We start from the raw sequence: 84985 nt of genomic DNA, 5'->3' as shown, positions 1-84985 counted from the left end.
GGGCTCTTTTCTTTTATATTCTCCGTTGGGGGGGATGAGAACCCCCGACCGGGGTTCGACAACTGGCGCAGCCAGTTGGACAGACCGCGAACGCAGTAAGCGGGCTGCCCCGCAGGGGCGAGCGAAGCGAGTCAATCCCCCCCTCACCGCCATATTCGAGATGAGAGCTCGTACGAAAGTACGGGCTTTTTTTCGCATGTGGCACCGCCGCCCTTCCCGGGGTCGGCATAAATGCCTCGCCCGGGCTACCCATCCCAAAGGCCGCACCACCAGCCAGTAGCCCGGCCAAGCGCAGCGCCGCCGGGAATCCCACAGCCGCACCACCAGTAGCCCGTCCAGGCGCAGCGTCGCCGGGAATCCCGCAGGCCGCACCACCAGTAGCCAGACCAGGCGCAGCGTCGCCGGGAATCCCGCAGGCCCCGCCACCAGTAGCCCGTCCAGGCGCAGCGCCGTCGGGAATCCCACAGGCCGCACCACCAGTAGCCCGTCCAGGCGCAGCGCCGCCGGGGAAAAGAGTCTAAGCTAATCCTCTTCCATGCGCTGATACTCTTCGCTGAGATAATCCACCAACGCTCTGACGGAAGGTAATAAACCGCGCCGCGAGGCAAACACCGCGTGAATGACTTCCCGTCGCGGTTGCCACTCATCAAGCACGATTTCAAGCTCCCCTGATGCCAGCTGATCGCGCACCATTAATAAAGGAAGCTGTACCACGCCAACGCCCGCCATAGCCGCCTCGCGCAGCGCCAGCATATCGCTGGTCACCATTCGCGGGGTGAAATAAACCTCGGCTCGCGCCCCCTCCGGGCCGGTCAATTGCCATTTATGCTGATGTTTTCCGGCGCCAATACTTAGCCCCGGCCAGGTACTCAATTCCGCCGGCGCCTGTGGGCGCCCAAGCCTAGCGATCAGCGCCGGACTCGCCACCAGGCGATGGCCGCGATCGGCCAACACCCGCATGACCAGGTCGCTATCTTCAAATGGCCTTGGCCGCACGCGGATGGCCACATCAACCCCCTCGCCCACCACGTCCACCCGCCGGTTAGTGGCTTCAAGATGTAGCGTCACCCCTGGGTATCGCACCATAAAGCGCGCCAGCATCGGGCCAACATGGGCATGCAACAGGGTTACCGGACAGGTGAGCTTAACGCTGCCGCGCGGTTCAGACTGCAGCGTTTCTACCGCCTGATGCGCCGCTTCGGCTTCTATCAACATCGCCTTGCAGTGTTGATAGAAGGTTTGGCCGACTTCCGTTACGGCGAACTGTCGGGTGGTTCGTTGAATCAGGCGCACGCCCAGGCGTTCTTCCAGTTGCGCAATGCGGCGGCTGAGTTTGGATTTAGGCTGGTCGAGCGCCCGACCGGCAGCGGCAAAACCGCCATGGTCTACCACCTGAACAAACCAGGCCAGATCGTTGAGGTCATGCATCCTTCTCTCCATCGTTCCATTTTTAGAACAGTATAGGTCATTTTCGCTATCTACCGGAATATTAGCTCCAGATATAAGCTTATTCACATCAGATACAGACATGCAGGAGATAACCATGAAACAGATTACTGGCGTTTACACCGCCCCTTCGCAGCACTGGGTGGGCGACGGTTTCCCGGTTCGCTCAATGTTTTCTTACCAGACCCACGGCGAACAACTGAGCCCGTTCTTACTGCTCGACTACGCCGGCCCGCACACTTTTCCGGCGGGAAACGGTAAACGCGGCGTCGGCGAGCATCCGCATCGCGGATTCGAAACCGTCACCATTGTCTACTCCGGCGAAGTAGAGCATCGCGACTCAACCGGCAGAGGCGGCGTTATCGGCCCAGGCGACGTGCAGTGGATGACGGCTGGCGCCGGGATACTGCATGAAGAGTTCCACTCCGAAGCGTTCACCCGCTCCGGCGGTGAACTGAAAATGATGCAGCTGTGGGTCAATCTGCCGGCGAAAGACAAAATGACGACTCCGGGCTATCAGAGCATTACCGCAGACGTCATTCCGCAAGCGACGCTGGAAGACGATGCCGGGACCGTCAGAGTGATTGCCGGGCGTTACGGCGATGTTGCCGGCCCAGCGCACACATTCTCACCGTTAAACGTGTGGGATATGCAGCTCAAACAAAGTCACGATGTGACATTGCGTCAGCCGGAAGGCTGGAGCACCGCGTTGGTCGTACTGGAAGGTGAAGTCACCGTTAACGGTACGGAAAACGCCCGGGAAGGACAGCTGGTGGTGCTGAGCCAGAAAGGCGAAGCCTTCCATCTGGAAGCGGGCTCCGACGCGAAAGTTCTGCTGATGGCCGGCGAGCCGCTGCAGGAGCCGATCGTGGGCTACGGCCCGTTTGTGATGAATACCAAAACGCAAATTGCCGAGGCAATTCGCGATTTTAACAGCGGCCGTTTTGGCCAAATCTAACAAAATTGAGGTGAAGAATATGTCTACTCCAGCTAACTTTAACGGTTCTCGTCCGGTGATTGATGTTAACGATACCGCGATGCTGTTGATTGACCACCAAAGCGGCCTGTTCCAGACCGTTGGCGATATGCCGATGCCAGAACTGCGCGCTCGCGCCGCCGCGCTGGCGAAAATGGCATCCCTTGCCGGGATCCCGGTGATCACCACCGCTTCCGTACCGCAAGGCCCGAACGGCCCGTTGATTCCGGAAATTCATGAGAACGCGCCGCATGCGAAATATATTGCGCGTAAAGGTGAAATCAACGCCTGGGACAACCCGGAGTTTGTCGCCGCGGTGGGAGCGACCGGGCGCAAAACCTTAATCATCGCCGGTACCATTACCAGCGTCTGCATGGCTTTCCCGGCGATTGCCGCCGTCGCCGACGGTTATAAGGTGTTTGCCGTTATCGACGCCTCGGGTACCTATAGCAAAATGGCGCAGGAGATCACCCTGGCCCGCGTAGTCCAGGCCGGTGTAGTGCCAATGGATACCGCCGCGGTAGCCTCTGAACTGCAGCGCACCTGGAACCGTCCGGATGCCGCCGAGTGGGCTGAGGTGTATACCAAAGTCTTCCCGGCGTACCAGTTGCTGATTGAAAGCTACAGCAAGGCGCAGGATGTCGTGAAGAACAACGAAAAGCTGGATTCCCAGCGTTAAAATAGCTGCCCCGTCGATGAATAGACGGGGCAGTGTTCATTGCTTAACCGAACGGTAAAGAAAGAAAAAAATATGCTTGACCGTTTTAGCGCAACTCCCTATAGTAGCGCCCCGTTGCCCACCCAAGGTGAGCAGCAAGACAATATGGTGAGGTGTCCGAGTGGCTGAAGGAGCACGCCTGGAAAGTGTGTATACGGCAACGTATCGGGGGTTCGAATCCCCCCCTCACCGCCATATTCGAGATGAGAGCTCGTACGAAAGTATGGGCTCTTTTCTTTTATATTCTCCGTTGGGGGGGATGAGAACCCCCGACCGGGGTTCGACAACTGGCGCAGCCAGTTGGACAGACCGCGAACGCAGTAAGCGGGCTGCCCCGCAGGGGCGAGCAAAGCGAGTCAATCCCCCCCTCACCGCCATATTCGAGATGAGAGCTCGTACGAAAGTACGGGCTCTTTTCTTTTATATTCTCCGTTGGGGGGGGACGAGAACCCCCGACCGGGGTTCGACAACTGGCGCAGCCAGTTGGACAGACCGCGCACGCAGTAAGCGGGCTGCCCCGCAGGGGCGAGCGAAGCGAGTCAATCCCCCCCTCACCGCCATATTCGAGATGAGAGCTCGTACGAAAGTACGGGCTCTTTTTTCGCATGTGGCACCGCCGCCCTTCCCGGGGTCGGCATAAATGCCTCGCCCGGGCTACCCATCCCACAGGCCGCACCACCAACCAGTAGCCCGGCCAAGCGCAGCGCCGCCGGGAATCCCACAGGCCCCACCATCAGTAGCCCGTCCAGGCGCAGCGCCGCCGGGAAACCCCACAGCCCGCACCACCAGTAGCCCGGCCAGGCGCAGCACCGCCGGGAATCCCGAAGGCCGCACCATCAGTAGCCAGTCCAGGCGCAGCGCCGCCGGGAAATCCCACAGGCCCCACCACAGTAGCCCGTCCAGGCGCAGCGCCGCCGGGAAACCCCACAGCCCGCACCACCAGTAGCCCGGCCAGGCGCAGCGCCGCCGGGAATCCCGAAGGCCGCACCATCAGTAGCCAGTCCAGGCGCAGCGCCGCCGGGAAAATGCTGCAAAAACAACAAAGCCCGGGATATCCCGGGCTTTGCACACTCACTAGCGTTTAGTAATAGGCTTTCAACGTTCGCTGGCAAAGCGTTGAACGCACGCAGTCATCGGTGGTAAAGCGCACAATGCCAATCATCTCGTCTTCTTCAAAACGCGACAATGCATCGCTCAGACCCGATTTTACGCCAGAGGGCAAATCACACTGGGTAATATCGCCGTTGACGATCACAGTGACGTTCTCCCCGAGGCGGGTTAAAAACATCTTCATTTGCGCCGCGGTCACGTTCTGGGCCTCGTCCAGAATCACCACCGCGTTTTCAAAGGTGCGTCCGCGCATATAGGCGAACGGTGCGATTTCTACCTTGCCGATTTCCGGGCGCAGGCAATATTGCATAAAGGAAGCGCCCAACCTCTTCACCAGCACGTCATATACCGGTCGGAAATAGGGAGCGAATTTTTCGGCGATATCTCCCGGTAAGAAGCCGAGATCTTCGTCGGCCTGCAGAACGGGACGGGTAACAATAATTCTGTCCACATCCTTATGGATCAGGGCTTCAGCTGCTTTAGCCGCGCTGATCCAGGTCTTCCCGCACCCGGCTTCGCCGGTGGCGAAAATCAGCTGTTTATTGTCGATGGCATTCAAATAATGCGCCTGAGCTTCATTACGCGCCTCAATCGGTGAAAGATCGCGGCTATCCCGCGCCATCCCGATTGCTTCTACGCCACTCATTTGCACAAGCGATGTGACCGATTCTTCTTCACGTTGTTTATGGCTACGCGAATCCCGTCTCAGCACACGTTTTGCCTCACGACGAGCTTTGATCACTGCTTTTTGTCTTCCCATGGATAGCACCTTGCGTTGTTGGTTTACATCACGCGCGTCAAGAGCAACGCGATTATGCGCACGAACGATTGAGGTTTGGCTTCCTTGTAAGCCATTGCTTGCCGGTTGAATGGACAACGAGTCGCGGCTACGCGCACCGCGTACCCTGCCAGAGTTAGCCTGATTAGTAGTGGAAGAAATTGGGGTTACAGAGTGAAAATCGCTGCCGGAAGCTGGGCCCCCGTGCTGGAAAGTACGGTATGTGGTTTTACGTTGTCCGCTACAGGACCTTACCATTCGCGATCTCCATAGTGAGCGACATCACTGCCGGGAACTACCGCGTATGTAATAAGTACATCAAAAATTATTCTTAATGCAACTTATTTTTTACATTGACGCAACAATGATTTCTAAAATCATTGTAGAAAACTATCCGTCATTTGTATTACAGAAATATAACACATGGCAGGAAATATATTGAATCCGAGAAAAACAGCAGAAAACGCCCTGCCTTCGCCGGCAGGACGCCTATCAGGCTTGTAACAGCGATTGTCCAAGATAATGCTGGTCATTCATCACGCCGGGCAACACAAAGAAGTATCCGCCGCCAATAGGTTTAACGTACTCCTCCAGGGCCTCGCCGTTCAGCCGTTTCTGCACCGTCAGGAATCCCTTTTCCAAATCGTGCTGATAGCAGACAAACAATAACCCCATATCCAGTTGCCCTGAGTTGGTGACGCCTAACGAATAGCTGTAACCGCGGCGCATCATCAGGCTGGACTGAGTTTCCGGCGTACGCGGGTTCGCAAGACGAATATGGCTATCAAGGGCAATCACTTCACCGTTCGGATCGCGACTGTAGTCCGGAACATCATGTTCATGCTTCATCCCCAACGGCGCGCCAGAATGTTTATCGCGGCCAAAAATCGTCTGCTGCTCTTTCAGCGGCGTACGATCCCAGAACTCAACGTGGAACTGAATGATACGCGCAGCCTGATAACTACCGCCGATCGCCCAGGCCGGTTCGCCCTGGTCGGCAGTAACCCACACCACGTTATCCATTAGCGCTTTATCCTGGCTCGACGGATTAGCGGTACCGTCTTTAAAGCCCAGCAGGTTAATTGGCGTCTCTTTGCCTTTGCTACGGGCCGCGCTATCAGAGATAAACCCTTCCCGCTTCCAGCGCACGCTCAGTAGATCGGGCGTGTGTTTGATAATGTCACGTAGCGCGTGAATGACCGTATCCTGGGTATTGGCGCAAATCTGCAGTAGTAAATCGCCATGGCACAGTGCGGCATCCAGCGAATCATTCGGGAAACGCGTCATTGCCTGCAGTTTTTTTGGCGCTTTATCCGCTAAGCCAAAGCGCTCATCGAACAGCGAATGGCCGACGGAGACGGTGATAGTCAGGTTATCCGGCGCAATCCACGGCCCTAAAATCCCGGAATCCATCGGCGGCAATCGGGGATTCGGGGTATCCGGCGCCGGACCGCCTGCGGTTAAAAAGGCGATCCGCTGGGTCAGCAAGCGGAACAGGCGTTCGAGGTCGGCTTTATCCGCCGCCAGTACATCAAACGCCACCAGCATCATCGAGGCCTGCTGCGGCGTCAGTATGCCCGCCTGATGCGGGCCATAAAATGGCTGTTTTTCCTGACGCGCATCGGGTGCGAGCGTGCCGGGGGAGCTTTCCGCTTTCGCCGCCTGCGCCATCGGGCAACCGCCGCTGATGGCCAGCGCGCCGCCAAGCGCGCCGATCCCCTTCAGTAAGCGGCGACGTGACGGTTCATTCACGTCGCGTGGTTTCTGTTGTGTCATCGAATTAATCCAGGCCCAAAATTCCACGCAGTTGAGCCAGATCTTCTGCCAGCGTCGTGATCGGCCCTTTCAGCGCATTACGGTCAGCGGTGGTGAGCTTGTCATAGGTCTCGAAACCGTCTTTCGTGCGGTATTTAGCAAGGATGGCATCAACTTTTTTGAAGTTGGCGTCAACTTTGGCCAGCAGCGCGCTATTATCCTTTTGCAGCTGCGGGCGCAGCAGGTCGACGATTTTCTGTGCGCCGTCGATATTGGCCTGGAAGTCCCACAGGTCGGTATGGCTGTAACGATCTTCTTCGCCGCTAATTTTGCTGGCCGCCACTTCTTCAATCAGCCCCGCCGCGCCGCCTACCACTTTCGACGGTGGGAAGGCCAGCTCGCTAATGCGTTTTTGCAGTTCCAGCACATCGCTGTTCAACTGTTCGGCATAGTTTTCCATTCCCTTCACGCTGTTATCGCCAAACAGCGCTTTTTCCAGACGGTGGAAGCCGGTAAATTTCGGGTCTTCGGCTTTTTTCTCGAAATCATCTTCACGGGCGTCAATGCTGCCGTCGAGGTCGGAGAACAGTTCGGCAATCGGTTCGATGCGCTCGTAGTGCTGACGGGTCGGGGCATACAGCGCCTTCGCTTTCTCGATATCACCGGCTTTTACGGCATCGGTAAAGGCTTTAGTGCCGCTAACCAGCTGCGCGGTCTCCGCGGTAACGTAGGCTTTATAGGCAGTAATCGCCTCGCCAAGACTCAGCACCGCATCGGCTTTCGCCGCATCTTTGCTGGTTTCACCGGTGACAATCAGCTTACCTTTCGGGTTAGTCAGCAGGCCACAGGTCATATCGTATTCGCCCGGCTGCAGGTTAGCCGTCAATTTTTGCGTGAATCCTGGCGCGATGTTTTCCCGCTCCTCGACCACCATTACCCCTTTCAGGATCTCCCACTCCAGCGCTTTCTGGCTGTGGTTCTGAATGATGAACTGGGTTTTACCCGCCTTCACCGTTACCTGCATCGGCTCGCACTGCTTGTCGTTGACGGTGACCTTCACCTGCGGGATATCCGCAGCCTGAGCGTAAAAGGCGGAACTAAACAGCGCGGCGACGGTTAACTGCAGCGCAGTACGGCGAAAATGAATTATCATGACCATCCCTTTCGAAAAGTATGTTGTAACTATATTAATCAGCGGCGCCTGAATTACGCGGCTCGCGATGCTGTCGTTTTGCTGCCCGGCGGCAAGGCAAAGCACACCAGCGCCGGGATCAAATAGAGGAGATAAACCGCCACTTCACTGACGGTGGGCGTCTCCTGATAACCAAAGATGCCTTCCAGCAGCGTGCCGAACAGCGTATGCGTCGATACCACGTTGCTAAGGTCAAAGGCGACATTCTGGAAGTAATTCCACAATCCCGCCTCGTGGAAGGCGCGAATCGCCCCGGCGGCCAGACCAGCCGCCACCAGCAGGATAAACAGACTGGTCCATTTGAAGAACACGCCGAGATTAAGACGGATACCGCCCCAGTAAAGCAGGAAACCTAATACTACCGCCGTCGCCAGCCCGAGCATCGCCCCCAGCGGCGGCCAGATGCCCACATCCTGCTGGAATGCTGCCAGCAGGAAAAAGACCGACTCCAGGCCTTCGCGGGCAACCGCAAAAAACACCATCATCACCAGCGCCCAGCCGTGGTTATTCCCGCGCTGCAGCGCGTTATCCACCGCCTGCTCCAGCTGTTGTTTGACGTTGCGCGACACTTTACGCATCCAGAACACCATCCAGGTGAGGATAAATACCGCTATCACCGCCACGATGCCTTCAAACAGTTCCTGCTCGCGCTGCGGAAATTCTCCGGTGGTCTCGTTGATAAAAATCCCCAACCCGAGACAGAGCGCCGCCGCGAGGAATACGCCAATCCACATGACGCCGATCCAGCTGCCGCGCTGGGTTCGTTTTAAATAGCTGGCAATCAGGCTGACAATCAGCGCGGCTTCCAGCCCTTCGCGTAACATGATGAGAAATGGAACAAACATGCCGAAACCCTTAAATGTGAACCGCCGTCAACGGATGCAAAGATAGGTAAATATTTATGATAGTGATTATCATTACAACAATGAGAAACACAAGCGAAATGTTCAGGGAATGATGACAAGCTGTAAATTAATCGCTACAAAATAGTCACTTACGAAAATATCTCACCAGCTAAGCATTAAAATGGCAAATAGCATGATTTTTTATGTCGCATATTTACCGGACCGTAGCGCTGTGGCTAAATGGCGGTCCTGATTTATCTGCGAAATAAATAACATGACTCAAATTTTGCACTTCCTGCTGGCGCTGGCGGTTATTCTCGCCCTCGCCTGGCTTGCCAGCTATGACCGTCAAAAAATCCGCATTCGCTACATTCTGCAGTTAATTATTATTGAAATCGCCCTGGCTTTCTTTTTCCTTCACGCCGAAAGCGGGTTATGGGTAGTGAAAAATATTTCAGGCTTTTTTGCTTCGTTACTCGGGTTCGCCGCTGAAGGGACCAACTTCGTATTTGGCGGGATGGGTGAAAAAGGGCTGGCCTTTATTTTCCTCGGCGTACTGTGTCCAATCGTCTTTATTTCCGCGCTGATAGGTATTCTGCAACACTGGCGTATTCTGCCGATCTTTATTCGTCTGATCGGCACCCTGCTGTCGAAGGTGAACGGCATGGGCAAGCTGGAATCATTCAATGCCGTCAGCTCGCTGATCCTCGGCCAGTCGGAAAACTTTATTGCTTACAAAGGCGTACTCGGGGACCTCTCTCCGCGTCGCCTGTTCACGATGGCGGCGACCGCCATGTCAACGGTATCGCTGTCGATCGTCGGCGCCTATATGACCATGCTTGATGCGAAATACGTGGTGGCGGCGTTGATTCTTAATATGTTCAGCACCTTTATTGTGCTGTCGATTATTAACCCTACGCGCCCCGGCAGCGAAGCTGAAATAAAGCTTGAAAAGATGCATGAATCGCAGAGTTTCTTTGAAATGCTGGGCGAATATATCCTGGCGGGCTTTAAGGTGGCGATGATTATTCTGGCGATGCTAATCGGCTTTATCGCCCTGATTAGCGCCGTTAATGCGTTATTTGCGACCGTTTTCGGCCTAAGCTTCCAGCAAATCCTCGGTTACGTCTTTTATCCGCTGGCGTGGCTGGTGGGTATTCCATTAAGCGACGCGCTAAATGCCGGGAGTATTATGGCCACCAAGCTGGTCGCTAACGAATTCGTGGCGATGATCGAGCTGCAGAAAATTGCCGCCAGCATGACGCCGCGCGGGCTAGGGATCCTTTCCGTGTTTCTCGTCTCGTTCGCCAACTTCGCCTCCATTGGCATCATTGCCGGGGCGATTAAAGGGCTTAACGAGCAACAGGGCAACACCGTTTCCCGCTTCGGCCTGCGTCTGGTCTATGGCGCGACGCTGGTTAGCCTGCTGTCCGCCAGTTTTGCCGGGCTGGTGCTGTAACTCGTCGGGCGGGGGCTCTCCCCGCCCTGTTCGTCAGAAATGTACGCACACCGGCTGATCAACGCGCATAACGGACTCCTGGGCGAATCGCGTCTTATACGTATTACGCAGCGCTTCAATCCCCTGCTCACTTTTCGCATCATTGCTGTGAATCAGCATCAGCGCCTTGCTGGACTCGCGGGCCACTGCGCCATTGTTACCTAACCACTGGCCGCGGGCATCAAAAACCGTCAAGCCATCGCGAAAACGCGGCGTCACATCGCGGTCGACAAACTGCTGCCACTCCTGGGCGGTAATATCTTTCCCCGCTGGCCGGCTAAGGCCGAAATAAAGGGTGGTTTGCACCATCGCGTTGTCCGCCGGACAGGCGTTATTATCAACGCGCACGGCGCTTTTCTCGGATGGCGCCACGCATCCTGTCAACAGTGCGGCAACGATCAGCGCCGCGGCGGCCTGGGGTAATTTCATTTGCTATCCTCATTGTTTTTTGTACCCAGATATCAGCGTATTTTCAGTGAATTAGCAAGAGAGGCGCGAACATTACTCTCTGGCGATACGGCGTATTTTCTTTTGTTCTACACTGATAAACACAGTCTGGGCGAAATTCTTTTTTAAATTATTTCCTGCGTTTTTTATTTCAAAGACTTCTCTATAGTTGAGCGTTTTTAACTGGCCTGGCGGCCGCGTAAAATAACAACTGGAATAATTCATGATAGAAAATAATGAGTTAGCTAATATTGAGAAAAGAATTGTCACCCGCTTTCTCGATATGTTTATTAAGTTCGGCTTGATACTGGCGCTGGCCTCCTTCTGCTTTACCGTCTTCTCGCCGTTCCTGAACATGATGCTATGGGCGCTGATCCTGGCCGTCACCCTCTACCCTTTACATCAACACATCGCGCGACGTATCGGCGGGCGACAGGGGCTGGCATCAACCATATTGGTATTATTCGGCCTGCTGATTATCGTCATCCCGACCATTTTCATGGTGACCTCGCTTGGCGAAAGCGCCGGTAGCCTGATTGATAAGGTCAGCGGCAGCGATCTAACGCTGCCGCCCCCTTCGGCCAACGTCGCCTCTATTCCCCTCGTCGGCGGTAAGCTGTATGCGTTCTGGCTGAAGGCCTCGGCGGACCTGCCGGCGGTACTGAGCAGTTATCACACGCAAATTGGCGAGGCGGCGAAACTGGTGCTCGGCGTGCTGGCAAGTATGGGCGGCGGGCTGCTGGGCTTTGTCCTCTCCTTTATTGTCGCCGGCGCCATCATGACCTGGGGTGCGGCAGGCGCCAACAGCGCTAAACGTATCGCCGTTCGTATCACCGACGAAACTAAAGGTGTTGCCCTGAGCCGCCTGTGCACCGGCACCATCCGCGCCGTCGCGCAGGGGGTGATCGGCGTGGCGCTGATTCAGGCCTTGCTGACGGGAATTATCATTGCATTGGCGGGGATCCCGGCCGCCGGTATCTTCTTCGTGCTGGCGCTGGTGCTCGGTATCGCGCAAATCCCGGTGATACTGGTCACCGCCCCGGCGATTGCCATTATGTGGATGACCGGCGACCACGGCACCGCGGTGAATATCGTGTTTACCGTCCTGCTGATTGTCGCCGGGATGGTCGATAACGTCCTCAAACCGCTAATGCTGGGGCGCGGCGTAGACGCGCCGATGCCGATCGTTCTGCTCGGCGCGTTGGGCGGCATGGCCACCGATGGCATTCTCGGGATGTTTATTGGCGCCACTCTGCTCTCCATCGGGTATCTGATCTTCATGAACTGGGTAAACGAAGGCGCGGCGAAGTAACCGCCTGACCGCCAGCAGCTTTCCGCCGGGCCGTACAGGCGGCAAAAAAAACGGCTCCCTGATGGGAGCCGTTGCGGTTTCTGGTGCTCGCTACTTTTATTCAGCGGTAGCGCGTACCGGCGGCGCAGAATGGTAATGCGCGTCCGCTTCGGCAAAACGCTGCTGCATGGCCGCCGATGGCGCTTTGCCCAGCAGGCTGAAGACCACAATCCCGATACTGCCGAACAGGAAGCCAGGGATGATTTCATACAGTCCCAACCAGCCGAACTGTTTCCAGACGATAACCGTAACCGCGCCAATAATCATCCCGGCCAGCGCGCCGTTACGAGTCATACGCGACCACATCACCGAGAACAGCACCACCGGGCCAAATGCGGCGCCGAAGCCTGCCCATGCGTAGCTGACCAGACCCAGTACGCGGTTTTCCGGGTTAGCGGCCAGCGCAATCGCAATCAGCGCTACCACCAGCACCATGAAGCGGCCGATCCAGACCAACTCTTTCTGACCGGCGTTTTTACGCAGGAAGGCTTTATACAGATCTTCGGTAATCGCGCTGGAGCAGACCAGCAGCTGGCAGCTCAGGGTCGACATGACCGCCGCCAGAATGGCCGACAGCAGGATCCCGGCAATCCACGGGTTAAACAGGATTTGCGCCAGTTCGATAAATACCCGTTCGGCGTTCTGATTAACCGCGCCCGCCAGGCTCGGGTTGTTATTAAAGTAGGCGATACCGAAGAAACCGACCGATACCGCGCCCGCCAGACAGAGGATCATCCAGGTCATACTAATACGACGCGCATGAACAATGCTGTGGTGAGAATCCGCCGCCATAAAGCGCGCCAGAATATGCGGCTGGCCGAAATAACCGAGACCCCAACCCATCAGCGAAATAATCGCCACGAAGTTCAGTCCCTTGAGCATGTCGATATTTTCGATGCTTTTTTGCTTAATCACTTCCAGCGAATCGCCGAAACCGCCGACCGAGATAATCACCATCACCGGCGTCAAAATCAGCGCGAAGATCATCAGGCTGGCCTGCACGGTATCGGTCCAGCTTACCGCCAGGAAACCGCCCACGAAGGTATAGATGATTGTCGCGGCGGCACCGGCCCACAGCGCGGTTTCATAGCTCATACCGAAGGTGCTTTCGAACAGACGCGCGCCGGCAACAATCCCGGAAGCACAATAAATAGTGAAGAACAGTAAGATAACCAGCGCGGAGATAATACGCAGCACGCGGCTTTTATCTTCGAAGCGGCCGGTAAAATAGTCCGGCAGAGTCAGGGCGTTGTTGTTGACTTCGGTATGCACGCGCAGGCGCCCGGCCACCAGTTTCCAGTTAATCCACGCCCCCAGGGTCAGGCCGATGGCGATCCAGCTTTCGGAAATTCCGGAGAGAAAAATCGCCCCCGGTAACCCCATCAGCAGCCAGCCGCTCATATCTGATGCACCGGCAGAGAGCGCGGTCACAAATGGGCCAAGACTGCGGCCGCCGAGAATATAATCGTCAAAGTTCTTGGTTGAGCGCCAGGCAATAAAACCTATCAGTACCATGCCAAAAATATAAACAATAAACGTCACCAACATGGGTGTGCTAATAGCCATGCAAATCTCCAGAATTTATTTCGACAACGTCCAACTTTGTCGTTTTATCCACTACCGGAACGGGGTAATGGCGTATTGGTTGTATTGGGCGAGCGTATCCTGACGGATGCGTCGGTATTTCACAAACGATTTAACACAGCATTTACACGAAAGTTGTCTCAGGAAAAATAGCAATTTTCTATAGGTTGCACTCCCTCACGTTTTTACGGGTTGCACCTGAAAAAACTGTTAAGCAACGCAGATAAATACGTTATTTGAATGAGGCTATTTATTGGAAAATCTTATCAAGGCTATTAACAATTCATTCATTTCTCAGCTTGCTAGCCAGGTCACAATTAACAAGGTTGCACAAAGTTGCAACATGGGTGATATTTCTACGCAACCAATAAAAGGGCATTACATAGCTAACAGGAGTTCCCGCAATGGGCACCACCACCATGGGTGTAAAACTTGACGACGCCACGCGCGAACGCATTAAGTCCGCCGCGAGCCGTATTGACCGCACGCCGCACTGGCTGATTAAGCAAGCCATCTTCAACTATCTGGAAAAGCTGGAAAACGACGAGACGCTACCGGAACTGCCGGCGCTCCTTTCCGGCGCCGCCAATGAAAGCGATGAAGCAGGCACTCCGGCGGACGAGCCGTATCAGCCGTTCCTTGAGTTCGCCGAACAAATTCTGCCGCAATCGGTCAGCCGCGCGGCGATCACTGCGGCCTGGCGACGCCCGGAAACCGATGCGGTACCGATGTTGCTGGAGCAGGCCCGTCTGCCGCAGCCGTTAGGCGAACAGGCGCACAAGCTGGCCTACCAGCTGGCGGAAAAGCTGCGCAACCAGAAAACCGCCAGCGGCCGCGCCGGCATGGTGCAGAGCCTGCTGCAGGAGTTCTCGCTTTCCTCGCAGGAAGGCGTGGCGCTGATGTGCCTGGCCGAAGCGCTGCTGCGCATTCCAGATAAAGCCACCCGCGATGCGCTAATCCGCGACAAAATCAGCAACGGCAACTGGCAATCGCATATCGGCCGCAGCCCGTCGCTGTTCGTTAACGCCGCCACCTGGGGGCTGTTGTTTACCGGGAAACTGGTGTCGACGCATAATGAGACCAGCCTCTCCCGCTCGCTGAACCGCATTATTGGCAAGAGCGGCGAACCGCTGATCCGCAAAGGCGTGGATATGGCGATGCGCCTGATGGGCGAGCAGTTCGTCACTGGCGAAACCATCGCCGAAGCGCTGGCCAACGCCCGCAAGCTGGAAGAGAAAGGGTTCCGTTACTCCTACGATATGCTCGGCGAAGCCGCGCTGACCGCCGCCGATGCGCAGGCCTATATGGTCTCTTATCAGCAGGCGATCCACGCCATCGGTAAAGCTTCCAACGGCCGCGGCATTTATGAAGGGCCGGGGATCTCAATTAAACTTTCCGCGCTGCACCCGCGCTACAGCCGCGCGCAGTATGACCGGGTCATGGAAGAGCTCTATCCGCGCCTTAAATCGCTGACGCTGCTGGCGCGCCAGTACGACATCGGCATTAACATCGATGCCGAAGAGGCCGACCGCCTGGAGATCTCCCTCGACCTGCTGGAAAAACTATGCTTCGAACCGGAGCTGGCCGGCTGGAACGGTATCGGCTTTGTTATTCAGGCCTATCAGAAACGCTGCCCGTTTGTGATTGATTCGCTGATCGACATGGCGACCCGCAGCCGCCGTCGCCTGATGATTCGCCTGGTGAAAGGCGCCTATTGGGATAGCGAAATCAAACGCGCGCAGATGGAAGGCCTCGAAGGCTATCCGGTTTATACCCGTAAGGTCTACACCGACGTTTCGTATCTCGCCTGCGCCAAGAAGCTGCTGGCGGTACCGAACCTGATTTATCCGCAGTTTGCCACCCATAACGCCCATACGCTGGCGGCTATCTACCAGTTGGCGGGGCAAAACTACTATCCTGGCCAGTACGAGTTCCAGTGCCTGCACGGCATGGGCGAACCGCTGTATGAGCAGGTCGTGGGCAAAGTCGCCGACGGCAAACTAAACCGTCCGTGTCGTATCTACGCGCCGGTCGGTACCCATGAAACGCTGCTGGCGTATCTGGTGCGTCGTTTGTTGGAAAACGGCGCCAATACCTCCTTCGTTAACCGTATCGCGGATAATACCCTGCCGCTGGACGAACTGGTGGCCGATCCGGTCAGCGCGGTCGAAAAACTGGCGCAGCAGGAAGGCCAGGCCGGCCTGCCGCATCCGAAAATTCCGCTGCCGCGCGATCTCTACGGTAACGGCCGCAGCAACTCCGCCGGTCTGGATCTGGCTAACGAACACCGACTGGCCTCCCTCTCCTCTTCGTTGCTTAACAGCGCGCTGCATAAATGGCAGGCGCTACCGATGCTGGACCAGCCGGTGGTAGAAGGCGAGATGCAGCCGGTCATTAACCCGGCGGAACCGAAAGATATCGTCGGCTACGTCCGCGAAGCCAGCGATGCCGAAGTGCAGCAGGCGCTGACCAGCGCTATCAATAACGCGCCAATTTGGTTCGCCACTCCGCCGCAGGAACGCGCCGCCATTCTTGAGCGCGCTGCCGTACTGATGGAAAGCCAGATGCCGACCCTGATGGGGATCCTGGTGCGCGAAGCTGGCAAAACCTTCAGCAACGCCATTGCTGAAGTGCGCGAAGCGGTCGACTTCCTTCACTATTATGCCGGTCAGGTGCGTGACGATTTCGATAATGAAACCCACCGCCCGTTGGGCCCGGTCGTCTGTATCAGCCCGTGGAACTTCCCGCTGGCGATCTTCACCGGCCAGATTGCCGCGGCGCTGGCGGCAGGCAACAGCGTGCTGGCCAAACCGGCCGAACAGACGCCGCTTATCGCCGCGCAAGGCGTAGCGATTCTGCTGGAAGCCGGCGTACCGCCGGGCGTGATTCAACTGCTGCCGGGCCGCGGGGAAACCGTCGGCGCCGCGCTAACCTCAGACGAACGCGTTCGCGGCGTAATGTTTACCGGTTCGACCGAAGTAGCGACGCTGCTGCAGCGCAACATCGCTAACCGCCTTGATGCGCAGGGCCGTCCGACACCGCTTATCGCGGAAACCGGCGGCATGAACGCGATGATCGTCGACTCGTCGGCGCTCACCGAGCAGGTGGTGATCGACGTACTGGCCTCGGCTTTCGACAGCGCCGGCCAGCGCTGTTCCGCCCTGCGCGTGCTTTGCCTGCAGGAAGAAGTCGCCGACCATACGTTAACCATGCTGCGCGGCGCGATGAGCGAATGCCGGATGGGTAATCCGGGTCGCCTGACCACCGATATCGGCCCGGTAATCGACGCGGAAGCCAAAGAGAATATCGAACGCCATATTCAGGCGCTGCGCGCGAAAGGCCGCAATGTCTTCCAGGCGGTACGTGAAAATAGCGAAGATGCCCGCGAGTGGAATCATGGTACTTTCGTGGCGCCGACGCTTATCGAACTCGAGAGCTTCGACGAACTGAAAAAAGAGGTCTTCGGCCCGGTTCTGCACGTGGTGCGCTATAACCGTAACGAACTGGATAAGCTGGTTGAGCAGATTAACGCCTCCGGCTACGGCTTGACCCTCGGCGTGCATACCCGTATCGACGAGACCATTGCGCAGGTCACCGGCAGCGCGAAAGTCGGTAACCTGTACGTCAACCGCAATATGGTTGGCGCGGTGGTCGGCGTACAGCCGTTCGGCGGCGAAGGGTTATCGGGCACCGGCCCGAAAGCCGGCGGCCCGCTGTACCTGTATCGTCTGCTGTCCAGTCGCCCGCAGGGCGCGGTCGGCGTCACTTTCGCCCGCCAGGATGCGGAGCGTCCGCTGGACGCCCAGTTGAAAACGCTGCTGGAAAAACCGCTGCAGGCGCTGCAGCAGTGGGCGGCTGGCCGTCCTGAACTGCAGGCGCTGTGTCAGCAATACAGCGATCTGGCGCAAAGCGGCACCCAACGCCTGCTGCCAGGACCAACCGGCGAGCGCAATACCCTGACGCTGATGCCGCGCGAGCGCGTATTGTGCGTGGCGGATAACGAGCAGGACGCGCTGATTCAGCTGGCGGCGGCGATGGCGGTTGGTTGTGAAGTGCTGTGGCCGGATAGCGCCCTGCAGCGCGAACTGGCGAAGAAACTGCCGCGTGAGGTCAGCGAGCGGATTCATTTTGCGAAAGCGGATCAGTTGACCAGTCAGGCCTTCGACGCGGTCATTTATCATGGTGATTCCGATCAGCTGCGCGAGCTGTGTGAGCAGGTGGCGGCGCGCGACGGGGCAATTGTATCGGTGCAGGGCTTTGCGCGCGGCGAAACCAATCTGCTGCTGGAGCGCCTGTATATCGAGCGTTCATTGAGCGTCAACACCGCCGCAGCAGGCGGTAACGCCAGCCTGATGACCATCGGCTAAAACGGGCTCCCCGGTGGCGCTACGCTTACCGGGGCTACATAACACTGCCAGAGGATTGCCCGGATAAGGCGCTATGCGCCGCCATCCGGGAAATCTAGGGCGTGTTCAACTAATGACAGCCGACGTTAGCTGTGCTTAATTAAGGCTCCCGGACGGGAGCTTTTTTTATGGGAGTAGAACGATGAAACGCACTTTAATTGCCGTGGCTGCCCTATTAGCCAGCGGCGCGGCGTGGGCGGATGACTGCAGCAACGCCAACACGCAAACCGAAATGAACCAGTGCGCCGCGGCACAATATCAGGCGGCCGATAAAAAGCTGAATGAGACCTGGGAGCAGGCGCTGAAACGCGCCTCCGGCAAACAGCTTGAATTGCTGAAAAAAGCCCAGCAGGCGTGGATTTCCCTGCGTGACGCCGACTGCGCGTTTCTCGCTTCCGGCGCGGAAGGCGGCAGTATGCAACCGATGCTGATAAGCCAGTGCATGACCGATAAGAGCGTCGAGCGCGAAGCCTTCCTCGCCTCGCTGCTTCAGTGCGAAGACGGCGACCAAAACTGCCCGCTGCCGCCAGCTAATTAACGTACGCGGATCCCTTCGATAATCATCCGCTGCACGTTATCCACGGTTTGCTGGAAAAACTGCTCATCCTGCAGCGTTGCGCCGGTTACCGCCTCCACCTGAGTGGCGAAATCGGCGTAATGCTGCGTCGTCGCCCAGATCATAAAGATAAGGTGCTGCGGATCGACCGCCGCCAGCTTGCCGCTATCAATCCATGACGAGATTATCGCCGACTTTTCATCTATCAACGCCTTCAGATCGCCGGTCAGTTCGCCCATGAGCAGCGGCGCCCCCTGTAGCATCTCCAGACAGAACAGTCTGGAGGCCTGAGGATGATCGCGCGATACTTCAAGCTTGAGGCGAATATACTCGCGGATCGCCACCAGCGGGCTGATATCTTCGCGAAATGCCCGCAGCGGCGCCAGCCAGATGGCGAGGATCCGCTGCAGCACGGCAACGTACAGCGCCTCTTTTGACGGGTAGTAATAGAGTAAATTGGTTTTCGATACCCCGGCCAGTTCAGCGACCTGCTCCAGCCGCGTACCGTGAATGCCGAACTGCGAGAAGGTCTCCAGCGCAGCGGCCAGAATGGCCTCTTTTTTGGCGCTCACCGCCTGTGAACGCTTGCCGGTTTTTTTCACGGCGCCCTGTGCCATACGTCTTCTCCTTCAGTAGTCGTCTTCAGCATAGCAAAAGCCCCTCGCCGACACGACCCTGCGCACTCCGATCGCGCATGACTGCCGTTTTTTCGTGCACTGATTTTGACCATTCGGTCCACATTTTCATCATCAAATCCGGCAACCATTACACAACACATTAATAACAAAACCTTTTTTAAAACTGGCATTACCTTTGCTTTATTTCCACTGCGAGGTGGTTCGGGGAGAGGCAGGATGCCGCACCGCGCGATTTCATCTTCCAAGACGACAGAGAGGTAGTTATGAAAATCGGTGTTTTCGTTCCCATTGGTAATAACGGCTGGTTAATTTCCACGCATGCGCCGCAGTATATGCCGTCCTTCGAACTGAATAAGGCGATTGTGCAGAAGGCCGAGCGCTACCATTTCGACTTCGCGCTCTCCATGATCAAACTGCGCGGCTTTGGAGGAAAAACGGAATTCTGGGATCATAACCTGGAATCGTTCACCCTGATGGCCGGTCTGGCGGCGGTGACGTCGAAGATAGAGATTTATGCCACCGCCGCGACGCTGACGCTCCCTCCGGCCATCGTCGCCCGCATGGCGTCCACTATCGACTCTATCTCCGGCGGACGTTTTGGCGTGAATCTGGTGACCGGCTGGCAAAAACCGGAATATGACCAGATGGGGATCTGGCCCGGCGATGAATACTTCGCCAGTCGCTATGACTACCTGACTGAATACGTTACGGTTCTGCGCGACCTGTGGGGCACCGGGCGCAGCGATTTTAAAGGTGATTACTTCACCATGAACGACTGCCGGGTCAGCCCGCGGCCCTCGCAGCCGATGAAGGTTATCTGCGCCGGGCAAAGCGACGCCGGCATGGCGTTCTCCGCCCAACACGCCGACTACAACTTTTGCTTTGGCAAAGGGGTTAATACCCCCGCCGCCTTCGCGCCCACCGCCGCACGGATGATGCAGGCGGCGGAAAAAACCGGCCGCGACGTTGGCTCCTACGTGCTGTTTATGGTGATCGCCGACGAAACTGACGAAGCGGCCCGCGCTAAATGGGAACACTACAAGGCCGGCGCGGATGAAGAGGCGCTGGCTTGGCTGACCGAACAGAGCCAGAAAGATACCCGCTCCGGCAGCGATACCAACGTCCGCCAGATGGCCGACCCCACCTCCGCGGTCAACATCAATATGGGCACCCTCGTCGGCTCTTATGCCAACGTCGCCCGTATGCTCGATGAGGTGGCGGCGGTCCCCGGTACCGACGGCGTACTGCTGACCTTCGATGATTTCCTGCAGGGCATTGACGCCTTCGGCGAACGTATTCAGCCGTTGATGCGCTGCCGTGACCATATTGCTCCCATTACCCGCGAGGTGGCCTGATGATTACCCTTCCCGCTCGCCCGGAATCGCTGACCTTCGCGCCCCAGCACAGCGCGCTGATCGTGGTCGATATGCAAAACGCCTATGCAAGCCAGGGCGGATATCTGGATCTCGCCGGTTTTGACGTCTCCGCCACCCGGCCGGTTATCGATAATATTAATCTCGCGGTGGCCGCCGCCCGCGCCGCAGGCATGTTAATTATCTGGTTCCAGAATGGCTGGGACGAACAGTATGTGGAAGCCGGCGGCCCCGGCTCGCCGAATTACCATAAATCCAACGCGCTGAAGACCATGCGCCAACGCCCGGAACTGCAGGGCAAGCTGCTGGCAAAAGGCGGTTGGGATTATCAACTGGTTGACGAATTGCGGCCGCAGGAGGGCGATATCGTCCTGCCGAAACCGCGCTACAGCGGTTTCTTCAATACCCCGCTCGACAGCATTTTACGCAGCCGCGGTATTCGCCACCTGGTGTTCACCGGCATCGCCACCAACGTCTGCGTCGAATCGACGCTGCGCGATGGCTTCTTCCTCGAATACTTCGGCGTGGTGCTGGAGGATGCCACCCATCAGGCAGGCCCCGCCTTCGCGCAACAGGCGGCGTTGTTCAACATTGAAACCTTTTTCGGCTGGGTCAGCGATGTCGGCAGCTTCTGTCGCGCCATAGAACCCGCCGCCCCGCTCGCTTTTTGCGAGGAGAAACGCTATGCCTAAACAGGTGATTATTCCCCCCGGCACCGCTACGCCGATTGCCCCCTTTGTTCCTGGGACGCTCGCCGACGGGGTGGTGTATGTCTCCGGCACTCTGCCGTTTGATAAGCAAAACGATGTGCTCTACCCCGGCGACCCAAAGGCGCAAACCCGTCACGTGCTGGAGACCATCAAATGCGTTATCGAAACGGCGGGGGGCAGTATGGCGGATGTGACCTTCAACAGTATCTTTATTACCGACTGGCAAAATTACGCCGCGATTAACGAGGTCTACGCCGAGTTTTTCCCCGGTGATAAACCGGCGCGTTTCTGTATTCAGTGCGGGCTGGTGAAACCCGATGCGCTGGTGGAAATTGCCAGCGTCGCCCATATCGGTACTCCAACATGATGAGGCTCAATATTGCCCCGCCGCCGTGGCCCGGCGCGCCGGTGGTGGTGCTGAGCGCCGGGCTTGGCGGCGCTGGCGCGTACTGGCTGGCGCAGCGGGCGGCGCTGGAACAGCATTATCAACTGGTGCTCTATGACCATAACGGTACCGGGGAGAATCGCGGCCCGTTGGCGGAAAATTACAGTATGGCGACCATGGCGCAGGAGCTTTTCCTCGCTCTGCAAGCGGCCGGTCTCACGCGCTTCGCGCTGGTGGGCCACGCGCTAGGGGCGCTGATTGGCCTGCAGCTGGCGCTCGACTATCCACGCGCGGTCAGCGCCCTGGTGCTGGTCAACGGCTGGCTGACGCTGTCGCCGCATACCCGCCGCTGCTTTCAGGTCCGCGAACGCCTGCTGCATGCCGGCGGCGTTCAGGCGTGGGTCGAGGCTCAACCGCTGTTTCTCTATCCGGCAGAGTGGATGGCAGCCCGCCTGCCGCGTCTCGAAGCGGAAGACGCGTTGGCCATTAGCCATTTCCAGGGCAAGGAGAATCTATTGAAACGGCTGCAGGCCCTGAAACAGGCGGATTTTTCGCGCCGCGCGGCGGCTATCGCCTGCCCGACGCTCATCATCAGCGCCGCCGACGACCTGCTGGTCCCCGCCTCCTGCTCGCGAATGCTGCAGGCGGCGATACCCGGTAGCCGACTCGTGGAAATGGCCTGGGGCGGCCATGCCTGTAACGTTACCGACAGCGACACTTTTAACCCTATCTTACGCGACGGTCTGGCGGCCCTGCTGCCGGTCGCCGAGGAGAATATATGAGCGAAGCAATCAACCAAAAGGCTTGCGAAACCCTTTTCACCCGTGCCCGGACCTACAATGGCTGGCGAGATCTCGCGGTTAGTGACCAGCAACTGCGGGCAATTTACGACCTGATGAAAATGGGGCCGACCTCGGCCAACTGTTCACCGGCGCGAATCGTTTTTGTGCGCAGCGCCGAGGGCAAAGCGAAACTCCGCCCAACGCTCTCCAGCGGCAATGTGGAAAAAACCATGCAGGCGCCGGTCACCGCCATCGTGGCCTGGGATAGCGCGTTTTACGACCGCCTGCCCGCGCTGTTTCCCCACGGCGACGCCCGGAGCTGGTTTACTTCCAGCCCGCAGCTGGCTGAGGAAACCGCCTTTCGCAACAGCTCGCTGCAGGCGGCGTATCTGATTTTCGCCTGCCGCTCGCTGGGCCTCGACACCGGCCCGATGTCGGGGTTCGAGCGCGAGAAAGTCGATGCGGCGTTTTTCGCCGACAGCGGCTGGAAAAGCAATCTGCTGGTGAATATCGGCTATGGCGACCCCGGCAAACTGTACGACCGACTGCCGCGCCTGACCTTTGATGAAGCCTGCCTGCTGGTATAAGGAGACGATAATGAACCTAGCGGATCGACACAGTTTTCGCGACGCCATGGCCCACGTCGGCGCGGCGGTGAACATTATCACCACCGAAGGACCTGCCGGGCGCGCCGGTTTTACCGCCAGCGCGGTCTGCAGCGTAACGGACACCCCGCCTACGCTGCTGGTGTGCCTCAACCGTTCGGCCTCGGTCTGGCCGATATTCAGCGAGCATCAGACCCTTTGCGTCAATACCCTCGCGGCAGGGCAGGAGGAATTATCGACTATCTTTGGCGGCAAAACCCCGATGGCGGAACGTTTCGCCGCCGCCGTCTGGCAAACCGGCGCGACCGGCTGCCCGCGGCTGAAAGAGGCGCTGGTCAGTTTCGACTGCCGCATCGACCAGCGGCTGCAGGTCGGCACCCATGACATTCTGTTTTGCCAGGTCGTGGCTATCACACGCCAACAGGAACCGCGCGGTCTGATGTGGTTTGACCGCGGCTACCACACGCTTATGCGGCCCGTTTGTTAACCTCTCACCCGGGATATCATCATGGCACTCTTCAGTTTTCCTCGCTGGCAGTTAACCTCCCCCGCCGCGGATGCCGGCGTTGTCGCCCCGGATGAACGTTTATCCGCCGCACAAACGCTGATCATGGGCGTGCAGCACGCCGTGGCGATGTTTGGCGCGACCGTATTAATGCCTTTATTGATGGGGCTTGATCCAAACCTGGCTATCCTGATGTCGGGAGTGGGCACTCTGCTGTTCTTCGTCGTCACCGGCGGTCGGGTACCGAGCTATCTTGGATCCAGCGCCGCCTTCGTCGGCGTGGTCATCACCGTTACCGGCTTTACCGGTCAGGGGTTGAATCCTCATCTCAGCGTCGCCCTCGGCGGCATCATCGCCTGCGGGCTGCTCTATACCCTGATTGGGCTGGTGGTGATGAAAATCGGCACCGGCTGGATAGAGCGTCTGATGCCGCCCGCGGTAACCGGCGCGGTGGTGATGGCGATCGGTCTTAACCTGGCGCCGATTTCCGTGCACAGCGTTTCCGCCAACGCCTTCGACAGCTGGATGGCGATGCTGACGGTGCTTTGTATCGGCGCCGTCGCGGTATTTACCCGAGGACTGCTGCAGCGTCTGCTGATCCTGGTGGGGCTCATTATCGCCTGTGCGCTCTATGCGCTGCTGGCCAATGGATTCGGTCTTGGCAAACCGCTGGATTTTGCCCCTGTCGCTCAGGCGGCATGGTTTGGGGTTCCGCACTTTACTTCGCCCACCTTTGACAGCCAGGCGATGCTGCTGATAGCGCCAGTGGCCATCATTCTGGTGGCGGAAAACCTGGGGCATTTGAAGGCCGTCGCGGGAATGACTGGACGCAATCTGGATCCCTGGATGGGGCGCGCGTTTGTCGGCGACGGGCTAGCGACCCTGCTTTCCGGCGCCTGCGGCGGTAGCGGCGTCACCACCTATGCGGAGAACATCGGCGTTATGGCGGTGACCAAAGTCTATTCAACGCTGGTGTTTGTCGCCGCGGCGCTGATCGCCATCCTGCTCGGTTTTTCACCCAAGTTCGGCGCCCTGATTCATACGATTCCAGGCCCGGTAATTGGCGGCGCGTCAATCGTGGTTTTTGGTTTGATTGCGGTCACCGGGGCGAGGATATGGGTGCAAAATCGGGTCGATCTCAGCCAGAATGCGAATTTAATCATGGTGGCGGTGACTTTGGTTCTGGGCGCAGGCGATTTTACCTTGTCGCTGGGGGGCTTCCGCCTGGGCGGGATTGGGACGGCGACTTTCGGCGCTATTGCGCTGCATGCGTTGCTTAACCGCCGCCAGCATCAGGAAAAGGTGGCGAAAGCCACTACGATATAACCAGGGATGGGTTCGCCCCGGCGGCGCGGCTGCCGGGGCGAAAATTAGGGCTCGTGCCGATCCGCAAGCTCTGGTGCTTCCTCCGCCGCGATCTGCGGCCGTGATTTTTTCTTCCACTTCAGCTCGCTGACCAGTACCCCGGCGAGAATAAACAGACAGCCCACCAGCGCCAGCAGCGGCAAACGCTCGCCGGCGATACGACCAAACACGCCCGCCCAAACCGGCTCGCCGGTGTAAATCAGCGTCGCCCGCGTTGGCGATACGCTACGCTGCGCCCAGTTCATGGTGACCTGAATAATGGCGCTGAAAATCCCCAACCCCAGCGCGACGGCCAGCAGTTCCGGGCGCATCGGCGGGATAGACTCCCCTGCCGGCCCCATCGCGGCAAAAGCCACCAGCGAAGCGGTCGCCAACTGTACCACCGTCACCCGGCGCACATCGACCTGACGCGCCCACGCGCTGATTAAAATGATTTCGGCAGCGATAGCCACGGCGCTTGCCAGGGTAATCATTTCGCCAATTCCCAACGCCAGCAGGTTGTTTTCCGGCCCCGCCAGCAGGATCAGCCCGATAAACGCCAGCACGATGCCCACGCAGGACATGACGCCGGGCATGCGCCCCAGACACAGCCACTGCAACAGCGGTACCAGCGGTACATACATGGCGGTAATAAACGCCGATTTACTGCTGGAGATGGACTGTAAGCCCCAGGTTTGCAGGCTGTAACCGAGCGCAATCGCCACGCCGATCGCGACACCGGCCTTAACCTCAAGCCAGGTCAGGCCACGTAGGGTACGCAGCGACAGTAGCGCCACCGCCAGCGCGGCGGTGGCGAAGCGCAGGCCGACGAAGAAAAACGGCCCGCTAAAGCTCACGGCGTATTGTACGGCAAGAAAGGTACCGCCCCAGAACATGGTGATCACAATCAGGATCAGTTCCTGCGGCGTTATTGAGAGTTTGAGCGAAGACATGCGGCGACCAATAGCAAAAAATAGCTAACCAGTTTCGCAGGCGCTTCAGGCCGAAAGCAACACCCATTGACAAAAAAACCGCCGACATACGTCGGCGGCGAGGGTGATGCGGCAGGGTCGGGGGAGATTAACACCGCATCATTAAAGACAGTCCCGGCTAGCTATTGCGATTGCCGTGACTATTTTTACCCCCTTTTTTGCCAGCTTCCGAGGCGCGTTGAGGATCGTTTTTAAAGTTCCCCCCGCTGTGCTGGCCACCTTTACGACCTGCTTCTGATGCTCTGGCACGATCTTCGGCAAAGTTGCCGGAACCGCCACGATGGTTTGCCATTACTGACCTCCATTGGATTTGACATCATATTGCATTAGGTGAGTTCAGGGCCTAAGCCCCCGCGGCATATGGCATGGCCATTATGCATCGCGTGCTTATAAGCGTAGTAAATGAAACTCATTCCCTGGGCAAATAGTCACATTCCGCAACATTTAATCGTCAAAACCAGACGCCAGCCGCGAGCGCAACCGCTAAGCATTTCTTCTCTCAGCTGAAATCAGCCCTGCGCAAAATGTATCTATTTGCTACGAGATACGTTGCAAATTAATCTTTGCCATTTTGTTATAAATCAAACAAATGTTTGTTGGATTTGCACTCTGCGCCACAGGCCTTATCTTTATAGATAGCCAGTCGTTTGGCTGGACAATTACGCAACCGAGGAGTGATGCAAATGGCTAAAATTCTGGTGCTTTATTATTCCATGTATGGACACATCGAAACCATGGCCCATGCCGTTGCCGAAGGGGCAAATAAAGTTGACGGCGTTGAGGTGGTTGTGAAGCGCGTGCCGGAAACTATGCAGGCTGAAGCGTTTGCCAAAGCAGGCGGGAAAACACAAAATGCGCCCGTCGCCACACCGCAGGAACTGGCGGAGTATGATGCCATCATCTTTGGTACCCCTACCCGTTTCGGCAATATGTCGGGACAAATGCGCACCTTCCTGGATCAGACCGGCGGTCTGTGGGCGTCTGGCGCGCTGTATGGCAAAGTCGCCAGCGTCTTCAGTTCAACCGGTACCGGCGGCGGCCAGGAGCAGACAATTACCTCAACCTGGACTACCCTTGCCCATCATGGGATGATCATTGTGCCGATTGGCTACGGCGCGCAGGAGCTGTTTGATGTCTCCCAGGTGCGCGGCGGCACGCCGTATGGCGCAACCACCATCGCAGGCGGCGACGGCTCCCGTCAACCAAGCCAGGAAGAGCTGGCTATCGCTCGCTATCAGGGTGAACACGTCGCCAATGTGGCTGTGAAATTACACGGCTAACCTTTAACAGGAGGAGTTGCATGCCGAACCAAGAAGCGAAGGCCCACCACGTGGGCGAATGGGCAAGCTTACGTAATACCTCTTTGGAAATCGCCGAAGCCATTTTCGAACTCGCGAATTACGATGAAAAGCTGGCGGAGAAAATTTGGGAAGAAGGCAGCGATGAGGTGCTGTCGCGAGCTTTCGCCAAAACCGACAAAGACAGCCTCTTCTGGGGCGAACAGACCATTGAACGTAAAAACGTCTGATAGCTCAATTACGCGGGCATTGCGCCCGCGCTAATTCTTCACCCGGATTGCTCCGGGTTTTTTGTTTTATTTTGCCGCCTCGTTCATGACCTTTTTGAACGTTTCCAGCGGGCAGAATCCCTGATCATCTACCGGACAACCGTTAAGCGCCAGCGTGACCCGCTGCGGCGGGGATTGCAGGCTCAAGGCATCCGCGTTGCGCAGCTGTTCAGTGCTTTGATAGACATACTCAATTTTCATTAAATCGCGATTGCTGCCGCTATCGTGCCAGCGCTGGAACAGCAGCTTGCCGCCGATGGGGGTGCGCTCATACTGGCCCGGTAACTGGTAGGGTTTAAAGTCCAGCGCCGTCAGCAGCGAAGCGATATTGGAATCATGCCCGACCAGCAGCGTTACTTTCGCCTTCGCGGCGCCATCGCCTACCAGCGCATTATCGATATATTTGACCAGCGGCTTAGCGACATTGCGCGCCACTTCCGCGGAAGTAAACAGGCTGTCCTGATAGCCATTTTTCAGCTTCGACAACACCTGCCACTGCTTATCGCTGGCAATTTCGCCCCACGCCACCTGATCCTTCGGAAAACCTTCGTAGTACTGCAGGGTGAAGGCGTCGACCAGCGAGTTGCCGACCTTCAGCGGCCCGGAGACGCCCGGCTCCTGCTGATATTTGGCGCTAAAGGTATCTTTACCGTCGCTAAGCGAGCAGACATGCTTTTCTTTACAGGATGGCGAATTGCGATAGTCGGTCATCTCTTCCAGCAGCTTGTAGCTCTCAGCGAGCTGCATCCCCTGACGCTCTTTCTCCATCGCCTGCACCGCTTTTTGCGCGAATTCGGCTGAATCATCGGTAATGACCGGATTGAAAGTAGGATCCATGGTTCCCATCTGCGGCTGATGATGCACAGGCACCCCGCAGCCCGGGAAAGCGCCGGTGATAAAGAACTGCGCGGTTGCAACGGTGCGCTGCAGGCTATTGGCGTAGGCGTAAACCGCATTTTCCGGCGGGCACTCGCCGCTGGTCACCAGCTTCTGCTGCGCCAGCCACTCACGCATATAGTGACCCATGTAGACTTCCAGCACGCCGCCTTTGGTGGTCAACTGACCCCCTGGTACATCCCACTGCGGCCAGGATTTCGGCGTCGACTGCTCAAGTACGCTGCCATTATTGGCCAGCGGCGCGCGCAGGTTATGGCGGCTCATGATCAGCACCTGTTGCAGCTGATAGCCCTCTGGCGCAACGGCGTCCTGCGCCTGCACGCCGGCGGATAACAATACGGCCCCGGCCACCGCGGCGGCGAGTAGACTTTTTTTCATCCCTTCATCCTCAGTCATTTATTATCATCGCCATCATTGTGACGGATTTATGGCATTTTTGCGGGCAATGGCTCACAAACTGAGGCGTCGGTCGCTTTTTTAACACTTCAGAGATGGCCGGGAGCGGCAGATTCAGGACCGTAGATACTGTTATCGGTTTACAACTTTTTAGCTTGAGAAAAGCGTTTATCTCGTGTCGCTCCAGAGTATATCGCGCTCCCGGTTAATTTTTCTGCCATATGTTTTCCGCGGCGCAGGGAGCGCACAGAGGGCGGCCAATCGCTGCCAGTTTTTTTTCCCGGAGGCGGCGCGTTGCGCCTTCTCCGGGCTACCAAATCGCACAACGCTGTAGCCCCGGTAAGCGGCAGCGCCACCGGGGGTTTTGGGATCACCAGCACCAGTAGTGTCAGCCAGCGTGGTGAAGAAATTAACGGCAGGCCGCACGGACCGTAGATCGGGTAAAGCGTTAGCCGCACCCGACAAAAAACGGCACCGCCGGTCGCCCGGATAAAGCGCAAACCATAACCCGGGAGTACCTCAGTTGGTATGAACTTAACCGCTACCAAAGGCATAAAACAGAGTCAGGATGAGTGTCGCAGAGGGAGTGGCGAAAGCGGCGTCTATTCCGGTAATGGCACCGCCGCCAGCGTACAAATCGCTTCATGTTCGCCGCCCCGGCGGTCGACCATCACCACTTTATCCCCGGCCTTTTTACCTTCGCAGGGTTTTAACACCTGCTCGACAATTCGTTCGCGAACCTGTTGGCTTTCCGACTGCGCCCAACTGGCAAAAGCCGTCAGCATAAGCGCCGAAGCAAGCAGGCCGGCGAGACTTTTTTTAAACATGCATTACTCTCAGAAAATTCTCATTCAACGATTAGCGTAACAGCCGCAGCCCCGTTCGTCTGTAAATTGACTTAACGGAGTGTTACATCCAACGCCAGGACGCCCACAGAGCGTCATAAACACATTAACACCATCAATACTTTAACATAACGAGCCATGCCGGATGTCTTTGGCACTTTTAGGTCATCTTTCGGAAACATCCCGATGATATCGTCTTCGTGAGGCGTTATTTTTTCTTCTGTTTAAACAACTCATTAGGTTAATTTATGTCGGGTTTTGTGCTCTTTATCGTGGCGATTGCTCTGCTGGGAGTCGCCGTTTACAGTCTGGTGTCCTATATCAAAGAACGCCGCGCCGCTCAGTTGCCAACCGATAAAAAAAAGAAATAATTTCACTTTGCCAATCTTTACACCCGGGCTGCGTATTACCAGGGACAGGAGCCGATCCCACGGTCGGCTTCTTCCCGTAAATACAATTAGATTCAGCTCAATACCCCATATGTTGATATGCCTTATTGACGGCTAAAACAGTCAATGACACACCGGCGCCAAAAGCAATAATGGGTATTTATCCACTCTGGGCAATCCTGTATACCACAGTGTTTTAGGCGCAGTAACGGACTTAACCTCCAGATAGAATGGGATCTTTTCTTCTACATCAGCAATGACGGACATCGGCTGGTAAAGATATACCGGCTTTTCGCCTACTGCTCTGACATAGTGATTAGTGAACGAAAACGCACAGGCGCTTTCCATACTTTTTGAATCACTGTCTTCTTCATGCATATCGACAGTAATGACGATTCGGTTAATGATGTTGTCATCGGGCGCAGCGATCCATTTACCCACAATGCCGTATTCAGGACACTCGGTAAGGTATTCCACTTCACAGGCGTTGGCGTTAGGGATGTTCAGGTGCTCCAGAACCCTCCTCAATGCATCCACACAGAAGTTATCTCCCCCACGTAACCAGACGATAAATTCAGTTCCGCGGTAATGTATAGCGATCAGAAGGGTGGATAAATTTTTTGGTAAAAATTCGGTAGAACTGACTTACCGGTTCGGTATGAATCCCCCTCAGCGTATCCGTGTACCAGAGTTCGCCCTCACAGTCCCAACCCTTCAGCTCCAGATAACGGTGGTCATCGAAACGATAAATAACCTGCGTCGGCGGTTGTTGCGCCTGACATCCAACGACCATAAGCATGGCCGCCAGAACGGTCCCTGATGTGTATCTCTGCTTCATAAATATTCCCTAAATATCGAGCGCTGACCGTTGGTTTCCTATATCCAGTTCCCTGTCACTTTTGGGTTTCGGCATCTCCCACTGCAGGTTTGCCAATTCCTGATTACCGGCAGCCAGGTCGCGGGATGGCCTCACCCTGGTCGCATTGTTAAATTCGTTTAACACTCCAAACTTGCCCGTGGGTAAAACTTCATTCGGTTTGTTCATAAAGAATTTGGTTACAGCTGCAGGCAATTTACCGGAACGATAATATTCAATTGCCTGTTGGTTCAAACTCAAAGGATCTCGCCAGTCTGCACGATGCAGTAGATCTTCCCAGAATTTACCTACTTTATAGTCAAATACACGGCTTACTGAGCGTCTCTTCGCCTATAAAAGAATACACATCGGCAGCCATATTTTTGCTTCGAGGAAAGTAAAGCAAATAACGGTTTAACGTATCCTGTAATTGAATTATTTTCGTTTGTTCTGTCACAACCAAATATCCTTTTGATAAAACAGGGTCACTCAAAAATAATACGCCCGGCAACACAAAATTAAAATATAAGTTTATTATTCCATAATATATAATATTACCAGCCAATTACATTCACAGCGGAAATAAAAAACATTCATTTAAAGTCGACAAAAAAACAAAAAATGGGGTAAAGCATATATACAAGTCATTAAAAAGGGCTCCATGATAAACATGGAGCCCTTATTCGACATCAGGCTTGCCTGCCTTGTTGTCATAGTAACGGCGAATTACGACTCCCAGGCCTGCTCCGCTTTCGTCGCGTCAAACTGCGGAGGCGGTTTACGGAAACGGCGGGTCAGGTAGGTCAGATAAAGCAATCCCAGCGCGGCCCACACCAGACCCAACGTCAGCGAGGTCGCCTCAAGGTTCAACCACAGCACCCCCACGGTCAGCGCGCCGACCATCGGCAACAGCAGATAGTGGAAGCGGTCTTTCCAGGTTTTGTTATACCCCTTACGCCGCCAGAAGTGGTTGTATACCGAGAGATTAACGAAGGTAAAAGCTACCAGCGCGCCGAAGTTGATAAGCGCCGTCGCGGTCACCAGGTCGAAGAACAGCGCCGACAGCGCGACGATGCCCACCATAATCACGTTCAGCGCCGGGGTACGCCATTTCGGATGCACATAGCCGAAAATGCGCTCCGGGAAGACGTTATCGCGGCCCATCACGTACAGCAAGCGCGACACGCTGGCGTGCGACGCCAGGCCCGATGCCAGGGTATTAACAAAAGTGGTGCACAGGAAAATCGACTGGAACAGCTTGCCGCCGACGTACAGCGCAATTTCCGGCAGCGCGGCGTCCGGATCTTTAAAACGATGGATATCCGGGAAGAACAACTGCATAAAGAACGAGGCGACGATAAAAATAATGCCGCCGTACATCGCGGTAAGGAAGATGGCCTTCGGGATCACCCGCGCGGCATTCGGGGTTTCTTCTGAAAGCGTGGTAACGGCGTCAAAGCCGAGGAACGAGAAGCAGACAATCGTCGCGCCGGTAATAATCGGGATCAAATGCGCATTCTCGCTGATAAACGGCTGCAGCGACCAAACGGTGCCAACGCCCTCGCCTTTATGCAACCCTTGTACCACCAGAATCACAAACACCACCATGATGGAGATCTGCACCAGCACGAACAAGGTATTGAAGTTGGCCACCAGGTTGACGCTTTTCAGATTCGCCGCGGTCAGAATGGCGACAAAAGTCACCACCCACACCCACGGCGGCACTTCCGGAAACAGCGCGGAGAGGTAGATCTTCGCCAGCAGGACGTTAATCATCGGCAGGAACAGATAGTCCAGCAGTGAGGACCAGCCGACCATAAAACCGATGTGCGGGCTAATTGATTTTTGCGCATAGGTGTAGGCCGAGCCCGCTTCCGGGAACTGGCGCACCAGTTTACCGTAGCTGATGGCGGTGAATAGCACCCCAGCCAGCGCCAGCAGATAAGAGGCTGGAACGTGGCCATTACTGATGCCGGAAACGATGCCGAAGGTATCAAACACCGTCATGGGGGTCAGATAAGCCAGCCCCATCATCACCACTTGCCACAGTTTGAGCGATTTACGCAGACGCGGTTTTCCCGCCTGAGCGGCGTTTTCTGCAGGAAGATTAGCAGCCATGACGCATTCCCCCCATGCCGACGACAGTTTGCGGGCACAAAGACCGGGTAACAAACCTGCTTAGCAAGGGGGTAAGACGTAAATAAAAGGGTAAGACGGACCGATGAACGGCGGTAAGTTGGCATCCAATGCGGCCAAAGAGGCTCCCTTCTCCCTGCGGATATTTGAACATCTGCATCATCTCATTTCCTCGTCACACACTGTGTCGTTAACTGAAGCCCCGTTGCCGCCTGCGCTCCTTAACGCGACATCCGGGAAATGGCTGGGCTCCCAGCAAAAAGGACGACCAGGCTCCGCTCAGGCCGTATGATGCTACTGATTAAACTAATGCGCCCCTTACGGGGCGAACATCAGGCGTTTTTCAACATCCACTCAATTTCTGTTTCTGTGATAAGACGCTCAAACTGCAGTAACTCATCATTCTTACAGGCGTGGTAAACGTGGCAGAAACGCTCGCCAAGACGCTCCCGCAGATGATCGTTTTGCATAAACTCCCACAGCGCGTCGCTCTGGCGGATCGGGAACGGCAAGCCTTCTTGTTCCAGACCGTTACCTTCCACCTCTTCCTGCAGCGGCAGCGGATTATCCAGGCCGTGCAGGATGCCGGCGAAAATCGCCGCCATCACCAGATACGGGTTGGCGTCCGCCCCGGCTACGCGGTATTCAACGCGGTGGTTATGTCGATCGCCGCACGGGATACGCAGCGCTACCGTACGGTTGTTATGCCCCCATGACGCCTGCGTCGGCACATACATGCCCGCCTGGAAGCGACGATACGAGTTCACGTTCGGCGCCAGCAGCGCCATCGACGCCGGCATCAGGTCAATCATCCCGGCCAGCACGCGTTTCAGCAGGGCTGAATCCTCGCCGTCCGCATCCGCCAGCACGTTTTCACCCTTATTGTTTTGCATGCTGATATGGATATGCATCCCGCTACCCGCATGCTCTTCATAAGGTTTCGCCATAAAAGTGGCGTGCATCTTATGCTTCTCCGCCATTAAACGCACGAGACGTTTTAATGCCAGCGCATCATCGCACGCATCCAGCACGTTATCGGTGTGGTGGAGGTTGATTTCGAACTGCCCCGGAGAGGCTTCAGCCACCGCGCCATCCGCCGGGATCAGCTGTAACTGGGCCAGTTCATCAATATCATTCAGTACATCGGCAAAATGGTTGAGGTTATCAACGGAATAGACCTGGCTTTGGGTATTGCGGTCGTCGGTGCCGGGCGCGCACGGCGGCTGCAGGTAGCCTTCGGCATCGCGTTTGCGATCGAGTAAATAGAACTCCAGCTCTACCGCTACCACGGGGAACAATCCGCGCTGGCGGAGCTGCTGCCAGAGGCGGTTGAGTACGTTCCGCGGCTCAACGTCAAAGGGAGCGCCATCTTCATCAACCATGGTCAACAAGACCTGGCCGATGTATTCCGGATCGGCGGCCGAAGGGGTCAACGTACCTAATACCGGGACACAGCTGCGGTCCGGTTCGCCCATATCCTGGCCAAGCCCGGCCTCTTCCACCACGTTGCCGAGAATATCCATCGCGAAAACGGACGCCGGGAAGTAGCAGCCTTTCTCGAGCTTGCTGAGGCTGGCGACCGGAATGCGTTTGCCGCGGAAGCAGCCGTTAAGGTCTGTGAGGAGTACATCGACGTACTGAGTGTTGGGGTAGGTTTCGAGGTAGCGCTTCACTTCTTTAGCGAACGCGCTTACCCGTCTCTCTTCCGTCTGCTGAACAAAATTCTCAACTTCTACGATATTGGTTTCCATGATTCACCGCCGTTGTTTTAGTTTTCGGACCCTGACTGAAAACGTCAAATATAATGTCCACCCTTCGAATGTGTATGCAAACAAAATGTTTGTCAAATGTTAAATTAAGTTTGCAAACGGCTATTTCCACTGCTAGATTGAGAAAATATTGAACGATATGGCCGTTTATCAGTCACCAGCGGTCATAATTTAGTCCACTTTGTGAGGGCGATCATGGAAAATATAATGTACAAGCCAGTTATTGGCGTCGTGATGTGTAGAAACAGGCTTAAGGGTCACCAGACCCAGACTCTGCAAGAAAAGTACCTGAATGCCATTGTTAACGCTGGCGGACTGCCGATTGCCCTGCCGCACGCGCTGGCCGAGCCGGAACTACTGGATGCGTTAGTCGATAAACTGGACGGGATCTACCTGCCAGGCAGCCCCAGCAACGTGCAGCCGCACCTTTATGGTGAAAACGGCGATGAGCCTGACGCCGACCCCGGGCGTGATCTTCTGAGCATGGCGCTAATTAACGCCGCGCTCGAAAGGCGCATCCCCATTTTCGCCATCTGCCGAGGGCTGCAGGAACTGGTTGTCGCCACCGGCGGGACTCTGTATCGTCGTCTGTTTGAACAGCCGGAACTGCTGGAGCATCGCGAAGATCCTGAACTACCGGTGGAGCAGCAGTATGCGCCGTCCCACCAGGTGGAGGTGCAGGAAGGAGGTTTACTTTCTCAGTTAATACCGGGCTGCAACACGTTTTGGGTAAACTCGCTACACGGCCAGGGCGCAAAAACGCTGGGTTCGCGTCTGCGCGTGGAGGCCCGTTCACCGGATGGGCTGGTTGAGGCGGTCAGCGTCAACGACCACCCTTTCGCGCTGGGCGTACAATGGCATCCTGAATGGAACAGTAGCGAATACGCCCTGTCGCGTATGTTGTTTGATGGTTTTATCACCGCCTGTCAGAGCCATGTCGCCGAAAAGCGGCGGCTCTGACCACTACAGTTAAGGAAATGCAAATATGAGCGATGACGGACTGGCGCCAGGGAAACGTCTGTCAGAGATCCGCCAACAGCTGGGTCTTTCACAGCGTCGTGCCGCCGAACTGTCTGGGTTAACACATAGTGCCATCAGCACCATAGAGCAGGACAAAGTCAGTCCTGCCATCAGTACGCTGCAAAAGCTGCTGAAAGTATATGGGCTGTCGCTCTCGGAATTCTTTTCTGAACCCGAAAAGCCGGATGAACCGCAGGTCGTCATTAATCAGGACGATCTTATCGAAATGGGGAGTCAGGGCGTTTCAATGAAACTGGTTCATAACGGAAATCCGAACCGTACGCTGGCGATGATTTTTGAAACTTACCAGCCTGGGACCACAACCGGGGAGAGAATAAAGCATCAGGGTGAGGAGATAGGCACCATACTGGAAGGTGAAATCGTGCTGACGATTAACGGTCAGTCGTACCACCTGGTGGCTGGACAGAGCTATGCCATTAATACCGGCATCCCTCATAGTTTCAGCAACACCTCGGCAGGTATCTGCCGCATTATCAGTGCCCACACCCCCACCACATTCTAATTTCTTAGCCTGAGCAGGTTTCAGGCTTTCTTCAGGCCTGCCGCGGCGGATGTAATATTTCCGCCGCGGCGAAGAACTCGCAGTAATAATACCTGCGCAGCGCGGAAATCTTATTTCCTGCTGGCCCAAAGATAATTAACGCCAGTTAATGGCGAAGAGACGGTTTTCTACCCCGGGGACGCCCTGCGCCCTGAGCCCCTGAAAACGCCGAACCCTATATTTTGCCGATGATGTTTTTAAGGAGTCATGATGAATTTTCAGCACCTGGCTTACTGGCAGGAAAAAGCGAAAAACCTGGCCATTGAAACGCGCTTATTTATTAACGGCGAATATTGCGCCGCGGCCGATAATACCACCTTCGAGACTATCGACCCTGCCGCACAGCAGACATTAGCGCAGGTCGCCCGCGGTAAAAAAGCCGACGTCGAACGGGCAGTGAAAGCCGCGCGCCAGGCCTTTGATAACGGCGACTGGTCGCAGGCCTCCCCGGCCCGGCGTAAAGCGGTTCTCACGAAATTTGCCGACCTGATGGAAACCCATCGTGAAGAGCTGGCGCTGCTGGAAACGCTCGATACCGGCAAACCGATCCGCCACAGCCTGCGCGACGATATTCCCGGCGCCGCCCGCGCCATTCGCTGGTACGCCGAAGCGCTGGATAAAGTCTATGGCGAAGTGGCGCCCACCGGCGGCAACGAGCTGGCAATGATCGTTCGTGAACCGATTGGCGTGGTGGCCGCGGTGGTGCCGTGGAACTTCCCGCTGCTGCTGGCCTGCTGGAAACTCGGCCCGGCGCTGGCGGCAGGCAATAGCGTAATCCTCAAACCCTCGGAAAAATCGCCGCTCACCGCCCTGCGTCTGGCAGGGCTTGCAAAAGAAGCCGGACTTCCGGACGGGGTGTTAAACGTGGTCAGCGGCTTTGGCCACGAGGCCGGGCAGGCGCTGGCGCTGCATCCTGACGTTGAAGTCATCACCTTCACCGGATCCACCCGTACCGGCAAACAGCTGCTGAAAGATGCCGGCGACAGCAACATGAAGCGCGTGTGGCTGGAAGCGGGCGGCAAGAGCGCCAATATCGTCTTCGCCGACTGTCCGGATCTGCAAAAAGCGGTCAACGCCACCGCCGGCGGTATCTTCTATAACCAGGGGCAGGTCTGCATCGCCGGCACCCGCCTGCTGCTGGAAGAGAGCATCGCCGACGAGTTCCTGGCATTACTGAAAGCCCAGGCGCAAAACTGGCAGCCGGGCAATCCGCTCGATCCCGATACCACCATGGGGATGTTAATTGATAACGCCCATGCCGACAGCGTGCACAGCTTTATCCGCGGCGGTGAGGCCAAAAGCACGCTATTCCTCGACGGGCGGAAAAATCCGTGGCCAGCCGCCGTCGGCCCAACCATTTTCGTCGATGTCGACCCGTCCTCAACCCTCAGCCGCGAAGAGATCTTCGGCCCGGTGCTGGTGGTCACGCGCTTCAAAAGCGAAGAACAGGCGCTGCAACTGGCCAACGACAGCGACTACGGTCTCGGCGCCGCGGTGTGGACCCGCGATCTGTCGCGCGCCCACCGCATGAGTCGCCGCCTGAAGGCCGGCTCGGTCTTCGTCAACAACTACAACGATGGTGATATGACCGTCCCGTTCGGCGGCTATAAGCAGAGCGGCAACGGGCGCGATAAATCGCTGCACGCGCTGGAAAAATTCACCGAACTGAAAACCATCTGGATTGCTCTGGAGTCTTGATCATGACTGAACATACCACTAGCTACTACGCCGCCAGCGCCAACAAGTATGAACCGTTCCCAACGCTGGAGGAATCAATCAACTGTGACGTCTGCGTCGTCGGCGGCGGTTACACCGGCCTCTCCTCGGCCCTGCATCTGGCCGAAATGGGCTACGACGTAGTAGTGCTGGAAGGCGCGCGTATCGGCTTCGGCGCCAGCGGCCGCAACGGCGGACAGCTGGTTAACTCTTATAGCCGCGATATCGACGTTATTGAGAAGAACTACGGCCCGGATGCGGCCAAAATGCTCGGCAGCATGATGTTCGAAGGCGGCGATATTATTCGCGAGCGCATCCAGCGCTACCAGATCCAGTGCGATTACCGCCCAGGCGGCCTGTTTGTGGCCATGAACCATAAGCAAATGGAAACGCTGGAAGAGCAAAAAGCCAACTGGGAGCGCTACGGTAATACCCAACTGGAACTGCTCGACAGCCATGCCATTCGTCGCGAAGTAGACAGCGACCGCTACGTCGGCGCCCTGCTCGACCACAGCGGCGGCCATATTCACCCGCTGAACCTCGCCATCGGCGAAGCGGACGCTATTCGTCTTAACGGCGGCCGGGTGTATGAGCAGTCGCCGGTGACCCGAATTCAGCACACCAGCCCGGCGGTGGTCAGTACCGCACGCGGCCAGGTAACCGCGCGCTACGTGATCGTCGCCGGTAACGCCTATCTCGGCGACAAGCTTGAACCGGAGCTGGCAAAACGCAGCATGCCGTGCGGCACTCAGGTCGTGACGACCGCTCCGCTGTCGGAAGACTTAGCCCGCTCGCTGATCCCGAAAAACTACTGCGTGGAAGATTGTAACTACCTGCTGGACTACTACCGTCTTACCGGCGACAACCGCCTGCTGTACGGCGGCGGCGTGGTCTACGGCGCCCGTGACCCGGACGACGTAGAGCGGCTGATTATGCCGAAGCTGCTGAAAACCTTCCCGCAGCTGCAGGGGGTGAAAATTGACTACCGCTGGACCGGCAACTTCCTGCTGACCCTGTCGCGTATGCCGCAGTTCGGCCGTCTGGATAACAATATTTACTACATGCAGGGCTACAGCGGTCACGGCGTGACCTGTACTCATCTGGCCGGACGCTTGATTTCAGAACTGCTGCGCGGCGATGCCGAGCGCTTCGATGCCTTCGCCAAACTGCCTCACTACCCGTTCCCGGGCGGGCGCAGCCTGCGAATTCCTTTTACCGCCATGGGCGCCGCCTACTACAGCCTGCGCGATCGCCTTGGGGTCTGATTTGCCGTTCGGTTCCGTGATTAACTTTTGCTAAAGGGTGTTTATTATGAGCAACAATGAATTCCATCAGCGTCGTCTTACCGCTACCCCGCGCGGCGTGGGCGTTATGTGCAACTTCTTTGCCCAGAGCGCGCAAAACGCCACCTTGACCGATGTCGAAGGCAATGAATATATCGATTTCGCCGCCGGCATCGCGGTGCTGAATACCGGCCATCGCCATCCGCGGATGGTCGCCGCGGTTGAACAGCAGCTGCAGCAATTTACCCATACCGCCTATCAGATCGTGCCTTATGAAAGCTATGTGTCGCTAGCGGAGAAGCTCAACGAACTGGCGCCGGTGAAAGGCCCGGCAAAAACCGCCTTCTTCTCTACCGGCGCGGAAGCGGTAGAAAACGCGGTGAAAATCGCCCGTGCCCATACCGGACGCCCCGGCGTTATCGCCTTCGGCGGCGGTTTCCATGGCCGTACCTATATGACGATGGCGCTAACCGGTAAGGTCGCGCCGTACAAACTGGGCTTCGGGCCGTTCCCCGGCTCGGTATACCACGTGCCGTACCCGTCAGCGCTGCACGGTATCAGCACCGCCGATTCGATTACCGCCCTTGAACGCCTGTTCAAAGCCGATATCGAAGCCAAACAGGTGGCGGCGATTATTTTCGAACCGGTACAGGGCGAAGGCGGCTTTAACGTCGCGCCGAAAGAGCTGGTTGCCGCAGTACGCCGCCTCTGCGATGAGCACGGCATCGTAATGATTGCCGATGAAGTACAGAGCGGCTTCGCCCGCACCGGTAAATTGTTCGCCATGGATCACTATGCCGATAAACCGGATCTGATGACGATGGCTAAAAGCCTGGCGGGCGGCATGCCGCTTTCCGGCGTGGTCGGTAACGCGCAGATCATGGATGCCCCGGCGCCGGGCGGCTTAGGCGGCACCTACGCCGGCAACCCGCTGGCGGTGGCGGCCGCGCATGCGGTGCTGGATATCATTGATAACGAAGCGCTGTGCGAGCGCGCGCAGTTCCTCGGCGAGCGCCTGCTGGCGACGCTACAGGAAGTTAAGGGCTGGTGTCCGGCGCTGGTGGAAGCGCGCGGCGTGGGTTCGATGATCGCCGCCGAGTTCTTCGATCCGGCGACCGGCGAACCGTCGGCGGCGATTGCGCAGAAAATCCAGCAGCAGGCGCTGGAGCAGGGCCTGCTGCTGTTGACCTGCGGCCAGTATGGCAACGTTATTCGCTTCCTCTATCCGTTGACCATCCCGGATGCTCAATTCTCCCGCGCGCTGACGATCCTGCAGAGCGTCACTCGTCTGTAACGCCCTCCGCCGGCGGCGCTGGTCGCCGGCTGTTTTCCTCGCTGCTGACGATACACTGCTGGGGATAGTGCTGCTGAAAATAGTGGCGCAGAAACTCTACGGTGGTGCGAATTTTGGCTGAGGTCGCCAGCCGCGACACGTAGACCGCCCAGACGTTGGCGGGCTGATAATAGTCCGGCAGCACGTGTACCAGATGGCCGCTGGCGATATTTTCACTGACATCCCACCATGAACGTAATGCAATCCCCTGCCCATCCAGACACCACTGATGCACAATCTCACCATGGTTGGAGGAGAGCGGCCCGGTTACCTTGATCGCGTGCTGGCCCTCTTTGCTGTGCAGTTGCCAGACGCCAAACGGATGATCGCGCTCTTTAATCACCAGACAGGGTAAGGCTGCCAGGTCGCTTAGCTGTTTCGGCGGCGAGTGGCGGGCAAGGAACTGCGGCGACGCGCAGAGAATACGGTGGTTGGTCGCCAGCTTGCGGGCAATCAGATTCGGCGCGATATCGTCGCCGACGCGAATATCGAGATCCACCCCTTCATTGACCAAATCCACCAGCCGGTCCTGGACATCGAAGCGCAGCTCAAGTTGCGGGTACTGGCGGGCCAGCGCCGACAGCGCGGGGGCGACCACCCGGCGACCAAAGCCGAAGCTGCTGATAATTCGTAGCGTTCCCTGCGGTACCTGACGCACGTCGGAAAGCTCGTCCATCATCTCATCCACATCCTGCAGAATGCGCTGCGCCCATTCGTAGATCCGCTCCCCCTCTTCGGTAATGGTGACCCGTCGGGTGGTACGGTGCAGCAACATCACATGCAGGGTTTGCTCCAGCAGCGAAACCCGCTTGCTGACGAACGCCGGTGAGACGCCAAGCTCCTCGGCGGCGGCGGCAAAACCGGCCCGGCGAGCGACCAGCATGAACACGCGTAAATCATTTAGCAGCGGCAGATTATTCATGATCTGTGTTTTATGTTTCACCAGTTAGCGTGATTAATTATGAACCAGTCAATTATAGGATAGGCAGGTGGTCAAACATCATCGCTAAAAAGTGAGAACCGGAATGAAAAAAACCTGTCGTATTGCCGCCATCCCCGGTGACGGAATTGGTAAAGAAGTTCTGCCTGAAGGTATTCGCGTGCTGCAAGCCGCCGCGCAGCGTTGGGATCTGTCGCTGAGCTTCGAGCAGATGGAGTGGGCAAGCTGCGAATATTACGCCCACCACGGCAAGATGATGCCGGACGACTGGCGCGAGCAGTTGCAGGGCTTCGATGCTATCTATTTCGGCGCCGTCGGCTGGCCGGATACCGTCCCCGACCATATCTCGCTATGGGGATCGCTACTGAAGTTCCGCCGTGAGTTCGATCAGTACGTCAATCTGCGTCCGGTGCGCCTGTTCCCCGGCGTCCCCTGTCCGCTGGCGGGTAAAAAGGCCGGCGACATCGATTTTTACGTGGTGCGCGAAAATACCGAAGGCGAATATTCCGCCCTCGGCGGTCGCGCCAATGAAGGCACGGAGCATGAAGTGGTGATTCAGGAGTCGGTCTTCACCCGCCGCGGCGTTGACCGGATCCTGCGCTACGCCTTTGAGCTGGCGCAAAGCCGCCCGCGCAAAACGCTGACCTCCGCGACCAAATCTAACGGTCTGGCGATCAGCATGCCCTACTGGGATGAACGCGTGGAAGAGATGGCCAAAAGCTATCCCGAAATTCGCTGGGACAAGCAGCATATCGATATTCTCTGCGCCCGCTTCGTGCTGCAGCCGGAACGTTTCGACGTGGTCGTCGGCTCGAACCTGTTTGGCGATATTCTGTCGGATCTCGGCCCGGCCTGTACCGGCACTATCGGTATTGCGCCGTCGGCTAACCTGAACCCAGAGCGGACCTTCCCGTCGCTGTTCGAACCGGTTCACGGGTCGGCGCCGGATATTTACGGTAAAAATATCGCCAACCCGATCGCCACCGTTTGGGCCGGGGCGATGATGCTCGATTTCCTTGGTAACGGCGATGAGCGCTACCACGCCGCGCATAACGGCATTCTGGCGGCGATAGAGCAGGTGATCGCCAGCGGGCCGAAAACCCCGGACATGAAAGGCACCGCCTCAACGCAGCAGGTCAGCGACGCTATCTGCAAGGCCATTTTGGCGTAATTACCGCGCCGCTCCCCGGTGGCGCTGCGCTTACCGGGGCTACAATGGCACGCTCATGTAGATATCGCATCGGTTTGCAACGGTTTTGGTCCGGGAAAAACATGTGCTTTGTGTTAATTCAGAGCACATTGCGCTCCCGATATTTCTTCTGCGTTATGGCTCTCATGGAGCAGGGAGCGCACAGAGGGCGGCCATTCGCCGCCGCCCTCTGTACTCCCGGGCTCTGGCCGCCAAAATCGCCACTTCGTGGTACCTTCGACTTATCCCTGCAGGCTTCGGGTCGGGCCGAGGCAGCGTCCTTGCAAAACACGGCCCTCAGCCCGCATCCATGCGGGCTGCCCCGGCCTTCCGGGAACGTCTCAGCGATTTTGAGGCCACCAACACCAGCAGTTTCAGCCAGCGTGGTGAATAAATAAAAGGCAGGTCGCTCGGACCGTAGCCCGGGTAAGGCGTAGCCGCTACCCGGGAAAACCCGCACGCCTGGCCTGCCAACTCCCCTCTCTCCTCTCAATGCAGAATCCCCCACGATTGACAAGTGAACCGCATCACAGCGGCGAACTTTATTGATTCCTGAAAGGAAAGAACCTGCGCCAATTCACCTTTTATTATTTCCGTTCCGTGTTTTATTGCTTCACGAATCGGCCAATTGTTTAATTCATGTAACAAAGAAATAATCCAATTGTTAATAGCATTTTGCTACGAACCCTGACCCTACAGCGTGATAACAACGACAGGCTAAAGCCACCGACGGGCAACCGTGCCCAGGAGATCACTCATGTTGAGCAACGTAAAGAAAAAAGATGTGCCGCTGATTGTCATCAGCCTGGCGGCCATTGTTTTCATCGCCGCTACATTAAGTCTCTTCCCCCAACAAACCGCGCAGGCGGCTAATTCGATTTTTAACGGCGTCACCCGCCTGCTGGGTTCCGCGGTACAGGTGCTGGTGCTACTGGCGCTGGGACTGGTGTTGTATCTGGCCACCAGCAAATACGGCAATATCCGGCTCGGTGAAGGCAAAGCCGAGTACAGCACTCTCTCATGGCTGTTTATGTTTATTTGCGCCGGACTCGGCTCCTCTACGCTGTACTGGGGTGTTGCCGAGTGGGCTTATTACTACCAGACCCCTGGCCTGAATATTGCGCCGCATTCAGCAAAAGCGCTGGAATACAGCATCCCCTACTCTTTCTTCCACTGGGGCATTAGCGCGTGGGCGACCTACACCCTCGCCTCGCTGATCATGGCCTATCACTTTCACGTGCGGAAAAATAAAGGCCTCAGCCTCTCCGGGATCATTTCGGCAATCACCGGCGTCAATCCGCAGGGTTTCTGGGGTCGCCTGGCTGACCTGATGTTTCTGATCGCCACCGTCGGCGCGTTAACCATTTCGTTGGTGGTCACAGCCGCCACCTTCACCCGCGGCCTGTCAGCTCTCACCGGACTGCCGGATAACTTCACCGTCCAGGCGTTTGTGATCCTGCTCTCCGGCGGTATTTTCTGCATGAGCTCGTGGATTGGCATCAATAACGGCCTGCAGCGACTGAGCAAAATGGTCGGCTGGGGAGCGTTCCTGCTGCCGTTAGTGGTATTACTGGTTGGTCCGACCGAATTCATCACCAATAACATCATCAACGCCATCGGTCTGACGAGCCAAAACTTTCTGCAGATGAGCCTGTTTACCGACCCGCTCGGCGATGGCGCCTTTACCCGCAACTGGACCGTCTTCTACTGGCTGTGGTGGATCTCCTATACCCCAGGCGTGGCGATGTTCGTCACCCGCGTCTCCCGCGGACGTAAGATTAAAGAGGTGATCTGGGGGCTTATTCTCGGCAGCACCGCCGGCTGCTGGTTCTTCTTCGGGGTGATGGAAAGCTATGCCATGCATCAGTTCGTCAACGGCGTGATTAACGTGCCGCAGGTGATGCAGTCCCTCGGCGGCGAAACCGCCGTCCAGCAGGTGCTGATGTCGCTGCCGGCGGGCAAGCTGTTCCTCGCCGCCTATCTGTTCGTGATGATCGTTTTCCTCGCCTCGCATATGGATGCGGTGGCCTACACCATGGCGGCAACCAGTACCCGTAACCTGCGCGAAGGCGAAGATCCGGATCGCGGCATGCGCCTGTTCTGGTGCGTGGTGATCACCCTCATCCCGCTATCGATTCTGTTTACCGGCGCCTCGCTGGAAACCATGAAAACCACCGTGGTGCTGACCGCCTTACCGTTCCTTGCCATTTTACTGATCAAGACCGGCGGCTTTGTACGCTGGCTAAAACAGGACTACGCCCACGTGCCTGTGCATCAGATAGAAACCCATACGCCCGAGCCGATCGTTAAAGCCGAGACGCTGCCGGTTGGCGCGGTACTTAAAGGCGACGGCCAGTCGCTGTAAAAAACGCTTACTGACAATAATCACAAGGTGACCCTACATGAGCAATTTAAGCCCTGACTTTACCCTGCCGATTAACTTTTGCGCCAATCCGCAGGACGCCTGGACCATTCCGGCCCGTTTTTACACCGACAGCCAGGCGTTTGAGCACGAGAAAGAGCGTATCTTCGCCAATAGCTGGATTTGCGTCGCCCACGGCAGCGAAGTCGCCAGGCCGAACGATTACATCACCCGGGAGATCATCGGCGAAAATATCGTTATCGTCCGCGGTCGCGACAACATTCTGCGCGCCTTCTATAACGTCTGCCCGCACCGTGGCCACCAGTTGCTGAGCGGTGAAGGTAAAGCCAAAAACGTGATTACCTGCCCCTATCACGCCTGGGCCTTCAAGCTGGACGGCAATCTCGCCCACGCCCGCAACTGCGAAAACGTAGCGAACTTCGATAGCGAAAAGGCAAAGCTTGTGCCGGTGCGCCTTGAAGAGTATGCCGGCTTTGTGTTTATCAATATGAACCCGGAAGCGGAGAGCGTGGAAACGCAGCTACCGGGACTGCAGGACAAAGTGCTGGAAGCCTGCCCGGATGTTCATGAGCTGAAACTGGCGGCGCGCTTTACCACCCTTACCCCGGCGAACTGGAAAAATATCGTCGATAACTATCTGGAATGTTATCACTGCGGCCCGGCGCACCCGGGCTTCTCGGATTCCGTGCAGGTTGACCGTTACTGGCACACCATGCACGGCAAATGGACGCTGCAGTATGGCTTCGCCAAACCGTCCGAGCAGTCATTTAAATTCGAAGAAGGCACCGACGCCGCGTTCCACGGTTTCTGGCTGTGGCCGTGCACCATGCTCAACGTCACGCCGATCAAAGGCATGATGACCGTCATTTATGAGTTCCCGGTGGATGAAGAGACCACCCTGCAGAACTACGACATCTATTTCACCAATGAAGAGTTGACCGACGATCAGAAGGCACTGATTGAGTGGTATCGCGACGTGTTCCGCCCGGAAGATTTACGTCTGGTGGAAAGCGTGCAGAAGGGGCTGAAGTCCCGCGGCTATCGCGGCCAGGGACGCATTATGGCGGATAACAGCGGCAGCGGTATCTCCGAGCATGGGATCGCGCATTTCCACAATCTGGTCGCCCAGGTGTTCCAGCCGTAATCCTGAAGGAGTTAGCCATGTCCGTATTTCACTCAAATCTGTTTCGCCAGCAGGCGCTGATTGCCGGAAGCTGGCGCGACGCCGCCGACGGTACGACGCTTGCCGTCAGCAATCCCTCCACCGGCGCGACGCTCGGCCAGATCCCCAATATGGGCCGGACGGAAGCGCAGCAGGCGGTGGATGCCGCCGCTGCCGCGCTGCCGGCATGGCGCGCGCTTACCGCCGCCCAGCGCGCCGCGCTATTGAAGAACTGGCACCGCCTGATCCTCGAAAACAAGTCCGCGCTGGCGCAGATTATGACCGCCGAGCAGGGCAAGCCGCTAGCGGAAGCGGAAGGCGAAATCGCCTATGCGGCCTCGTTTATCGAGTGGTTTGCCGAACAAGGGAAACGCGCCAACGGCGAGATAATCCCCTCCCCCGGCGCCGATAAACGCCTGATGGTGATCCGCCAGGGCGTGGGCGTCTGCGCGGCGATCACCCCGTGGAACTTCCCGGCGGCGATGATCACCCGTAAGGCCGGCCCGGCGCTGGCCGCGGGTTGTACGATGGTAATTAAGCCTGCCAATGAAACGCCGTTTACCGCGCTGGCGATGGCGGAACTGGCGAATCAGGCCGGGATCCCGCAGGGCGTCATTAACGTCGTAACCGGGCAGTCGCGTGAGATTGGCGCGGTGTTCACCGGCGATGAGCGGGTGCGTAAGCTCTCCTTTACCGGTTCGACCGAAGTCGGCCGCGTGCTGATGCGCCAGTGCGCGGAATCCATCAAAAAGCTCTCTTTAGAGCTCGGCGGTAACGCGCCGTTTATCGTCTTTGACGACGCCGATATCGATAAAGCGGTCGAGGGGGCGCTGATCGCCAAGTTCCGCAACGCCGGGCAAACCTGCGTCTGCGTCAACCGTTTCTATATTCATCGCGCCGTCTACGACCAATTCTGCGACAAGTTCGTCGCCCGCGTCGCCGCCTTGAAAGTCGGCGATGGCAGCGAGTCCGATGTCCAGATTGGCCCGCTTATCAACGCCGACGCCGGACGCAAAGTCCAGTCCCTGCTCGACGACGCGCTCACCCGCGGCGCGACGCTGTTAACCGGCGGTAAAGCGCATCCGCTGGGCGGTAATTTCTTCACCCCTACGGTGATCGGCGACGTACAGCCGGGGTCACTGCTGCTGCAGGAAGAGATTTTCGGCCCGGTGGCCGCGCTGGTGAAATTTGAGGATGAGCAAGAGGTCATTGAGCAGGCCAATAACACCATCTACGGCCTCGCCTCCTATTTTTACAGCAACGATGCCGCCCGTATCTGGCGCGTCTCCGAACAGCTGGAATACGGCATGGTCGGCATCAATACCGGGCTGATTTCTAATGAAGTCGCGCCATTTGGCGGAGTGAAACAGTCGGGTCTTGGCCGCGAAGGGTCGGAACACGGTATCGAAGATTACCTGGAGATGAAGTATCTCTGCCAGGGGTTGTAACTGTATTCTCCCGGCGGCGGCTCTGGCCACGCCGGGATTTTTGATGGAGTTCAGCGATGTCTGATTATCAAATGTTTGAGACGATCGTTCGCGATGTTGAACAGATCACCGCCCAGGTTAAGCGTTTTACGCTGGTCTCGTCGACCGGCGCTCCGCTACCGGAGTTCAGCGGCGGCAGCCATATAATCGTCCAGATGCAGGATGGCGAGCAGCGCTACAGCAATGCCTATTCGCTAATGAGCTCGCCGCTGGATACCGCCAGCTGGCAGATTGCGGTGCGTCTCGAGTCGCCTTCCAAAGGCGGCTCGCGTTTTATGCACCAGCAGGTGCGCCCGGGCGATACCCTGACGGTGTCCACCCCCAACAATCTTTTCGCCATCGAACCCCAGGCGCGCAAGCATCTACTGATCGCCGGCGGCATCGGCATTACGCCCTTCTTATCGCATATTCCGGAACTGGAACAGCGGCAGGCCGACTGGCAGCTGCATTACTGTTTTCACGACGCCGACAGTAATGCTTTCGTCGATACGCTTCGCGCCGCGCCGTGGCGCGACCGGGTCAATATTCACATCTCAGCGCTCGGCAGCCGTCTCGATCTGTCGCGCCTGTTCGCCGACATCGAGCCCGGAACCCACGTCTATACCTGCGGCCCGGCTGCGCTTAACGAGGCGGTGAAAGCCGCCGCCGAACGGCATCAGGTTCCCGCCAGCCAGCTGCACTTTGAGCAATTTATCCTTGAGGATAAAGGCGGAGAAGCATTTACGCTGGTGCTGGCGCGTTCCGGACGCGAATTTACCGTGCCGCAGGATATGACCATTTTGCAGGTTATTGAGAATAACAAAGCGGCGAAGGTGGAATGCCTGTGCCGCGAAGGAGTATGCGGCACCTGCGAAACGATGATTCTCGAGGGTGAAGCCGACCACCGCGATCAGTACTACAGCGATGAAGAGAAAGCCAGCCAGCAGAGTATGCTGATCTGCTGCTCACGCGCTAAAGGCGGCCGGTTAGTGCTGGATTTATAGCACGCTCTCCGGCCAGCGGCGCTGGCCGGAGAGACAATCACAGTTCCAGCTCGCGGCGCAACAGTTCGGCGATATCCTCGGGGCTTGCCGCATTTACCAGAGCGGTACGAAAACCCTCATGCATAATCCGCCGCGCCAGGCGTGAGAAGATCCGCATATGCTGGTCACCCGCCGAGTGTTTGTTCAGCGTCAGCATAATGACAAACTGCGCTTCTTCATCGCCCCACATCACCGGTTGCGCCAGCCGCGCGACGCTGATGGTCGACTGTTCAATATGCTCGGATTTACTGTGCGGAATGGCGAAGCTAAAGCCCAGACCGGTGGAGAACACCGCCTCGCGGGCCCACAGATCGGCTTCCAGCTTACGCGGATAGCGGCAACGCCCGGCCAACAGCAGATTGTCGGTCATCCCTTTCAGAACTTCTTCTTTGCTGCGCCAGTCGCTATTAAGCGTAATGCACTGGGTACTCACCAGCGGAACATCCTGCTGACGCATGCGGAACTGGGCCAGCAGATGTTCCACTTCCAGCGAAGTACGGCACTGCATCGCCTGATTCAGCAGCTGGCGGCAGGCGCGACTATCCAGTTGCGCCAGGCGCGCCTTGGTCGCCGGGATTGCCGGCGCGCTCATACTCAATTCATCTAAACCGAGGCCAACCAGCAGCGGCAGCACCGACCCTTTCGCCCCCAGCTCGCCGCACAGGCCAATCCATTTCCCCTGACGATGCACCGCCTGCACGGCATAGTCCAGCGCGCGCAGGAAGGCCGGATTCAGGCTGTTGTAGTGGCGCGTTACTTTAGCGTTATCGCGATCGACCGCCAGCAGATACTGCGTTAAGTCGTTACTGCCGATGCTAAAGAAATCGATCTCTTCACAGCACTGATCGATGATAAACATCACCGACGGTACCTCCAGCATGATACCGAGCGGGATCTTTTCATCAAACGGGATCTGTTCGGCGCGCAGCGACTGCTTGGCCTCCGCCAGCCGCTCTTTCACCCACAGAATCTCCTCCATTGATGAAATCATCGGGATCATAATTTTCAGCGAGCCATGCGCCGAGGCGCGTAAAATCGCCCGCAGTTGAGTATGAAACAGCGCCTGATACTCTTCATAAATGCGCACCGCGCGGTAGCCGAGGAACGGATTGTTTTCCGCCGGAATATTGAGATACGCCACCGGCTTATCGCCGCCGATATCCATGGTCCGCACGATAATGCTGCGGCCGTTGGCCGGCTCCAGCGCCTGACAAAAGATGTTGTAGAGCTCATTTTCCGACGGCGCGCCAGGGCGGTCCATATACAACATTTCGGTGCGGAACAGCCCAACCGACTGCGCGCCGTTATTGAATGCCGCCACCGCTTCCACCGAATGCGCGATATTGGCGGCAATCTCGACGCGGATACCGTCTTGCGTCTGCCCGGCTTTATCGAGCCATACCTGCTGCTGTTGCTGAATTTGCTCCTGTAGCCAGGCCTCCTGCTGATAATAACGCGCCACCGCTGGGCTGGGGTCCACCACCAGCAGCCCGGCATTACCGTCTATCTGTACCTGGGTATCGACCCACGGCAGCAGCGCCGGCAGGTCAACCCCCACCAGGGTAGGAATATTGAACGAACGGGCCAGAATGACAGTATGTGAAGTGGTGCCACCGCTGCGCAGCAGTAGCCCTTTCAACTGCGACTTATCCAGTTCCAGAAACTGGCTTGGGGTCAGTTCATCGGCAAGACAAATAGCCGCTTCCCGCAGTTGTCCCGGTGCCGGAAAGCGGTCTTCACCGTAAATATGCTGCAATAGCTGGAAACAGACGTCGCGGACATCCAGCACTCGTTCCTGCAGATAGCTGTTGCCGGAATCGCGGAACTGGGCGCAGAAGTGGTCGCCGGTGGCGACAATAGCCTGCGCGCAGCTAAGGCCGGTAAGAATACCGCCAAGCAGGTGCTGGCGCAGGGAAGCATCGGTCGCCAGCGAACGGTGAGCTTGCAGAATCGCGCTGGCGGTGCCGTCATTGTCCAGCAACCGCAGATCGATATCCTGCACCAGCAGACGCAAACCGTTATCCAGCGCCGTCTGCTCCTGTTCAAGGCCGGCGGCGACGGGCAGTTCGCCAAGGTCGTGAAGATCGCGTGATTTGAGATGAACCAGCTTACCGCCCGCACTGCCGGCGCAGACCGGGCGCGCAGGAAACAGCGTTGGATTCAGCCGCGACAGCGATTCCGGTACCGGCTCGATATCCAACGCTTGCGCGGCAGGTAGCGGCGCATCGCAGTGCGGAAACTCATTTTCGATAAACGCGGTTAACGCGGCAAATGCTTCGGCTTCATCCTCACCGCTGATAATCAGCTGACAGGCGTCGCCCTTGAGGGTGTTACTACCAATGATCGCCAGCGCGCTTTTCGCATTCCCGCGACCGTCGCTACGCAGATTCCGCCACTCAACCGCCGATGAAAAGCGGTTACACAGCGTTTCGACCAGGCTTGCCGGGCGCGCATGCACGCCATTTGGCAAATCACATATGAATTCAATTACCAGTGCCATCGCCTTCCTCCTGAGCAATGCGTTATTTCAGCCAAAGGTAATGAAAGAAGGCGCAATGAACTACGTGATAAAACTGGCAATTACTGGACTATTGTACACATACATCTTTTTTATGCTCACCATCACAATTCATCAGCCAGGACATACACAACCCTCTTCACAGCTAAGATTTGAGGTTGATCGCAATTCCTTTCTCACCTTACAAATATCCAGTAAATGCACTTTTTCTCTACTATTTTATACCCCGCCCTTTTTCTAATGTTGAAGCATCAATACTGTCACGGGCCACACAGCGCTCAGGAGCAAGCAATGAACGAACTGGTGCAAATACTAAAAAATACTCGCCAGCATCTGATGACCGGCGTCTCACACATGATCCCCTTCGTCGTCTCGGGCGGGATCCTACTGGCGGTGTCCGTCATGTTGTATGGCAAAGGCGCGGTGCCCGATGCCGCCACCGACCCTAATCTGAAGAAGCTCTTTGATATCGGCGTCGCCGGGCTGACGCTGATGGTGCCTTTTCTTGCCGCCTATATCGGCTACTCCATTTCTGACCGCGCCGCGCTGGCCCCTTGCGCCATTGGCGCCTGGGTGGGCAACAGCTTCGGCGCCGGCTTCTTCGGCGCGTTGATAGCCGGCATGATTGGCGGTCTGGTGGTCTATTACCTGAAAAAAATCCCCGTACATAAAGTTCTGCGCTCGGTGATGCCGATTTTCATCATTCCCATCGTCGGCACCTTTATCACCGCCGGGATCATGATGTGGGGGCTCGGCGAGCCGGTAGGCGCGCTGACCGCAAACCTGACCAGTTGGCTGCAAGGGATGCGCGAAGGCAGCATCGTGGTGCTGGCCATCATTATGGGCCTGATGCTGGCTTTTGATATGGGCGGCCCGGTCAACAAAGTGGCCTACGCCTTTATGCTGATTTGCGTCTCTCAGGGCGTCTACAGCGTCGTGGCAATCGCCGCGGTCGGCATCGCCGTACCGCCGCTGGGCATGGGGCTGGCGACGTTGATTGGCCGTCAATATTTTACCGCCGAAGAGCGTGAAACCGGCAAGGCCGCGCTGGTGATGGGCTGCGTCGGCGTGACCGAAGGCGCCATCCCCTTTGCCGCCGCCGACCCGCTGCGCGTTATTCCCGCCAACATGATTGGCGCCGCCTGCGGCTGCGTTACCGCCGCGCTGATGGGCGCGCAGTGCTATGCCGGCTGGGGCGGGCTTATCGTGCTGCCGGTGGTCCAGGGCAAACTCGCCTTTGTCACCGCACTCTTTGTCGGCGCCTGCGTCAGCGCGGCCTGTGTCATCACTCTGAAAGCATTCACCAAAAAGAAACCGTCCGACGCCCAGGACGACGATGAATTAGATCTTGATTTCGAAATTAACTAACAGACTGGAAGGAACACCTTATGACCCACATTATCGCCGTTACCGCCTGCCCATCGGGCGTCGCTCATACCTATATGGCCGCCGAGTCGCTGGAAAGCGCCGCCAAAGCCAAAGGTTGGCAGGTTAAGGTAGAGACCCAGGGTTCCATTGGTATTGAGAACGAACTTACGGCGGAAGAGATCGCCGCTGCCGATATGGTCATCCTGACCAAAGACATCGGCATTAAGTTTGAAGAACGCTTTGCCGGGAAAACCATTGTGCGCGTCAACATCAGCGATGCGGTAAAACGCGCAGACGCCATCATGAACAAGATAGACAGCCACCTTTCCCAGAACGCCTGAAGCCCAAAAGAGGCGCTACGCGCCTCTCAGACTGCTGACAAAGAAGGAAAAAGCGTGGTTTTTCCTTCTTTGTGGTTATCAGACGAAAATCAATAAATTGATTTTCCTTGTTATTTGCCTGGTGCAATTTGCAAGCTCAATGATTGCATGAGGTTTGTCATTAATCTCAGAGGCGCTACGCGCCTCTTAGCCACAACATGGAGTTTGTCATGACGAATCGTACTCAACGCCTGAAAGCCAGCCTGTTCGCCCAGCCGCGCGAAATCTCCCTTGAACGCGCATTGCTCTATACCGCCAGCCATCGGCTAACGGAGGGGGAGCCGGTGATTATCCGCCGGGCGAAAGCCACGGCGTGGATCCTCGATAAGGTGGCCATTTCGATTCGTGATGATGAACTGATTGCCGGCAACCGCACCGTCAAACCACGTGCGGGGATCATGTCGCCGGAGATGGACCCCTACTGGCTGCTCAACGAGCTCGACGCCTTCCCGACCCGCCCGCAGGACCGCTTCGCGATAAGTGAAGAAGATAAGCGGATTTACCGCGAAACGCTGTTCCCTTACTGGGAAAAGCGTTCGATGAAAGATTTCATTAACGGTCAAATAACCGAGGAGGTCAAGGCCGCGATCGGCACGCAGATTCTCAGCGTTAATCAGACGGATAAAGGCCAGGGCCATATTATTATCGACTATCCGCGGCTGCTGAATAATGGCCTTGATGCGCTGATCGCCGAGCTGAAATCACACTGCGCCCGGCAGCCTGATAACCACTTTTATCAGGCGGTCCTGATCTTGCTTGAAGCTTCGCAGCGTCATATTTTGCGCTACGCCACGCTGGCGGAAGAGATGGCCGCCAACTGCACGAATGCCCGGCGTCAGCAGGAGCTGGCAACCATCGCCGCCATCTCACGCCATAACGCGCAGCATCGGCCGCAGGATTTTGCCCAGGCCTGCCAGCTGTTCTGGTATATGAATATTATTTTGCAGTACGAGTCCAACGCCAGCTCGATTTCGCTCGGACGCTTTGACCAGTACATGTTGCCTTTTTATCAGGCATCGCTGAATCAGGGTCAGGATCCCGCGTATCTCAAGGAGCTACTGGAGTCGCTATGGGTGAAGTGTAACGATATCGTTCTACTGCGTTCATCCAGCAGCGCACGCTATTTCGCCGGTTTTCCCACCGGCTACACCGCCCTGCTTGGCGGACTGACGGAAACCGGGCGTAGTGCGGTAAACGTACTGTCCTTTCTTTCTCTTGATGCTTACCAGAATGTGCAGCTACCGCAGCCGAATCTGGGCGTGCGGGTCAATGAGCTGATTGACCGCCCGTTCCTGCGCAAAACCGCTGAGACCATTCGCCTGGGTACCGGGATCCCGCAGATTTTCAACGATGAAGTGGTCGTCCCGGCCTTCCTTAACCGCGGCGTGTCGCTGGAAGATGCCCGCGATTACGCGGTGGTCGGCTGCGTAGAGCTCTCTATTCCAGGGCGCACCTACGGCCTGCACGATATCGCGATGTTTAATCTGCTGAAGGTGATGGAAATTGTGCTGCAGGAAAATGAACATCAGCCTGAAGTCAGCTGGGACGGTCTCATCAGCCAAATCCGCGACAAAATCCGCTATTACATCAAGCTGATGGTCGAGGGCAGCAACATTTGCGATATCGGACACCGCGACTGGGCTCCGGTCCCCCTGCTGTCATCCTTTATCGAAGATTGCGTGCAGCACGGCAAAGATATCACCGCAGGCGGCGCGCGCTATAACTTCTCCGGCGTTCAGGGTATCGGAATCGCTAACCTGAGCGATTCGCTGCACGCGCTGAAGGGCATGGTCTTCGAGCAACAGCGCCTCAGCTTTGCCGAACTGATGGCGGTACTGAAAGCCAACTTCCGCACGCCGGAAGGAGAAAAAATCCGCGCCCGTTTGATCAACCGTTACGAGAAATACGGCAACGATATCGACGAAGTGGATAATATTAGCGCCGATCTGCTGCGTTTTTACTGTAAAGAGGTAGAACGGTATCTAAACCCGCGCGGCGGCCATTTCACCCCAGGCTCCTATACCGTATCCGCGCATGTGCCGCTGGGCTCGGTGGTCGGCGCGACGCCGGACGGCCGGTTGGCCGGCGAACAGCTGGCGGACGGCGGCCTGTCGCCAATGGTTGGGCAGGATGCCCAGGGGCCGACGGCGGTGCTGAAATCGGTCAGCAAACTGGATAATTATCTGCTATCGAACGGTACGCTGCTGAACGTAAAATTCACCCCGGCAACGCTTGCCGGCGACAGCGGCCTGAACAAATTGGCAGACTTTTTACAGGCCTTCTGCAAGCTCAAACTGCAGCATATCCAGTTTAACGTGGTCAACGCCGACACGCTGCGTGAAGCGCAGCAGCGGCCGCAGGATTTTGCCGGTCTGGTGGTGCGCGTCGCAGGTTACAGCGCCTTCTTTGTTGAGCTGTCAAAGGAGATACAGGATGACATTATCCGCCGCACCGCGCATCAGCTGTGAGGTCATCGAAACGCGCGCCGATACGGCGCGCATTTTTAACCTCCAACGCTACTCGCTTAATGACGGGCAAGGGATCCGCACGGTGGTGTTTTTCAAAGGCTGCCCCCACACCTGCCCGTGGTGCGCCAATCCTGAATCGATCTCGCCAAAGATCCAGACCGTGCGCCGGGAGAGTAAATGCCTGCGCTGCACGCGCTGCCTGCAGGACGTCGCCGAGTGTCCCTCCGGGGCATGGGAGCAGATTGGCCGGGATGTTACGCTCGATGCCCTGCTGCGCGAGGTGCTTAAGGACGAGGTCTTCTTCCGCGCCTCCGGCGGCGGCGTCACCCTGTCTGGGGGCGAAGTGCTGATGCAGGCCGTGTTTGCCGCCCGCTTCCTCCAGCACCTGCGCCACTGGGGGGTGCGCACCGCTATCGAGACCGCGGGCGACTGCGCCTTTAGCCGTTTTCTCCCGGTGGCCGAAGCCTGTGACGAAATACTGTTTGATTTGAAAATCATGAATAGCGAGCAGGCCCATTCACTACTGCAGATGAATCAGCCGCGAGTGCTGGACAACTTCCGTCAGTTGGCCATCCGCAAAATGAATCTTATCCCGCGCGTGCCGCTGATCCCTGGCTACACGATGAACACGGAGAATTTTAAGCAGATCTTAAAGTTCCTCGCGCCGTTCGGTCTGACGGAGATTCATCTGTTGCCGTTTCATCAATATGGCGAGGCGAAATACCGTCTGCTGGGTAAAACCTGGCCGCTGGCCAACGTCAACGCTCCCCGAGAGGCGGATATTCATCCTTATCAAGCGCTGGCTGAAGCAGCAGGATATCACGTCACTATCGGCGGTTAACGCCTGGAGGATGTTATGGACTTCAACATTGTCGCGGTGACCGCCTGCGTGAGCGGGGTTGCACATACCTATATGGCAGCCGAGCTACTGGAAAAAGTCGGTCATCATGAAAAATGGTCTCTGAAAGTGGAAACCCAGGGCGCGCTCGGCGTGGAAAACCGAATTAGCGAAGAGGATATTGCCCGCGCCACGGTGGTGTTACTGGTAACCGATATCGAAATCGATGGCGCTCAACGCTTTGACGGACTCCGTACCATTAAAACCAGTATCGCCACATTCCTGTTGCAGCCACAGCAGATTGTCAAAGCCGTTAATAGCATTATGAAAAAGCCGGTCGTTTACCTGGAAGTTCCCTGACCGGCCACGGCGTTTATTGCACGTCGAGCAGCCACTTTTGCGCGGGTGTCAGGCGGCTCGCCGTTTCTGGCGTCAGCCAGCGCTGCTGGTCCTGCTGCGCGGTATCAGCACGATCAATATATAAGCCATGAAGCACGCGCCTTCTGCTGCCTTCACGATTGCGGGTGCCGCCGTGCCAGGCATGCGCGTTATAAATCATTACGCTGCCGGCCGGCGCGGCAAAAACAATTTCATCAGGATGTGTCTTTTCCGGATCCGCCAAAACCTCTTCCGGCAGCTCCGGGAGCAGATGGGTAGCGGGAATAATCCGCGGCGCGCCGTTGGCGGCGCTCAAATCATCAATAGCCCATATCGTATTGACCAGATGCACTTTCGGGAAGTCTACCCGTGGCTTTTTCCAGTCGGCGTGCAGCGGTTGATGACCACCGTTATACAGCGCCTCGCGGGCATTGAGGCTGGAAACTTTAAACGCGCCATTAAAAATATAACGACAGGCGGAAAGAATGAGCGGATGCGACCACACCTTCTCCCAGATAACGCCCTTGTTGATGAGGTTGGCAATACGCGTCGCCGTCGCCTCCTGATGGTGTTCCATCGCCAGATTCTCGCCTTCACGCTCCACCAGCGCGTCAATGCGCTCGCGTATCTCGCTCAGCCACTGAGGATCAACGACGTTGTGCACCACGGTATAGCCAAGCGTATCAAGTTCATGTTTCATTTGGTCGCTTAGCGTCCGGGTCGCGCCAAGCGCCTCCAGATGAATCATCGATTGTGAGTCCATATTGCCTTCCTTTTAACTTTTAGATAACACAATCAAACTCTACGATGCGGCCAACGACCAGGCAGGAAGGGAAAACTACGAAAAACTGGATATCCGTACGCCAGACACAAAAATGTGAGCCTTATCAATAATTGCCGATGGGTAAATTCGTTGTAAATATTCACCCATTTAATAATGCATCCGCCGCGCGCCGTAAGGCGGAACATCAGGATAAAAAAGATTATAATCAAAGAGATAATTTTAACTCGGGGTCGACAGGATGATTGATGATCTGGCGGGCATACTAAATCGTTTAGTTAATCAAAAAGATAGGCTGCAGGTCCGCTTTCCGGAGCCGGATATTCCCGTTCCGGCGCTGGCGTTGAAGGTGCCCTTCCCGCGTCTGGAAATCGTCCTTGAAGGCGAGCTCCATGATCAGGGTCTACCGCTATCCGCGGCGGTTTTAGCCACTTCGCAGGTACTCTACGTACAGGCGGGAAAGTGGACGCTACCCGAGTGGAACGGTCCGGCGGTCACGCTCAGCATTTTATTTGGCCGCCAAAAGCTCGGCTTTTGCATTCAGCGCTGGGACGGAAAAAAACTACATACTGAAAAGCAAAACGTCGCCCGGCTGGGCCCCCGCGTTGGCTCCTATCTGCTGCTGGCGTTGAATGAAGTCTGCCTGCAACCTGACCCAATAACCGCCCGGCTGGTGGTTTCCGCGCTGTTAAGCCACTGCCTTGAACAACTTGTCGGTCTGGAAATGCGCGTTAGCCGCAGCCGCGATCTGTTTTTAGCGGTTCAGGATTATCTGCAAGAAAATCTTAGCCAGCCGCTGACCCGCGAATCGGTTGCCAGACGCTTTCATATTACTCCGAACTATCTTTCGCATATATTTCAGAAATCGGGGTCAGTGGGCTTTAATGAATATCTAACCGCCGTGCGGCTGGAAAAAGCCAAGCAACTATTACGCGGTTACGATTTAAAAGTAAAAGAAATTGCGCATAATTGCGGCTTTATCGATAGCAACTATTTTTGCCGGGTGTTTAAACGTAATACTGAACGTTCACCTTCGGAATATCGTCGCCACTGCCGTAGCGCGCAGCAGCGTTAATCATCTCAGGGGAAATAAGAATGGACTGACCCCGCGGAAATATTCCAACGACCTACCACTCCATGGCGACGAGATCAGTGGCGCGGATACTAATGCGTTCGCGGGTAGTGTAATTAGCACAATGTGCTACATCAGCAGCTAATTAACGCATCTCCGCGCCAAATCAATTTTTATCCCAGCTGAGCGGTCAGCTTTTAGCCGCTATGCGCAAAATATCCGCGCCTGGCCAATAATCTCCAGGCGAACCGGAGCGCCTGTTTGCCAGGCAGCCTGGCTGACGGTTTTCAGCACCAGCGGCATTGATTGCCCCGCTACCGTCACCGTCAGCGTCGAGATATGGCCGGCGAAATCGACATCTACGATGCGAAAGGCGCTCTCCTGCGGCCCGCACGGCGACACCCGCAGTTGCTCCGGGCGCAGCATTACGCGTCCGCGGCCGCTGGCGTGAGGATTGTCAGTCGGTAACTCGCCGATGGCGCAACGCGCGCGCCCCTCCGTGAGCTCGGCGTCGAGCACCAGCGCATCGCCAAGAAATAGCGCGGTGGCCTCGTCAACCGGGCGCGAATAGACCTCGAACGGGGTTCCTACCTGAGTAAAACGCCCCTGCCGCATCACCGCGACCTGGCTTGCAAACGACAGCGCCTCCGTCTGATCGTGAGTAACCAGAATCGACGCCACCCCAGCCTCGGCCAGCAGGTCGGCGGTGGCTTTGCGCGTCGCCGCACGCAGCCCGGTATCCAGCGCCGAGAAAGGTTCATCCAGCAGCATCAGCGATGGCCGCTGGGCCAGCGCGCGCGCCAGCGCAACCCGCTGCTGCTGGCCGCCGGAAATTTCATGCGGCCAGTGGCTCGCTAATGTCGAATCTAACGCCACCATTTCCATCAGCGCGGCGACCCGGCGCCGTTTCTCTTCGCGACCGCAATCGAGCCCCCAGGCGATATTGTCCGCGACGTTAAGATGGGGGAACAGCGCCCCTTCCTGCGGCACGAAACCGATCCCACGCTGATGCGCCGGCACAAACACGCCGTCGGCAAACAGGGTGTTGCCCTGCAGAACGATTCGCCCGTGATCCGGGGTTTCAAAACCGGCAAGAATTCGCAGCAGCGTGGTTTTACCGGAACCCGACGGGCCGACAATGGCGGTACGGCTTCCCGGCGCCACGGTCAGATTAAGGTTATCGAGCACCAGCGCGTCGGCGAAAGATTTCGAGATAGAAGACAATTCCAGCATGTTACAACCCTGCAATTTTTTTCGACTGCACATAAAGAACCGCCGTCAGCGGTAGCGAAATCACGATCATCAGCATCGCATAAGGCGCCGCGGCGACGTAGTCGATCTCGCTGGTTAACGCCCAAAAACCGGTCGACAGCGTGCGGGTGCCTAGCGGCGACAGCAGCAACGTCGCGGTAAGCTCGTTGCTCACGCCAAGAAACACCAACGCGGCGCCAGCGGCCGCTCCCGGGGCGGCAAGACGCATGGTGACGCTCCATAAGGCGCGGGCCGGACTGCGCCCAAGGCTACGGGCGACGTTTTCCAGCTCAACTGGCGCCTGGGCGATACCGGCGCGCAGGTTAATTAACGCTCGCGGCATGAACATCAGCAGGTAAGCCAGAAACAGCGTCACTTCGGTCTGATACACCGGGCGGGCATAGTGGATAGTCACCGTCACCAGCGCCAGCGCGGTAACGATACCCGGCAGTGAGCTGGTGATGTAATTACAGCCCTCCAGCAGGCGGAACAGCCGGCGCGGATAACGCACGCCGAGCCAGGCGATAGGAATCGCGCAGGCGGTGGTCAGCAGCGCGCCGCCCGCGCCCAGCATCAGGGTCTGGCGTAGCGAATGCCAGAGATCGGCATGCAGCCAGTTCTCCACCCCGCCGAGCCATAGCCAGCGGCACAGCACCAGCAGCGGGACGCCCATCGCCAGCATCACCAGCGTCAGCAGCAGCAGTTGCGCGGCCCATGCGGCCACGTTCCCCAACGGACGTCGCTTCTGTTCGCGCGCCGCGCCGGCGCCGATGCGCGCGTAGCGCGCTTTACCGCGCGAAACGCTCTCCAGTAGCAGGATCGCCAGGCAGCACAGCGCCAGCACTCCCGCCAGCATATTCGCCGCCGGGCCGCTAAAGGTGGACTGGAACTGGTCATAAATGGCGGTGGTGAAGGTGTCGAAGCGAATCATCACATACAGGCCATATTCCGCCAGCAGATGCAGCGCCACCAGCAGCGCGCCGCCGCAGATAGCCAACCGCAGTTGCGGCAGCACCACGCGGAAGAAAACCTTCCACGGCGGCGTGCCCAACGAGGCGGCAACATCTTCCAGCGTCGGGTCGAGACGACGGAGCACCGCCGCCACCGGCATGTAGATAAAGGGATAGTAGGCCAGCACGGAGAGGAACACCCCGGCGGACAGACCGTGGAGCGAAGGAACCGCGCTGACCCAGGCATAGCTCTGGACAAATGCCGGGATAGCCAGCGGCGCGACAGCCAGCGCCGACCACAGCTGACGCCCGGCAAGCACGGTGCGTTCAGTAAGCCAGGCCACCGCCACGCCCAAGGCGATGCAAATAGGCACCGCCAGCAGCGTCAGCCATAGCGTATTGCTGAGCAGTTCAGCCACCCGCGGGCGAAACACCAGTGCTTTTATGGTCGGCCAGCCGGTCTCAATTCCTACGGCGGCCACAAAACCTAACGGCAGTAACGCCATTAGCGAAAACAGTACAGCTAAGGCAACCATCGGAAATGCAGGACGCCTGCGCTCGGGCAGGCGTCCTGTTTTCTTTCCGAGTACCAGACTCAGAGCAGACATAGATAAATCACTTCAGCATCAAATTACAGCAGGCCCGCCTGGGTCATCAGGTCGATCACTTTCTTGCTATTGAGCGTTGACGGTTCAACCTTCGGCGCATCCAGCTCTTTCAGCGGCGTCAGTTTCGGGTTAGAGGCGGCATTCACGCCCACCGCATATTCGAAGGCGTTATTGGTGCGCAGCTCATCCTGACCCTGCTTGCCGGTGATCCATTTGATAAAGGCCTGCGCCTGCTCTTTATGTTTGCTGGAAGCCAGTACGCCGCCGCCGGAGATACTCACGAAAGCGCCCGGATCCTGATTTTTGAAATAATAAAGTTTGGTGTTTTTGCTGTTCTCACCGGTTTTCGCCTGGTCGACAAAGCGGTAATAGTGGTAGATCACCCCACCGTCGATTTGACCGGCGTTGACCGCTTTCATTACCGTGCTGTTGCCTTTGTAGGCCACGAAGTTCGTTTTCATCGCCTTCAGCCAGTCGAGGGTCGCTTTTTCACCCTTCAACGCCAGCATGGCGCTGACGATAGCCTGGAAGTCGGCACCCGATGGGGAGGCGGCCCAGCGCCCTTTCCACTCAGGTTTCGCCAGATCCATCAGCGAATGCGGCAGCTGAGATTCGCTGATTTTCGCCGGGTTATAGACGAAAACGGTGCTGCGGGCGGCAATGCCAATCCAGCGGCCGTGCTCGGGACGATACTGCGGGGCGACCTGATTCAGCGTTGCGGCATCCAGCGGCGCAAACAGTTTGGCGTTATCGACCAGCACCATGGAAGGCGAGTTTTCGGTCAGGAAGACATCCGCCGGCGAGGCTGACCCCTCCTGCACCAGTTGATTACCCAATTCGCTATCGTCGCCGTTGCGCAGCGTGACCTTAATACCGGTTTCTTTGGTAAAGCCGTCAACCCAGGATTTCACCAGGTTTTCGTGCTGGGCGTTATACACCACAATGCCGTCGCCGTTGTCAGCAGCCATAACCTGCGGAGCGGTAAACAGAGCCGTCGCAGCGAGCATCGCCGCGCAATATGCCGATAAGCGGAAATTCATAAGCTAATCCTTAGTATGGGTAGTCGAAAAGCCGTGGAGAAACCGGGCTGGCACGGATTAAATCACAGAGGAATGTGAATGATAATGAAAACAATTACCATCATTTTAAAAAAGTGAAAAACACCGCCAATTAGAATTTCCTGATGACAAAATGCTTATTTCGACGCGCGACTGAAACAAACCTTAAGACAACATTAAGCCAACAGGTTTAAATATTATCGCTGTTTAAAATCTTGATCGTCTTCACAGATTCTCCCCGCGACACGGCAACGGACCGCTGTTTGCCGGATGAAACCATCACTCTTGCCAATAATTTTAAATGAGAATGATCTTGATAATCATTCTCAATATCACATATCATCCTGTTCCAGCAGCAAGATACGAAGAAAAGACGACTAAAAAGCCGAAAATGGATATTTTATGTTTAAGGAAACCCTTTTAAACACTCTGGTTATAGGCTGCGCGTTGCTCATGAGCGCCTGTCACAGCCCGGTTTATCCCCTCTCCCCTGCCGGGGAGGGCGCGCTGGTAGAGCAGGCGGATATTCGTGATACCGCCAGCGGGCGCTCCCTGACGCCGCAACAATTGCTGAACCAACTCGCCCAGGCGCCGCTGGTTATTGTTGGCGAAGAACATACCAACACCCAGCATCACCAGATTGAGCGCTGGTTGCTGCAGAACCTTCACACCCTTCGCCCGCAGGGTAGCGTGCTGATGGAGATGATCGACCTAAGCCAGCAGGAAGCGGTTAATCGGGTCAAGCAGGCCAGCCTCAGCGGGACGACCGTTTCCGCCACTCGCGCGGCGGAAACGCTGCGCTGGAATCCCGGCTGGCCGTGGGCGCTTTATCGCGACGTCGTGATGACCGCGCTGCAAGCGCCTTATCCGCTGCTGGCAGCCAATCTCAGCCGCCAGCAGGTGAGCGACATCTATCAGCATCCCACGTTTCCCCGCGGAACGCTCTCCAACAGCCCGCAGGTACATGAATCGCTATCGGCCATTATCTATCTGATGCATAACGGGCAAATCGATGGCGAGCAGGTCACTTCCATGCTCGCCATCCAGCAGCAGCGCGATCGCCTGATGGCGACGCAAATGAAAGCCGCGCCGCGCCCGGCGCTGCTGATTGCCGGCGGCTATCATGCGGCCAAAGATATTGGCGTACCGCTGCATCTTGCCGACCTCAGGGCGGAAAAACCGCTGGTGTTGCTGCTGACCACCGACGGCGCCACGCCGACGGCGAAGCAGGCTGATTATGTCTGGTCGGTAGCGGCAGAAAAATGAATATCCCTCTCTCCACGCCATTAATAGCGTCGCGTCCCCGCTGGTTCGCGGGGACAACGGCCAGCGTGCTGGGCCATCTGGCGCTGGCGGTGCCTTTTATCATTCACTTCGCCTCGCCGCCGGATGTCGCCCCCCCTGCCGCGGTGATGGTAGAGTTCGCGCCGGAACTGGAAGTGTCATTTATTCACCCCGAGCTGCCGCCGGGCGTCACCCAGCAGCGCAAAGTCGAGGCGATGACCGAGCAGGAAACCGCAGCGGTGAAAGAGGCGCCGAAGCTGCTCATTCATGACAATGCGCAAATAAAGCTCTCCGCCAGCAAACCCGAACCGCAGCGGAAAAAGAAAATCGAGGTTAAAAAACAGTCCCGCCGCCAGCAGCAAGAGGAAAAGGGTAACTCAACCATCACCAGCTTCGCCGCGCCCCCGGCGCCAGCCGCCCTCACTCAGCGTACCACCGCGCCGCTCGATAGCGATGCCGCACGCCTGAGCGACAACAAGATCAGTTGGGAATCGCTGGTGAAAGGCAAAATCAACAAAATGCGCCACTACCCGGAAGATGCGCGCCGCCGTAAACGTACCGGTACCGCCATTATTACCTTCAGCGTCAACGAACGCGGCGAGGTGTTGCAATCGCAGTTGGTGAACTCTTCAGGGACCCATTCGCTGGATCGCGCCGCGCTGATGGCGCTGGAAAATGCGCGTCCGCTTCCGCCGCCGCCAAAAGAGCTGCTGCGTAACGGTATAAATAAGGTCACGCTGCCGGTGGAATTCGGCTTATTAAAAATATAAACCCCAGGTTCCCTGTTATTTATTCAGGCAACCCGGACGTTATTTATAACGGTCACTGACCGCTGATGTTTTTTTATTTTGGGCAATGTGTCATCGCACTTAGCAATAAGCGCGATGCACGCTGCTGCCCTTTTTGTGCGTTAAATATTTATTACCTCAGGATTTGATTATGGAAAAATCACAGCTCATTAAGGGGCTCGTCACCGGGCTCCTTATCGTCAACGGCCAGGCTTTCGCCGCCGAAAGCGAAGGAGAATCTGTTTTCTCTCCTATCACCATTACCGATAACCCGCTGGCGGAGAATGCCGGCCAGGTCGGCTCCTCAGAGGAGAGCTATACCCGTCCCGGCGCCTACAGCTCGCGAACGCTCAATAAGAATCTGCAAAGCCTCGACGCCTCGCTGCGCAGCATGGCGGGCACCTATACGCAAATCGACCCGCTGCAGGGCACCATCAGCGTCAATATTCGCGGTATGAACGGGCTGGGCCGGGTCAACACCATGGTGGATGGCGTCACCCAGACCTTCTTCGGCATGGCGCCGGCTAACTATCACGGCGGGGCGAATACCGCCGCCGGAGTGCCGCTGGACCCTAACTTTCTGGCCGAAGTGGATATCACCCGCGGCAATAGCGCCGGTTCGCAAGGCGTCAACGCGCTGGCGGGCAGCGCCAACCTGCGTACGATCGGTATCGATGATGTGTTAAAACCGGGGCATCAAGTCGGCCTGCTGTCGCGTTTTTCCGTGGGCGATAACGGACTCGGCCGTACCGGTATGGTAACGGTAGCCGGCAAAACCGACACTTTCGATAACGGCGGCGGCCTTGGCGCGCTGCTCGGCATCAGCGGCACCCGCACCTATGCGACCTATAAAAACGGCGGCGGACGCAGCAGCGAAGAGTTTATCGGCGAAGATAATAAATATCTGCGCCAGGAGCCGCGCTCGCAGCTGTACAAAATCAATTTCAACGTCGATCAATTTAACCGCTTCGAGTTTTCCGGGCGTAATTATCGCAATAGTTTTACCCGTCGCGATATTAGCAGCGACGACTACTATCTGCGCTATAACTATGCGCCGCTCAATGAACTGGTCGAGTTTAATGTCCTGGCCAGCACCAGCCGCGGCAATCAGGCATATAAACCGGAGTCGCTGTATAATTTTAACGACTCCTCGACCACCAATAAGTCCAACGCGCTGGACGTGAACAACACCAGCCGTTTTCGTATTACCGACGATCTGTATGCCGCTTTCCAGCTAGGCGGCAAGTTAATGGACACCCGCTATTCCCGCCGCTTCGTGCAGGATAACGAGACCGACCATAACGCCTTTGCCCCGGCGGGCAAACAGAAGATCGCCTCGCTCTATAGCGGGCTGACATTAAACAAGGATATTTATCAGCTCGATCTTAATCTCAACTATACCCGTAGCCGGGTACAGGGCTATAAACCGGCCTGTGCAGATAACGAAAAATGCTTCCCGCAAGGGGCAACCCAGCTCAACGTCAAAGATAACGGTTTTAATCCCTCGGCGACCTTCTCCGCTCAGGTGACGCCATGGCTGCAGCCGTTTGTCAGCTGGAGCCGTTCATCGCGCGCGCCGAACGTTCAGGAAGTGTTCTTCGCCAACGAGGGCGGCGCATCGATGAATCCGTTCCTGAAGCCGGAAAAAGCCGAGACCTGGGAGGCCGGTTTTAACGTTATCAAAAAAGGATTATTGAGCGAGCAGGATAGCCTTCATCTGAAAGCGCTTACCTACCGCTCGCGGATTAAAGATTACATCACCAGCGAATCCTTCCTGCTGTGCAGCAACGGCGGGCTGTGTAAAGATGTCGCCAATGCTTCGCCGGATTTCAACGCCAATATCTCAGTTAACGTGACCTCGCCGGTGACCACCGAGGGCTATGAGATTGAAGCCGGATACGACATCGGTTTTGCCTACGCCAATGTGTCATGGAGCAAGCAGCGTACCGATCAGCCCACCTCTATTGCCAGCACGGTCTATAGCTTCGCCTATAGCGACCTGAGCGATCTTCCCAGCAGCTACGCCACGGTTGATGTCGGCGGGCGCCTGTTCGATCGCAAACTCACCGTCGGCAGCCTGGTGAAATTCACCGGTAAATCAAAACGCCTGAGTACCGAAGGTATTAGCCTCGATACCAATACGGTGCCGAAAGAGAGCATGCCGAAGATCCCGACCATTATCGACCTCTATAGCAGCTGGCAGATGACCGAGAACGTGCTGCTGCGCTTTAGCGTGCAGAACGTGACGAATCGTGACTATTCCGAAGCGCTAAACCGTATGAACCAGAGTCTCGATAACGCCAAAGAGGGGGCGTCTGTTAACACCACCGCCCGCGGCCGCACCTATATTTTCGGCGGCGAAATCCAGTTCTGAGCCCTATTTATCAACAAGGATAACCATCATGCCTAATCGCAACTTGATAAAACCGCTGGCTGCGCTACTGCTCGCCGCCCTGCTCCCCCCGCCGGCATTCGCCATCGATCCGCCGCCGCGGGAAGCGTCGCGCTTTGCGATGAAAACCAATTACCTGCAGGAAGCCAATGAAGGGGTTTATGAGCTGGCGTTCGATAATGGCGACAACCTGCTATTCGCCGCGGCGACCGACCGGGTTAACCGCGCGGCCAATAAAGGTTATCTCTACGCCTTTAATCCGGCCACCCTGCAGGTTATCCAGCGCTATGATATGCCCTGGCGCGCTTTCTCGCTGGCGATGAACCAGCCGGCGCGCGTGCTTTACGTCGGCCATACCCAGGCGGCTTCGCTGCGTATCAGCCAGTTCAACGTCGCCAGCGGTAAAATCACCCGCACCAGTCCGCGCCTGAGCTTCACCACCGACGGCGCCGCCGATGCGCGCTTCGAGCATCTGCGGCATATGGTATACAGCCGCGCCGCTAACCTGTTATTCGTCAGCTACAGCCATATGTTGAAAACCCAGGACGGAATGCGTCCGCTACATAAATTACTGATGCTCGACGGCACGACGTTACAGCTAAAAGGGGAAGTCAAAGGCGCCTATCGCGGCACCGCCTACGGCCTGACGCTGGATGAAAAGACGCAGAAGATCTACGTTGGCGGCCGCGACTATATCAACGAGATCGATGCCAGAACCCAGCAGGTTGTCCGCACTATCCCGCTTAACGCGCCGCAGTTGGCCAGCGCGCAAAACCTGATCGTCGATTCCGACTCAGGGCGTATTTTCGTCGTCGCCTTCGATCACGACGATCGCAGCGGCCCTCACGACGGCCTGTATATTTTCGATCTGAAAGACGGCAAATCGCGGGGTTACGTGCGTACCGGAGTGGGCGCCAACGCGGTACGCTACAATCCGAAATACAACGAGCTGTACGTCAGCAATTTCACCAGCGGCACCATCAGCGTCGTGGATGGCAAAACCTGGCGGGTAACCCATGAATTCCGCACCCCGGTTTATCCGAATCAAATGGTGCTGTCGCCGGACATGGATACCCTGTACGTCGGCATTAAAGAAGGGTTCAATCGCGAGTGGGATCCTGAGGTATTTGTCGAAGGGGCGAAGGAGCGCATTCTGCGCATTGATTTGCGTAAATCGTAATCCGCTAACCACCTGCCCGGCAGGTGGTTATCAGCCTTCGTTGGCCAGCTTCGCGCGCAGGCGCTTAATCGCCTGGCTGTGCAGCTGGCTAACGCGGGATTCCCCCACCTCCAGCACCGCGCCGATCTCTTTAAGGTTTAGCTCTTCCTGGTAGTAGAGGGTGAGGACCATTTTTTCGCGTTCCGGCAAGGCTTCAATCGCCTCAATGACCCGCTGGCGCAGGCTGCCTTCCAGCAGATGATGCAACGGATTGGCCTCTTCGTGCCCTTCCAGTAGTCGTTCGGCATTCTCGCCCTGCTCTTCCCGCCATTCGTCATAGGAGAACAGCTGGCTGTTATTGGTATCCAGCAGGATTTGTCGGTACTCGGCAAGGGTGATACCCAGCGTCTGCGCGAGTTCGCTTTCCGTGGCCGGGCGGCCCAGATGCTGCTCCAGCTTCTGCATCGCCTGAGCGACTTCGCGGGCGTTACGCCGCACGCTGCGCGGCACCCAATCGCGGCTACGCAGTTCATCGAGCATTGCGCCGCGGATACGTTGCACCGCATAGGTGGTAAAGGCCGTGCCCTGTAGCGAGTCATAACGCTCGATGGCGTTCAACAACCCGATTCCCCCGGCCTGCAGCAGATCGTCAAGCTCGACGCTGGCGGGCAGCCTGACCTGCAGGCGTAACGCCTCGTGCCGCACTAACGGAACGTAGCGCAGCCAGAGGGAATTTTTGTCCATCACGCCTTCGGCGGTATACAAATCGCTCACTATTTCTGAAACCTGCGGATAAGAGAGTCAGCGCTATTATGCGCAGGGGCAAAAATGCCAATCGCCGGAAAAACCGCATAAAAGCGTCTCTATTTACGACATGCTTTGCCGTTGCGCCGTTTTGTACCGGGTGGCTACGGGCAAAAAACAAAAACCCCGCCGAAGCGGGGTTGCGATGCGACAGTAATCAGACGTGCGATTAACGCAGCAGAGACAGGACGTTCTGAGTCGACTGGTTAGCCTGCGCCAGCACGGAGGTACCCGCCTGCTGCAGGATGTTCGCGCGGCTCATGTTGGACACTTCGGTCGCGTAGTCAGCATCCTGAATACGGGACTGGGAAGCGGACAGGTTGTTAACGGTGCTGTTCAGGTTGTTGATTACAGAATCGAAACGGTTCTGTACCGCACCCAGGGAGGAGCGCAGTTGGTCAACCTGGGACAGGGCTTTGTCGAGGGTAGCCAGCGGATCGGCAGTTTTCGGCGTGGTGCTCATTTCAGCGCCTTTGGTCACTTTACCGGTGCTGTCAGCGGTCGCTTTGAAGTATTTCGCATCCGCGCCAGTACCTTCCTGGATGATGTAGGATTTACCACCATCGTAGGATTTCAGGCCAGTGGTGTCGCCGGTTGCGGTTACTTCTTCGCCAACGGTGGTCACTGTTTTCGCTCCGGTCAAGCCAGTGACGGCGCCAGAATCCGTGGAGCTAAAGCCAGTTACTTTACCTGTAGTTTTATCGATGGTGGCTTCATACGTTTCGGTGCCTGCAGCATTAGTACCATAGATCTTACCGTTATCAGCCTGTACAAAATGGTCCGGGTCGGCTGGAGTTGCACCAATTTGCTTACTGTTGGCATCGATAGCCAACGACTTACCGGTAGCAACAGTTGTGGTATCACCATCAATTTTACTGGTATCAATACCGTCAGCCACGCTGAATTTTTCCAGACCCAGGGTCTTCGCATTGATATCTTTCAGATCGATATCGATGGTTTCGCCGTCGTTGGCGCCGACCTGGATGGTCAACTTCTGGTCGCCGCTCAGGACTTTAACGCCGTTGAAATCGGTCTGTTCGGAGATACGGTTGATTTCAGACAGACGCTGGGAGATTTCATCCTGGATGGACTGCAGGTCGCTTGCGGAGTTAGAACCGTTCTGTGACTGTACGGTCAGACGGCGGATGTTCTGCAGGTTATCGTTGACTTCGTTCAGCGCGCCTTCGGTGGTCTGCGCCAGGGAGATACCGTCGTTAGCGTTACGGGAAGCCTGAGTCAGGCCTTTGATGTTAGCGGTGAAACGGTTGGAGATCGCCTGACCCGCGGCATCGTCCTTGGCGCTGTTGATGCGCAGACCGGAAGACAGACGCTCAATCGCCGTGCCCAGGGAAGACTGGGATTTGTTCAGGTTATTTTGCGCCATCAGCGACAGGCTGTTGGTATTAATTACTTGTGCCATTATATGCATTCCTTACGAGTCAGTTGCGTTCTGTGCAACGTGGTTAAAAGGTTCGGGCTTGCTTGCCCACGGCGTCAACCACCGTCCCTTCTGGTATCGACGTATCCTCTGCAACCTTTAGCCATTTTTTGAAAAATTTTTGCCCCTCCGCCAATGGCGAAAATAACGCGCTTTTTCCCTCTTCTATTACGCCATCGCCTTTTTCACTTTTTCGGTAAACTTTTTCTCCACTGGGCCGATAACGCAATAAGCGAATAACGTCATTAGTAAGGAGAAACACCAATGGCATCGATCAGTTCCTTAGGCATCGGCTCAGGACTCGACCTCAACGGTTTACTGGACAAACTCAGCAAGGCGGAACAACAGCGCCTGACGCCGTATACCACTCAGCAAACCAGCTATAACGCGCAGCTAACGGCTTACGGCACGTTAAAAAGCTCGCTGGAAAAATTCGATAACCTGAGCAAGGAGCTGGCTAAGCCGGAGTTTTTCAACAGCACCACCGCCACCAAGCACGACCAGTTCACCATCACCACCACCAATAAGGCGGTGCCGGGCAACTATAGCGTTGAAGTGCAGAAGCTGGCGCAGCCGCAAACCCTGACCACCCAGGCGACGATTACCGATCAACAGGAAAAACTGGGTACCGCCGGCAATAGCGATCGTTCCATTACGATCACCGCCGGCGACCCGCCAAAAGAGACCACGATTCCGCTGAGCGACGACCAGACCTCGCTGCTGGAGATGCGCGATGCCATCAACGGCGCTAAAGCCGGCGTCACCGCCAGCATCATGCGCGTCGGCGACAATGACTATCAGCTGGCGCTGAGCTCCTCCACCACCGGCGAGAAAAACACCGTTTCGGTGCAGGTGAATAACGACGATAAACTCGGCGCCATCCTCAACTACGACAGCAGCAGCAAAAGCGGCGCGATGAAGCAGACCGTCGCCGGGCAGGATGCGGAGATCGTCGTCAACGGCACCAAAATTAAGCGCAGCACCAACTCGATTGCCGATGCGCTGCAGGGCGTCACCATCGACCTGAAAACCACCACCAAAGCCGGCGAACCGCAAAACCTGGTGATCGGCATCGATAAAAGCGGCACCGCCGACAAAATCAAAGAGTGGGTGGATAACTACAATTCGCTGCTCGACACCTTCGGCTCGCTGACCAAATATACCCCGGTGAAAAGCGGTGAAGCGCAAAGCGCCAAGAACGGCGCGCTGCTCGGCGATAACACCCTGCGCGGCATTCAGTCCTCGATTAAAAGCGCGCTCAGCGCCGCTCAGGACAATCCGGAGCTGAAAGGCCTTGGTAACCTCGGGATCTCTACCAATCCCAAAACCGGCAAGCTTGAAGTCGACAGCACCAAGCTCAATAAAGCGCTCGACGAGAAACCGGATCAGGTCGCCAATTTCTTCGCCGGCAACGGTAAAGACACCGGGATGGCCACCGAAATCCATAATGAAATCCAGAACTATATTAAAGCGGGCGGCATCATCGAGAACTCGACCAAAAGCATCAACACCAATCTCGATCGCCTGAATATCCAGATCGACACCGTTTCCGACAGCATCCAGAACACTATCGATCGCTATAAACAACAGTTTGTTCAGTTGGATACCATGATGTCCAAGCTGAGCAGCACGGGTAACTACTTACAACAGCAGTTCTCGTCCCAGTAACCCTTAATCAGGTAATGAAACAGCATGTATAACCGTAGCGGCACGCAAGCCTACGCACAGGTCAGTCTGGAAAGCAGCGCGATGAGCGCCAGTCCGCACCAGTTAATCGTAATGTTGTTCGACGGGGCGCTTAACGCCCTGCTTCGCGCACGCATCCTGATGAATCAGGGGGATATCGCCGGTAAAGGCCTGGCGCTGTCGAAGGCAATCAACATCATCGACAACGGGTTGAAAAGCGGCCTCGACCACCAGCAAGGCGGCGAAATCGCCGATAATCTGGCGGCGCTGTACGATTATATGAAGCGACGCCTGATGCAGGCCAACCTGCATAATGACGAAGCGGCGATCGTCGAAGTGGTCAAGCTGCTGGAGAATATCGCCGATGCCTGGCGGCAAATTGGGCCAAACTATCAACCTGCTCAGGGTACATTGTGATGGAACGCCAACAGCAGCTTTTAGCCGCCTATCAGCAGATCCATACCCTGAGCAGTCAGATGATTGCCCTGGCGCGCGCCGGGCAATGGGAAGCGCTGGTGGAAATGCAGTTTGCCTACGTGACGGCGGTCGAGAAAACCGCCGAATTTACCGGCAAAGCGGGGCCATCGCTGGCTCTGCAAGAGATGCTCAACGCTAAGTTGAAGCAGATTATCAACAATGAGGGAGTACTGAAAGGGCTATTGCAACAGCGGATGGAACAATTAAAAACGCTGATCGATCAATCCACCCGCCAGAACGCGGTCAACAACGCTTACGGCCAGTTCGACGATCGCTCGCTCCTGCTTGGCGAACTGCAGTCCGATAATGTGGTCGCCATCAAGAGCAAAAGCGAAGAATTACAATAACAACAACAGCGTCACAGCCTGATATCCGGTCAGGAAGCGCATGATGGGTCTCACCAGGGCAATGCAGAGTGTTGCCTGGTAAGCCATCGGCGGATTTTACAGGAGTGAATAAGCAATAATATATAGTTTCATTTACGCCCCACTCATTCATCAATTAAATATTCCAAACATCGCGCCAGCTAAAATAAGCCACTCACGGGCTTAGGGAAATATGCCTGTAAAATATTCTGTGTTATCTTGACCGGATTAATATGATATTACTCACGGGATAAAACATGGATGTATTCTTCGGGAAAACGCGTTTTTCCAATTATTTTATGGCCATGGCGCAAGCTGAAAATAACGGATTAATGAATACCGCGCTGGCGGTTTCTGCTTATCACCTTCATGATCCCCTGACCCGAGTCAGGTTTCAGGACAGCGTTAAAAGATTTGCCCTTTCACAGATTAACATTATCCGTCATAGCAGTGATGATAAGAAGTGCCAGCAGTGCATTCAGGCAATCAGACAAGAGCGGGAAAATCTGCTTATTCAGGACAGAATGTTGCGAACCGGTGAAGCCATGCTCACTGCCTCCGCGCGGTTCTACCGGGAAAACGAAAAAGTCATCGGCTATATCATCGACGGAATCGGTGTTGTTCTTGGCGGTATGCAGGTTATCGGAGGTTTTGGAATAACGGCTAGCTCATTAATGACAGGAAACGTTATTGGCGTTATTGCTGGTGCAGCATTGATGTTTCATGGCTTTGGCACAATGGCTGAAAAGTTAGATGGTGTAAATTTTGCAGAAAAATATTATGAAGATGCATCTCAATTTTTAGGGTTTAGTAGAGAGTTGGGAAAGCTTTCATATCAGGTAGTCGATCTTTCAACCTCTTTTTATGGCCTTGCCAAACTTACCTTAAAACCAGAAGCGTGGCGCTTGTTTTATTTCACTGGCCCAGATTTTTACCGAAAAGTAACAACCATGAGTAAGCCAGCCATGGCGTTAAATGGGATATCTTCAACGGTAAAAGGGATACAGATAGGTAACACGATGTATGAAGTTAAAGATAAATGACTATCTTATTTTTAGATACAATTTGTATGCTTTGAGCGCCATTGGAAACGGAGTTAGTTTGTAAACTACCGAGAAACCGAATAATAAAATGAAAAAATAGGCAAAATGATTAATTGAATCATAATTATAACACCAATGAATGAGCACTATAAAAACAATAAAAAAACCTAAGACTCCAGCCCAAAGTCTTTTGCGAAGTTCATCGATTAAATCAAAATAGCTTTTGTTTTGGCTTTCTTGCCGCGCCAGGATTTCACGCAGGCGCGCAATCTCTTTTTCGGTGAAGCCATGTTCACGAAGGTCATCTTCAGTTAGCTGCTTTCCCACGCCCGGCTCCTCCATGCTGGTTATATATTTTTCCAATATTTCCGACTAAAGGTACCCATTGCGTTGCTCAGCCAAATGCTCAGATGTAATGCCACTGCCGGGGTTACCACAGTCCGTGGAATATTGCCCCTGAAGTTGCCAGGGGTCAAGCGCGCGTTCATATCCTACAACGGCTTCACGCCTGATCCGCCAGAATGCTGTCAGTTTAAAGGAGATGCGTTACGCTACCGCCCCGCCTTCATCCTCCCAACGGCAGACCATATGGTACAGTTCCCGCTCGTCGTATTCATCGTGGAATATATTCACAACAACCTCCAGATGATTGTTAGACACGATCTAAGTTTAGTTGTTGGTAAGGAGGGGGCATATCAAGAAGAGTAAAAGCGGCGGTTATTCGCTATCCTGTCGCCAGGTTTCATGAAACATCGCTATCGCAACAAAAGCTAAAACGACAAAAAATACAACGGTCTGAAGCCACAGCATAACGCCTCCGCGGAGCAAAATTTGCGCAGATTATTTGCTACAGAGCCGAAAAACGATAGTGAATTGCCATCCAAATTTAAATTTTCGCCTTACCCCGCTCACACAACAATGCCTGTCTTCTGGCTGACAAGCCGATACTAAATAACAGTCTAAGCTGTTCGGACTACGCCAACGCGTAGGCCACCATCGTTGCTATCGCTCCCCAAAAGACCAACAAACCGAGAAAAATCCCTATCCATACCTTACGCCGCAATTGATGGTCTACTTTTTCGGACATCTGCTATTCCAAATTAGAATTATTTTGGCAAGACCATACAGTTTGTAGTGGTTGTAGTCAGATCGTTTGTATCGATCGATGAGCGGCTATTGATCTGTATCCCCTATCGATTGTAGTGATATTTCAGACTCATTCATTCACCGGTTGATGGGTTAAAATCAATGCAGAGGCGCGCAATTTTTTGCCGTTGTCGCCGTAAATAGACAAAACCGCCAGCGTTAAGCATAGCGGTTTGCAGGAAGAAGTAGCGCCGAGATTTTATGACTAAACTGGCATATTCATAATGTCCTGATAGGCCGCCACCAGCTTATTACGCACCTGCACGCCCATCTGCAATGAAACTGAAGATTTTTGTAAATCGACCATCACATCATTCAGACTGATGCCCGGCACGCCCAGCTCGAAGTTCTGCGCCTGTTGACGCGCGGCCTGCTGAGTATCGCTGATTTTACCCAGCGCGGCGGTGAGTTCACTGGCAAAACTGACTCCCTGCGGTACGCTATTCTGCCCGTTTTTTCCCGCCTGAATCGCCATCGCCTGCATCTGTTGCAGTACGCCTTCAATACCCTGAATCGCCATCTTTTCCTCAATACTCTCGTGATCGCCAGGCGCTATTTCACCCTGTATTTCTCCAATGCTGCACACCCTAACACAGCGATTTTTGCTTAAAGCGGTTAATTAGCTGCAAAAAACCCGGCTTATCGGGCAATCAGAATCATCTGATAAGACGAATAATGGCCTGCCCAGAAATGGGAGCGCCGCTATTGAGAAAAGATGTGTATCAGGGAGTCTGTTTTGTCACATAACGCTATCCATACCGTTCGTCAGCACGCCAGCGCGCGTCGCCGTCTGAACGCCAGCGAAGGATACCGCCTACCATGAGTGCCTCGTTATCCGCCGGCGAAAGCCGCGACAACGGCCTGCAGGCCATCTGGAGCCGTCTGCGCGCCAATCCAAAAATTCCGCTGCTGGTGGCCGCCTCCGCCGCGATTGCCATTATCGTCGCGCTGCTGCTGTGGGCGAAAAGCCCGGATTATCGCGTGCTGTACAGCAATCTAAACGATCGCGACGGCGGCGCTATCGTCACCCAGCTGACGCAGATGAACATCCCCTACCGCTTCGCCGAGAACGGCGCGGCGCTGATGATCCCGGCGGAAAAAGTGCATGAAACCCGCCTGCGTCTGGCACAGCAGGGGCTGCCGAAGGGCGGCGCCGTCGGCTTCGAACTGCTGGATCAGGAAAAATTCGGCATCAGCCAGTTCAGCGAACAGATTAACTATCAGCGCGCTCTCGAAGGCGAACTCTCACGCACTATCGAGTCGCTGGGGCCGGTGCAGAATGCGCGGGTGCACCTGGCGCTGCCGAAGCCCTCGCTGTTCGTCCGCGAGCAAAAATCCCCTTCCGCCTCTGTCACCCTGACGCTGCAGCCGGGTCGTGCGCTGGATGATGGCCAAATCAACGCCATCGTCTATATGGTATCGAGTAGCGTCGCCGGCCTGCCGGCGGGCAACGTCACCGTGGTCGATCAGGCCGGACGCCTGCTGACGCAGTCCGACGGCACCGGACGCGACCTCAACGCCTCGCAGCTGAAATATGCTAACGAAGTGGAAAACGGCTATCAGCGACGCATTGAAACTATCCTTGCGCCGGTGGTCGGCAGCGCCAACGTCCGCGCTCAGGTGACCGCGCAGATCGATTTCGCCTCCCACGAGCAGACCGACGAACAGTATCAGCCGAACCAGCAGCCCGAGAAAGCGGCGATCCGTTCGCAGCAAACCAGCAGCAACGAACAAATCGGCGGTCCGCAGGTGGGCGGCGTCCCTGGGGCGTTATCCAATCAGCCGAGCGCGCCGGCAACGGCGCCGATTGAAAGCGCTAAACCGGCGGCCAATAACGCCAATAACGCGACCAACACCCGCAGCGCCGCGGCCAACAGCGGTCCGTTAAGCACCCGACGCGACGCCACCACCAACTACGAACTCGATCGCACCATCCGCCATACCCAACAGAAAGCCGGGACGGTGGAACGCCTGTCGGTCGCCGTGGTGGTGAACTATAGCCTCAACGCCGACGGCAAAGCGCAGCCGATGAGTAAAGAACAACTGGCGCAAATTGAAGCGCTGGTGCGCGAAGCGATGGGCTACTCCAGCACCCGCGGCGATAGCCTGCAGGTGGTCAATACGCCATTTACCGACAATCAGATGACCGGCGGCGAACTGCCGTTCTGGCAGAGCCAGGCGTTTATCGATTTGCTGCTCGAACTGGGACGTTACCTGCTGGTGCTGCTGGTCGGCTGGGTATTGTGGCGCAAGCTGATTAAGCCGCAGCTGCAGCAGCGTCAAGCCGCGCAGCAAGCCGCGGTGGCCGCCGCCAGCGCGCCGGTCGCTAAGGCGAACGACAGCCATAAACCAAGCAATGAGGAGCTGGCGCTGCGCCGTAAATCGCAGCAGCGCGTCAGCGCAGAAGTCCAGAGCCAACGCATCCGCGAACTGGCGGATAAAGATCCGCGGGTCGTCGCTCTGGTAATCCGCCAATGGATGAGTAACGAACTATGAGCCTGACCGGAACCGATAAAAGCGCCATTTTATTAATGACGCTGGGCGAAGACCGCGCGGCGGAGGTGCTCAAGCACCTCTCCTCCCGCGAAGTCCAGCTTTTGAGCGGCACCATGGCCGGCATGAGCCAGGTCTCGCATAAACAGCTCGGCGAGATCCTCTCTGAATTTGAAGACGATGCCGAACAGTTCGCCGCCTTGAGCGTCAACGCCAGCGACTATCTGCGGTCGGTGCTGGTGAAAGCGCTGGGCGAAGAGCGCGCCGCCAGCCTGCTGGAGGATATTCTCGAATCCCGCGAAACCACCTCCGGGATGGAAACGCTCAACTTTATGGAGCCGCAGAGCGCCGCCGACCTGATCCGCGATGAACACCCGCAGATCATCGCCACCATCCTGGTACACCTCAAGCGCGGCCAGGCGGCGGATATTCTGGCGCAGTTCGATGAGCGCCTGCGCAACGACGTGATGCTGCGTATCGCCACCTTCGGCGGCGTGCAGCCGGCGGCGCTGGCGGAGTTGACCGAAGTGCTCAACAACCTGCTCGACGGCCAGAACCTCAAGCGCAGCAAAATGGGCGGAGTGCGTACCGCCGCCGAGATTATCAACCTGATGAAAACCCAGCAGGAAGAAGCCGTTATCGACGCGATGCGCGAATACGATGGCGAGCTGGCGCAGAAGATCATCGACGAGATGTTCCTGTTCGAAAACCTGGTGGAGGTCGACGATCGCAGTATCCAGCGCCTGCTGCAGGACGTGGACAGCGAATCGCTACTGATTGCTCTGAAGGGCGCCGAACAGCCGCTGCGCGAGAAGTTCCTCAAAAACATGTCGCAGCGCGCGGCCGATATTCTACGCGACGATCTCGCCAACCGTGGGCCGGTGCGCATGTCGCAGGTGGAAAACGAACAGAAAGCGATTCTGCTGATAGTCAGACGGCTGGCGGAAAGCGGCGAAATGATCATTGGCGGCGGCGAGGACACCTATGTCTGATCGCATTAATTCCATGCCCTGGCAGCCCTGGTCGCTCAACGACCTTGGCGACGCGGCCCCGGCTTTCGAACCGCCGCTACCGACGCTGGATAACGAAGCCTTGCAGCCTGACGCTCAGGCGGAACTGCAGCAGCAGCTTGCCGCCCTGCGCCTACAGGCCGAGCAGCAAGGTCAGCAATCCGGCTATGCCGATGGCCAGCAAAAAGGCTATGAAGCCGGATTTCAGCAGGGGCTTGAGGAGGGCCGCCAGCAGGGACTACTGGAAGCTCAGCAGCAGCAACAGCCGTTGACCGACCACTGGCAGCAGCTGGTGAGCGAGTTTCAGCACACCCTTGATGCGCTCGATTCGGTGATCGCCTCCCGCCTGATGCAGCTGGCGCTGACCGCCGCGAAACAGGTGCTTGGCCAGCCGCCGGTCTGTGACGGCACCGCCCTGCTGACGCAAATTCAACAACTGATCCAGCAAGAGCCGATGTTCAACGGCAAGCCGCAATTGCGCGTGCACCCGCAAGATTATGAGCGCGTTGAGCAGCAGTTAGGTACCACCCTCAGCCTGCACGGCTGGCGGCTGCTGGCGGACGGCGATCTGCATCCCGGCGGCTGTAAGGTCAGCGCCGAAGAGGGCGATCTCGACGCCAGTCTCGCCACCCGTTGGCATGAATTGTGTCGCCTCGCCGCGCCGGGAGCGCTGTGATGACCGCCCGTCTTGGCCGCTGGCTGAATTCACTTGAAACGCTGGAGCAGCGTATCGCCCGTACGCCGACCGTGCGACGCTACGGTCGGCTGACCCGCGCCACCGGCCTGGTGCTGGAGGCCACCGGTCTGCAGTTGCCGCTCGGCGCAACCTGCCTTATCGAGCGCGACGGCGGCGACGGCGTGCAGGAAGTGGAAAGCGAAGTGGTCGGCTTTAACGATCAGCGGCTGTATCTGATGCCGCTGGAAGAGGTCGAAGGGATCGTACCTGGGGCGCGGGTTTACGCCCGTAGCACGGCGGACGGCCAGCACGCCGGTAAACAACTCCCGCTGGGCCCGGCGCTGCTGGGACGCGTGCTCGACGGCGGCGCCAGGCCGCTTGACGGCCTGCCCGCGCCGGAAACCGGCTATCGCGCGCCGCTGATTACCGCGCCGTTTAACCCGCTGCAGCGTACCCCTATCGAGCAGGTGCTGGACGTCGGCGTGCGCACCATTAACGGTCTGCTGACCGTTGGGCGCGGCCAACGTATGGGGCTGTTCGCCGGCTCCGGCGTCGGTAAAAGCGTACTGCTGGGCATGATGGCGCGCTACACCCAGGCCGACGTTATCGTCGTCGGCCTGATTGGCGAACGCGGCCGGGAAGTCAAAGACTTTATCGAGAATATTCTCGGCGCCGAAGGCCGCGCGCGTTCGGTGGTGATCGCCGCCCCGGCAGACGTATCCCCCCTGCTGCGCATGCAGGGCGCCGCTTACGCCACCCGCATTGCCGAAGATTTTCGCGACCGCGGTCAGCACGTGCTGCTGATCATGGATTCGCTCACCCGCTATGCGATGGCGCAGCGTGAAATCGCGCTGGCGATCGGCGAACCGCCGGCTACCAAGGGCTATCCGCCTTCGGTATTCGCCAAACTGCCGGCGCTGGTTGAACGCGCGGGCAACGGTATCAGCGGCGGCGGTTCGATCACCGCCTTCTATACCGTACTGACCGAAGGGGACGATCAGCAGGATCCGATTGCCGATTCGGCACGCGCGATCCTCGATGGCCACGTGGTGCTTTCCCGACGGCTGGCGGAAGCCGGTCACTACCCGGCCATCGATATTGAAGCCTCGATCAGCCGCGCGATGACGTCGCTTATCGATGACGAACATTATCGCCGGGTACGTACCTTTAAGCAGATGCTGGCCAGCTTCCAGCGTAACCGCGATTTAATAAGCGTCGGCGCCTATGCCGCCGGTAGCGACCCGCTGCTGGATAAAGCCATTGCCCTGTATCCGCAAATGGAGACCTATCTGCAGCAGGGAATTTTCGAGCGCTGCGGTTATGACGAAGCCTGTCAGCAGCTACAGCAGCTGATTGTTTAACGCCATCGGAGACGCCACGCGATGAAAGCACAGTCCCCTTTGATTACCCTGCGCAATCTGGCCCAGGAGGCCGTCGAACAGGCGGCGCAGCGTCTGGGCCAGGCGCGCCAGGCGCAACAGGCCGCCGAGCAACAGCTGACGATGTTGCTTAACTATCAGGACGAGTACCGGCAAAAGCTCAACAGCACCCTTTCCGGCGGTATGGAAAGCTCTCGCTGGCAGAACTACCAGCAGTTTATCGCCACCCTCGAACAGGCCATCGAACAACAGCGCCAGCAGCTGCTGCAGTGGGGACAAAAGGTGGAGCACGCCGTGAAGCAGTGGCAGGACCATCAGCAGCGGCTGAACGCCTACGATACCCTGCACACGCGCGCGCAAAACGCCGAGCTGCAGTTGGAAAACAAACGCAATCAAAAATTGATGGATGAGTTCGCGCAACGCAGTACACAAAGGAATACCGCTTCATGAATCTCAATGCTTTGCCCGCCCTTAGCCTGCCCGGCGACGCCAGCGCCCTGCCGGATCTGGCGCTCGACGACGTTCAGCTGTCGTCTGCCTTCGCGCAACTGCTCGGCGCGCGCTTCACGCCCGCGCAAAGCGGCACGCTGCCGCCCGCGGCGCTGAGCGCCGACGATGAAAGCGCCCCGCCGCTAAGCCGTAACCAGCTTAACCAGCTGCTGGCGGCGCTCGGCGAACGCGGCGCGCTGCTGGTCAATGCGTTACCGCCATCGGCGGGAAACGCCGTCGACGCAACAGCGAAAAAAGAGGATAGCGGCCCGCATACGCCGCCGCTCAGCGAGGCGAAAACCTTAGATCCGGCGACGCTGCAGGCGCTGTACGCCATGCTGCCGGCGGCAATCGTCGCCCCGTCGCCGCAGACCGCGCTACCGCAGGCTCAACAACCAGCGCCCAGCGGCGATAAAGCCGCGTTCCGCATCGGCAACGTGGCGACTCAGCATGTCGTGAATCTGCCGGAAGGCGAACCGGCGGCGAAGCCGCAGCCGGGTACGGATCCCCTTAGCGGGCAAAATCTGCCCTCCCCTGTCGCGCAGGCCGCGGCCACGCCGCAGCACGATATGGCCGAACGTCCGGTGGAGAATACTCCGGCGCAGCCAGCCGCCGTCGCTTTCGCCACCGCCAGCCCCAGCCAGAGCGCCACGCCCGCCAGTGCGCTGGTAACCGCGCCGCCGACGCCGCAGCTTAATGCCCAGCTTGGTAGCCCGGAATGGCAGCAGGCGCTGAGCCAGCAGGTACTGATGTTCCACCGCAATGGCCAGCAGAGCGCCGAACTGCGCTTGCATCCGCAGGAGCTGGGCGCGCTGCAGATCACCCTGCAGCTCGACGATAAACAGGCGCAGCTGCATATCGCTTCCGCACACGGTCAGGTACGCGCGGCGGTCGAAGCGGCTATGCCGCAGCTACGTCACGCGCTGGCGGAGAGCGGAATCAACCTCGGTCAGAGCAGCGTTGGCGGCGAGGCGACGCCGCAATGGCAGCAGCAAAACGGCAACGGTGAAGGCCGTGCCAGCTACGCGGAACGCCACGGCGGCGGCAACGATGGCGCGCCGATTGAGCCAGTCAGCGCCCCGGCAGCCCTGCAGCGAATGGTCAGCCAGGTCAACGGCGTCGATATTTTCGCCTGAGGGGCGCTAAACGGCCAATCTGGCCCCCATTTGCCCGTTTATTCCGGCTATTGCCTCGCGCGTTAGCCGCGATAATACCTTTATATGTCATACGTGCGGCGCCGCCGCGCGTGATGCCCGTCAGCAACGCGGCGGGCGGAACAACAGGAATTTGATTTGGCTATGTCTCAAAACTCCCTTCCGGCAACCGCGCCCAAACGCCCCTTATTGATCATCCTGCTGACGATCGTGGCCGTGGCCGCCTGTGCGGCCGCAGGTTACAGCTGGTGGCTGCTGCAACAGCGCGACGGCGGCGCGCAAACCGCCATCGAAAAGGAAAAACCGCCCGCGCCGCCGGTATTTATGCCGCTCGATACCTTTACCGTCAATCTGGTGACCCCGGACAACGATCCGGACCGCGTACTGTATATCGGCCTGACGCTGCGCCTGCCGGATGAAGCAACCCGCCGCCAGCTTAATGATTTCCTGCCGGAGGTGCGTAGCCGTCTGCTGATGCTGCTTTCGCGTCAGGAGGCCGGTCACCTGGCGAATGAGCAGGGCAAGCAGCAGCTGGTCGCGCAGATCAAAGAGACGCTGAGCGCGCCGCTGGTTAAGGGACAACCGAAGCAGGTGGTCAGCGATGTGCTGTTCACCGCCTTCATACTGCGGTAATCACCATGGGCGATAGCATTCTTTCACAGGCAGAGATCGACGCCTTGCTCAACGGTGACAACACGGGCGATGAGCCCGAGACGGTTGTCGGCGGTAAAGAGAGCGAGGTTAAGCCATACGATCCGAATACCCAGCGCCGCGTGGTGCGTGAACGCCTGCAGGCGCTGGAAATTATCAACGAGCGTTTTGCCCGGCAGTTCCGCATGGGATTGTTCAACCTGCTGCGCCGCAGCCCGGACATCACCGTCGGGCCGATTAAAATTCAGCCGTACCACGAGTTTGCCCGCAATCTGCCGGTGCCGACCAACCTTAATCTGGTACACCTGAACCCGCTGCGCGGCACCGCGCTGTTCGTCTTCGCCCCGAGCCTGGTATTTATCGCCGTCGATAACCTGTTCGGCGGCGACGGGCGTTTCCCGACCAAGGTCGAAGGCCGCGAGTTCACGCCCACCGAGCAGCGGGTCATCAAACGTATGCTGCGCCTGGCGCTGGACGCCTACGGCGACGCGTGGAGCGCAATCTATAAGATTGACGTCGAATACGTGCGTGCGGAAATGCAGGTCAAATTCACCAACATCACCACCTCGCCGAACGATATCGTGGTGACCACGCCGTTCCAGGTGGAGATTGGCGCGCTAAGCGGTGAATTTAATATCTGTATTCCTTTCGCCATGATTGAACCGCTGCGTGAACTGCTGACCAATCCGCCGCTGGAGAATTCCCGCCAGGAAGATAGCCAGTGGCGCGAAACGTTGGTCAAGCAGGTGCAGCACTCCGAGCTTGAGCTGATTGCCAACTTCGTCGATATCCCGATGCGCTTGTCGAAAATTCTTAAGCTGCAGCCTGGCGACGTTTTACCGATAGATAAACCGGATCGCATTATCGCCCATGTCGACGGCGTGCCGGTGCTGACCAGCCAATATGGCACCTTAAACGGGCAGTACGCCCTTCGTGTTGAACACTTGATAAACCCTATTTTGAATGCTCTGAGTGAGGAACAGCCCAATGAGTGATCCTAAGCAACCGTCTGGCGCAGGAAAGGAATCCGTAGACGATCTGTGGGCTGATGCGCTTAATGAACAACAGTCGTCTGAGAAATCCAGCGCCACCACCGATGGGGTGTTCAAATCGCTGGAGGCCCAGGATGCGCTCGGCAGCCTGCAGGATATCGATCTGATCCTCGATATTCCGGTGAAGCTGACCGTTGAACTGGGGCGCACCAAAATGACGATTAAAGAGCTGCTGCGCCTGTCGCAGGGATCGGTTGTCGCGCTGGATGGCCTGGCGGGCGAACCGCTGGATATCCTGATCAACGGCTATCTGATAGCCCAGGGCGAAGTGGTGGTGGTGGCCGATAAATTCGGCGTGCGCATTACCGATATCATTACTCCGTCCGAACGTATGCGTCGGTTGAGCCGCTAATGACCGCCCCCGTTATCGTGCAGACCAGCCAACCGGCTACCGAACCGGCAATATCCGGCGGCTCGGCGCTCATGCAGGTAAGCAGCGCGCTCGGCGCGATTCTGCTCCTGATCCTGCTGGCCGGTTGGTTGTTCCGCCGCCTCGGCTTTGCGCCGCAGGCGCGCAACGGTCGGTTGCTTAACCTGCGCGCCAGCTGCCAGGTTGGCCAGCGCGAGCGCGTGGTGGTGGTGGAAGTCGATAATACCCTGCTGGTGCTGGGCGTCACCGCCCAGCAGATCACCCCGCTTCATCAGTACCCGGCGCCACCGCGCGATGAAGATACTCCGGCGGTCACGCCTGCGAACGACTTCCGCCAGCTGATGCGCAACGTCCTCAACCGCCCGGAAAAATAGCCATGTTCCCTACTCTGTTCGCTTGTCTCCGCCGTCGGGCGCCGTGGCTCGCCGCCGCGTTACTGCTGCTGAGTCCTGCCGCCTTCGCCCAGCTTCCGGGGCTTATCAGTCAGCCGCTGGCCAACGGCGGCCAGAGC

General features: G+C 57.0%; 80 protein-coding genes, 1 tRNA gene, 2 other RNA genes and 1 pseudogene (1 of these 84 only partly in view). 54 read left to right on the top strand and 30 right to left on the bottom strand.

Annotated features, from left to right (window positions below):
• Positions 1–13: 13 nt before the first annotated feature.
• Positions 14–152: non-coding RNA, RtT sRNA (locus PGS10_RS05870), on the top strand.
• Between the two features lie 370 nt (positions 153–522).
• Here PGS10_RS05870 and PGS10_RS05865 read toward each other — a convergent pair.
• The gene (locus PGS10_RS05865; RefSeq protein WP_047046926.1) at positions 523–1428 is read right to left on the bottom strand and encodes a LysR family transcriptional regulator; all 906 of its coding nucleotides are present in this window, start codon (positions 1426–1428) and stop codon (positions 523–525) included.
• Between the two features lie 115 nt (positions 1429–1543).
• Between PGS10_RS05865 and PGS10_RS05860 the strand changes: the two genes are divergently transcribed.
• The 4 genes from PGS10_RS05860 (at position 1544) to PGS10_RS05845 (ending at position 3517) form a co-directional block, all read left to right on the top strand.
• Positions 1544–2404 (top strand): pirin family protein, encoded by an 861-nt coding sequence (locus tag PGS10_RS05860; RefSeq protein WP_316422557.1) that lies wholly within the window; start codon positions 1544–1546, stop codon positions 2402–2404.
• Positions 2405–2423: 19 nt separating this feature from the next.
• The gene (locus tag PGS10_RS05855) at positions 2424–3101 is read left to right on the top strand and encodes an isochorismatase family protein (protein ID WP_063416365.1); all 678 of its coding nucleotides are present in this window, start codon (positions 2424–2426) and stop codon (positions 3099–3101) included.
• 146 nt (positions 3102–3247) lie between these two features.
• Positions 3248–3335: transfer RNA gene (locus PGS10_RS05850), tRNA-Ser, on the top strand.
• A 43-nt stretch (positions 3336–3378) separates the two neighbouring features.
• Positions 3379–3517: non-coding RNA, RtT sRNA (locus PGS10_RS05845), on the top strand.
• 356 nt (positions 3518–3873) lie between these two features.
• On the opposite strand, the gene PGS10_RS05840 is transcribed toward PGS10_RS05845, so the two are convergent.
• The 5 genes from PGS10_RS05840 to efeU all read right to left on the bottom strand — a co-directional run bounded on the left by PGS10_RS05840 (position 3874) and on the right by efeU (position 8820).
• On the bottom strand, positions 3874–4209 hold the full coding sequence (locus PGS10_RS05840) for a hypothetical protein (RefSeq protein WP_213797464.1): 336 nt from the start codon (positions 4207–4209) through the stop codon (positions 3874–3876).
• A 12-nt stretch (positions 4210–4221) separates the two neighbouring features.
• Positions 4222–5010 carry a phosphate starvation-inducible protein PhoH gene (phoH, locus tag PGS10_RS05835; protein WP_045396936.1) on the bottom strand — a complete coding sequence of 263 codons (789 nt, stop codon included), beginning with the start codon at positions 5008–5010 and terminating at the stop codon, positions 4222–4224.
• A gap of 510 nt (positions 5011–5520) precedes the next feature.
• Positions 5521–6804 carry an iron uptake transporter deferrochelatase/peroxidase subunit gene (gene efeB / locus PGS10_RS05830; protein WP_047050546.1) on the bottom strand — a complete coding sequence of 428 codons (1284 nt, stop codon included), beginning with the start codon at positions 6802–6804 and terminating at the stop codon, positions 5521–5523.
• Between the two features lie 4 nt (positions 6805–6808).
• Positions 6809–7936 (bottom strand): iron uptake system protein EfeO, encoded by a 1128-nt coding sequence (efeO, locus tag PGS10_RS05825; protein WP_045396943.1) that lies wholly within the window; start codon positions 7934–7936, stop codon positions 6809–6811.
• A 53-nt stretch (positions 7937–7989) separates the two neighbouring features.
• Complete coding sequence (gene efeU / locus PGS10_RS05820; protein ID WP_047043553.1) at positions 7990–8820, bottom strand: iron uptake transporter permease EfeU; 831 nt, start codon at positions 8818–8820, stop codon at positions 7990–7992.
• Positions 8821–9094: 274 nt separating this feature from the next.
• Between efeU and PGS10_RS05815 the strand changes: the two genes are divergently transcribed.
• Positions 9095–10279, top strand: coding sequence for a NupC/NupG family nucleoside CNT transporter (locus tag PGS10_RS05815; RefSeq protein ID WP_047043556.1), 1185 nt, complete (start codon positions 9095–9097; stop codon positions 10277–10279).
• A 33-nt stretch (positions 10280–10312) separates the two neighbouring features.
• Here the strand turns inward: PGS10_RS05815 and PGS10_RS05810 are convergent, their stop codons facing one another.
• On the bottom strand, positions 10313–10747 hold the full coding sequence (locus PGS10_RS05810) for a DUF3574 domain-containing protein (RefSeq protein ID WP_047043559.1): 435 nt from the start codon (positions 10745–10747) through the stop codon (positions 10313–10315).
• Positions 10748–10988: 241 nt separating this feature from the next.
• On the opposite strand from PGS10_RS05810, the gene PGS10_RS05805 reads away from it, so the two are divergent.
• Positions 10989–12077, top strand: a complete 1089-nt coding sequence (locus PGS10_RS05805; RefSeq protein WP_072251571.1) for an AI-2E family transporter — start codon at positions 10989–10991, stop codon at positions 12075–12077.
• Between the two features lie 96 nt (positions 12078–12173).
• Here PGS10_RS05805 and putP read toward each other — a convergent pair whose 3' ends face one another.
• A complete protein-coding gene (putP, locus tag PGS10_RS05800) occupies positions 12174–13682 on the bottom strand; it encodes a sodium/proline symporter PutP (RefSeq protein WP_045365591.1) in 1509 nt (502 codons plus the stop codon).
• Between the two features lie 422 nt (positions 13683–14104).
• On the opposite strand from putP, the gene putA reads away from it, so the two are divergent.
• On the top strand, positions 14105–18067 hold the full coding sequence (gene putA / locus PGS10_RS05795; protein WP_316422556.1) for a trifunctional transcriptional regulator/proline dehydrogenase/L-glutamate gamma-semialdehyde dehydrogenase: 3963 nt from the start codon (positions 14105–14107) through the stop codon (positions 18065–18067).
• Positions 18068–18248: 181 nt separating this feature from the next.
• The gene (locus PGS10_RS05790) at positions 18249–18644 is read left to right on the top strand and encodes a lysozyme inhibitor LprI family protein (RefSeq protein ID WP_045396958.1); all 396 of its coding nucleotides are present in this window, start codon (positions 18249–18251) and stop codon (positions 18642–18644) included.
• Here the strand turns inward: PGS10_RS05790 and rutR are convergent.
• The gene (rutR, locus tag PGS10_RS05785; protein WP_045396960.1) at positions 18641–19279 is read right to left on the bottom strand and encodes an HTH-type transcriptional regulator RutR; all 639 of its coding nucleotides are present in this window, start codon (positions 19277–19279) and stop codon (positions 18641–18643) included. The genes PGS10_RS05790 and rutR overlap by 4 nt on opposite strands.
• 284 nt (positions 19280–19563) lie before the next feature.
• Here rutR and rutA point away from each other — a divergent pair, with 284 nt between their 5' ends.
• Genes rutA through rutG form a run of 7 tightly spaced genes read left to right on the top strand, consistent with a single transcriptional unit; the run spans position 19564 to position 24986 of the window.
• Entirely contained in the window at positions 19564–20655 is a 1092-nt protein-coding gene (gene rutA / locus PGS10_RS05780) for a pyrimidine utilization protein A (RefSeq protein WP_045396962.1), read from the top strand.
• Positions 20655–21365 (top strand): pyrimidine utilization protein B, encoded by a 711-nt coding sequence (gene rutB / locus PGS10_RS05775; RefSeq protein WP_047078735.1) that lies wholly within the window; start codon positions 20655–20657, stop codon positions 21363–21365. The genes rutA and rutB overlap by 1 nt, the downstream gene beginning before the upstream one ends.
• Positions 21358–21750: a pyrimidine utilization protein C gene (gene rutC, locus PGS10_RS05770; protein WP_045396967.1), complete on the top strand. Its 393-nt coding sequence runs from the start codon at positions 21358–21360 to the stop codon at positions 21748–21750. The genes rutB and rutC overlap by 8 nt, the downstream gene beginning before the upstream one ends.
• Positions 21747–22550, top strand: a complete 804-nt coding sequence (rutD, locus tag PGS10_RS05765; RefSeq protein ID WP_047078734.1) for a pyrimidine utilization protein D — start codon at positions 21747–21749, stop codon at positions 22548–22550. Before rutC ends, rutD begins: the two co-directional genes overlap by 4 nt.
• Positions 22547–23137, top strand: coding sequence for a malonic semialdehyde reductase (locus PGS10_RS05760; protein ID WP_047078733.1), 591 nt, complete (start codon positions 22547–22549; stop codon positions 23135–23137). Before rutD ends, PGS10_RS05760 begins: the two co-directional genes overlap by 4 nt.
• A 10-nt stretch (positions 23138–23147) precedes the next feature.
• Positions 23148–23642 (top strand): NADH-dependent FMN reductase RutF, encoded by a 495-nt coding sequence (gene rutF, locus PGS10_RS05755; protein ID WP_316422555.1) that lies wholly within the window; start codon positions 23148–23150, stop codon positions 23640–23642.
• A 21-nt stretch (positions 23643–23663) separates the two neighbouring features.
• A complete protein-coding gene (rutG, locus tag PGS10_RS05750; RefSeq protein WP_316422553.1) occupies positions 23664–24986 on the top strand; it encodes a pyrimidine utilization transport protein G in 1323 nt (440 codons plus the stop codon).
• A 44-nt stretch (positions 24987–25030) separates the two neighbouring features.
• On the opposite strand, the gene PGS10_RS05745 is transcribed toward rutG, so the two are convergent.
• Both PGS10_RS05745 and PGS10_RS05740 read right to left on the bottom strand, forming a co-directional pair.
• Entirely contained in the window at positions 25031–25957 is a 927-nt protein-coding gene (locus PGS10_RS05745; protein ID WP_142688907.1) for a DMT family transporter, read from the bottom strand.
• A 157-nt stretch (positions 25958–26114) separates the two neighbouring features.
• Positions 26115–26288, bottom strand: coding sequence for a general stress protein (locus PGS10_RS05740; protein ID WP_015367250.1), 174 nt, complete (start codon positions 26286–26288; stop codon positions 26115–26117).
• A gap of 391 nt (positions 26289–26679) precedes the next feature.
• On the opposite strand from PGS10_RS05740, the gene wrbA reads away from it, so the two are divergent.
• Both wrbA and PGS10_RS05730 read left to right on the top strand, forming a co-directional pair.
• Positions 26680–27276: an NAD(P)H:quinone oxidoreductase gene (wrbA, locus tag PGS10_RS05735; RefSeq protein ID WP_015367251.1), complete on the top strand. Its 597-nt coding sequence runs from the start codon at positions 26680–26682 to the stop codon at positions 27274–27276.
• A 20-nt stretch (positions 27277–27296) separates the two neighbouring features.
• The gene (locus tag PGS10_RS05730) at positions 27297–27524 is read left to right on the top strand and encodes a YccJ family protein (RefSeq protein ID WP_015367252.1); all 228 of its coding nucleotides are present in this window, start codon (positions 27297–27299) and stop codon (positions 27522–27524) included.
• 66 nt (positions 27525–27590) lie between these two features.
• Here the strand turns inward: PGS10_RS05730 and agp are convergent, their stop codons facing one another.
• On the bottom strand, positions 27591–28838 hold the full coding sequence (gene agp, locus PGS10_RS05725; protein WP_316422552.1) for a bifunctional glucose-1-phosphatase/inositol phosphatase: 1248 nt from the start codon (positions 28836–28838) through the stop codon (positions 27591–27593).
• A gap of 620 nt (positions 28839–29458) precedes the next feature.
• On the bottom strand, positions 29459–29683 hold the full coding sequence (locus tag PGS10_RS05720) for a hypothetical protein (RefSeq protein WP_045396984.1): 225 nt from the start codon (positions 29681–29683) through the stop codon (positions 29459–29461).
• Positions 29684–29949: 266 nt separating this feature from the next.
• Between PGS10_RS05720 and PGS10_RS05715 the strand changes: the two genes are divergently transcribed.
• Entirely contained in the window at positions 29950–30072 is a 123-nt protein-coding gene (locus tag PGS10_RS05715; protein WP_072251592.1) for a small membrane protein, read from the top strand.
• A gap of 141 nt (positions 30073–30213) precedes the next feature.
• Here the strand turns inward: PGS10_RS05715 and PGS10_RS05710 are convergent, their stop codons facing one another.
• From PGS10_RS05710 to PGS10_RS05690, 5 genes and pseudogenes are all read right to left on the bottom strand, one after another.
• Positions 30214–30627, bottom strand: coding sequence for a hypothetical protein (locus tag PGS10_RS05710; RefSeq protein WP_316422550.1), 414 nt, complete (start codon positions 30625–30627; stop codon positions 30214–30216).
• A gap of 55 nt (positions 30628–30682) precedes the next feature.
• A pseudogene (locus tag PGS10_RS05705) lies at positions 30683–30928 on the bottom strand (T6SS immunity protein Tli3 family protein); the annotation flags it as partial.
• Between the two features lie 9 nt (positions 30929–30937).
• Positions 30938–31207, bottom strand: a complete 270-nt coding sequence (locus tag PGS10_RS05700) for a hypothetical protein (protein WP_316422549.1) — start codon at positions 31205–31207, stop codon at positions 30938–30940.
• A gap of 465 nt (positions 31208–31672) precedes the next feature.
• Positions 31673–33064, bottom strand: a complete 1392-nt coding sequence (locus PGS10_RS05695; RefSeq protein WP_015367261.1) for an APC family permease — start codon at positions 33062–33064, stop codon at positions 31673–31675.
• A gap of 350 nt (positions 33065–33414) precedes the next feature.
• A complete protein-coding gene (locus tag PGS10_RS05690; protein ID WP_045396993.1) occupies positions 33415–34833 on the bottom strand; it encodes a glutamine synthetase family protein in 1419 nt (472 codons plus the stop codon).
• A 225-nt stretch (positions 34834–35058) separates the two neighbouring features.
• Between PGS10_RS05690 and puuD the strand changes: the two genes are divergently transcribed.
• The 5 genes from puuD to puuE all read left to right on the top strand — a co-directional run bounded on the left by puuD (position 35059) and on the right by puuE (position 40726).
• Positions 35059–35811 carry a gamma-glutamyl-gamma-aminobutyrate hydrolase gene (gene puuD, locus PGS10_RS05685; RefSeq protein ID WP_161798760.1) on the top strand — a complete coding sequence of 251 codons (753 nt, stop codon included), beginning with the start codon at positions 35059–35061 and terminating at the stop codon, positions 35809–35811.
• Positions 35812–35836: 25 nt separating this feature from the next.
• Positions 35837–36394, top strand: coding sequence for an HTH-type transcriptional regulator PuuR (gene puuR / locus PGS10_RS05680; RefSeq protein WP_002898590.1), 558 nt, complete (start codon positions 35837–35839; stop codon positions 36392–36394).
• Between the two features lie 249 nt (positions 36395–36643).
• Positions 36644–38131 (top strand): aldehyde dehydrogenase PuuC, encoded by a 1488-nt coding sequence (gene puuC / locus PGS10_RS05675; protein ID WP_047050558.1) that lies wholly within the window; start codon positions 36644–36646, stop codon positions 38129–38131.
• A gap of 2 nt (positions 38132–38133) precedes the next feature.
• Positions 38134–39414 carry an NAD(P)/FAD-dependent oxidoreductase gene (locus PGS10_RS05670; protein ID WP_045397003.1) on the top strand — a complete coding sequence of 427 codons (1281 nt, stop codon included), beginning with the start codon at positions 38134–38136 and terminating at the stop codon, positions 39412–39414.
• A gap of 46 nt (positions 39415–39460) precedes the next feature.
• Positions 39461–40726, top strand: a complete 1266-nt coding sequence (gene puuE / locus PGS10_RS05665) for a 4-aminobutyrate transaminase (RefSeq protein WP_289576810.1) — start codon at positions 39461–39463, stop codon at positions 40724–40726.
• Here the strand turns inward: puuE and PGS10_RS05660 are convergent.
• Positions 40713–41708 carry a LysR substrate-binding domain-containing protein gene (locus PGS10_RS05660; protein WP_161801883.1) on the bottom strand — a complete coding sequence of 332 codons (996 nt, stop codon included), beginning with the start codon at positions 41706–41708 and terminating at the stop codon, positions 40713–40715. The genes puuE and PGS10_RS05660 overlap by 14 nt on opposite strands.
• An 82-nt stretch (positions 41709–41790) precedes the next feature.
• Here PGS10_RS05660 and PGS10_RS05655 point away from each other — a divergent pair, with 82 nt between their 5' ends.
• The 5 genes from PGS10_RS05655 to PGS10_RS05635 all read left to right on the top strand — a co-directional run bounded on the left by PGS10_RS05655 (position 41791) and on the right by PGS10_RS05635 (position 48909).
• The gene (locus PGS10_RS05655) at positions 41791–42876 is read left to right on the top strand and encodes a tartrate dehydrogenase (protein WP_047043597.1); all 1086 of its coding nucleotides are present in this window, start codon (positions 41791–41793) and stop codon (positions 42874–42876) included.
• A 775-nt stretch (positions 42877–43651) separates the two neighbouring features.
• On the top strand, positions 43652–45259 hold the full coding sequence (locus PGS10_RS05650; protein WP_047043604.1) for a BCCT family transporter: 1608 nt from the start codon (positions 43652–43654) through the stop codon (positions 45257–45259).
• Positions 45260–45296: 37 nt separating this feature from the next.
• Entirely contained in the window at positions 45297–46421 is a 1125-nt protein-coding gene (gene yeaW, locus PGS10_RS05645; RefSeq protein WP_047065401.1) for a carnitine monooxygenase, oxygenase subunit YeaW, read from the top strand.
• 17 nt (positions 46422–46438) lie between these two features.
• On the top strand, positions 46439–47887 hold the full coding sequence (locus PGS10_RS05640; protein ID WP_213797474.1) for an NAD-dependent succinate-semialdehyde dehydrogenase: 1449 nt from the start codon (positions 46439–46441) through the stop codon (positions 47885–47887).
• A 56-nt stretch (positions 47888–47943) separates the two neighbouring features.
• Positions 47944–48909 carry a PDR/VanB family oxidoreductase gene (locus PGS10_RS05635; RefSeq protein WP_032714222.1) on the top strand — a complete coding sequence of 322 codons (966 nt, stop codon included), beginning with the start codon at positions 47944–47946 and terminating at the stop codon, positions 48907–48909.
• 37 nt (positions 48910–48946) lie between these two features.
• Here the strand turns inward: PGS10_RS05635 and ptsP are convergent, their stop codons facing one another.
• Positions 48947–51448 (bottom strand): phosphoenolpyruvate--protein phosphotransferase, encoded by a 2502-nt coding sequence (gene ptsP / locus PGS10_RS05630; RefSeq protein ID WP_047065405.1) that lies wholly within the window; start codon positions 51446–51448, stop codon positions 48947–48949.
• A 309-nt stretch (positions 51449–51757) separates the two neighbouring features.
• Between ptsP and PGS10_RS05625 the strand changes: the two genes are divergently transcribed.
• The 5 genes from PGS10_RS05625 (at position 51758) to PGS10_RS05605 (ending at position 56880) form a co-directional block, all read left to right on the top strand.
• Positions 51758–52834, top strand: coding sequence for a PTS fructose transporter subunit EIIC (locus PGS10_RS05625; protein WP_047043613.1), 1077 nt, complete (start codon positions 51758–51760; stop codon positions 52832–52834).
• A gap of 20 nt (positions 52835–52854) precedes the next feature.
• A complete protein-coding gene (locus tag PGS10_RS05620) occupies positions 52855–53175 on the top strand; it encodes a PTS fructose-like transporter subunit IIB (protein WP_032711368.1) in 321 nt (106 codons plus the stop codon).
• Between the two features lie 209 nt (positions 53176–53384).
• Positions 53385–55682 carry a formate C-acetyltransferase gene (locus PGS10_RS05615; RefSeq protein ID WP_316422544.1) on the top strand — a complete coding sequence of 766 codons (2298 nt, stop codon included), beginning with the start codon at positions 53385–53387 and terminating at the stop codon, positions 55680–55682.
• Positions 55648–56523, top strand: a complete 876-nt coding sequence (locus PGS10_RS05610) for a [formate-C-acetyltransferase]-activating enzyme (protein ID WP_047050567.1) — start codon at positions 55648–55650, stop codon at positions 56521–56523. Before PGS10_RS05615 ends, PGS10_RS05610 begins: the two co-directional genes overlap by 35 nt.
• Positions 56524–56538: 15 nt before the next feature.
• Positions 56539–56880 carry a PTS fructose-like transporter subunit IIB gene (locus PGS10_RS05605; protein ID WP_047043619.1) on the top strand — a complete coding sequence of 114 codons (342 nt, stop codon included), beginning with the start codon at positions 56539–56541 and terminating at the stop codon, positions 56878–56880.
• A 13-nt stretch (positions 56881–56893) separates the two neighbouring features.
• Here the strand turns inward: PGS10_RS05605 and PGS10_RS05600 are convergent, their stop codons facing one another.
• Positions 56894–57661, bottom strand: coding sequence for a phytanoyl-CoA dioxygenase family protein (locus tag PGS10_RS05600; protein ID WP_316422543.1), 768 nt, complete (start codon positions 57659–57661; stop codon positions 56894–56896).
• 259 nt (positions 57662–57920) lie between these two features.
• Here PGS10_RS05600 and PGS10_RS05595 point away from each other — a divergent pair, with 259 nt between their 5' ends.
• The gene (locus PGS10_RS05595; RefSeq protein ID WP_047043623.1) at positions 57921–58754 is read left to right on the top strand and encodes a helix-turn-helix transcriptional regulator; all 834 of its coding nucleotides are present in this window, start codon (positions 57921–57923) and stop codon (positions 58752–58754) included.
• 201 nt (positions 58755–58955) lie between these two features.
• On the opposite strand, the gene PGS10_RS05590 is transcribed toward PGS10_RS05595, so the two are convergent.
• Genes PGS10_RS05590 through PGS10_RS05580 form a run of 3 tightly spaced genes read right to left on the bottom strand, consistent with a single transcriptional unit; the run spans position 58956 to position 62600 of the window.
• Complete coding sequence (locus PGS10_RS05590; RefSeq protein ID WP_045397437.1) at positions 58956–59984, bottom strand: ABC transporter ATP-binding protein; 1029 nt, start codon at positions 59982–59984, stop codon at positions 58956–58958.
• A gap of 1 nt (position 59985) precedes the next feature.
• Complete coding sequence (locus PGS10_RS05585; protein ID WP_316422541.1) at positions 59986–61560, bottom strand: ABC transporter permease; 1575 nt, start codon at positions 61558–61560, stop codon at positions 59986–59988.
• Between the two features lie 23 nt (positions 61561–61583).
• Positions 61584–62600, bottom strand: a complete 1017-nt coding sequence (locus PGS10_RS05580; protein ID WP_045397430.1) for an iron ABC transporter substrate-binding protein — start codon at positions 62598–62600, stop codon at positions 61584–61586.
• 420 nt (positions 62601–63020) lie between these two features.
• Between PGS10_RS05580 and PGS10_RS05575 the strand changes: the two genes are divergently transcribed.
• The 4 genes from PGS10_RS05575 (at position 63021) to PGS10_RS05560 (ending at position 68262) form a co-directional block, all read left to right on the top strand.
• Positions 63021–63884, top strand: a complete 864-nt coding sequence (locus PGS10_RS05575) for a ChaN family lipoprotein (RefSeq protein WP_047043632.1) — start codon at positions 63021–63023, stop codon at positions 63882–63884.
• Complete coding sequence (locus tag PGS10_RS05570) at positions 63881–64672, top strand: energy transducer TonB (protein WP_223683771.1); 792 nt, start codon at positions 63881–63883, stop codon at positions 64670–64672. The genes PGS10_RS05575 and PGS10_RS05570 overlap by 4 nt, the downstream gene beginning before the upstream one ends.
• Positions 64673–64841: 169 nt before the next feature.
• On the top strand, positions 64842–67064 hold the full coding sequence (locus PGS10_RS05565; RefSeq protein ID WP_316422540.1) for a TonB-dependent receptor domain-containing protein: 2223 nt from the start codon (positions 64842–64844) through the stop codon (positions 67062–67064).
• Positions 67065–67092: 28 nt separating this feature from the next.
• Positions 67093–68262, top strand: a complete 1170-nt coding sequence (locus tag PGS10_RS05560) for a YncE family protein (RefSeq protein WP_316422539.1) — start codon at positions 67093–67095, stop codon at positions 68260–68262.
• A gap of 30 nt (positions 68263–68292) precedes the next feature.
• Here PGS10_RS05560 and PGS10_RS05555 read toward each other — a convergent pair whose 3' ends face one another.
• From PGS10_RS05555 to PGS10_RS05545, 3 genes are all read right to left on the bottom strand, one after another.
• Complete coding sequence (locus PGS10_RS05555) at positions 68293–69015, bottom strand: RNA polymerase sigma factor FliA (protein WP_015704963.1); 723 nt, start codon at positions 69013–69015, stop codon at positions 68293–68295.
• A gap of 199 nt (positions 69016–69214) precedes the next feature.
• A complete protein-coding gene (locus tag PGS10_RS05550; RefSeq protein ID WP_103825900.1) occupies positions 69215–70465 on the bottom strand; it encodes a FliC/FljB family flagellin in 1251 nt (416 codons plus the stop codon).
• Positions 70466–70508: 43 nt separating this feature from the next.
• Positions 70509–70754: a hypothetical protein gene (locus tag PGS10_RS05545; RefSeq protein WP_015367282.1), complete on the bottom strand. Its 246-nt coding sequence runs from the start codon at positions 70752–70754 to the stop codon at positions 70509–70511.
• Here PGS10_RS05545 and fliD point away from each other — a divergent pair.
• The 4 genes from fliD to PGS10_RS05525 all read left to right on the top strand — a co-directional run bounded on the left by fliD (position 70748) and on the right by PGS10_RS05525 (position 74054).
• The gene (gene fliD / locus PGS10_RS05540; protein ID WP_316422538.1) at positions 70748–72151 is read left to right on the top strand and encodes a flagellar filament capping protein FliD; all 1404 of its coding nucleotides are present in this window, start codon (positions 70748–70750) and stop codon (positions 72149–72151) included. The genes PGS10_RS05545 and fliD overlap by 7 nt on opposite strands.
• A gap of 24 nt (positions 72152–72175) precedes the next feature.
• The gene (gene fliS / locus PGS10_RS05535; RefSeq protein WP_015704959.1) at positions 72176–72586 is read left to right on the top strand and encodes a flagellar export chaperone FliS; all 411 of its coding nucleotides are present in this window, start codon (positions 72176–72178) and stop codon (positions 72584–72586) included.
• A complete protein-coding gene (fliT, locus tag PGS10_RS05530; protein WP_316422565.1) occupies positions 72586–72993 on the top strand; it encodes a flagella biosynthesis regulatory protein FliT in 408 nt (135 codons plus the stop codon). The genes fliS and fliT overlap by 1 nt, the downstream gene beginning before the upstream one ends.
• Before the next feature lie 275 nt (positions 72994–73268).
• A complete protein-coding gene (locus PGS10_RS05525; protein ID WP_316422537.1) occupies positions 73269–74054 on the top strand; it encodes a DUF4225 domain-containing protein in 786 nt (261 codons plus the stop codon).
• On the opposite strand, the gene PGS10_RS05520 is transcribed toward PGS10_RS05525, so the two are convergent.
• From PGS10_RS05520 to fliE, 3 genes are all read right to left on the bottom strand, one after another.
• Positions 74055–74381: a hypothetical protein gene (locus PGS10_RS05520; protein ID WP_045397403.1), complete on the bottom strand. Its 327-nt coding sequence runs from the start codon at positions 74379–74381 to the stop codon at positions 74055–74057.
• A gap of 646 nt (positions 74382–75027) precedes the next feature.
• Positions 75028–75141, bottom strand: coding sequence for a YmiA family putative membrane protein (locus PGS10_RS05515; protein ID WP_072048039.1), 114 nt, complete (start codon positions 75139–75141; stop codon positions 75028–75030).
• Positions 75142–75405: 264 nt separating this feature from the next.
• Entirely contained in the window at positions 75406–75720 is a 315-nt protein-coding gene (fliE, locus tag PGS10_RS05510; RefSeq protein ID WP_045375469.1) for a flagellar hook-basal body complex protein FliE, read from the bottom strand.
• Positions 75721–76019: 299 nt separating this feature from the next.
• Here fliE and fliF point away from each other — a divergent pair, with 299 nt between their 5' ends.
• The 11 genes from fliF to fliP form a co-directional block, all read left to right on the top strand.
• Positions 76020–77696: a flagellar basal-body MS-ring/collar protein FliF gene (gene fliF / locus PGS10_RS05505; RefSeq protein WP_316422536.1), complete on the top strand. Its 1677-nt coding sequence runs from the start codon at positions 76020–76022 to the stop codon at positions 77694–77696.
• On the top strand, positions 77693–78685 hold the full coding sequence (gene fliG / locus PGS10_RS05500; RefSeq protein WP_015367292.1) for a flagellar motor switch protein FliG: 993 nt from the start codon (positions 77693–77695) through the stop codon (positions 78683–78685). The genes fliF and fliG overlap by 4 nt, the downstream gene beginning before the upstream one ends.
• On the top strand, positions 78678–79379 hold the full coding sequence (fliH, locus tag PGS10_RS05495) for a flagellar assembly protein FliH (protein WP_047065439.1): 702 nt from the start codon (positions 78678–78680) through the stop codon (positions 79377–79379). The genes fliG and fliH overlap by 8 nt, the downstream gene beginning before the upstream one ends.
• The gene (fliI, locus tag PGS10_RS05490; protein WP_213292641.1) at positions 79379–80740 is read left to right on the top strand and encodes a flagellar protein export ATPase FliI; all 1362 of its coding nucleotides are present in this window, start codon (positions 79379–79381) and stop codon (positions 80738–80740) included. Before fliH ends, fliI begins: the two co-directional genes overlap by 1 nt.
• Positions 80741–80761: 21 nt before the next feature.
• Entirely contained in the window at positions 80762–81208 is a 447-nt protein-coding gene (fliJ, locus tag PGS10_RS05485; RefSeq protein WP_045397390.1) for a flagellar export protein FliJ, read from the top strand.
• The gene (locus PGS10_RS05480) at positions 81205–82383 is read left to right on the top strand and encodes a flagellar hook-length control protein FliK (RefSeq protein WP_213797481.1); all 1179 of its coding nucleotides are present in this window, start codon (positions 81205–81207) and stop codon (positions 82381–82383) included. The genes fliJ and PGS10_RS05480 overlap by 4 nt, the downstream gene beginning before the upstream one ends.
• A 162-nt stretch (positions 82384–82545) precedes the next feature.
• Positions 82546–83034: a flagellar basal body-associated protein FliL gene (gene fliL, locus PGS10_RS05475; RefSeq protein WP_015367297.1), complete on the top strand. Its 489-nt coding sequence runs from the start codon at positions 82546–82548 to the stop codon at positions 83032–83034.
• 5 nt (positions 83035–83039) lie between these two features.
• Positions 83040–84047, top strand: coding sequence for a flagellar motor switch protein FliM (gene fliM, locus PGS10_RS05470; protein WP_015367298.1), 1008 nt, complete (start codon positions 83040–83042; stop codon positions 84045–84047).
• On the top strand, positions 84040–84456 hold the full coding sequence (gene fliN / locus PGS10_RS05465) for a flagellar motor switch protein FliN (RefSeq protein WP_015367299.1): 417 nt from the start codon (positions 84040–84042) through the stop codon (positions 84454–84456). Before fliM ends, fliN begins: the two co-directional genes overlap by 8 nt.
• The gene (fliO, locus tag PGS10_RS05460) at positions 84456–84848 is read left to right on the top strand and encodes a flagellar biosynthetic protein FliO (protein ID WP_047043652.1); all 393 of its coding nucleotides are present in this window, start codon (positions 84456–84458) and stop codon (positions 84846–84848) included. Before fliN ends, fliO begins: the two co-directional genes overlap by 1 nt.
• A 2-nt stretch (positions 84849–84850) precedes the next feature.
• Positions 84851–84985 carry the 5' end (the start) of a flagellar type III secretion system pore protein FliP gene (gene fliP, locus PGS10_RS05455; protein ID WP_045397378.1) on the top strand. It continues 627 nt past the right edge of the window, so the window shows 135 of its 762 coding nt (coding positions 1–135); its start codon is at positions 84851–84853; its stop codon lies off the right edge, out of view.

It is taken from the genome of Klebsiella sp. 141153, assembly GCF_032601995.1.
Taxonomy (GTDB): domain Bacteria; phylum Pseudomonadota; class Gammaproteobacteria; order Enterobacterales; family Enterobacteriaceae; genus Klebsiella; species Klebsiella aerogenes.
The sequence above is the reverse complement of the archived record's forward strand: the minus strand, read 5'-3'. Positions and strand labels throughout refer to the sequence as shown.

Coding starts and splice junctions, on each gene's coding strand:
- PGS10_RS05865 (WP_047046926.1), bottom strand. CDS start 1,428: ATGCATGACCTCAACGATCTGGCCTGGTTTGTTCAGGTGGTAGACCAT.
- PGS10_RS05860 (WP_316422557.1), top strand. CDS start 1,544: ATGAAACAGATTACTGGCGTTTACACCGCCCCTTCGCAGCACTGGGTG.
- PGS10_RS05855 (WP_063416365.1), top strand. CDS start 2,424: ATGTCTACTCCAGCTAACTTTAACGGTTCTCGTCCGGTGATTGATGTT.
- phoH (WP_045396936.1), bottom strand. CDS start 5,010: ATGGGAAGACAAAAAGCAGTGATCAAAGCTCGTCGTGAGGCAAAACGT.
- efeB (WP_047050546.1), bottom strand. CDS start 6,804: ATGACACAACAGAAACCACGCGACGTGAATGAACCGTCACGTCGCCGC.
- efeO (WP_045396943.1), bottom strand. CDS start 7,936: ATGATAATTCATTTTCGCCGTACTGCGCTGCAGTTAACCGTCGCCGCG.
- efeU (WP_047043553.1), bottom strand. CDS start 8,820: ATGTTTGTTCCATTTCTCATCATGTTACGCGAAGGGCTGGAAGCCGCG.
- PGS10_RS05815 (WP_047043556.1), top strand. CDS start 9,095: ATGACTCAAATTTTGCACTTCCTGCTGGCGCTGGCGGTTATTCTCGCC.
- PGS10_RS05810 (WP_047043559.1), bottom strand. CDS start 10,747: ATGAAATTACCCCAGGCCGCCGCGGCGCTGATCGTTGCCGCACTGTTG.
- PGS10_RS05805 (WP_072251571.1), top strand. CDS start 10,989: ATGATAGAAAATAATGAGTTAGCTAATATTGAGAAAAGAATTGTCACC.
- putP (WP_045365591.1), bottom strand. CDS start 13,682: ATGGCTATTAGCACACCCATGTTGGTGACGTTTATTGTTTATATTTTT.
- putA (WP_316422556.1), top strand. CDS start 14,105: ATGGGCACCACCACCATGGGTGTAAAACTTGACGACGCCACGCGCGAA.
- PGS10_RS05790 (WP_045396958.1), top strand. CDS start 18,249: ATGAAACGCACTTTAATTGCCGTGGCTGCCCTATTAGCCAGCGGCGCG.
- rutR (WP_045396960.1), bottom strand. CDS start 19,279: ATGGCACAGGGCGCCGTGAAAAAAACCGGCAAGCGTTCACAGGCGGTG.
- rutA (WP_045396962.1), top strand. CDS start 19,564: ATGAAAATCGGTGTTTTCGTTCCCATTGGTAATAACGGCTGGTTAATT.
- rutB (WP_047078735.1), top strand. CDS start 20,655: ATGATTACCCTTCCCGCTCGCCCGGAATCGCTGACCTTCGCGCCCCAG.
- rutC (WP_045396967.1), top strand. CDS start 21,358: ATGCCTAAACAGGTGATTATTCCCCCCGGCACCGCTACGCCGATTGCC.
- rutD (WP_047078734.1), top strand. CDS start 21,747: ATGATGAGGCTCAATATTGCCCCGCCGCCGTGGCCCGGCGCGCCGGTG.
- PGS10_RS05760 (WP_047078733.1), top strand. CDS start 22,547: ATGAGCGAAGCAATCAACCAAAAGGCTTGCGAAACCCTTTTCACCCGT.
- rutF (WP_316422555.1), top strand. CDS start 23,148: ATGAACCTAGCGGATCGACACAGTTTTCGCGACGCCATGGCCCACGTC.
- rutG (WP_316422553.1), top strand. CDS start 23,664: ATGGCACTCTTCAGTTTTCCTCGCTGGCAGTTAACCTCCCCCGCCGCG.
- PGS10_RS05745 (WP_142688907.1), bottom strand. CDS start 25,957: ATGTCTTCGCTCAAACTCTCAATAACGCCGCAGGAACTGATCCTGATT.
- PGS10_RS05740 (WP_015367250.1), bottom strand. CDS start 26,288: ATGGCAAACCATCGTGGCGGTTCCGGCAACTTTGCCGAAGATCGTGCC.
- wrbA (WP_015367251.1), top strand. CDS start 26,680: ATGGCTAAAATTCTGGTGCTTTATTATTCCATGTATGGACACATCGAA.
- PGS10_RS05730 (WP_015367252.1), top strand. CDS start 27,297: ATGCCGAACCAAGAAGCGAAGGCCCACCACGTGGGCGAATGGGCAAGC.
- agp (WP_316422552.1), bottom strand. CDS start 28,838: ATGAAAAAAAGTCTACTCGCCGCCGCGGTGGCCGGGGCCGTATTGTTA.
- PGS10_RS05720 (WP_045396984.1), bottom strand. CDS start 29,683: ATGTTTAAAAAAAGTCTCGCCGGCCTGCTTGCTTCGGCGCTTATGCTG.
- PGS10_RS05715 (WP_072251592.1), top strand. CDS start 29,950: ATGTCGGGTTTTGTGCTCTTTATCGTGGCGATTGCTCTGCTGGGAGTC.
- PGS10_RS05695 (WP_015367261.1), bottom strand. CDS start 33,064: ATGGCTGCTAATCTTCCTGCAGAAAACGCCGCTCAGGCGGGAAAACCG.
- PGS10_RS05690 (WP_045396993.1), bottom strand. CDS start 34,833: ATGGAAACCAATATCGTAGAAGTTGAGAATTTTGTTCAGCAGACGGAA.
- puuD (WP_161798760.1), top strand. CDS start 35,059: ATGTACAAGCCAGTTATTGGCGTCGTGATGTGTAGAAACAGGCTTAAG.
- puuR (WP_002898590.1), top strand. CDS start 35,837: ATGAGCGATGACGGACTGGCGCCAGGGAAACGTCTGTCAGAGATCCGC.
- puuC (WP_047050558.1), top strand. CDS start 36,644: ATGAATTTTCAGCACCTGGCTTACTGGCAGGAAAAAGCGAAAAACCTG.
- PGS10_RS05670 (WP_045397003.1), top strand. CDS start 38,134: ATGACTGAACATACCACTAGCTACTACGCCGCCAGCGCCAACAAGTAT.
- puuE (WP_289576810.1), top strand. CDS start 39,461: ATGAGCAACAATGAATTCCATCAGCGTCGTCTTACCGCTACCCCGCGC.
- PGS10_RS05655 (WP_047043597.1), top strand. CDS start 41,791: ATGAAAAAAACCTGTCGTATTGCCGCCATCCCCGGTGACGGAATTGGT.
- PGS10_RS05650 (WP_047043604.1), top strand. CDS start 43,652: ATGTTGAGCAACGTAAAGAAAAAAGATGTGCCGCTGATTGTCATCAGC.
- yeaW (WP_047065401.1), top strand. CDS start 45,297: ATGAGCAATTTAAGCCCTGACTTTACCCTGCCGATTAACTTTTGCGCC.
- PGS10_RS05640 (WP_213797474.1), top strand. CDS start 46,439: ATGTCCGTATTTCACTCAAATCTGTTTCGCCAGCAGGCGCTGATTGCC.
- PGS10_RS05635 (WP_032714222.1), top strand. CDS start 47,944: ATGTCTGATTATCAAATGTTTGAGACGATCGTTCGCGATGTTGAACAG.
- ptsP (WP_047065405.1), bottom strand. CDS start 51,448: ATGGCACTGGTAATTGAATTCATATGTGATTTGCCAAATGGCGTGCAT.
- PGS10_RS05625 (WP_047043613.1), top strand. CDS start 51,758: ATGAACGAACTGGTGCAAATACTAAAAAATACTCGCCAGCATCTGATG.
- PGS10_RS05620 (WP_032711368.1), top strand. CDS start 52,855: ATGACCCACATTATCGCCGTTACCGCCTGCCCATCGGGCGTCGCTCAT.
- PGS10_RS05615 (WP_316422544.1), top strand. CDS start 53,385: ATGACGAATCGTACTCAACGCCTGAAAGCCAGCCTGTTCGCCCAGCCG.
- PGS10_RS05610 (WP_047050567.1), top strand. CDS start 55,648: ATGACATTATCCGCCGCACCGCGCATCAGCTGTGAGGTCATCGAAACG.
- PGS10_RS05605 (WP_047043619.1), top strand. CDS start 56,539: ATGGACTTCAACATTGTCGCGGTGACCGCCTGCGTGAGCGGGGTTGCA.
- PGS10_RS05600 (WP_316422543.1), bottom strand. CDS start 57,661: ATGGACTCACAATCGATGATTCATCTGGAGGCGCTTGGCGCGACCCGG.
- PGS10_RS05595 (WP_047043623.1), top strand. CDS start 57,921: ATGATTGATGATCTGGCGGGCATACTAAATCGTTTAGTTAATCAAAAA.
- PGS10_RS05590 (WP_045397437.1), bottom strand. CDS start 59,984: ATGCTGGAATTGTCTTCTATCTCGAAATCTTTCGCCGACGCGCTGGTG.
- PGS10_RS05585 (WP_316422541.1), bottom strand. CDS start 61,560: ATGTCTGCTCTGAGTCTGGTACTCGGAAAGAAAACAGGACGCCTGCCC.
- PGS10_RS05580 (WP_045397430.1), bottom strand. CDS start 62,600: ATGAATTTCCGCTTATCGGCATATTGCGCGGCGATGCTCGCTGCGACG.
- PGS10_RS05575 (WP_047043632.1), top strand. CDS start 63,021: ATGTTTAAGGAAACCCTTTTAAACACTCTGGTTATAGGCTGCGCGTTG.
- PGS10_RS05570 (WP_223683771.1), top strand. CDS start 63,881: ATGAATATCCCTCTCTCCACGCCATTAATAGCGTCGCGTCCCCGCTGG.
- PGS10_RS05565 (WP_316422540.1), top strand. CDS start 64,842: ATGGAAAAATCACAGCTCATTAAGGGGCTCGTCACCGGGCTCCTTATC.
- PGS10_RS05560 (WP_316422539.1), top strand. CDS start 67,093: ATGCCTAATCGCAACTTGATAAAACCGCTGGCTGCGCTACTGCTCGCC.
- PGS10_RS05550 (WP_103825900.1), bottom strand. CDS start 70,465: ATGGCACAAGTAATTAATACCAACAGCCTGTCGCTGATGGCGCAAAAT.
- fliD (WP_316422538.1), top strand. CDS start 70,748: ATGGCATCGATCAGTTCCTTAGGCATCGGCTCAGGACTCGACCTCAAC.
- PGS10_RS05545 (WP_015367282.1), bottom strand. CDS start 70,754: ATGCCATTGGTGTTTCTCCTTACTAATGACGTTATTCGCTTATTGCGT.
- fliS (WP_015704959.1), top strand. CDS start 72,176: ATGTATAACCGTAGCGGCACGCAAGCCTACGCACAGGTCAGTCTGGAA.
- fliT (WP_316422565.1), top strand. CDS start 72,586: ATGGAACGCCAACAGCAGCTTTTAGCCGCCTATCAGCAGATCCATACC.
- PGS10_RS05525 (WP_316422537.1), top strand. CDS start 73,269: ATGGATGTATTCTTCGGGAAAACGCGTTTTTCCAATTATTTTATGGCC.
- PGS10_RS05515 (WP_072048039.1), bottom strand. CDS start 75,141: ATGTCCGAAAAAGTAGACCATCAATTGCGGCGTAAGGTATGGATAGGG.
- fliE (WP_045375469.1), bottom strand. CDS start 75,720: ATGGCGATTCAGGGTATTGAAGGCGTACTGCAACAGATGCAGGCGATG.
- fliF (WP_316422536.1), top strand. CDS start 76,020: ATGAGTGCCTCGTTATCCGCCGGCGAAAGCCGCGACAACGGCCTGCAG.
- fliG (WP_015367292.1), top strand. CDS start 77,693: ATGAGCCTGACCGGAACCGATAAAAGCGCCATTTTATTAATGACGCTG.
- fliH (WP_047065439.1), top strand. CDS start 78,678: ATGTCTGATCGCATTAATTCCATGCCCTGGCAGCCCTGGTCGCTCAAC.
- fliI (WP_213292641.1), top strand. CDS start 79,379: ATGACCGCCCGTCTTGGCCGCTGGCTGAATTCACTTGAAACGCTGGAG.
- fliJ (WP_045397390.1), top strand. CDS start 80,762: ATGAAAGCACAGTCCCCTTTGATTACCCTGCGCAATCTGGCCCAGGAG.
- PGS10_RS05480 (WP_213797481.1), top strand. CDS start 81,205: ATGAATCTCAATGCTTTGCCCGCCCTTAGCCTGCCCGGCGACGCCAGC.
- fliL (WP_015367297.1), top strand. CDS start 82,546: ATGTCTCAAAACTCCCTTCCGGCAACCGCGCCCAAACGCCCCTTATTG.
- fliM (WP_015367298.1), top strand. CDS start 83,040: ATGGGCGATAGCATTCTTTCACAGGCAGAGATCGACGCCTTGCTCAAC.
- fliN (WP_015367299.1), top strand. CDS start 84,040: ATGAGTGATCCTAAGCAACCGTCTGGCGCAGGAAAGGAATCCGTAGAC.
- fliO (WP_047043652.1), top strand. CDS start 84,456: ATGACCGCCCCCGTTATCGTGCAGACCAGCCAACCGGCTACCGAACCG.